Annotated in this window: 113 protein-coding genes and 1 tRNA gene (2 of these 114 running past the window's edge); 53 read left to right on the top strand and 61 right to left on the bottom strand. The window is 62.6% G+C overall.

Translation table 11 applies throughout. The features are described from left to right. The 13 genes from HH800_RS21490 to HH800_RS21430 all read right to left on the bottom strand — a co-directional run. Window positions 1–561 carry the 5' end (the start) of a TrbI/VirB10 family protein gene (locus HH800_RS21490; protein ID WP_169862289.1) on the bottom strand. Its footprint begins 642 nt before the window's first position, so 561 of the gene's 1,203 nt are visible here — the first part of the coding sequence; its start codon is at window positions 559–561; the stop codon falls past the left edge of the window. Beyond that, on the bottom strand, window positions 558–1,394 hold the full coding sequence (gene trbG, locus HH800_RS21485; protein ID WP_063976657.1) for a P-type conjugative transfer protein TrbG: 837 nt from the start codon (window positions 1,392–1,394) through the stop codon (window positions 558–560). Before trbG ends, HH800_RS21490 begins: the two co-directional genes overlap by 4 nt. Further along, entirely contained in the window at window positions 1,391–2,218 is an 828-nt protein-coding gene (gene trbF, locus HH800_RS21480) for a conjugal transfer protein TrbF (RefSeq protein ID WP_169862288.1), read from the bottom strand. The genes trbG and trbF overlap by 4 nt, the downstream gene beginning before the upstream one ends. Before the next feature lie 3 nt (window positions 2,219–2,221). After that, window positions 2,222–3,544 carry a P-type conjugative transfer protein TrbL gene (gene trbL, locus HH800_RS21475; RefSeq protein WP_169862286.1) on the bottom strand — a complete coding sequence of 441 codons (1,323 nt, stop codon included), beginning with the start codon at window positions 3,542–3,544 and terminating at the stop codon, window positions 2,222–2,224. Window positions 3,545–3,678: 134 nt separating this feature from the next. Beyond that, entirely contained in the window at window positions 3,679–4,434 is a 756-nt protein-coding gene (gene trbJ, locus HH800_RS21470; RefSeq protein WP_169862284.1) for a P-type conjugative transfer protein TrbJ, read from the bottom strand. Then, window positions 4,434–6,899: a conjugal transfer protein TrbE gene (gene trbE / locus HH800_RS21465; protein ID WP_169862282.1), complete on the bottom strand. Its 2,466-nt coding sequence runs from the start codon at window positions 6,897–6,899 to the stop codon at window positions 4,434–4,436. The genes trbJ and trbE overlap by 1 nt, the downstream gene beginning before the upstream one ends. Continuing rightward, window positions 6,893–7,165, bottom strand: a complete 273-nt coding sequence (locus HH800_RS21460) for a VirB3 family type IV secretion system protein (RefSeq protein WP_063976652.1) — start codon at window positions 7,163–7,165, stop codon at window positions 6,893–6,895. Before HH800_RS21460 ends, trbE begins: the two co-directional genes overlap by 7 nt. Window positions 7,166–7,173: 8 nt before the next feature. Next, window positions 7,174–7,515 (bottom strand): TrbC/VirB2 family protein, encoded by a 342-nt coding sequence (locus HH800_RS21455; protein WP_137405897.1) that lies wholly within the window; start codon window positions 7,513–7,515, stop codon window positions 7,174–7,176. A gap of 3 nt (window positions 7,516–7,518) precedes the next feature. Then, entirely contained in the window at window positions 7,519–8,568 is a 1,050-nt protein-coding gene (gene trbB / locus HH800_RS21450) for a P-type conjugative transfer ATPase TrbB (protein ID WP_206379182.1), read from the bottom strand. Beyond that, window positions 8,565–8,966: a CopG family transcriptional regulator gene (locus tag HH800_RS21445; RefSeq protein ID WP_169862280.1), complete on the bottom strand. Its 402-nt coding sequence runs from the start codon at window positions 8,964–8,966 to the stop codon at window positions 8,565–8,567. The genes trbB and HH800_RS21445 overlap by 4 nt, the downstream gene beginning before the upstream one ends. Window positions 8,967–8,968: 2 nt before the next feature. Continuing rightward, window positions 8,969–11,011 (bottom strand): conjugal transfer protein TraG, encoded by a 2,043-nt coding sequence (locus tag HH800_RS21440; RefSeq protein WP_169862278.1) that lies wholly within the window; start codon window positions 11,009–11,011, stop codon window positions 8,969–8,971. A gap of 170 nt (window positions 11,012–11,181) precedes the next feature. After that, complete coding sequence (locus HH800_RS21435) at window positions 11,182–11,451, bottom strand: hypothetical protein (protein WP_169862277.1); 270 nt, start codon at window positions 11,449–11,451, stop codon at window positions 11,182–11,184. A gap of 778 nt (window positions 11,452–12,229) precedes the next feature. After that, window positions 12,230–13,264 carry an IS110 family transposase gene (locus HH800_RS21430; RefSeq protein WP_010338606.1) on the bottom strand — a complete coding sequence of 345 codons (1,035 nt, stop codon included), beginning with the start codon at window positions 13,262–13,264 and terminating at the stop codon, window positions 12,230–12,232. Window positions 13,265–13,364: 100 nt separating this feature from the next. On the opposite strand from HH800_RS21430, the gene HH800_RS21425 reads away from it, so the two are divergent. Further along, window positions 13,365–13,658, top strand: coding sequence for a hypothetical protein (locus HH800_RS21425; protein WP_069337476.1), 294 nt, complete (start codon window positions 13,365–13,367; stop codon window positions 13,656–13,658). 68 nt (window positions 13,659–13,726) lie between these two features. Here the strand turns inward: HH800_RS21425 and galE are convergent, their stop codons facing one another. The 3 genes from galE to HH800_RS21410 form a co-directional block, all read right to left on the bottom strand. Beyond that, window positions 13,727–14,725 carry a UDP-glucose 4-epimerase GalE gene (gene galE, locus HH800_RS21420; RefSeq protein ID WP_069337475.1) on the bottom strand — a complete coding sequence of 333 codons (999 nt, stop codon included), beginning with the start codon at window positions 14,723–14,725 and terminating at the stop codon, window positions 13,727–13,729. Between the two features lie 230 nt (window positions 14,726–14,955). Then, window positions 14,956–15,345, bottom strand: a complete 390-nt coding sequence (locus HH800_RS21415; RefSeq protein ID WP_069337474.1) for a hypothetical protein — start codon at window positions 15,343–15,345, stop codon at window positions 14,956–14,958. After that, complete coding sequence (locus tag HH800_RS21410; protein WP_169862275.1) at window positions 15,342–16,040, bottom strand: ParA family protein; 699 nt, start codon at window positions 16,038–16,040, stop codon at window positions 15,342–15,344. The genes HH800_RS21415 and HH800_RS21410 overlap by 4 nt, the downstream gene beginning before the upstream one ends. 187 nt (window positions 16,041–16,227) lie before the next feature. On the opposite strand from HH800_RS21410, the gene HH800_RS21405 reads away from it, so the two are divergent. The 4 genes from HH800_RS21405 (at window position 16,228) to HH800_RS21390 (ending at window position 22,293) form a co-directional block, all read left to right on the top strand. Then, window positions 16,228–17,811, top strand: a complete 1,584-nt coding sequence (locus tag HH800_RS21405) for a glycosyltransferase family 2 protein (RefSeq protein WP_235681934.1) — start codon at window positions 16,228–16,230, stop codon at window positions 17,809–17,811. Further along, window positions 17,808–18,566, top strand: a complete 759-nt coding sequence (locus HH800_RS21400) for a DUF5672 family protein (protein WP_234792411.1) — start codon at window positions 17,808–17,810, stop codon at window positions 18,564–18,566. The genes HH800_RS21405 and HH800_RS21400 overlap by 4 nt, the downstream gene beginning before the upstream one ends. Before the next feature lie 40 nt (window positions 18,567–18,606). Continuing rightward, entirely contained in the window at window positions 18,607–19,566 is a 960-nt protein-coding gene (locus tag HH800_RS21395; RefSeq protein WP_169862272.1) for a phytanoyl-CoA dioxygenase family protein, read from the top strand. Window positions 19,567–19,686: 120 nt separating this feature from the next. After that, on the top strand, window positions 19,687–22,293 hold the full coding sequence (locus tag HH800_RS21390; protein WP_169862270.1) for a hypothetical protein: 2,607 nt from the start codon (window positions 19,687–19,689) through the stop codon (window positions 22,291–22,293). A gap of 71 nt (window positions 22,294–22,364) precedes the next feature. Here HH800_RS21390 and HH800_RS21385 read toward each other — a convergent pair whose 3' ends face one another. The 6 genes from HH800_RS21385 to HH800_RS21360 all read right to left on the bottom strand — a co-directional run bounded on the left by HH800_RS21385 (window position 22,365) and on the right by HH800_RS21360 (window position 31,788). Then, window positions 22,365–23,285, bottom strand: a complete 921-nt coding sequence (locus tag HH800_RS21385) for a hypothetical protein (RefSeq protein ID WP_169862268.1) — start codon at window positions 23,283–23,285, stop codon at window positions 22,365–22,367. A gap of 103 nt (window positions 23,286–23,388) precedes the next feature. Next, window positions 23,389–26,217, bottom strand: a complete 2,829-nt coding sequence (locus tag HH800_RS21380; protein WP_169862266.1) for a glycosyltransferase — start codon at window positions 26,215–26,217, stop codon at window positions 23,389–23,391. Beyond that, window positions 26,214–29,141: an HAD family hydrolase gene (locus tag HH800_RS21375; RefSeq protein ID WP_169862264.1), complete on the bottom strand. Its 2,928-nt coding sequence runs from the start codon at window positions 29,139–29,141 to the stop codon at window positions 26,214–26,216. The genes HH800_RS21380 and HH800_RS21375 overlap by 4 nt, the downstream gene beginning before the upstream one ends. Before the next feature lie 39 nt (window positions 29,142–29,180). Further along, complete coding sequence (locus tag HH800_RS21370) at window positions 29,181–29,828, bottom strand: ABC transporter ATP-binding protein (RefSeq protein ID WP_069335426.1); 648 nt, start codon at window positions 29,826–29,828, stop codon at window positions 29,181–29,183. Beyond that, window positions 29,825–30,622, bottom strand: a complete 798-nt coding sequence (locus HH800_RS21365) for an ABC transporter permease (protein ID WP_069335425.1) — start codon at window positions 30,620–30,622, stop codon at window positions 29,825–29,827. Before HH800_RS21365 ends, HH800_RS21370 begins: the two co-directional genes overlap by 4 nt. A gap of 2 nt (window positions 30,623–30,624) precedes the next feature. Then, window positions 30,625–31,788, bottom strand: coding sequence for a capsule biosynthesis protein (locus HH800_RS21360; RefSeq protein ID WP_169862262.1), 1,164 nt, complete (start codon window positions 31,786–31,788; stop codon window positions 30,625–30,627). Between the two features lie 176 nt (window positions 31,789–31,964). On the opposite strand from HH800_RS21360, the gene HH800_RS21355 reads away from it, so the two are divergent. Genes HH800_RS21355 through HH800_RS21330 form a run of 6 tightly spaced genes read left to right on the top strand, consistent with a single transcriptional unit; the run spans window position 31,965 to window position 37,416 of the window. Then, window positions 31,965–33,110 carry a polysaccharide biosynthesis/export family protein gene (locus tag HH800_RS21355; RefSeq protein ID WP_069335423.1) on the top strand — a complete coding sequence of 382 codons (1,146 nt, stop codon included), beginning with the start codon at window positions 31,965–31,967 and terminating at the stop codon, window positions 33,108–33,110. A 34-nt stretch (window positions 33,111–33,144) separates the two neighbouring features. Further along, window positions 33,145–33,711: a dTDP-4-dehydrorhamnose 3,5-epimerase gene (rfbC, locus tag HH800_RS21350; protein WP_069335422.1), complete on the top strand. Its 567-nt coding sequence runs from the start codon at window positions 33,145–33,147 to the stop codon at window positions 33,709–33,711. A 3-nt stretch (window positions 33,712–33,714) separates the two neighbouring features. Continuing rightward, the gene (rfbB, locus tag HH800_RS21345) at window positions 33,715–34,779 is read left to right on the top strand and encodes a dTDP-glucose 4,6-dehydratase (protein WP_069335421.1); all 1,065 of its coding nucleotides are present in this window, start codon (window positions 33,715–33,717) and stop codon (window positions 34,777–34,779) included. After that, window positions 34,776–35,663: a dTDP-4-dehydrorhamnose reductase gene (gene rfbD, locus HH800_RS21340; protein ID WP_069335420.1), complete on the top strand. Its 888-nt coding sequence runs from the start codon at window positions 34,776–34,778 to the stop codon at window positions 35,661–35,663. Before rfbB ends, rfbD begins: the two co-directional genes overlap by 4 nt. Before the next feature lie 23 nt (window positions 35,664–35,686). Beyond that, complete coding sequence (gene rfbA, locus HH800_RS21335) at window positions 35,687–36,556, top strand: glucose-1-phosphate thymidylyltransferase RfbA (RefSeq protein WP_069335419.1); 870 nt, start codon at window positions 35,687–35,689, stop codon at window positions 36,554–36,556. A 20-nt stretch (window positions 36,557–36,576) separates the two neighbouring features. Continuing rightward, on the top strand, window positions 36,577–37,416 hold the full coding sequence (locus HH800_RS21330) for a class I mannose-6-phosphate isomerase (protein WP_235681933.1): 840 nt from the start codon (window positions 36,577–36,579) through the stop codon (window positions 37,414–37,416). 82 nt (window positions 37,417–37,498) lie between these two features. Here the strand turns inward: HH800_RS21330 and HH800_RS21325 are convergent, their stop codons facing one another. Then, complete coding sequence (locus HH800_RS21325) at window positions 37,499–38,503, bottom strand: IS30 family transposase (protein WP_169862261.1); 1,005 nt, start codon at window positions 38,501–38,503, stop codon at window positions 37,499–37,501. A 295-nt stretch (window positions 38,504–38,798) separates the two neighbouring features. Continuing rightward, complete coding sequence (locus HH800_RS21320) at window positions 38,799–40,292, bottom strand: phosphomannomutase (RefSeq protein ID WP_169862259.1); 1,494 nt, start codon at window positions 40,290–40,292, stop codon at window positions 38,799–38,801. A gap of 406 nt (window positions 40,293–40,698) precedes the next feature. Between HH800_RS21320 and HH800_RS21315 the strand changes: the two genes are divergently transcribed. The 4 genes from HH800_RS21315 to HH800_RS21300 all read left to right on the top strand — a co-directional run bounded on the left by HH800_RS21315 (window position 40,699) and on the right by HH800_RS21300 (window position 44,982). Further along, complete coding sequence (locus tag HH800_RS21315) at window positions 40,699–42,570, top strand: sulfatase-like hydrolase/transferase (protein ID WP_169862257.1); 1,872 nt, start codon at window positions 40,699–40,701, stop codon at window positions 42,568–42,570. Window positions 42,571–42,699: 129 nt separating this feature from the next. Further along, window positions 42,700–42,858: a hypothetical protein gene (locus HH800_RS21310; protein ID WP_169862256.1), complete on the top strand. Its 159-nt coding sequence runs from the start codon at window positions 42,700–42,702 to the stop codon at window positions 42,856–42,858. A 32-nt stretch (window positions 42,859–42,890) separates the two neighbouring features. Next, window positions 42,891–43,946, top strand: coding sequence for an IS5 family transposase (locus HH800_RS21305; protein WP_169863388.1), 1,056 nt, complete (start codon window positions 42,891–42,893; stop codon window positions 43,944–43,946). A 211-nt stretch (window positions 43,947–44,157) separates the two neighbouring features. Continuing rightward, window positions 44,158–44,982, top strand: coding sequence for an IS5 family transposase (locus HH800_RS21300; protein ID WP_125990377.1), 825 nt, complete (start codon window positions 44,158–44,160; stop codon window positions 44,980–44,982). Window positions 44,983–45,152: 170 nt separating this feature from the next. Here HH800_RS21300 and HH800_RS21295 read toward each other — a convergent pair whose 3' ends face one another. The 4 genes from HH800_RS21295 to HH800_RS21280 form a co-directional block, all read right to left on the bottom strand. Then, window positions 45,153–46,556, bottom strand: coding sequence for a hypothetical protein (locus HH800_RS21295; RefSeq protein ID WP_169862254.1), 1,404 nt, complete (start codon window positions 46,554–46,556; stop codon window positions 45,153–45,155). A gap of 257 nt (window positions 46,557–46,813) precedes the next feature. Further along, a complete protein-coding gene (locus tag HH800_RS21290; RefSeq protein ID WP_069338987.1) occupies window positions 46,814–47,293 on the bottom strand; it encodes an RES family NAD+ phosphorylase in 480 nt (159 codons plus the stop codon). Then, window positions 47,290–47,724, bottom strand: a complete 435-nt coding sequence (locus HH800_RS21285) for an antitoxin Xre/MbcA/ParS toxin-binding domain-containing protein (RefSeq protein WP_069338986.1) — start codon at window positions 47,722–47,724, stop codon at window positions 47,290–47,292. The genes HH800_RS21290 and HH800_RS21285 overlap by 4 nt, the downstream gene beginning before the upstream one ends. A 325-nt stretch (window positions 47,725–48,049) precedes the next feature. Then, window positions 48,050–49,009, bottom strand: coding sequence for a tyrosine-type recombinase/integrase (locus HH800_RS21280; RefSeq protein WP_419248232.1), 960 nt, complete (start codon window positions 49,007–49,009; stop codon window positions 48,050–48,052). A 185-nt stretch (window positions 49,010–49,194) separates the two neighbouring features. Between HH800_RS21280 and HH800_RS21275 the strand changes: the two genes are divergently transcribed. Further along, window positions 49,195–50,361 carry a nucleotide sugar dehydrogenase gene (locus tag HH800_RS21275; protein ID WP_169862251.1) on the top strand — a complete coding sequence of 389 codons (1,167 nt, stop codon included), beginning with the start codon at window positions 49,195–49,197 and terminating at the stop codon, window positions 50,359–50,361. A gap of 3 nt (window positions 50,362–50,364) precedes the next feature. Here the strand turns inward: HH800_RS21275 and HH800_RS21270 are convergent, their stop codons facing one another. After that, window positions 50,365–51,186, bottom strand: a complete 822-nt coding sequence (locus tag HH800_RS21270) for a phosphotransferase family protein (RefSeq protein ID WP_069338983.1) — start codon at window positions 51,184–51,186, stop codon at window positions 50,365–50,367. 31 nt (window positions 51,187–51,217) lie between these two features. Beyond that, a complete protein-coding gene (locus HH800_RS21265) occupies window positions 51,218–52,690 on the bottom strand; it encodes a mannose-1-phosphate guanylyltransferase/mannose-6-phosphate isomerase (RefSeq protein ID WP_235681932.1) in 1,473 nt (490 codons plus the stop codon). Between the two features lie 245 nt (window positions 52,691–52,935). Between HH800_RS21265 and HH800_RS21260 the strand changes: the two genes are divergently transcribed. Together HH800_RS21260 and HH800_RS29150 are read left to right on the top strand one after the other, a co-directional pair. Further along, entirely contained in the window at window positions 52,936–53,190 is a 255-nt protein-coding gene (locus HH800_RS21260) for a type II toxin-antitoxin system ParD family antitoxin (protein WP_069338982.1), read from the top strand. Between the two features lie 231 nt (window positions 53,191–53,421). Beyond that, window positions 53,422–53,832 carry a replication initiator protein A gene (locus HH800_RS29150; RefSeq protein WP_234792537.1) on the top strand — a complete coding sequence of 137 codons (411 nt, stop codon included), beginning with the start codon at window positions 53,422–53,424 and terminating at the stop codon, window positions 53,830–53,832. 163 nt (window positions 53,833–53,995) lie between these two features. On the opposite strand, the gene HH800_RS21250 is transcribed toward HH800_RS29150, so the two are convergent. Both HH800_RS21250 and HH800_RS21245 read right to left on the bottom strand, forming a co-directional pair. Next, window positions 53,996–54,265, bottom strand: coding sequence for an usg protein (locus tag HH800_RS21250; RefSeq protein ID WP_069338981.1), 270 nt, complete (start codon window positions 54,263–54,265; stop codon window positions 53,996–53,998). Then, complete coding sequence (locus HH800_RS21245; RefSeq protein WP_048937987.1) at window positions 54,262–54,498, bottom strand: hypothetical protein; 237 nt, start codon at window positions 54,496–54,498, stop codon at window positions 54,262–54,264. The genes HH800_RS21250 and HH800_RS21245 overlap by 4 nt, the downstream gene beginning before the upstream one ends. A 270-nt stretch (window positions 54,499–54,768) precedes the next feature. On the opposite strand from HH800_RS21245, the gene groES reads away from it, so the two are divergent. From groES to HH800_RS21230, 3 genes are all read left to right on the top strand, one after another. After that, window positions 54,769–55,083: a co-chaperone GroES gene (gene groES, locus HH800_RS21240; protein ID WP_048937988.1), complete on the top strand. Its 315-nt coding sequence runs from the start codon at window positions 54,769–54,771 to the stop codon at window positions 55,081–55,083. 56 nt (window positions 55,084–55,139) lie between these two features. Then, complete coding sequence (groL, locus tag HH800_RS21235) at window positions 55,140–56,759, top strand: chaperonin GroEL (protein ID WP_048937989.1); 1,620 nt, start codon at window positions 55,140–55,142, stop codon at window positions 56,757–56,759. 75 nt (window positions 56,760–56,834) lie between these two features. Continuing rightward, window positions 56,835–57,056: a hypothetical protein gene (locus tag HH800_RS21230; RefSeq protein WP_139150161.1), complete on the top strand. Its 222-nt coding sequence runs from the start codon at window positions 56,835–56,837 to the stop codon at window positions 57,054–57,056. Window positions 57,057–57,257: 201 nt separating this feature from the next. On the opposite strand, the gene HH800_RS21225 is transcribed toward HH800_RS21230, so the two are convergent. After that, the gene (locus HH800_RS21225) at window positions 57,258–57,770 is read right to left on the bottom strand and encodes an outer membrane protein assembly factor BamE (protein WP_029547427.1); all 513 of its coding nucleotides are present in this window, start codon (window positions 57,768–57,770) and stop codon (window positions 57,258–57,260) included. A 162-nt stretch (window positions 57,771–57,932) separates the two neighbouring features. On the opposite strand from HH800_RS21225, the gene HH800_RS21220 reads away from it, so the two are divergent. The 3 genes from HH800_RS21220 to dinB are packed head-to-tail and all read left to right on the top strand — an operon-like array spanning window position 57,933 to window position 60,148. After that, window positions 57,933–58,460, top strand: coding sequence for a ubiquinol-cytochrome C chaperone family protein (locus HH800_RS21220; RefSeq protein ID WP_169862249.1), 528 nt, complete (start codon window positions 57,933–57,935; stop codon window positions 58,458–58,460). Further along, window positions 58,457–59,002, top strand: a complete 546-nt coding sequence (locus tag HH800_RS21215; protein WP_004209271.1) for a YceD family protein — start codon at window positions 58,457–58,459, stop codon at window positions 59,000–59,002. The genes HH800_RS21220 and HH800_RS21215 overlap by 4 nt, the downstream gene beginning before the upstream one ends. Before the next feature lie 48 nt (window positions 59,003–59,050). Further along, the gene (gene dinB, locus HH800_RS21210; protein ID WP_169862247.1) at window positions 59,051–60,148 is read left to right on the top strand and encodes a DNA polymerase IV; all 1,098 of its coding nucleotides are present in this window, start codon (window positions 59,051–59,053) and stop codon (window positions 60,146–60,148) included. 3 nt (window positions 60,149–60,151) lie between these two features. On the opposite strand, the gene HH800_RS21205 is transcribed toward dinB, so the two are convergent. Beyond that, complete coding sequence (locus tag HH800_RS21205; protein ID WP_169862246.1) at window positions 60,152–60,955, bottom strand: DUF1134 domain-containing protein; 804 nt, start codon at window positions 60,953–60,955, stop codon at window positions 60,152–60,154. 231 nt (window positions 60,956–61,186) lie between these two features. Here HH800_RS21205 and HH800_RS21200 point away from each other — a divergent pair. After that, window positions 61,187–61,278 (top strand) — tRNA-Ser (locus HH800_RS21200). Window positions 61,279–61,477: 199 nt separating this feature from the next. Next, window positions 61,478–61,753, top strand: coding sequence for an HU family DNA-binding protein (locus HH800_RS21195; protein ID WP_017499409.1), 276 nt, complete (start codon window positions 61,478–61,480; stop codon window positions 61,751–61,753). Window positions 61,754–61,864: 111 nt separating this feature from the next. Here the strand turns inward: HH800_RS21195 and HH800_RS21190 are convergent, their stop codons facing one another. Next, the gene (locus HH800_RS21190) at window positions 61,865–63,394 is read right to left on the bottom strand and encodes a UxaA family hydrolase (protein ID WP_169862244.1); all 1,530 of its coding nucleotides are present in this window, start codon (window positions 63,392–63,394) and stop codon (window positions 61,865–61,867) included. A gap of 46 nt (window positions 63,395–63,440) precedes the next feature. On the opposite strand from HH800_RS21190, the gene uxaC reads away from it, so the two are divergent. Next, on the top strand, window positions 63,441–64,850 hold the full coding sequence (uxaC, locus tag HH800_RS21185) for a glucuronate isomerase (RefSeq protein WP_169862242.1): 1,410 nt from the start codon (window positions 63,441–63,443) through the stop codon (window positions 64,848–64,850). A 4-nt stretch (window positions 64,851–64,854) separates the two neighbouring features. Here the strand turns inward: uxaC and HH800_RS21180 are convergent, their stop codons facing one another. After that, window positions 64,855–65,889 carry a LacI family DNA-binding transcriptional regulator gene (locus HH800_RS21180; RefSeq protein WP_169862240.1) on the bottom strand — a complete coding sequence of 345 codons (1,035 nt, stop codon included), beginning with the start codon at window positions 65,887–65,889 and terminating at the stop codon, window positions 64,855–64,857. A gap of 91 nt (window positions 65,890–65,980) precedes the next feature. Between HH800_RS21180 and HH800_RS21175 the strand changes: the two genes are divergently transcribed. Continuing rightward, complete coding sequence (locus tag HH800_RS21175) at window positions 65,981–66,532, top strand: phosphotyrosine protein phosphatase (RefSeq protein ID WP_169862239.1); 552 nt, start codon at window positions 65,981–65,983, stop codon at window positions 66,530–66,532. On the opposite strand, the gene HH800_RS21170 is transcribed toward HH800_RS21175, so the two are convergent. The 4 genes from HH800_RS21170 to HH800_RS21155 form a co-directional block, all read right to left on the bottom strand. Next, entirely contained in the window at window positions 66,501–67,709 is a 1,209-nt protein-coding gene (locus HH800_RS21170; protein WP_169862237.1) for a carboxylate--amine ligase, read from the bottom strand. The genes HH800_RS21175 and HH800_RS21170 overlap by 32 nt on opposite strands. After that, window positions 67,706–68,686 carry a polysaccharide deacetylase family protein gene (locus tag HH800_RS21165; protein ID WP_169862236.1) on the bottom strand — a complete coding sequence of 327 codons (981 nt, stop codon included), beginning with the start codon at window positions 68,684–68,686 and terminating at the stop codon, window positions 67,706–67,708. The genes HH800_RS21170 and HH800_RS21165 overlap by 4 nt, the downstream gene beginning before the upstream one ends. Before the next feature lie 157 nt (window positions 68,687–68,843). Next, window positions 68,844–69,341, bottom strand: coding sequence for a flavin reductase family protein (locus tag HH800_RS21160; RefSeq protein WP_099231219.1), 498 nt, complete (start codon window positions 69,339–69,341; stop codon window positions 68,844–68,846). A gap of 101 nt (window positions 69,342–69,442) precedes the next feature. Then, window positions 69,443–71,704, bottom strand: coding sequence for an NADP-dependent malic enzyme (locus tag HH800_RS21155; protein WP_169862235.1), 2,262 nt, complete (start codon window positions 71,702–71,704; stop codon window positions 69,443–69,445). A gap of 137 nt (window positions 71,705–71,841) precedes the next feature. Here HH800_RS21155 and mutS point away from each other — a divergent pair, with 137 nt between their 5' ends. Beyond that, the gene (gene mutS, locus HH800_RS21150; RefSeq protein ID WP_169862234.1) at window positions 71,842–74,484 is read left to right on the top strand and encodes a DNA mismatch repair protein MutS; all 2,643 of its coding nucleotides are present in this window, start codon (window positions 71,842–71,844) and stop codon (window positions 74,482–74,484) included. Window positions 74,485–74,493: 9 nt separating this feature from the next. Beyond that, the gene (locus HH800_RS21145; protein WP_169862233.1) at window positions 74,494–77,256 is read left to right on the top strand and encodes a [protein-PII] uridylyltransferase; all 2,763 of its coding nucleotides are present in this window, start codon (window positions 74,494–74,496) and stop codon (window positions 77,254–77,256) included. Between the two features lie 23 nt (window positions 77,257–77,279). On the opposite strand, the gene HH800_RS21140 is transcribed toward HH800_RS21145, so the two are convergent. The 13 genes from HH800_RS21140 to HH800_RS21080 all read right to left on the bottom strand — a co-directional run bounded on the left by HH800_RS21140 (window position 77,280) and on the right by HH800_RS21080 (window position 90,720). Then, entirely contained in the window at window positions 77,280–77,780 is a 501-nt protein-coding gene (locus HH800_RS21140; protein ID WP_169862232.1) for a L,D-transpeptidase family protein, read from the bottom strand. Next, the gene (gene ribA / locus HH800_RS21135; RefSeq protein WP_169862231.1) at window positions 77,777–78,838 is read right to left on the bottom strand and encodes a GTP cyclohydrolase II; all 1,062 of its coding nucleotides are present in this window, start codon (window positions 78,836–78,838) and stop codon (window positions 77,777–77,779) included. The genes HH800_RS21140 and ribA overlap by 4 nt, the downstream gene beginning before the upstream one ends. After that, window positions 78,838–79,635: an exodeoxyribonuclease III gene (gene xth, locus HH800_RS21130; RefSeq protein ID WP_169862230.1), complete on the bottom strand. Its 798-nt coding sequence runs from the start codon at window positions 79,633–79,635 to the stop codon at window positions 78,838–78,840. The genes ribA and xth overlap by 1 nt, the downstream gene beginning before the upstream one ends. Window positions 79,636–79,882: 247 nt before the next feature. After that, complete coding sequence (locus HH800_RS21125; RefSeq protein WP_004209221.1) at window positions 79,883–80,521, bottom strand: LolA family protein; 639 nt, start codon at window positions 80,519–80,521, stop codon at window positions 79,883–79,885. A 407-nt stretch (window positions 80,522–80,928) separates the two neighbouring features. After that, window positions 80,929–83,253 carry an FtsK/SpoIIIE family DNA translocase gene (locus tag HH800_RS21120; RefSeq protein WP_097384943.1) on the bottom strand — a complete coding sequence of 775 codons (2,325 nt, stop codon included), beginning with the start codon at window positions 83,251–83,253 and terminating at the stop codon, window positions 80,929–80,931. A gap of 231 nt (window positions 83,254–83,484) precedes the next feature. After that, on the bottom strand, window positions 83,485–83,976 hold the full coding sequence (locus HH800_RS21115) for a GNAT family N-acetyltransferase (RefSeq protein WP_048938002.1): 492 nt from the start codon (window positions 83,974–83,976) through the stop codon (window positions 83,485–83,487). Next, a complete protein-coding gene (locus HH800_RS21110) occupies window positions 83,973–84,890 on the bottom strand; it encodes a DMT family transporter (RefSeq protein ID WP_169862229.1) in 918 nt (305 codons plus the stop codon). Before HH800_RS21110 ends, HH800_RS21115 begins: the two co-directional genes overlap by 4 nt. Before the next feature lie 15 nt (window positions 84,891–84,905). After that, window positions 84,906–85,136: a hypothetical protein gene (locus tag HH800_RS21105; protein WP_169862228.1), complete on the bottom strand. Its 231-nt coding sequence runs from the start codon at window positions 85,134–85,136 to the stop codon at window positions 84,906–84,908. Beyond that, window positions 85,133–86,278, bottom strand: coding sequence for a flavodoxin-dependent (E)-4-hydroxy-3-methylbut-2-enyl-diphosphate synthase (gene ispG / locus HH800_RS21100; protein WP_063975989.1), 1,146 nt, complete (start codon window positions 86,276–86,278; stop codon window positions 85,133–85,135). The genes HH800_RS21105 and ispG overlap by 4 nt, the downstream gene beginning before the upstream one ends. A gap of 51 nt (window positions 86,279–86,329) precedes the next feature. After that, window positions 86,330–87,631 (bottom strand): OmpP1/FadL family transporter, encoded by a 1,302-nt coding sequence (locus tag HH800_RS21095; protein WP_004209213.1) that lies wholly within the window; start codon window positions 87,629–87,631, stop codon window positions 86,330–86,332. 422 nt (window positions 87,632–88,053) lie between these two features. Next, a complete protein-coding gene (gene pgmG / locus HH800_RS21090) occupies window positions 88,054–89,436 on the bottom strand; it encodes a phosphoglucomutase/phosphomannomutase PgmG (protein ID WP_169862227.1) in 1,383 nt (460 codons plus the stop codon). 19 nt (window positions 89,437–89,455) lie between these two features. Further along, complete coding sequence (locus HH800_RS21085) at window positions 89,456–89,914, bottom strand: J domain-containing protein (RefSeq protein WP_169862226.1); 459 nt, start codon at window positions 89,912–89,914, stop codon at window positions 89,456–89,458. Continuing rightward, window positions 89,914–90,720 (bottom strand): division plane positioning ATPase MipZ, encoded by an 807-nt coding sequence (locus tag HH800_RS21080; RefSeq protein WP_004209209.1) that lies wholly within the window; start codon window positions 90,718–90,720, stop codon window positions 89,914–89,916. The genes HH800_RS21085 and HH800_RS21080 overlap by 1 nt, the downstream gene beginning before the upstream one ends. 108 nt (window positions 90,721–90,828) lie before the next feature. Here HH800_RS21080 and panC point away from each other — a divergent pair, with 108 nt between their 5' ends. Further along, window positions 90,829–91,674 (top strand): pantoate--beta-alanine ligase, encoded by an 846-nt coding sequence (gene panC, locus HH800_RS21075; protein WP_169862225.1) that lies wholly within the window; start codon window positions 90,829–90,831, stop codon window positions 91,672–91,674. Here panC and HH800_RS29400 read toward each other — a convergent pair. From HH800_RS29400 to hemE, 4 genes are all read right to left on the bottom strand, one after another. Further along, window positions 91,671–91,805, bottom strand: a complete 135-nt coding sequence (locus HH800_RS29400; protein WP_268932896.1) for a hypothetical protein — start codon at window positions 91,803–91,805, stop codon at window positions 91,671–91,673. The two genes, panC and HH800_RS29400, sit on opposite strands and share 4 nt — an antisense overlap. 173 nt (window positions 91,806–91,978) lie before the next feature. Continuing rightward, window positions 91,979–92,587, bottom strand: coding sequence for a hypothetical protein (locus tag HH800_RS21070; RefSeq protein ID WP_097384937.1), 609 nt, complete (start codon window positions 92,585–92,587; stop codon window positions 91,979–91,981). Between the two features lie 118 nt (window positions 92,588–92,705). Next, window positions 92,706–93,146 carry a CopD family protein gene (locus tag HH800_RS21065; RefSeq protein WP_169862223.1) on the bottom strand — a complete coding sequence of 147 codons (441 nt, stop codon included), beginning with the start codon at window positions 93,144–93,146 and terminating at the stop codon, window positions 92,706–92,708. Then, window positions 93,146–94,207 (bottom strand): uroporphyrinogen decarboxylase, encoded by a 1,062-nt coding sequence (gene hemE, locus HH800_RS21060; RefSeq protein WP_069338958.1) that lies wholly within the window; start codon window positions 94,205–94,207, stop codon window positions 93,146–93,148. Before hemE ends, HH800_RS21065 begins: the two co-directional genes overlap by 1 nt. A gap of 291 nt (window positions 94,208–94,498) precedes the next feature. On the opposite strand from hemE, the gene HH800_RS21055 reads away from it, so the two are divergent. The 11 genes from HH800_RS21055 (at window position 94,499) to HH800_RS21005 (ending at window position 101,599) form a co-directional block, all read left to right on the top strand. Then, a complete protein-coding gene (locus HH800_RS21055; protein WP_026108809.1) occupies window positions 94,499–95,326 on the top strand; it encodes a pyruvate, water dikinase regulatory protein in 828 nt (275 codons plus the stop codon). Then, complete coding sequence (locus HH800_RS21050; protein ID WP_010335788.1) at window positions 95,323–95,916, top strand: Maf family protein; 594 nt, start codon at window positions 95,323–95,325, stop codon at window positions 95,914–95,916. The genes HH800_RS21055 and HH800_RS21050 overlap by 4 nt, the downstream gene beginning before the upstream one ends. Then, window positions 95,913–96,737, top strand: a complete 825-nt coding sequence (gene aroE / locus HH800_RS21045; protein WP_169862221.1) for a shikimate dehydrogenase — start codon at window positions 95,913–95,915, stop codon at window positions 96,735–96,737. The genes HH800_RS21050 and aroE overlap by 4 nt, the downstream gene beginning before the upstream one ends. A gap of 11 nt (window positions 96,738–96,748) precedes the next feature. Then, the gene (gene coaE, locus HH800_RS21040) at window positions 96,749–97,342 is read left to right on the top strand and encodes a dephospho-CoA kinase (RefSeq protein WP_136185921.1); all 594 of its coding nucleotides are present in this window, start codon (window positions 96,749–96,751) and stop codon (window positions 97,340–97,342) included. Window positions 97,343–97,374: 32 nt separating this feature from the next. After that, the gene (gene dnaQ / locus HH800_RS21035) at window positions 97,375–98,076 is read left to right on the top strand and encodes a DNA polymerase III subunit epsilon (protein ID WP_004209199.1); all 702 of its coding nucleotides are present in this window, start codon (window positions 97,375–97,377) and stop codon (window positions 98,074–98,076) included. A 71-nt stretch (window positions 98,077–98,147) separates the two neighbouring features. Beyond that, window positions 98,148–98,744, top strand: coding sequence for a ribosome hibernation-promoting factor, HPF/YfiA family (gene hpf / locus HH800_RS21030; protein ID WP_004209198.1), 597 nt, complete (start codon window positions 98,148–98,150; stop codon window positions 98,742–98,744). 130 nt (window positions 98,745–98,874) lie between these two features. After that, window positions 98,875–99,342 carry a PTS sugar transporter subunit IIA gene (locus tag HH800_RS21025; protein WP_010335784.1) on the top strand — a complete coding sequence of 156 codons (468 nt, stop codon included), beginning with the start codon at window positions 98,875–98,877 and terminating at the stop codon, window positions 99,340–99,342. Then, complete coding sequence (locus tag HH800_RS21020; RefSeq protein WP_234415698.1) at window positions 99,329–99,799, top strand: PaaI family thioesterase; 471 nt, start codon at window positions 99,329–99,331, stop codon at window positions 99,797–99,799. The genes HH800_RS21025 and HH800_RS21020 overlap by 14 nt, the downstream gene beginning before the upstream one ends. Then, window positions 99,792–100,142 carry a DUF1491 family protein gene (locus HH800_RS21015; protein WP_048938015.1) on the top strand — a complete coding sequence of 117 codons (351 nt, stop codon included), beginning with the start codon at window positions 99,792–99,794 and terminating at the stop codon, window positions 100,140–100,142. Before HH800_RS21020 ends, HH800_RS21015 begins: the two co-directional genes overlap by 8 nt. Before the next feature lie 175 nt (window positions 100,143–100,317). Then, window positions 100,318–100,989: a cell wall hydrolase gene (locus HH800_RS21010; RefSeq protein ID WP_169862220.1), complete on the top strand. Its 672-nt coding sequence runs from the start codon at window positions 100,318–100,320 to the stop codon at window positions 100,987–100,989. Between the two features lie 103 nt (window positions 100,990–101,092). Next, window positions 101,093–101,599, top strand: coding sequence for an MmcB family DNA repair protein (locus tag HH800_RS21005; protein WP_169862218.1), 507 nt, complete (start codon window positions 101,093–101,095; stop codon window positions 101,597–101,599). Between the two features lie 39 nt (window positions 101,600–101,638). Here HH800_RS21005 and HH800_RS21000 read toward each other — a convergent pair whose 3' ends face one another. Beyond that, window positions 101,639–102,277: an ankyrin repeat domain-containing protein gene (locus HH800_RS21000; protein ID WP_169862217.1), complete on the bottom strand. Its 639-nt coding sequence runs from the start codon at window positions 102,275–102,277 to the stop codon at window positions 101,639–101,641. Window positions 102,278–102,321: 44 nt separating this feature from the next. Here HH800_RS21000 and HH800_RS20995 point away from each other — a divergent pair, with 44 nt between their 5' ends. Genes HH800_RS20995 through HH800_RS20980 form a run of 4 tightly spaced genes read left to right on the top strand, consistent with a single transcriptional unit; the run spans window position 102,322 to window position 104,360 of the window. Next, a complete protein-coding gene (locus HH800_RS20995; protein ID WP_169862215.1) occupies window positions 102,322–102,975 on the top strand; it encodes an SCO family protein in 654 nt (217 codons plus the stop codon). Between the two features lie 3 nt (window positions 102,976–102,978). Further along, entirely contained in the window at window positions 102,979–103,404 is a 426-nt protein-coding gene (locus tag HH800_RS20990) for a YcgN family cysteine cluster protein (RefSeq protein WP_169862213.1), read from the top strand. Next, window positions 103,361–104,095, top strand: coding sequence for a M48 family metallopeptidase (locus HH800_RS20985; RefSeq protein ID WP_419248215.1), 735 nt, complete (start codon window positions 103,361–103,363; stop codon window positions 104,093–104,095). The genes HH800_RS20990 and HH800_RS20985 overlap by 44 nt, the downstream gene beginning before the upstream one ends. A 4-nt stretch (window positions 104,096–104,099) precedes the next feature. Continuing rightward, the gene (locus HH800_RS20980; protein WP_017499447.1) at window positions 104,100–104,360 is read left to right on the top strand and encodes a hypothetical protein; all 261 of its coding nucleotides are present in this window, start codon (window positions 104,100–104,102) and stop codon (window positions 104,358–104,360) included. Here HH800_RS20980 and HH800_RS20975 read toward each other — a convergent pair. Continuing rightward, entirely contained in the window at window positions 104,357–105,178 is an 822-nt protein-coding gene (locus tag HH800_RS20975; RefSeq protein WP_169862211.1) for a rhodanese-related sulfurtransferase, read from the bottom strand. The two genes, HH800_RS20980 and HH800_RS20975, sit on opposite strands and share 4 nt — an antisense overlap. 65 nt (window positions 105,179–105,243) lie before the next feature. On the opposite strand from HH800_RS20975, the gene pdeM reads away from it, so the two are divergent. Together pdeM and HH800_RS20965 are read left to right on the top strand one after the other, a co-directional pair. Then, window positions 105,244–105,903, top strand: a complete 660-nt coding sequence (gene pdeM / locus HH800_RS20970) for a ligase-associated DNA damage response endonuclease PdeM (protein ID WP_063976000.1) — start codon at window positions 105,244–105,246, stop codon at window positions 105,901–105,903. 190 nt (window positions 105,904–106,093) lie between these two features. Then, window positions 106,094–108,889 (top strand): TonB-dependent receptor, encoded by a 2,796-nt coding sequence (locus HH800_RS20965; protein ID WP_169863386.1) that lies wholly within the window; start codon window positions 106,094–106,096, stop codon window positions 108,887–108,889. Here HH800_RS20965 and HH800_RS20960 read toward each other — a convergent pair. Then, window positions 108,867–109,601, bottom strand: a complete 735-nt coding sequence (locus HH800_RS20960; RefSeq protein ID WP_169862210.1) for a YggS family pyridoxal phosphate-dependent enzyme — start codon at window positions 109,599–109,601, stop codon at window positions 108,867–108,869. The genes HH800_RS20965 and HH800_RS20960 overlap by 23 nt on opposite strands. 23 nt (window positions 109,602–109,624) lie before the next feature. Here HH800_RS20960 and HH800_RS20955 point away from each other — a divergent pair, with 23 nt between their 5' ends. From HH800_RS20955 to HH800_RS20945, 3 genes are all read left to right on the top strand, one after another. Beyond that, complete coding sequence (locus HH800_RS20955) at window positions 109,625–110,179, top strand: thiamine phosphate synthase (protein ID WP_169862209.1); 555 nt, start codon at window positions 109,625–109,627, stop codon at window positions 110,177–110,179. A gap of 95 nt (window positions 110,180–110,274) precedes the next feature. Further along, a complete protein-coding gene (locus HH800_RS20950) occupies window positions 110,275–110,598 on the top strand; it encodes a carboxymuconolactone decarboxylase family protein (protein ID WP_010335771.1) in 324 nt (107 codons plus the stop codon). After that, entirely contained in the window at window positions 110,585–111,004 is a 420-nt protein-coding gene (locus tag HH800_RS20945; protein WP_235681931.1) for a putative quinol monooxygenase, read from the top strand. The genes HH800_RS20950 and HH800_RS20945 overlap by 14 nt, the downstream gene beginning before the upstream one ends. Before the next feature lie 61 nt (window positions 111,005–111,065). Here the strand turns inward: HH800_RS20945 and HH800_RS20940 are convergent, their stop codons facing one another. Next, window positions 111,066–111,794, bottom strand: a complete 729-nt coding sequence (locus HH800_RS20940; RefSeq protein WP_004209179.1) for a hypothetical protein — start codon at window positions 111,792–111,794, stop codon at window positions 111,066–111,068. Between the two features lie 234 nt (window positions 111,795–112,028). Between HH800_RS20940 and HH800_RS20935 the strand changes: the two genes are divergently transcribed. Together HH800_RS20935 and leuS are read left to right on the top strand one after the other, a co-directional pair. Next, the gene (locus HH800_RS20935; protein WP_004209178.1) at window positions 112,029–112,475 is read left to right on the top strand and encodes a DUF3576 domain-containing protein; all 447 of its coding nucleotides are present in this window, start codon (window positions 112,029–112,031) and stop codon (window positions 112,473–112,475) included. 103 nt (window positions 112,476–112,578) lie between these two features. Then, window positions 112,579–113,539: the start of a leucine--tRNA ligase gene (gene leuS, locus HH800_RS20930; RefSeq protein ID WP_169862208.1), read on the top strand. The gene runs 1,553 nt beyond the window's last position; only the first 961 of its 2,514 coding nucleotides appear in the window; its start codon is at window positions 112,579–112,581; the stop codon falls past the right edge of the window.

The following is a 113,539-nucleotide window of genomic DNA, read 5'->3' as shown; positions in this document are numbered from 1 at the left end:
GGTGCCGGTTGCGGTGGGCGCTGGCGGCGTGCCGGGACCGCCTGCAGACGGATCGACGGCCGGCGAGACGGGAGCAGCACGGCTCGATTGCACCTGCGCCATCAATCCCGATTCCCGCGCGGACTTTAGATCGGCGAGGCGCTGCTGACGTTCGGCTTCGGCGGTATCGACCCGCGCGGGCCGGACCACGCCCTCCGCTTGCTGCTGCGCCCGAAGGATCGGTCGACCGAGATCGCCGGGAAGTGGTGGTCCGAGCTTCGGCGCGTCGCCGTAACTGGACGGCAGGCCGGAGAGCGCGTCGGACGCCGACTTCGACGTCGGTTGCGACAGTTCGCTTTCCTGGGCGACCTGCCGGAACACCTGCGGCTTGAGCGCCATCCAGGCGATCCCCATCAGGCTGACCGATCCAAGCGCCGCGATACCGATGATCGCACCCTTGCGGAAGCGGATCGCACGCGCCGGCCGTGAGCGAATGGCCAAAGTCTCGGGATCGAGCTTTGCCGGACCGGACTGGGGCGGAGAGCCCGATGCGGCTGACGCGGTTGCGGTGGCGTCGGTCATGCGCCCCTCCGCTTAGCCGATGGCGCGATCCGGTCGATGCGCACGATCTGCTGCTTCTTGAGACCGAGCCGAAGTTCGGCGGCGTCGAAGATCCGGTCGACGACGTAGAAGCGGCCGCTCAGCCGGTAGTTCACCAGTTCGGCCTTGCCCTCGCGATCGACGAGAAACAGCGGCGGAGCCTCGTTGCTCGCCAGCGATGCGGGAAACTCGACATAGGTCCGCTGGCCGTCGTCGAAAGCACGCAGCGGACGCCATCCCGGCCTGTCGCCGCTGATTGCGTAGTTGAAGTGAAGCGTTTCGACCGAAAGTCCCGTGGCGACCGGCGCGGCAGCTCGATCGGCTTCCGCCTTGCGTCGGAGCGCGAGCAACTCGTCCTGCGGATAGGTCCAGCGCATCGACGACAGCGCAGTCGCCGCGGTGCTGACCAGCCGGACATGGTAGGTGCGACGGTCCGTCGTCACGACAAGATTGGTGACGAGACCGCCCGAGAAGGGCTTCACCAAGAGATGCGTCCGCTTGGTCTCGCCGGAGCCGCTGGTGGTATCGCCGATCACCCAGCGCGCGGTATCGCCGCTTGCGACCGCTACGAGATTCTCGCCAGGCTGGAGCATGATGTCGGTGACCAACCCGGGCGCGGCATAGACCTGAAAGATCGTGCCCTCACTGAACGGGTAGACCTGCGCCCCGCTTACGAACCCGGTGGACGCCGGCTCGATCGTGGCGTTGCGTGTTGCCGAGCGGACGGTCTTGAGCGGTGATACAGGGCGCTCCTGAGCGAGCGCAGGGTACGCGAGGAGCATTCCGGCGATCGCCGGCAAAATGGTAGCCTTCATGGGTTCTTCTCCTGCGAATTGGACAGACTTGGTGCGTCCGACTTGCTGCCCAGCGTGGGATCGAGCGGGGATCCGAGCGGAAGGTTCGGGTCTGGTTGCGGTGCCGGCTTGATCGCTGGCGGCGGGGGCGGGGGCGATGCCGTGTCGAGTTCGCGGCTCCAGTCGATTGCGTCGACGTAGATGCCGAGCGGGTTCTTGCGCAACACATCGGCCGAGGCCGGCGGGCGCGTGACGGTCGTGAGGATGGCCGTCCAGCGGCTGGTTCCAGCCTGCGACCCGCGCTCAAACGCCGTCTCCGTCCACTTTACCTGGAATGACTTGTCCGAGGCGCGAACGACGCTGGTGACCTGCACCGAGACTGTGCGCTCGCCGACATTGGCGAACGGCGATGCCGATCGGGCATATTCTCCTAGGAACTGCGCGCCACGCTTGGTCGTGAAGTCATAGGCTTCGAGCCAGTCACGGCGCATCAGCACGGGGTCGAGCGACACCGATCGGACGTTCGTGATGAAGTGCGAGAGATGCCACGCGACTTGCGGATCGGTCGGCCGGTATTCGACATCGGCAGCCTCGATGGCGCGGGCCTCCCCAAGTCGATCGACCTCGACCACATAGGGCATGACGCGGCTCTGCAAGGATTGCCATGCAAGCCCCGCCGACGTGCCTGCGGTGAGCGCGAGACAGCCGAATGCCATCAGCCGCCAGTTGCGTGCCTGCACCCGGGCCGCGCCGATCCGGTCGTCCCAGAGCTGGCCTGCGCGCTGGTAGGGCGTCTCGGGTGGTGGGGTGCGCCCATAGCGCTGCGCACTTCGCTTGAAAAACATGGATTAGTCCCTTTCCTTGATGTCGGGGGTGGCGGACGCGCCGCCGCGATCACCTTGCTGGAGCGTGTGGATCGCGAGCTGGCGACGGTGGCGGCTGGACTGCTCGGCTCTCATCGCGCGTGCCCATGCGGGCGTGCCGCCGGTCTCCCCGCCGCCGCCCGGTCCACCCGAAGACGGCGCCGAAGAACCTTGGGTCGAGTTCTGGTTGAGCGCGCTCCATGCTGCTTGCCGGCCGCCGGCTGCGGCTTCACCAAGAATCAACGATCCGCTGACACGCGACCGCGCGGCATTCCCGGCAGCGCGCGCAACGCCGCCGAGGCCGGCGCCGACCGATGGGGATGCGGCGGTTTCCTTGCCAAGTTGGTAGGCGGTCGATGCCGCCGACCCCATCGCCGTCCCCGATCGGACCGCGCCCAGCGCCGCGCCGCCAAGTGCGCGGGCACCGCCAGCGGCAGCGCCGCCAGCCAGCATGGTGATGCCGGCCGCGCCAACCGCTGTGCCGAGCGCAGCGCCGGCACCAAGCTGCGGGGCGCCGGAGACCAGCCCTGATGCTATCGCCGGTCCGAAGATGCCGAGACCGAACAGCGACAGGCTGGCGAGGACGAGGCTCATTGCCTGCCCGATGTCCGGCTCCTGGCCCTGGAGCGCGTCGGTGAAGTCGGTGAAGAAGTTGGAGCCTATGCCGACGATGACGGCGAGCACCATGACCTTGATGCCGGAGCTGACCACGTTGCCGAGCACCCGCTCGGCGAGGAAGCTGGTGCGGTTCCACAAGGCGAACGGCACGAGGATGAACCCAGCAAGGCTCGTCAGCTTGAACTCGAGGATGCAGATGAACATCTGCACCGCGAGGATGAAGAAGGCGACGATCACCAGCGCCCAGGCGAACAGTAGGATCATGATCGTCAGGAAGTTGTCGAAGAAGGTCGTGAACCCGACCATCTCGCTCGCCTGTTCGAGCAGCGGCCACGCCGCTGAAAAGCCCGTGCCCGCGAGTCGTCCCGGTTTGAGCAAGTCGTCAGCCGACAGCGTGCCGCCGCCCGCGGTCAGACCCGCCTGTGCGAAGGAGCGGAAGATGATGTCGGCCAGCGTCGAAAAGCTGTTCAGGATGAACGCGAACGCGCCGACGTAGAGGATCTTCTTGAGGAAGCGGCCGATGACATTGTCCTCGCCGCCCATCGCCCAGAACAGGCCGGCAAGCGTGATGTCGATGCCAATCAGCGTCGCGGTGAGAAATCCGACATCCGGACCGAGCAGGCCGAACCCGCTGTCGATGTAGGTGATGAACGCCTGCAGGAAGCGATCGATGACATTGAGGTCGTTCAAGTGCGATTTCCTGCTGGAGCGAAGGGGTGTCGCGGGGCGCAGCTGGGGAGCGGCGCCACGCCCCGCGACGGCAATCGACGGCTAGAGGGGGATGCCGACGACCGCTGACCGGATCGGCTTGCGGCCGCTGGGGGCTAGCGCGGCGTGTAGGCCGATCCGGAACCGAGGAACTTCTTCGTAGCCGCGCGGGCTTCCGCAGCCTGCGTCGCGCGCCGCGTCTGTTCGATCGCCTCGCTGCGGAACTGCGCGGCCATCATGTGCTGGAGCTGGAACTGCTGCTTGGCCGTCAGGGCGAGAATCTGGTTGGTCGCCTGCTGTGCCTGAAGCAACCCTTCTGCGCCCTGGCTGCGCGCGACGATGTCAGCGAGGGCTTCGGTGTCGGTCTGGATGTTCTCGACGACCTGTGCCTGCACCGTCATCGTCTGGCGGAACGCGCCCATGCTGGCATCGAGCCGAGCGCGGGCATCTCGGACGCGGGCATCGGTCCGCAGCGCTGACGAGAAATCCTGCGGGAACAGCGACTGGAACTTGTCGTCGAGCTGATCGACCCGGAAGTCGATCGCCTGCGCGCGGCCCATCAGCCGGTCGATCTCGGCCAGCTTCTGCTTGAGGGCTTCGAGCTGCGGGAAGTCGATGCGGGTGAGGTTCTTGCCCATGTTGACCAGCATCTGCGCCTCGTTCTGAAGCTGCTGGATCTGCTGGTTGACGCTCTGCAGGGTGCGCGCGGCGGTCAGGATGTTCTGCGCATAGTTGCTCGGATCGAACACAACGCCGCCAAACTGCGCATGGGCCGGCGTCGCCGTCATCGTGACCACGCCCATGCCGAACGAGGCGACGGAACCGAGGCCGAGAACGGCCGCAATCAGGTGCTTTCGGGTGGGGATACGCATTACTCTTCTCCTTCTTGAGGGGCTGAGGGAACGGGAGCAGTTGGAGCGGGGAAATCGGCGGCGAGATCGGCAGCCCAGGCGAGACCCGCGTCGCGCAGGAAGGCTTCGGCGAAATGCTTGCGGCCATGTTCGGCGAGCGCGGCATCGATCCGCGCCTGCGCGGCCGGATCGGAAGAACCGCACAGCGTCAGGGCGACGGGGCCGAGCCCCAGTTCGAACAGCCGGTTGCCGCGCGCGGACTGGAGGTAATAGTGCCGCTTGGGGTTGGCTCTCGCGATCAGCTCGATCTGCCGGTCGTTGAGGCCGAAGCGCGCATAGATGTCATGGCCCTGCGGCTCGATCGCGCGATCATTGGGCAGCAGGATGCGTTGCGGGCAGCTCTCGATGATGGCGGGCGCGATCGCCGATCCGGCAATGTCGGCAAGACTCTGCGTTGCGAACAGCACCGCGACGTTCTTCTTGCGCAGCACCTTCAGCCACTCGCGGATGCGTGCGGCGAACAGCGGGTGGTCGAGGAAGATCCAGGCTTCGTCGAGGATGAGCAGGGTCGGCCGGCCGTCGAACCGCTCCTCCAGCCGGTGGAAGAGATAGGTCAGCACCGGCGCGACCGCTCCGGTCTGGCCCATCAGCGCCTCGGTTTCGAAACACTGGACATCGGCCAGGGCGAGTTGTTGTTCGGCTGCATCGAGCAGTCTGCCGTGCGGCCCTTCGAGCGTGTAGGGCTGGAGCGCGATCCGCAGCGCGTTCGACTGGAGCAGCAGCGCGAGCCCGGTCATTGTCCGCTCCTCGCGCGGTGCCGATGCGAGGCTGCCGAGCGCAGTCCAGACCGCGTCCTTCACTTCGGGCGTGACGGGCACGTTCTCACGGGTGAGCAGCGCCGCGATCCACTCCGCCGCCCAGCTACGCTCGGCCGCATCGTCGATATTGGCGAGCGGCTGGAAGGCCAGTGCTTCGACATCAGTATCCGCCGAGCCCAAGGCATGATGCGCCCCGCCCATTGCCAGCACCGCAGCCCGAGCGCTGTTCCCCTTGTCGAAGATGTAAACCTGCGCGCCAGGGTAACGGCGAAACTGGAACGCGATCAGGCTGAGCAGCACCGATTTGCCCGCGCCCGTCGGCCCCACGACCATCATATGACCGACGTCGCCGACATGGGTGGAAAGCCGGAATGGGGTCGAGCCAGCCGTCTTGGCGACCAGCAGCGGCGGGCCGTCGAGATGCCCGTTGCGCACCGGCCCTGCCCATACCGACGATAGCGGCATTAGGTGGGCGAGGTTGAGGGTATGGACCAGCGGCTGCCGGACATTGGCATAGACATGCCCCGGGAGCGACGAGAGCCATGCCTCGACCGCGTTCACGGTTTCGCGCACGCAGATGAAGCCGAGGCCGTTGACGACCCGCTCGACGGCGCGAACCTTGTCCTCGACTGCAGCGCGGTTCCGATCCGTCACAGTGATCGTGGTAGTCAGATAGCCAAAGGCGACATGGTCGCCGCCGAGCGCCTGAAGCGCGAGGTCGGCATCGACCACCTTATTGTCGGCGTCGCTGTCTAACAGTTGCGCCGGCGAGTTGTAGAGCACCTCGCGCAGCAGCGCGGTGACCGACTTGCGCTTGTTGAACCACTGTCGCCGGAGAGAGGTCAGCGTCTTGGTCGCCAGCGTCTTGTCCAGCGCGATGAAGCGCGTGACCCAGCGATAGCCGAAATCCTGATGGTTGAGCGCGTCGAGGATGCCGGGACGGCTCAGGCTCGGGAATCCGAGGATAGTGAGCGTCCGGACTTGCAGCTCACCGAGCTTCGGCTCCAATCCGCCGACCAGTGGTGTGTCGGCAAGGATGCCGTCGAGATACATCGGCGTCTCGGGCGCCACGACCGGGTGTCGACGATCCGAGATCGTGCCGTGGAGGAAGGTCAGCGTCTCGCCGTCGTCGAGCGGGCGCACATCGGCCATGAAACCCGAGAGCAGGTCGAGCATGCGGTCGGTTTCGGCGATGAAGCTTTGCAGCGCACCGCGCCAGTCGCGTGTCCGATCACCGTCGGGGCGCTCGACGAGCGAGCGGCCAGCGCGATCGGTGGTGTCCGCAGGCGGCAACCAGGTCAGGGTCAGGTGGTAGCGGCTCTCGAAATGCGTGCCTTCGGCCTCGAACGCCGCCTGCCGCTCGCCATCGACCAGCCAGCTCGCCGCATCGGGGAAATCACTGTCGGGATAGGCCAGCGCCTCGCGACGTTCCGCGTCGAAGAACAAGGCCCAGCCGCTGCCGAAGCGCTTCAGCGCATTATTCGCCCGCGCGCAGGCGGCGACCAGTTCGGCTTCGGTCGCGGATTCGAGATCCGGACCACGGAAGGCCAGCACCCGAAGGAAGCTGCCATCCTTGTTCAGCACGACACCCGGCGCCACCAGCGCCGCCCACGGCAGATGGTCGGCAAGGCGTTCGGCGCGGTCGCGATATTCGCGCAGGCTCAGCATGCAAAATATCCCTTCTGGCGGATGTGGCGGAGCAGGACGGGCGCGAAGCTCGGGTCGCGGCGCGCGGCCATCACGGCGATGCTGTGCCCAACGGCCCAGAGCAGCAGCCCGGCCAGCCATTGCTGGAGGCCGAGACCGACCGCCGCCGCAAGCGTCCCGTTGACGATCGCGAGGCCCCGCGGTGCGCCGCCGAGCAGTAGCGGCGAACCCAGCGAGCCATGGATCGGCACTTCGTAGCCGGCGATATGCTGAGCTCCGGAGGACATGGGGCCGGTCACGAGATCAATGCTCCGCCGCCGAAGCTGAAGAAGGACAGGAAGAAACTCGAGGCGGCGAAGGCGATGGAGAGGCCGAAGACGATCTGGATCAGCCGCCGGAACCCGCCCGCACTCTCGCCGAAAGCGAGCGTCAGGCCGGTCACGATAATGATGATAACGGCGACGATCTTGGCTACCGGGCCCTGCACGGATTCCAACACCTGTTGCAGTGGTTCTTCCCACGGCATGCCGGATCCGGCCGCCTGGACCTGGGTGGCGAGCGTCAGCGCGAGGCTGATCGCGCCGCCGAGAAGCGACGAGCGGTTGGCGATGCGGCGGGGAATGCGGGCAAAAGTCATGGGTCAGGTCTCCTTCGGGCTAGACTGGGGCAGATTGGGCTTTGGGGGATTGGGCTTGGGAAGATCGGCGAGCGCGTAGGCGCCTGTGTCGGGGTCGAGCCCGGCGACACGCGCGATCATGGAGACGCGGCGGTCGATGCCGCGCCCGGAGATAAAGACGATGATGTCGATGGCCTCGGCGATCAGCTGGCGCGGCACGGTGACGACCGTCTCTTGGCATAGCTGTTCTATGCGGTAGAGCGCGGCGATGGCGCTGTTGGCGTGGACGGTCGCGATCCCGCCGGGGTGACCGGTGTTCCAGGCCTTGAGCATGTCGAGCGCTTCGGGACCGCGGACCTCGCCGACCACGATGCGGTCGGGACGCAGGCGCATGGTCGAGCGCACCAGCTCGGTCATCGACACGTGCGGCGGGCGGGTGCGGAGCGCGACGGTGTCGGGCAGCGGGCACTGCAGCTCGCGCGTGTCCTCGATGAGGATCACGCGGCTATCGAGCCCCGAATGTTTTGGGGCCATCTCGGCGAGCAGCGCATTGGCGAGGGTCGTCTTGCCCGAGCTGGTACCTCCGGCGACGAGGATGTTGCAGCGCTGGGCGACCGCGGCACGCAGGGCGTCCGCCTGGACCTCCGACATCAGCCCATCGGCGATATAGTCGTCGAGCGTGTGCAGCCTCGTGGCAGGCTTGCGGATCGAGAAGCAGGGTGCCGACGACACGGGGGGCAGCACGCCTTCGAAGCGCTCGCCGGCGCGGCCCTCGATATGCGGCGGCAACTCTGTCGATAGGATCGGGTGATCGGCATGGACCTCGGCCCGGACATGGCTCGCCACCAGTCGAATGATCCGCTCGACCTGATCGGGCTCGATGCGGACCTCGGTATCGATACGGCCTTCGCCAAGACGATCGAGCCGCAGCGCCCCGTCGGGGTTCACCATGATCTCGGTGACTTGGCTGTCGCGCATCGCCGCAGCAATGTCGCTGCCCAGCGCCGTAATCAGCATCCGGCGACGGCGCTCAGCCGAGATTACCGGCCCTGCGGTGGCTGGGCGGCCGCTCATTCGCCATTCTCCGAAGAACCAGCCAGGGTGCGCCGCCCGGTCGACACTTGCCGACCGACCTGGGTCACGAAGGCTTCGAACCTCTTGGCTCCGAGCGCCCGGCCCGCCTGGTCGTTTTCGGCCAGCGGCGTCTGGATCGCGAGTTCGAACCGGATGAAGAGGGCGAGCGTCTCGAGGATCACATAGGTGTCGCGATCGACCCGGCCGATCGCCTGCGTAAGCCGGTCGAGGCGAATCGCGAACCGATCCTCCAGCTCCGATGCCCCCCGGCGATTGAGCCAAGCCGTGACTGCATCGACGAGGATGGCCGACTTGCTGGCGCCGGGCCTGGCGGCAAGCGCTTCCAGCCGATCGGACACCGACTTGGGCAGGAACAGCTGATGGCGGATCTTTTCCATGATCAAAATCCCAGCTGGAGGTCGTCGGGGCGACTGGAGGCGGCATCGAGGCCGTAGACCGTGCGCACGGTGCCGAGCTGCTGCACCCGATCCATGGCGCGGCGCTCGGCAGCCTGATCGTCATCGTCTTCGCCAAGGCCCAGTGGGTCGGCGACCTCCGGCTCGAGGACGACCGCAGGTTCGATGTCGTGCGCGGGGTGACGAGCCTGTTCGAGGCCGCCGGCGTCGGTGCCTTCATCGGCGTCATTGCCTTCGGAGAGGCGAATGTCAGCACCGCGAACCTGCCCAGCCCAGTCATCCGGGCGAGCTGCCGGAAGGTCACGATAGGCAGCGCCATCCAGTGTCGGTGCAGGCAAGAGCCGCTCCTTGAACCGGCGATCCTCGTAATAGCGCAGCTTCTTCACGCGTATCGGGGGGTGCCCGGAGATCAGGACCAGCCCATCGGTGGGCGCAAGCTGCATCACCTCGCCGGGCGTCAGCAGAGCCCGCGCCGTCTCCTGGCGGCTGACCATGACGTGCGCGAGCCAGGGCGCGAGCCGATGCCCCGCATAGTTGCGCATCGCGCGCTGTTCGGTCGCCGTACCAAGCGCGTCCGAGATCCGCTTGGCGGTTCGCTCGTCGTTGGTCGCAAAGGCGACGCGGACATGGCAATTGTCGAGAATGGCGTTGTGCTCGCCATAGGCCTTCTCGATCTGGTTCAGGCTCTGCGCGATCAGGAAGGCGCGCACCCCGTAGCCTGCCAGGAAAGCGAGACTCGTCTCGAAGAAGTCGAGCCTTCCCAGCGCCGGGAATTCGTCGAGCATCATCAGCAACCGATGTCGGCCTTGTGCGGTCTCGCCGTCCTTGCCGACGCCTTGCAATTCCTCGGTCAGCCGGCGGCCGATCTGGTTGAGGATGAGGCGAACCAGCGGCTTGGTGCGGCTGATGTCGGACGGCGGCACGACGAGGTAAAGCGAGATCGGATGCGCCGCTCCGACGAGATCGGCGATGCGCCAGTCGGAGGCGGCAGTTACCGCTGCGACGGTCGGGTCTCGATAGAGGCCAAGAAACGACATGGCGGTCGACAGCACCCCGGAGCGCTCGTTCTCGCTCTTGTTGAGTAGTTCACGGGCGGCAGAGGCGACCACCGGGTGGACCTGCGGTACATCTGGCGTACCGAGATGGTTGGTGGCCATCATTCGGCGCAGGGTGGTGGCAAAGCTGCGTTGCGGGTCGGAGAGGAAAGTCGCGACGCGCGCGAGCGTCTTCTCTTCCTCGGCGTAGAGGACATGGAGGATTGCGCCGACCAGCAGCGAATGGCTGGTCTTCTCCCAGTGGTTGCGACGTTCAAGCGCCCCTTCAGGATCCACCAGGATGTCGGCGATATTCTGGACGTCGCGGACTTCATTCACCCCGCGCCGGACCTCGAGCAGCGGATTGTAGCGCGCCGAGCGAGCGTCGGTCGGATTGAACAGCAGGCAGTGCGAGAAGCGCGCGCGCCAGCCGGCGGTCAGCTGCCAGTTCTCGCCCTTGATGTCGTGGACGACTGTCGAGCCGGTCCAGGACAGCAGGGTTGGAATGACAAGGCCGACCCCCTTGCCCGACCGGGTGGGCGCAAACGCCATGACATGTTCGGGCCCATCGTGGCGCAAGTCATCGCGGTCGATCCTCCCCAGCACGACGCCGCGCTGGTCGAGGAGCCCGGCACCCTTGATGTCCCGGCGCGTTGCCCAGCGGGCCGAGCCATAGGTGGTCAGGTTTTTGGACTGGCGCGCACGCCATACCGAACCGAAGATCGCCGCGCCGCAGGCAACGAAGCCGCCAGCGGCTGCGATGGCACCGGCCTTGTCGAAGACGACGGGCGCATAGGCGTCGAACGAAAACCACCAGGGAAAGATCGACCAGGGATGATAGATCGGCTGGCCCAGCAAGACGAACCAGGGGGCGCCAAGCTCCGGCTGATAAGCGAGCTGCGCTGCCGCCCATTGTGTCGCTGTCCAAATGCCCGCGATGATGATCGCCAGCACTATGATGAGTTGTCCAATGAGTAGTTTTGTCGGGGTCATGCGGGCCTCCGCCCAGGTCTGGGAAATGACCGCGGGCTAGGACACAGGATCGCAAAGGCACGGCTAAGGCGTCAGGGCATCGCTGGTATCGCGAGGCATCTCCTCGCGGTCCCCAGCGACCGGCCCCTGTCTGGCGCCATGTTGGGGCGGCAAATCGCACTCGCAGTTTGTTACCTCATGGTGATCGATGGCGTCATTCCGGCCCGCTGACGGCCAATGCCCGTGCCGCCTTCGATGCGAAGAAACGGGGGCGCGCCATTCGTCATGCTTGGAATCTCAAGCGCGGAAGTCGACGATCCCGTCTGATCCATGCCGATCACCTCTCGTCGAATTGCTTTATGCATGGGGGTGCGACAATCTTGATGCGCTCGATCAGCTTGGGACCAGACCGACGAGCAGACGAAACTGGCGTCCTTGGCCACGGATTGATTGATAATCATGGTCGCGGCTCCGGAAGCGTCGTAGCGCTAGTCGACCTCTTCCAAGGCCGCGGGGCATCTCTGTTGGGGTCAGCGCTACCGACGCCTGGCATCCACTGGCAAGCCGCAGCCGAAAGTGACTACTGCAATCGCGCGTGAATTGGTCGGCTATGCCTGGGACATTGCACGTCGGGTGTCACCGGCGATGGCTGGCTGATCCACGTACAACGATTACGACAACAGGAGGCGCCAGCGCACCATCTGCATAGCCTTGGCCGGCGTGCCGCGGGCACCCGACTGTGATGGGCAATCCACGGTGTACGGTGGGGCAGGTTCGTCCGACGCCCGAACTTAGACGGAGGATAGGCCCAGCGACGGATACGGGTAGTGCGGTAACCAACCCGCGGATGAGAGCACGATCAATCGTCGTCGATCAGGCGTCCGCGGCACACCCGCCAAGGTCAATGCAAACGCTGGCCTTGCGGCCAGCGAAGAGGTAAACTCGGTCAGCATCTCAGATGGCAGTCATGAGAGCGTACGCGTGTGGATGGCTCCCGCGTTGCGGTGCGATTTTCTGACGTTCTGACATGCCATATCGAGTGCAGTCGCGTGTCCGGCCTTTATGTGCAGCCTTTATACGGCTGCTGGCCTTGAAGGATTCCGCCAGCCCTGGCCTCCTCATCGTTTACGCGGACTCGAAGTCCTGTACGCTAAGCAGGTTTGCCGAAGCTCGGTGGATCGAATGGCTTGCCTTCAGTCGGTCTTCACACCTCAACCTTGTTTTGCCATCGCCTGCCAATCAGGCTGCGATCGCCAATTCCTTTCTTTCATACTCGACGCCGCGCGTCATCACCACCCATGCAATACGCGCCATCTTGTTGGCCAGAGCAACGGCCACGACCTTGGGCGGACGGCGATCAAGCAAGGCTTTGGCCCATTCAAAGCCTTTGACGCTGCCCGCCCGGACATGCCGCAGCACTGAAGTCGCACCGACGACCAGCAATTGTCGCAGGTAGCGATTGCCGCCCTTGGTAATCTTGCCCAGGCGGGTCTTGCCACCTGACGAGTTTTGCCGGGGCACGAGTCCAAGCCAGGCGGCGAAATGGCGGGCCGACCTGAAGCTCTGCGCGTTGGTCACCATCGACGCGAGCGCCGAGGCGGTGATCACACCAACGCCGGGGATGGTTTCAAGGATGTTGCTGACGTCGTTGCGATAATGCCAGCGGGTCAACTGCTTATCGATCCCGGTGAGCTTGTCCTGCAGTTCCTGAATGTGGCGCGCTAAGACGCCGAGTGTCTCGCGCGCCAGTTCCGGAAGATCGAGTTCGTCCCCTTTCGCAAGCCGATCGACCATGCGCACCACCTGCGCCACGCCGGTACCCGTCACAAGACCGAATTCGGCCAGATGGCTGCGCACGGCATTGAACATCATCGTCCGCTGCTTGATCAGCAGTGCCCGCGTTTTGTGCAGCACGCCGCCAGCCTGCTGGTCAACTGACTTGATTTCGACGAACCGCATTGTCGGCCGCGTCACCGCCTCGCAAATCGCTTCGGCATCGGCGGCATCGTTCTTCTGCCGCTTGACGTAAGGTTTCACGTAGATCGGCGGGATGAGTTTTACGTCGTGGCCCAGGTTCTGGAGCTGCCGACCCCAGTGATGCGCCGTTCCGCAGGCTTCGATCCCGATCAGAACCGGAGGCAATGCCGCGAAAAACTTCAACATCTGTCCGCGCTTCAATTGCCGGGTCACAACCACCTGACCCGCCGCGTCTACACCATGGACCTGGAACACCGACTTCGCGATATCCAGCCCAATCGTGACAATCTCACTCATCGTCCGTCTCCTCGCTCTTCAGCCGAGGCAGTCTGCCTCAGCCGGTGAGCGGGAGCCATCCACTCCATCGTTTACGACCAGATTCTGCGATGCCCCCAATATGGATCCGATTGAAAAAGCCGCCCGCGCCTTATGTCAGCTTCAGGGGGAAGATGGGGATGACGTAATGGCCGGATCACCTCGATGGACGCACTATCGAGCGCAAGTGTTGCTGCTGGTCGAAGCTTTGCGTGAACCGAGCCAGGCCATGAAAGAGGCTGGATCCGAAATCATTCGTCATGTTGGCAGTGAAGAATCCAGCATGGGCCATGAAAGCGACGCAGCCAATGTGTGGCGTTTCATGATTGATATGCTGTGCCGGTCGAATGGCAATTGGAAAGCGCATAAAAACTGAGATCAGGGTAATGGTATCTAAAAGATAACTATAAGATATCCTTTAGATACCATATAGAGCATATCCTATTAGCGCTCGCTCAGCTTGCGTTCCCAGGCCAGCGCATGGGTGACGATCTGCGTCAGGTCGGCGTGGCGCGGTTCCCAGGGGAATTGCGCCATGATCGCGCTGTTGTCGGAAATCAGCGATGGCGGATCGCCCGCGCGCCGCCCTTCCAGTCGGCGCTCGATCGTCATGTTGGTCACGCGGTCCACCGCGTCCAGCACCTCCAGCACCGAAAAGCCTCGACCATAGCCGCAGTTGAGCAGATAATTCTCGTCGGGCTTGGCCATCAGCGCCTCCAGCGCCAGCACATGGGCGGCGGCCAGATCGCTGACATGGATATAGTCGCGCACGCCCGTACCGTCCGGCGTGTCGAAATCGGTGCCGAACACGCCCACATGGCTGCGCTTGCCCAGCGCTGCTTCGACCGCCACCTTGATCAGGTGGGTGGCGCCCGCCGTCGACTGGCCGGTGCGCCCCTGCGGGTCCGCGCCCGCGACGTTGAAATAGCGCAGCGCACAGAAATTCATCGGATGCGCCGCCGCAACGTCGCGCAGCATATATTCGGTCATCAGCTTCGACATGCCATAGGGGTTGATCGGCCGCTGCGGCGTATCCTCCCGCACGGCGGCGACATCGGGCGTGCCATAGGTCGCGGCGGTCGAGGAAAAGATGAAATGCCGCACGCCGACCCGTACCGCGCTTTCGATCAGGTCGCGGGTCTTGGCGCTGTTGTTATGATAATATTTCAGCGGGTTCTCGACCGATTCCGGCACCACCACGGACCCGGCGAAGTGCATGATCGCCTTGATGTCATGCGCGCGCAGCGTGGCTTCCACCAGAGGCTGGTCGGCAATGTCGCCGCGGACCAGCGGCACGTCGGACGGCACGGCCCAATCGAACCCGGTGACCAGATTGTCGATCACCACCACGCCATAGCCCGCATCTTTCAGCGCCAGCACAGCATGGCTGCCGATATAACCCGCGCCGCCCGTGACCAGTATTGTTGGAAGAGAGGTCGTCATGAATTTCCTTCTCAGAGAGGATACATCCGTCAGTTGGGAACGGCCTTGTTTTTTAGGCGAGAAGAGAGAGCGAAGTTCTGCGATAGGAGGAATGGCTTGTAGGGAATTGTCATGATTTCCCTCAAATCGCGCGCAGCCCTACATCATATGGAGTGATCTTGTGCACCAAAGTTGAAGCAAACTGGATACTCAAGGGATACCAATTAGCTATCAGATAGCTATCCAGTATCTCATTCTTCGCGCTGCCGCTCCAGCGCCGCCAGCGCCTGTTCCAGCACCGCGCCCAGCGGCAGTTTCATCGCGTCGGCGATGCGGTACAGTTCCTCGATCGTTTCTTCGGTCGCCTTGATATTGATCTGCCGATTGCGCCCGGTCACATGGCGGCGCGGCTGCCGGACGGGCTGTGAAGCGGTCGCTGGCGTGGTCGGGATCGGGGCAGGGGAGGGCGATGTGGCTTCACCTGTCCAACTCGCTGTCTCACCGGCCTTGGCGGCGCCCGCCTTGCGGCTCGGAAAACCGCTGCTTTGCGCGATTTTCTCGATCGCGTCGGCGGGCACCGGCTTGGCGCTGTTGTCCGATCCGAAATCGTCCAGATCGCCGAAGGGATTGGCCCTGCTCATCCTGCCACCTCATCCGCCGTCGCCGCGCTCTTGCGATTGGCGCGCAGCTGCTCGATCACTTCCACCGCGAACTGTTCGGCATTGGCGATCGCCTTGTCCAGATTGGACACGTCCCTGGGGTCCAGTTCCTCCAGCGTCTGGCGGAAGGAAAAGATTGCGCGAAACGCCTCGCGCTCATGCAGTTGCGTCGTGAACATCGGTACGCCCGCGTCGACCAGCCCGTCCTGGATATGCCCCATGGTCCGGGTGCGGATGATTGGGCTGGTCCGCGACAGCAGCACGCCATAGGGCACGGCCCTGCCGGTCATCTTCTCATGCTGTTTCAGCACGCGGATCGCCCGGCTCGCCCGTTCGGCGTCCAGTTGCGACCCCTGCATGGGGATCACCACCAGATCGGCCTGGCTGACTGCCAGCAGCACGATCTTGGCCGCCGTCCCTTCCAGATCGACGATGACGAAGGGCGTTTTCGCCGCCGCTTCCTCGATCCGATCGACGATATTATCCTCATCGACATTAGCGACGATAGACAGATTTTCAGGCAGCTGCGCATCGCGACCCCAGGCGGCGATGGGGTGATTGGGATCGGCGTCGATCACCGACACTTTGGCGCCGCGCGCCAGCTGCGACGCCAGACGCAAGGCAGCGGTGGTTTTCCCGACGACCCCCTTGGGACTGATGAAAGCGATGGTAGGCATAGACTATCTGTATAGCTATCCGCTACCGTCAGGAAATCCGATAGCTATTTGGTATCCTATAGGTATCTTTTCATAACGATTTACAAGGATTTCCTTTGCGATCCGAGTTAAAGCCGTTATTCGCAAAAGGCCCATGCGATCGTCGTCGATAGTTCATCATTTCAAGCGGATCGCCGACGTATGGCTGATGGCGTCTGTCCATTTCGATGCTTTCCGTGCAGAACCCCGCGCCTATCTGACCGCGACGAAATGGTGGATCAAGCGCAAGCGCGTGCGTGCCCGCGGACAGTTCGCACCGCTGCTCAGCCAGTCGCCGCGTGCCTATACGCTTTGGGCATTGCGACAGGAACAAGAGGAACGGTCGTACAGCAGGCCTGACGCCGTTTGCCCGATCATCGCACTTATCGACCTCCACGGTGGCACTGATCCAAAATCCTTGGCGCTCACGCAGCAAAACCTGACGATGGAAGGTCTGACGCCGCTGGTGATCGGCAGCCCGGAAACACCCACGCTTGCCGCCGCCATTGCGCATATCGACTGGACCGCCAATCCCTGGCTGATGCCGGTCCGTCCCGGCGACAGGATCGCACCCAGTGCGGCAGACGCCTATCGCGCTGCCATGGCCAGCACGGCGGCGCGCATCATCTATGCCGACGACGACCAGCTGATCGGCCGTCGTCGCGCCAGACCCTATTTCAAGCCCGACTGGAATGGCGAATTGTTCCGGCATCAGGATTATCTGACCGGCGCCTGCATCATCCATGCGACACGCGCCGATCTGGAGGCCGTGACCGTCGACAGCGCAGATGATGGGGCCGATTGGGCCACGGAGCTAGTCGCGTCTATTGCGGGGCAGGGCGCTCCCGTCCATCTGCGCGAAATGCTGCATCACCGCCGCCACCGCCCGTCACCGCGTCTGCCCGCCCGCCCGATCGCCATCGCCCACGACCTTCCGCCGCTGTCGGTCATCGTACCGACCCGCAACCGGGTGGACCTGCTGCGCACCTGCCTCGACGGTGTTGCAGCAGCCCATTATCCGCAGGCCAATGTCATCGTCATGGACAATGACAGCGACGATCCCGAAACGCTGGCCTATCTCGCCGCGCTCGATCCTGCCCGGCACCAAGTACTGCGCCACAGTGGCGCGTTCAACTATTCGGCGATCAACAATCGCGCCGCGGCGCAGGCGCAGGGCAGGCTGCTTTGCCTGCTCAACAATGACATCGAAATGACTGATCCGCACTGGCTCGCCATATTGGCGACGCAGGCGCTGCGCCCTGAAGTCGGCGCGGTGGGCGCGCGGCTGCTATACCCTGATGGGCGTATCCAGCATGCCGGCGTCGTGATCGGCGTCGGCAATGCAGCGGGCCATGCCCATCGTTTCCTGCGCCCTGATGAGGAAGGCTATTTCCACCGCCACAGCCTGCCGCAATTCACCATGGCGGTGACCGCCGCCTGTCTGGTGGTGGAACGCGACAAGTTCATGGCCGTGGACGGCCTTAACGAACGGGATTTCGCTGTCGCCTTCAACGATGTCGATTTCTGTCTGCGCCTCAACAAACGGGGCTGGCAGTCGCTCTATGAGCCGCGTGCGACCCTGATCCATCATGAATCGGTGTCGCGCGGGCTGGATCGCGATCCGGTGGGCGCGGCGCGCTTCGCGGGCGAACTGGCTGCGCTCAAGCGCCTGTGGCAGACCGACGAAATCTACGATCCCTACCACCATCCTGCACTCAGCCGCGCCAGCGAACAGTTTGCGGTCGCGCTATGATGGCTGCCCGCCTCCCTCTGCCGCAGGTGACGCTGTGCGCGGTCAGCTCGGTCAATGTTGCGGCGACCCTCCGGGCGCTGGAAACCAGCCTGTCGCAGGTCGATGCTGCGGCCGCGCTGCTGCTGACCGACAAACCGGTGAAGCCCGATCATCCCGGCATCACCGTCGTGTCGATCGCGCCCATCACATCATCGCGGGCCTATTCCGATTTTCTCCTGACGCAGTTGGTCGATCATGTCCAGACCAGCCATTGCCTGACCATCCAATGGGACGGCCATGTGCTGGACGCATCGCGTTGGCATCCCGACTTTCTGACTTATGACTATATCGGCGCCAGTTGGCCCCAGTTCACCGATGGGCATGATGTCGGCAATGGCGGCTTTTCGCTGCGCAGCCGTCGCCTGATGCAGTTGTGCCGCGATCCGGCCTTTCATCCTTCCCATCCCGAAGATGTCGCGATCGCCCGGATCAACCGTGACTGGCTGGAGCGGCAGGGCATGCGCTTTGCGCCGCGCGCGCTCGCCGACCGCTTCGCCGCCGAACGGGCAGGGGACATCACGGCCAGCTTTGGCTATCATGGCGCCTGGCTGATGCCGCGGGCGGTGGGGATCGAACCCTTCTGGACCCTGTATCGCGAACTGGACGATCGCGGCACGATCCGGCATGACTTTTCTTCGATATTGAAACAGATAGGGCAGGGGCGGGGAGGATGGAGCCGCGCCCTGCGCCTGACGCTGGACCAGTTCAGGCGGTAACGCCGCCCCATCATTCACGCCCGCAAAGGGACCGACGCGCTTGACCAACATCTTTCCCGGCCTGCCTCTGATCGAATCCCCGCTATTCCCGGCGCTCAAGGCGGAATGGGGGCTGAGCGCGGAGGAAGAGCGGATCGCCACCGATCTGCATGAAAAGGGCTATGCCGTCTTCGATTTCCCCGACGCGGATCTGGACGGCCGCATCGACCGTATTCAGAGCCATCTGGGGCCGCGCTACGGCATCGACTTCGCCGATCCACAAAGCGACAAGACGACGCGCGAACGCCGCGTGCAGGATGCCTGGCAGTTTGACGAGGATGTCCGCGCCATCGCCGCCAATCAGGCGGTGCTGGACCTCCTCAGCAAGCTTTACGGCCGTCGCGCCTTTCCGTTCCAGACGCTCAACTTCCCGGTCGGCACGCAACAGGATGCCCATTCGGATTCCGTCCATTTTTCCAGCCTGCCCGAACGGTTCATGTGCGGCGTATGGCTGGCGATGGAGGATATCGGGCCGGACGCCGGGCCGCTCTTTTACTATCCCGGTTCGCATAAATGGCCGATCATGACCAATGCGCTGATTGGCCGCCGCGGCTATGGCAGCGATCTCGCCTCCGCACAGGATCCCTATGCCCCGGCCTGGCAGGCGCTGCGCGAAGTCCATGGCGCGCAGGAAGAACGGTTTCTCCCGAAAAAAGGGCAGGCGCTGATCTGGTGCGCGAACCTGCTCCACGGCGGCAGTCGCCAGAATGACCCCACGCTCACCCGCTGGTCGCAGGTGACGCATTATTATTTCGACGACTGCATCTATTATACGCCCGCTTTTTCGGACGAGGCGATCGGCAAGCTGGCCCTGCGCAATCTGGTGTCGATCGGCGACGGGGAAGCGCGACCCAATCGCTATATGGGGGAAGAGGTGAAACAGCCGGCAATCATTCCAAATTCGCCACGGCGACCTGCATGGCAAAGAAAATTGCTTAAGCGTTTTCGACAGTTGCGATAATATTATTGATTCCATAATCAAGGAATTTATTGGGAATTGAGATATCGTTGACTGGAAATATTCGATAATGCGGATCGTTCACATTTAGATGAACATGCGTAAATAGGTAGAGACAGGAAATTGACTCAATCATATCAAAAAGAAGCGGATGCCGTGACTTCTAGGAAGAAGAATAGGCAACGTGTAGGGGTCTTGGTTCTGGGCATGCATCGCTCTGGAACCAGCCTGCTATCCCGTTTGCTAAGCTTACATGGATGCGATCTTCCTGAAAATCTTCTACCTGCAAATGGAAGCAATAGTGCAGGCTATTGGGAGTCGGCAACGATACTCGAATTCAACGACCAGTTGCTGGCGTCGGGCGGATCGAAATGGCATGATTGGCTCAGTTTCAATCCGGGCTGGTATGACAGCCCGCGTAAAGATGAATATCTTGATCGAGCATCTTCGGTCCTAAAGCAGGAATTTGGGAATTCGGGTCTTTTCGTTTTGAAAGATCCGCGCATTTGCCGACTGACGCCTTTCTGGCTGGAGGCCCTCGAGCAGGAGGGTATTTCTCCAGCGATCGTGGTGCCGGTCCGACACCCTGCGTTGGTTTCCCGTTCCCTGACATTGCGCGACGGCATCCAGGATTCCGTGGGTCAATTGCTATGGCTGCGTCATGTTCTTGACGCTGAAGCTTCGACCAGAGGACTAAATCGCACATTTTTAACCTTCAACCAGCTTCTGGAAGAATGGCATGACTTGCCCAACCGCATGAGTGCCGATCTTGGAATTCAATGGCCTCGATCCAATCAGGTCAGCCGCGCAGAGCAGGCGGATTTCATCAATCCCGAAATGGCCCATTCGGAAATCGCGCTACAAAATCGTCCGACTAGCCGGAATATGCCCGATGCCATTTTCCAGGCTTGGGACATTTTCGATAGATGGTCCAAGACAGGGGAGGTGGCTGAGGATCATATCCTGCTGGACGGGCTGCATGATCAACTGAACCGGGCCGGAGAAATCGTGGGTGAAGCGATTACGACCGGCATGAATACAAATTGGCTGCTTCGCGAGAAGGAAGAAAATGTAAACGAACTGATCGGGCAATTGTCCGATGTTCGAGCCAAGTTGGAGGATCAGCAGGGTAAACTTACCAGCGCGATCGAAGATCGTGAAGAAAAGCAGGCGGATATCATCGCTTTGCGTCGCGAACTAGGCGATAATGAGGAACGGTTGACCGCTGCCGCAGCAAAAGCGACTGAAACTGCAAGGCAATTGGAACAGTTGCGTATCACCATGGCTGATCGCGATCTTACCTTGCAGGCGTTGCAGGAAAAAACGGCTTCGTCGGATTCTGGCCGACAGATATTGGAAATCGAGCTGGACGAGCTCAAAAATGAGCTGTCCGTTCTTCAGTTCGCGATGGAGGAGAAGGAGCAGGCCGTTCTTCAGGCCAGACAGGACATGGCGCAAGCTGACCTTGCCAAGCAGCAAATGGAAGAGTCCATTACCACACTAACGACGGAACTGGATGACGCCCGTGCCAGAGCCGACAAGGTGACCGCCGACAATCAAATTCTTTCTGAAGATGTTGAAAAGGGACATAAAGCTATCGCGGCTGCTGAAGCTTTCTCAAGGACGGCAGAAGCAGATCGGGACAAGCTGGCTGAACGGTGCGAGGAATTGCAGGCCAGATTGGCTACGACGGAAAGTAACTTGCGTCAGCGTTATGCCGAACTCGATCATGTGCGACATGAAATGGATATGGCGCATGAAGCAGCCGAGCAGGCCCGCAATGCCGAGAAACGTCAGCAAGACAAAAGCGCTGAATTGAAAGAGGCGGTTCTATCCCTGGAGAGCAGGATTGCCGATGCAGAAGCTGCCAATGCGGAATTGGCTGATGTCAGGGCTAGGCTGAATGAAAGCACGGCTATCAATGACCGCCTCAACCAAAACATCCTGTCTGCGCAGCAACGCATCAGCCTTGCTGAAGCCGCGCGGGATGAAGCCAATCAGCGCAGCCTTGGTTATGATCGTATGGCAGATACCCTGCATGTGCAGGACATGCGCCTCGCGCGGCTGATAGAAGAATTGCAAAACGTCCGCAAACAGGCGGACACGGCTCAACGCAAAGCCGTTGAGCAAGAGCAGGAACTGCAAGCGTTTTCAGACGAAAAGCGACAGTTTTCCGAAGAAATGGCATATCTGCGAAACGATATGATGCGGGCTCGTCAGGCTGAGCGCGCGACCGAACAGGCAAATGCCGAACTTGTGGCCGAACTGGATCAGTTGCGCGCAAAGATGGAAGTCGAAGTCGCTCGTAATGTGGAACATAGCCAGCGATTGAATAGCGACTTGGCGCGGCAGCGGGACGAGAATGAATTGATCGTTCGCAATCTGCGGGCACAAACGGATGAATTGCAGCGCAAGGTGGATCAACAGGACCAGGCCTATCATTTTATCAACCAGCAACTGTTTGACGAAAAGCGACTGGCACAGGCTACGATCGAACAGCAGCAATGGCTGTTGTCAGTCAACAAGGCGCTACTTGAACCAGGACGCTGGTGGGTCAGGTTTCTGTCACCTGCTCGCCGTGAGCGACTGTTGCTTCGGCGACTGTCGCGCAGGGAATTGTTCGATAGTGAGGCCTATCTGAACCGTTATGACGATGTTGCCCGATCAGGGATGAATCCGCTCGAACATTATATCCGTCACGGTATGCAGGAAGGCCGTACCAGATTGTAAAAATATCCGATCCAACTTTGCCTCATGATAAAAACGGGGCAAAGTTGGCATCGATCTTGTCTCGACCTGGCTTATGACCTTACCAGGCCACCTATCAGAAATCGCTCTGCCGACTGAACGACGATTGCTTTCGGTTTTACCCGGTCGACAAACGACCAGTTTATATTTCTATTCCAAATAAAATGAACGGTCTTGAAGCGGTATAATAGAAATCTGCTCAAACCTGCATCGGGATTCCATGAATAGGAATCTCCAAAAACGACGATAGTATCGTCATTCCTTGCCATATTTGATTCAAATTTGATATGTGTGCCGGTCAGGGGGTTGCCCTGAGCAATGGATGTCTCGCGATAATTTTCCAGCAATGTTCTTCTTGTGAACTTTTTGGCAAACCATTTGATCGACAGATCATCCTGCCATTCCCTATGAGCAAAATATATATCATCCCAAGACACATTAGAGATGTTCAACGAATCAAGGACGGCATTAAAGACAATAAATCCGCCAAACGTGTTATAATGGCTATCCAGCCTATGATATGTAAGGCCACAATGTTTGTGCCTTATGATATTTTCCCATGGGTAGTGCACGGACGGATATTCATTCATAATTTTATGAATGGTTCTGTCCTGTAATATAATATCATGACAATTTGGGCTGTGCTCTGGGTAAATTACATCTTTTTCAGGAATTATAATTACCGAAAGATCGATGTCCCTATTGTGACATTCCGTTGTGTATGAATCTATGACCCTGCGTGTTCGATCAAAGTCGACATCGGCAATCACGGCGTTACCCGTAATCTGTTGGCTCCATCTATTTGAGCCGCCTTGTATGAAAATATGATTGTCTCGCCCAATAATGGCACTTCCATCGGCACTGGATTGACCATAGCGCATGGAATTGAGAGAATTTTTTTCATAATCATGCAGATTGGCAATTTCATGATCAAATAGGTTTTGATCGAACCTGTTGTCCGTGAATATCGACATCCTCAAGCCCCCCATGGCCTGCGTTATAATCTTCTCTAGTTAGAGGAGAAGATGTGAACCATCTCCTCTAACATCTGATCGATTTTATCCAAATTACTGTAGATTAGTTGCCGCAGAAAATATTCCACCAGCGACTGTGATTGACTTGATGCGCCTGTATCCATGCACGTTGTGGTCGACTTGGGTTGGGGCGTGCATGGGAAAGCGCGGCTTCCTGCACCAGGGCGACATATTTTTCCTGCATCGCCGTAATCGTTGGGAAGCGCCCAAGGGAAATCCGTGCGTTATGGGCAAGCTTCTGCCTTAGTGAAAGGTCGCCGGCTACACGGCCCAAAGCCGCTGCCAGAGCATGGACATCACCGGGCTCGAAGAACAGGCCGCTTTGTTGGTCTCGTAATTGTTCGGATATGCCAAAGACAGGGGTCGTTACGATTGCCAGGCCGGAATACATCGCCTCCTGAATGACGCGAGGGAAGCTTTCCAGACGCGATGTGAATACCATACCGTCTGCCGCACCATAATAGCGCCAGACTTCCGGCGTCTCTTTGATGATGGAGAGCCTGTTCCTCAGATGTTCAGGCAGACGATCGGCCATGGCGTGCAGGGCACGGCTGTAATTGCCATCGCGATCGCCGACGATCACGAACCGGCAAGCGGATGCGGAAGCGGGCAGCAATTGCAACGCGGCGACCAGATCCTGTTGCGACTTGCGTTCGCAAACCGTGCCCGGCAGCACAAATAACAGGTCGCCCGGTCCCACGCCAAGCTTCGCCCGCTCCTCCTGCCGGTCGTAACGGCGCAATTCATCGGCCGCATGCTTGGCGTTGAAGCCATTATAGATGACCGAAAGATTGTCCCGAGGAGAATAAGGCGCGTATAAATCACGCGTCGATCGGGCAACGAAAATATTTCGATAGCTTTTCGCAAATGCTCGCCGCGCGAGATCTACATGGGCAGCCCCATATCCTTCCAGATGGCTGAACGGGGCTTCGCTTTCATGAATGACCCACAGCGCAGGCAAATCGAGCATCTGCGCTGCCACAACGCCCCAATGCGCAACCACGGTATTGGCAAGTGCCACATTGACACCCAGGCGACGCATCTCGTCGATGATAGGGGTCAGGACCGATTGCAGTTCTTCTTCGCTTTTGGCGCCAAACACCCCGACATTGGTTTTGACGATGACCTGACATCCGGCAGCCTCGAACTCGGCTCGGAGCGGACCTTCGACCAGACTGAATATGACGACGTGCATCAATCCGCCACGCGCCAGTCCGCGTGCGATGTCGAGCAGTACATAGGGCGCGCCTTCATAGTTCAGATTGTGACTGAACAACGCTATGGTCAAAGGCGCCCTGATGGGTAGATCTGGAAGGACGGTATGCCTGACTGGCTGGAATTCGAAACTATCCTGGGACAGGTTGCGGTTGAAATAGGGATCGGTCCAGTCCGCATAACGACGGATGAAGGAAACTTCTTCGGATATTTTGTCGTTGCCGCGCCCGCGCCCGCGAGTAATGCCTTCATAATGATATAGTTCGGCTGTCGGAACGCAAACATGCCGCAACCCACGGCGGCTTAGGCGAAAACCATAGTCGCAATCATTATAGGCGACGGAAAAATCGACGTCGTCGAACCCACCATCCTTCAGGAACAGGTCACGGGGGGTCAGCATGCACGCAGCCGTGACCGCAGCATAGTTCCGCACGATATGGTCCTGCGCATGGTCACCGATGGAGGTGCGCCCTGTCAGCTTGAAGGCGGGCGCCGGCAGAACACCGTCCAGCAGGTTGTGGATCAATCCGCTGTGCTGGACCTGATCATTGGCGAAATATAATTTTGCGCCAACCGACCCTATGCCCGGAAATTGGCCCCATCCTACCATATGCGACAGCCATTTGGGTGCGATCACTTCTGTGTCGTCATTCAAAAACAGAAGATAGTCGCCATCGGCCTCCTTGGCGGCGGCGTTGTTTACATAGGAATAGCTGAAACCTGATAGCAGTGACGGTATCCGCAATATCCTGATCTTATCCCTGCCGCGAATTTCGTTCAGATAGGCAATGGTCTGAGGTTCGTCGCTGGCATTGTCGATGACTATGACCTCGTAATTGTCATAGGTCGTCAACGGCAGGGATTCGATGCAGCGCTTGAAAACCGCGAAATTATTCTTGGTCGGGATCAGGATCGATACTTTTGGTCCCGTGTCCGGGAAGTCGATATGAAATGCAAGAACAGCCAATCGCTTTGCCCATTCGGGCCGGAAAGGCTTACCCTTGATGCCCAAAGCAGACAGATGATTGTGGATCATCGCAACGGCACGGGATTCTAGTCGACCGATGTCGTCTGCATCGACTGCCGCAATCCGATAGAGTACCCGTTCGCAACGCCCCGTGGACAATGCGGGTTTGCGGGAAAGATTCAGCCAGACGGACCAAAGGTCGACTGCATCGAATGTTCTTACGGGGAAATCATTGGGCAGACAGGCGAATTTGACTGCGGCACGACCGATATAGTCATTTGCAATCAATGTTTCGGGTGACCAGCCAGGCTTGAAAAAAGGCGTCAGCGGATCTGCTTCGCTAAAGCGTTCGGCCTGGTCCGCATAGACCAGATCACATGATTTATTGGCTTTTGCAGCCAAGGCCATTTCCGCCAAAGCATCCGGCGTCAACTCGTCTCCGGGCAAGAGCGGGAAGACATAGTCATTGCCTGATCTGGCCAGTTGGGTCAGGTCTTCGCCATCCAACCACTGGATAGGCTTCTGTCCAAGCTGGCGCTGGAATGCGGCTTGCGCATCTGAATCGACATCGTCGCCCAGTATAGCTACCTGCCAATTCGGATAAATTTGCAAACGCAGGCTGGTCAGAGTGACGATGATTTGCGGTGAGGCGCCAGCGGGCACCAGAATATGGAAAAAGGGCAGGCTCATGCCAGCACCTCCGCGGTTTGATAACCGGGAAAGGTCATGCCCTCCCTGTCGAAACGGTCAGGTTGCGCGTCTCCTTCAGGCCAGCTCAGGCTGGAAAAGCCCAGGGCGGTGGCGCGCCATAGGGATACGCTGCCTTCCGTCCAGCATCCGTCTTCCAGGGCTTCGCCCAGATTACTGCCTTGTCGGCCGATCAGTGGCTTGACCGCGCCGCCAAACACGTCCTCGAACAGATGTTCGCGCAGCCCATCGACGACTTCAAGCCGAGGTGTTGCGCAAAATTCAACTAGCGTTCCGATGACTTCGGCAGAATGAGGCGGTTGCCAATCCAGCAGTTCAGGATAGCTGCTTGCAATCGCATGCACGAAATCAAGCGCGCCTTCGCGCAGGGCATTCAATGTATGGCCTGTGCGCGCAGAGATGTCGCCCGGTAGCATGACCGGGCGTGCGACGCCGTTCTCATGTTCGAACGAGGCGATGCTGCCATGAGTTGCCGAACAGAGTAGTTCCAACATTTGAACATATTTGACGATGGGATCGCTCGACGCTCCCTTACTGGGCAGAAAAGCGTCATAGCGAAGACCCCGATCCAGCAGACCTGACACTTCGGGCCAAGTAACCATATACAGGCCATCCAGTTTGTTGCCTGTCATGTCGGCGATGGCGCGCTGGGTTGTGCCGCGATAGCCTATATCGACCAGGGCTGCGCCCGGCGACGTGATGCCGGTATCGGCCAGGTAATCCCGGTAGGCGGCGGCATGTGCCATGCATCGGGCCAGGATTGCGCCGGAACATGATTCCAGCAGTCGATGCATCTCCTTGTCGGAGCGGGCATTGGTAATGACCCGGTCCAGATCCTGCGCGCTAACCGGCAGAGCATCGATTTCGGCATCCGACAAAAGAAACCGCGCAGCCATGAACTGGCGCAGGGGCATTGGAAAATGATCGACGCTCGCGACAGCCAGGATGTCGTCCAGGTTGCTGATGCCGGCGGCGCGGCATACCCGGCGGGACGCCAGCACATAACGGGACGGCGGCAGGTCGGGGCAGACAGGGCGTAGTGCTTCATAGGCTTCACGCAGGTAGAAACCGTCTCTTGATGCGAAATACAGGCAACCATGACCAAATTGCCGCGATTTTTTTGCAAGATACTGAGCAAAAGCAAGCAGTACCGGACCCAGAGCCTGTGCCCCCGCTGTCCGCACGATATCGAGAGTAGAAGGCGTACTGACATGGAGAAGGGCGTCGCGATGTATCAGTTCACCCGCGATGATGGACTGCCAGAGGCCGGTCGGGTTCGATATATCGCTGTTGAACCACGCGCGCAGCGTGTCGGAAGGCGACATCGCGTCACTCTTCTCGATTTGAAGCGCAAGCATGCCGACGCTTTTCGGCATGGCGACGTCCGAATGCGGGTTGTCGCCTATATGAAGGACTTCGCCAGCTATCAGATCATTTTCGCTCAGCAGCAGTTTGAACATGCCGCCATAATGTTTGGTACCACCGATTTCAGAGGAAATATAAAGTTTACTATACCCGATCACGCCAGCCTTGGCCAGAATGGCTTCCACGGTGTCGCGGTCGAAATAAATGTCGGACAGCAGATAGACGGCGCGACCTTCCTCCAGCGCGGTGCGCAACAAATCGATTCCGATCGGTTTGGCTTCGCAGAAAGTGATTTCCAGTTCACATTCATGCCGTGCCAAGTCGGTGCAAACGGCAGCGGAAAGGCCGGTTAATTGTGAAAAATGATCCCAGATTTCCACCATGGTGATTTCCCGCATACCCGCGATCTCACGGGCATTGCGTTCGGCCTGTTTGCGGACTGCGACAAAGTTGGAAATCTGCGGCGCCTTTTGCCGCGCAACGACATCTAAAAGTGCAAAGATGGTTTCCGGCCTGCCTGACCGGCGCTCGACCAATGTATCAAATATGTCGAATGTCACCGCTTTGACGTTGGGCAGATATTTGCGGATCGTTCCCTGTGCGACCTCCGACGGGCTGCTGAGCGCGAGCGGGGTGCCGAGTTCGCGGGACAACAACGCGATACGCTGTTCGTTCAGGGCATTGGCGCCGGCCCAATCGGCGACTGCTATGTCGGCGTCCGGTTCTGCGTCCGGGTGTGGAACCCGTCGCTCACTGCGACCATATTGCAGGAAATGAGCCAACGGTTCACTATCCGGGGCGATATCGGAATATTTCTTGCGGTAGAACAAGGGGTCGAAATTCGGACCGGGCTGCAATCCCAGCGCCGAACCGGAAGCGAGATAGTGGCGCAACGGGCACGTGTCCGTATCGAACCTGTCCTGATATTTCTGACGATACCAGTCGCCGGAGAAATAAGGATTGGGATTGCGTCCCTGTTCACGCCATCCACACAGGATGAAGTGCATCAGCGGCTCCATCCCGGTTTCCCGCACATCGCCATTATGCTGCAAATAGTAGCGGACATCGAAATAGGGGGAGGGGTTGCGTCCTTCCTTCCAGCCCCAGTTTACATAATGGTCGAGTGGTTCGACCCCTGCTTCCTTGACATCCAGATAGGTGTTCAAATACCATTCCGCATCAAAATAGGGGTTGGGCCTCGTTCCTTGCCGCCAACCGCCGTTGGCGTAGTGCGAAATGGGGTCGATGCCATCGTTCGTGTCCAGATAGGCATTGGCATACCATAGTGCATCGAAATAGGCGGATGCCCAACGGCCTTCGCGCCAGCCATGACGCGAAAAATGCTCGAAAGCGTCCATTTCGGCAGCTGCTACGTCAGGGTAGCGATTAAGATATTCGGTAATATCGAAATATGGCCATTTCATCGATGGACGCACCTCTGTAAGCGATTTCGAATAAAGTCCCAATGATTTACGAAGGAAAGCATGTTTCTTTATGTGCTTTCCAATGAAACGACGAATACGATATGTGTGGCGGTTCATCAATATTCTACCGTTTTAGGATCGTGTGATTGATTAAGCCTATAGATTATTATACAATTCCAATGCTGAGTTGACATCATCATATATTGTTGCATCACCCTTGTGCAAAATGACAGCTCTGTTGCACAGACTTTGAATGACTTCCGGGCTATGGGATGCAAGAACAAGTGTGCGATCGGCACGTTTTTCGAACAATTCATAATGACATTTGCGTTGGAAATTCTGATCCCCGACAAGGATGATTTCGTCGATCAGATAGCAATCGAACTCGATGGCCAGCGACAGCGCAAAAGCTAGGCGTGCTCGCATGCCTGAAGAATAGGTCTTGACCGGCATGCGCAATTGCCGCCCCAATTCAGTGAAATCTTCAATGAACATTTTCATATCAGCATAATCACGCTGATAGATTCGAGCTATGAAGCGGGCGTTGTCGTAGCCCGTCAGGCTACCCTGAAATCCTCCAGCAAAACCCAGCGGCCATGAAACGGCCATTTGACGCGTCACTTTGCCGGATGTGGGCATTTCGACGCCACCGATCAGCTTGATCAAAGTGGTTTTGCCCGCGCCATTGCGGCCCAGCAACGCCACGCGGTCGCCGGGAGCGATGTCCAAGTTTACATTTTTCAGAACGTGCTTTTGTTCCGAACCATGTTTGTAACTTTTACAGACGTTGCGACAGATAATCATTCGACCGACAGTTTCCGCCTTACCCGACGACATAATCCAAGGCCCACGGCAGATGCGATGAGCGAACAGGCGATCGGATTCCAGATGTTATAGTAGGCTGTGACTTCTTCGCCCCAAATGCCTTTTCGCATCATTTCCATACCATTCACAAATGGCGACCAAGCCAGAAACTCCCGCATATCGGGCGTCAACCATGACGACATGGTGAACAGACCGGAAAATGGGATCATCACATAGAGGGTGGCCGGCACAAATTTTTCGACCACTTCGGACATTTCGGAAAGCGGAGCGATGACCAGGCACAAAGACAGACAAAAAAAGGCGTATATCATCCAGCCCGCAATAAAGAGTCCAATGTCCGTCGGCACTGGAAATTCATCGAAAACGATCAATACGGCTGCAACTAGAACATAGGCCATCAAACTTCCTAGAAATTCAATGGCAAACCGCGTGAATATGAAATCTACAATCTTTATTTGTTTGTGATATAGAAGACTGCTGTTGACCGTGAAAACAGAAATACTTCTGGTAATGCTGTGCCGGAACATCGTGATCGGGATATATCCGGTCACGACAAAGGCGACGATACCTACGCCATGTTCTTCCGGTCCCTTGGTCAGGCGCCATATGGTCGCAACCAGACCGGCAAAAAGCAGCGGTTCAACCATGACCCACAGGAAGCCGATATTTTCCCGACCGAAACGGGTCGTCAATTCGCGGATCATCAGCGCATGGATCACGCGCAGTTGAACCGACCATCCATCGCGCAAATCCTGCAAGGTGGTTTTAGCCATGGTCAGTCTTCCGGCGCGTGTTCTAGAACACCGACCAGGAACATCCAGGCGATGAAATAGAGGCAGGTTACTGCCGCAAACACGATCAGGATATTCATCAGACGTTTGGGCAGCAACGGCATGTCGGGGGTGTTGGGACCGACGACCCGTTCCAGATAGAATTGCTGGCGTTGCGCTTCGGCACGAGCCTGTACCAGGGCGGCATTGGCCGCTTTCAGGCTTTCGGTCGAAAACTCCTGCTCGACAAGCAGGTTTTCATAACCACCAAGCTTGGATGCGATGCCGCGGCCATTGCCCACGACACGGCTGTCCTGCGATGCGATCTGCACGGATATCGCATTGATGCGATTGCGCAGCGCGGGAATGGAGGGGTTATTCGGGGTCAGGCGCTGCATCAGATCCAACTGGGCCTGAAGCGCAGCGCGTTCGCCGATCATGGTGTTCGCGATTTCCAGCACGCCCACCGCCTGCTTGCTGGGATCTATCAGCGACTGGGCATTACGATACTGCGCCAGCGCAACGCGTGATGCGGTTGCCCGCTGCATGGCAAGGTCGACCTGCTTCTGGGCTTCCACGATGGCCTTGCTTTGCGCGCGGCCGCTGAGCCGATTGACCAGGCCTTCGCTCAGATCCAGCAATTGCTTGTTGATGGTGAATGCGTCCTGCGGCGTGTAGGCTTTGACCTTGATGGTCGCGGTGCCGGTTTCGCTGTCCATGCGCGCTTCGACCATCTTGCCATAATAGCGGAACAGGCTTTCAAAGCTGTCGCCGGCCAATGGCTGCGGGAAGCGGGACAAAATATCCGCCTGCGAACTGGCGAACTTGTCGCGAACGGCAATGTTGCGCTCCAGCGCCTTGAGCGCGTCGCGCGAGCGGACATAGGTCAGTACCTCGTTGGTCTGCTCCTGCCCGCCCGACAGGCCAGTGGTCTGTACCAGATTGGCCAGGGTCGATACCTGCGATCGTTTCTGATCCGGACTTTTTATGACGAAGCGTGACTCCGAAATATAGATATCTGCCGCGATTAAGCCGTAATAGATCGCCGAAAGCAGCGTTGGCAGAATAACGAACAACAGAAACCAACGCCGTTTTCTCAGCCATCGCGCGAGTGCGGAATGGCTTACCGGCTCTTCTGTTTCCACGGGGATCGGGGGATTGGCGTTCATAAGTCTGTGCAGCACCTTGAGGAACCTAGGCTGACTTGCGCTAGGCGAACATGGGCCAACGTGCAAGGCCAAGCGGTACAGAGTGGTGCGACTGCGAGAGGAACTATTGTCCACCCTTCCATCACGATGCTAAGGCGTTGCGCTGACAAGCCGCCAGCCTTTCGAGAATATCATCGATGCAAATCAAGAATAGCATATATCTGGCTCTGCTCGCGAGCCTCGCAGGCTGCGCCACGCTGCCTTCCAGCGGCCCCACCGGCCGACAGATCGAAAAAAGCGCGACTGCGCCGGTCAATGGGCCACCCATTCAGCTGGTACAGATCCACGCCGTGGCCGACATCCCCGCCGCAGCGGAAATAGCGTCGCCGACATCCCTGCAATCGGAACAGGCGCCTTCGCCGACCGACATGGTGGGGCCGGGTGATATATTGGACATCAATATCTACGAAGCGGGCGTCACGCTGTTTGCCAGCACCGCCACCAACAGCGCGCTGACGCAGATGACCAGCAATCCCGGTGTCCAGGTGCAGAAACTGCCGCCGACCCGCGTGGATGATAATGGCGACATCGCCATTCCCTATGCTGGCGCGCTGCACGTCGCAGGCCAGACGACCGGAGAGATTGAAGCGACGATTCGCAAGGCGCTCAAGAGCCTCTCGCAAAATCCGCAGGTTATCGTGACCATGGCACAGGCCATCACGAATTCGGTCATCGTCGGGGGAGAGGTCGCCAGGCCGGGCCGCCTCGTTCTTCAGACCAACCGTGAAAGCCTGTCCGACGTCATCGCCCTTGCCGGTGGTTATCGCGGCAATTCGAAGGATTTGATGGTCCGCATCATGCGCGGGACCAACAGCGTGGACGTGCGCGTCAACGACATGGTCGAAAATCCGGCGCTGGACGTGCGCATCCGTCCGGGCGACCGGCTGATGCTGGTGGACGATCCGCGCACCTATTCCATTTTGGGCGCATCGGGTCGGGTGGAGCAGGTGCCCTTCCGTCGTTCGTCCGTATCGCTGGCCGAAGCCGTGGCGACCGCTGGCGGCACCAATCCCAATCTGGGCGACCCCGCCGCCATCTTCCTGTTCCGTTACATCAAGGATGCCGAAGGCAAGGAAGTGCCCCAGGTCTACCATCTCAACATGATGCAGACCGGCTCTTATTTCCTCGCCCAGAAATTCGTGATGCAGGACAAGGACGTCCTCTATTTCGGCAATGCCGCCGCCAATCAGCCCAGCAAGGCCATTCAGCTGATCAGCCAGCTCTTTTCGCCGATCTTCACCGTGACGAGCGCGGTTTCGGTGATCCAGAACAGCAACAATTGATCGAAAAACAGGGTCGCACCTTTCAGGAGAATATATGGAAGTCCAGACCTACGATATCGCGGGCGTCACGTTGTTGACACCTCGCCATATCGGCGACGAACGCGGCTATTTTGCGGAAACCTTCCGCGCGGATATCTTCGCCAAGCATATCGGCGACTACAGCTTCGTGCAGGACAATGAATCCCGCAGTGCGCGGGTCGGCACGATCCGCGGTTTGCATTTCCAGAGCGAGCCTCATGCGCAGGGGAAGCTGGTGCGCTGCACCGCGGGCGCGCTGTTCGACGTGGCGGTCGATATCTGCGCCGGGTCGCCCACCTATGGACAGTGGGTCGGCGAGAAGCTCACCCCCGAAAATGGCAAGCAGTTGTGGGTGCCTCCGGGCTTCGCGCACGGCTTCTGCTCGCTCGAACCCGATACCGTCATCTGCTACAAGGTGACGGGCAGCTACTACAGCCCCGAATGTGACAAGGGCCTCGCCTGGGACGATCCGGCGATCGGTATCAAGTGGCCCGACGTGGCCGACGCCGACACCCTTTCCGCCAAGGACCGCAAGCAGCCGGTCCTGGCCGACCTTCCTGCCTATTTCAGCTGGAGCAACTGACCCATGCGCGTAATCGTCACCGGCGGCGCCGGCTTCATCGGCTCTGCCCTCGTCCGCTATCTGGTGCTGGAAAAGGGCTATGACGTCCTGACCATCGACGCGCTGACCTATGCGGGCTGCGAAGCGTCGCTCAAGGAAGTGGAAGGCAAGAACACCCACCAGTTCCTGCACGCCAATATCTGCGATCGCGCCGCCATGGATGCCGCGATCATTGGCTTCAAGCCTGACCGCATCATGCATCTGGCCGCCGAGAGCCATGTCGACCGCTCGATCACCGGCGCGGCCGATTTCATCCAGACCAATGTGGTCGGCAGCTTCACCCTGCTGGAGGCCGCGCGCGCCTATTGGAACGGCCTTGAGGGCGACGCGAAGGCCGCCTTCCGCTTCCTCCATGTCTCGACCGACGAAGTCTATGGCTCGCTGGGCGACGAAGGCCTGTTCGAGGAAACCACGCCCTACGATCCCTCCTCGCCCTATTCGGCGTCGAAGGCGGCGTCCGATCACCTCGCCAAGGCGTGGCAGCGCACCTATGGACTGCCGGTGGTGGTGTCCAACTGCTCGAACAATTATGGGCCGTACCACTTCCCCGAAAAGCTCATTCCGCTGACGATCCTCAATGCGCTGGCGGGCCGCAAGCTGCCGGTATACGGCAAGGGCGAGAATATTCGCGACTGGCTCTATGTCGACGATCATGCCCGCGCGCTGGACATCATCATCGAACGGGGTGAGCCGGGCGAAACCTACAATGTCGGCGGCCGTAACGAGCGCAAGAATATCGACGTCGTGCTGCGCATCTGCGCGGTGCTGGACGAACTGGTCCCGACCGACAGCCCGCGCGCCGATCTGATCGAATATGTCACCGACCGTCCGGGCCATGATGCCCGCTATGCAATTGACGCGACCAAGCTGGAAGATGAACTGGGCTGGAAGGCGCAGGAGAATTTCGACAGCGGCATCGAAAAGACCGTGCGCTGGTATCTGGAGAACGAGTGGTGGTGGCAGCCGCTGCGCGAGCAGTATGACGGAGAGCGCCTCGGCCTCGACAAGACTGCGAAGGTGCCCGCATGAAGATCGCCGTCACCGGCACGACGGGGCAGGTCGTCACCAGCCTCATCGAACGGGGAACGGCCGCTGGGCATGAGGTGATCGCGATAGGTCGTCCCGATCTCGACCTGGCCGACCCGGCCTCGGTCGTGCGCACGCTGTCGGCAGCGGCGCCCGACGTCATCGTCTCCGCCGCCGCCTATACGGCGGTGGACAAGGCCGAGGGTGAGAGCGATCTCGCCCATGCCGTCAACGGCGCGGGTCCGGGCGCGGTGGCGCAGGCGGCCAAGGCGTTGGGCGTGCCGCTCATCCATATCTCGACCGACTATGTGTTCGACGGGACGCTGGACCGCCCCTATGTGGAAAGCGATCCGACCGGCCCGACGGGCGTCTATGGCGCGTCGAAACTGGCGGGCGAACAAGCGGTGCTGGACGGCCATGACGATAGCGCCATCCTGCGCGTGGCATGGGTCTACAGCCCGTTCGGCGGCAATTTCGTCAAGACCATGCTGCGCCTCGCGGGTGACCGCGACGAGTTGGGCGTGGTCGGCGATCAGGTCGGCAATCCGACCAGCGCGCTTGCCATCGCGGACGGCATCATTCAGGTAGCTATCAATATGGTAGCCGATAGTAGCCCCGAACTGCGCGGCACCTTCCACATGACCGCACCGGGCGAAGCCAGCTGGGCCGATTTCGCGCAGGCGATCTTCGCGGCTTCGGCGGCGCGCGGCGGCCCGACGGCATTGGTGCGGCCGATCGGCACGGCCGATTATGCCACGCCCGCCACCCGGCCCGCCAATTCGCGGCTCGACTGCGGCCGCATCGCCCGCGTCCATGGCGTCACGCTGCCGGATTGGCGCACGTCGCTGGACGATGTGATGGATCGCCTGCAACCGGCCACCAACTGATTATCTTGAGGGACTATAAGAGCATGAGGGGTATCATTCTTGCCGGGGGCAGCGGCACGCGCCTCTATCCGATGACGCTGTCCACCTCGAAGCAGCTCATGCCGGTCTATGACAAGCCGATGATCTATTACCCGCTCAGCACGCTGATGCTGGCGGGCATCCGCGAAGTGCTCATCATCTCCACACCGCGCGACCTGCCGGCGTTCCAGTCGCTGCTGGGCGACGGTTCGGCCTGGGGCATGACCATCGAATATGCAGAACAGCCCAGCCCCGACGGTCTGGCGCAGGCCTATATCATTGGTGCGGATTTCGTCGGCAACGAACCGTCGGCGCTGATCCTGGGCGACAATATCTATCATGGCCATGGCCTGCCCGAAATCCTGTCCAGCGCTGCGTCGCGGACCAGCGGCGCCAGCGTCTTCGCCTATCATGTCAACGATCCCGAACGCTATGGCGTGGTCAGCTTCGATGACCAGATGAAGGCGCTGACGATCGAGGAAAAGCCGGAAAAGCCGCAATCCAATTGGGCGGTCACCGGCCTCTATTTCTATGATGCGCAGGTCGTGGATATCGCCGCGAACCTGAAGCCCTCGCCGCGCGGCGAACTGGAAATCACCGACGTCAACAAGGTGTATCTGGAACGCGGCGAACTCAACGTCGAAATCATGGGCCGCGGCTATGCCTGGCTTGACACCGGCACGCCCGACAGCCTGCTCGACGCCGCCGATTTCGTTCGCGTCCTCGAAAAGCGTCAGGGCTTCAAGATCGCCGCGCCCGAAGAGATCGCCTATCGTCAGGGCTTCATTGATGGGCCGCAACTCGAACAGGCAATCGTCAAGCTCGGCAAGTCGGATTACGGCCGCTATCTGCGTGCGGTGCTGACCCAAGGCTGAGCTTGCTTGACCCCTGCCCCATGGCGACGGATAGTGACGGGATACTGATGCAAAAATTCACCCCCCATTATGTCGAAAAACCATGGGGCCGGACCGACCTTCCGCCGATCTTTGCCGCTGCCGGCGCGGGGCGACAGATTGGCGAGGTCTGGTTTGAAGATGCTGACGGCCGCGACCTGCCCTTGCTGGTCAAATATATCTTCACCAGCGACCGCCTGTCCATTCAGGTGCATCCCAACGATGCGCAGGCGGTGGCAAAGGGGCTGCCGCGCGGGAAAGAGGAAATCTGGTATATCCTCGACTGCGAACCCGGCGCCACGCTGGGCATCGGCCTGACCGCCCCCATGACCCCCGACCAGTTCCGCGCCGCGGCGCAGGACGGGTCGCTGGAACAATGGATCGACTGGAAGCCGGTGAAGCCGGGCGACTGCTATTTCATCCCGGCGGGCACCGTTCATGCCATCGGCGCGGGCATCACGCTGGCGGAAATCCAGCAGAATGTCGATGTCACCTATCGCCTCTATGATTATGGCCGCCCGCGCGAACTGCATCTGGACGATGGCGTCGCGGTCAGCCGCCTTACCCCCTATGACCGCGCCCTGAGCGAAGCGCCGCTTGGCAGCGAGGGCCGCCTGATCGGCGCCGATGAAGCCCCCTTCTCACTCGACCTCGTCCAGTGGACGGAGGACCAGAGCGTCACCGTTCCCGACGGCAAGCAACTTTGGTTCACGCCCTTGAGCGGTGCGGGCACGGTCAATGGTCTGGCATGGGAAAAGGGCGACTGTCTGCTGCTGGAGGGCGACTGCGCCTTCACCCTGACGGCAGGGCCAATCTTGGCGCTCCTCGCAATCCCGCGCTGAAAGGCGGGCGGCGACGCCATGGGTGGGGGCGAGCTCCCCCCCCAAATTTCATCGTTATCCCAGCGGAGGCTGGGATGTAGATTCACGTTTGAAGTGCAACATGTGATTGATGTCGAGAGAATGCCTCAGCAGGTGTTTGGAAGTCGAGACATTTGCGAGGTGTATGATTGTAGCGCTGGAGTGCATTGATGATGATGGCCTGATCGGTTGCATCAAGGTTGGTTTTGCGGGGGAGGTTTCGTCGCAATCGGCCGATAGCATTCTCGATGCCGCCTTTTTGCCATGGAGCGCGAACGTCGCAGAAGAAGGTTTGAATATCGATCTGGGCTGCGAGTTTGTGATGCAGGGCAAATTCCGGGCCGTTGTCGAAGGTGATGGTTCGCCGCATGGCCGGTGCCAATGATCCCAGCATATCGGCAAGATGATTTGCGGTTCGTTCCGCCTTTCGATCCTGCAGTCGATGGATGAGGGTGAAGCGTGAGGTTCGTTCGTGGGCGACGAGGATAGATTGGCCATATTGGGCAAAGAGCATGAAGTCTGCCTCCCAATGCCCCGGGCTCGCGCGGTCGTCAGCCTGGGCGGGCCGTTCCCGCAAAGACCGGCGGTTCTTGATGATATCGACCATGCTGCCGCCTTGACGGGCGTAGCGACCTCGCCGGTGCTTGGCGCGGGGCAGCAGGCGATGCCAGTAATCTTTCTGCGCGACACGATGATAGATGAAGCGGTATATTGCCTCATGACTGATGAGGGTGCGACCATGTTCGCGCGCCAATCGGCCGGCGATCTGTTCGGGGGACCATCCCATCGCAAGGCCGTCTCTCACTCGGTCGCGCAGGCCCGGTTGGCGTTCCAACTTGAAGCAACAGTCCCACCGCCTTCGTCGCTGAGCCAGTTGCTGGGCGCGAACAGGTTCATAGCCGCCGGGCCAGACCTTGGTCTTCACACTGTTCCGCCGCAATTCTCGGCTGATCGTGGACGCTGAGCGGCCCAGATGCACCGCGATTGACCGTCGAGATATACCGGCTGCATGCAGCCGGTATATCTCGATCCGCTCCTCAAGGCTGTGCTGGCCGTAATCGTCTCCCATCGCAACACCATCCTAGCAGGTGTTGCACTTGTTCCGTGAACTCAGGGGATCTCAGGCAATGACGCGCCAGCCCCACTGAAATGCCAGCTTGCGCTGGCATGACGCATAATAACTACATCATTTTCACGCAAAAATATCAGCAGCAAGTAGCTGATTACAAAGGGAAATAGGATACTCCCCGTTCAAACCGAACACAATTATCCAAAAAATACAAGGGTTCTCAACATGTTACAGATGGTCAAAAATACCTATCTGTCCAACTCGCTGTCTCACTAACAGCATATCCCGCCTGCCATCAGGCCGGCACGCTGTAATCCCGCACCAGCGCCAGCGCCTGCCCATTGAGCGTCACTGCCCGCTCAACACTGTCGCTTTCGGTGTAGCAGCGCAGCTCCGGCGCATTGCCGCTCGGCCGCAGATGGATGATGTCGCCGCCCGCAAAATGGATGCGAAGCCCGTCGGTCCGGTCGATGCCGTCCGCGGCGCCCGCCAGATCGCCAAACATCGCCGTCAGCCGCGCCAGGATCGCATCCTCTTCCCCCTGCTCCAGATGCGCGATCAGCGCCTGGCTCTGTGCCGTGGGATAATTCTGCAACCGCTCGCTGAACGTATAGCGTCCGGGCAATTGCGCCTGAAGCGCCGACAGCGTGACCCCGCGCCGCTTCGCATCGACCAGCACCGACAGGATCGGCAATACCGCGTCCCGCGTCGGCAGCGCGCCCAATGTCCGCCCGTCCAGCACCACCGGCGTCGCCAGCAGGAAGCCGCCATTGGCTTCATAGCCGCACACGCTGCCCTGCCCCTCGTCGACCAGCGCGTTCATCGCCTCGATGACGAAGGGCGACCCGATCCGCGTCCGCTCGACAGCGCTGAACAGGCCCGACAGTTCGACCGCGCTGTTGCAGCTGACTGGCGTCGCGATCGCCGCGATGCCCAGCGCCCGCGCGCACAATATGCCCAGCACGTCGCCACGCATCCATGTGCCGTTTTCGTCGGCCAGCAGCGGGCGGTCGCTGTCCCCGTCGGTGGACAAGATCGCGTCCAGCTTCAGCTCCGCCGCCCATTGCCGCGCCAGCACCTGATCCTTTGGCCGGACCGCCTCGGTATCGACCGGGATGAAGCGATCGGCGCGGCCCAGCGACATGGCCGTGCCGCCCAGCGCAGTGACCAGCGCGACCAATATGTCGCGCCCCACCGCAGAATGTTCGTAGATGCCCAGTGTCATGCCGCGCAGCGCGTCGGCGCCAAAGGCATCGACATAGCGCGCGATATAGGGGGTGGCGACATCCACCACCGGCTGCGCAGACGCTGCGTCCCTCAACATGCCTTCATCGTCGAACAGGTCGGGCAAGGCCACATGCTGCGCGCGGATCGCCATTTCGTCGGGCTTCAGCACTTCGCCGTCGGTGCGGTTGAACTTGATGCCGTTGCGGTCGTCGGGGATATGGCTGCCCGTTACCATCAGCGACGGGATGCCCTTTGCAAAGCCATGGGCGGCCACGGCAGGTGACGGCACGAAGCCGCAATGATCGACTACCCCGCCCCTATGCCGCACCGCCGCGGCGCAGGCCGCCATGATGCGCGGGCTGGACGGCCGCAGATCGCCGGCGATGGCGACATGGGTGCCCGGCGCGAACTGGCCGATATCGGCCATATGTTGCAGGAAGGCGGCGGTATAGGCGAAGCAGACCCGATCCGTCATGGCGCTCACCAGCCCGCGCGCGCCACTGGTCCCGAACGCGACGCCTGACTGCGCCATCAGGTCGGCGATGGAAATATGCTGCGTCATGACCCCCCGGCTGTTCAGTTGCGGCGCAAAGATGAACTATCTTAAACGCGGAATATGGAGCTATAAAGTCTGCCATTGCGTACGGAATGGCAATGCCGATCCTGTTGATGGATATCAATTCGAACGATTCCAAGCGATAGACCACAATGTCATCATGGCAGCGGCGTCAAGAAATTTACGGGTGATCGGGCTCATATGAGAACCCAATTCCGCTTCTATCCTTCAGTCGCCATAGCCTCCATCAATCGGATCTTGGTTATGCCTGAGATCCTAGAATGCGGCGTCAGTTCTGGCAGACACCTGTACATAATGCTGCATCATCCGCCAAACCGGCAGCGGCCACTTGACTGTCATGCTTCGGCGCGCAAACCCCGCCTCGAGGCGAAGTGGGTATAAGGATAGCAACGTGGACGGAACGCAATGCGACAAGGTTTCGGTATTCGTCTGTGGCGCGCAAAAGAGTGGTACCACGAGCCTCTACGCCCATTTTCTGGAGCATCCCGAGCTACAGTCTCCGGATCGTAAGGAAATCCATTTCTTTGATGATGAGGCGACCAATTGGGCAGAGCCCGATTATGAGCGGTTGCATGACCATTTTGCCGGACCGGCGAATGGGAGACTGCGCTACGATATAACGCCAATTTACCAGTTCTGGCCCGACGCGCTTGACCGGATCGCGGCGTATAATCCCGATGCCAAACTGATTTTCCTGTTCCGTGATCCCTTCGAACGAGCTTTGTCGCACTGGGCTATGGAATTTGCGCGGAATGATGAGCATCTCGATTTCAGGCAGGCGATCCGTGATGGGCGTGAAAGGTTACGCGACCTGCCACGAAACGCACCTGCTTGGCGCGTATTCTCCTACTTGGAACGTGGCCTTTACGGACAGCAGGTCACCGCCGCATTGCGGTTATTTTCACGCCAACAACTGTTATTTCTGCGCGCAGAGGATCTGCGCGACGATCATGCAGCCACACTGGAGCATATTCGTCTTTTTCTTGGGATTTCACCGTTTCCTGACACTGGGCCAAAGCGGGAGCATGGCCGTTATGCAACGCCTGGAGCCAAAGGGGCTGACGCTGAAGATCTGGAGCATGTCGCGAATTTTGTTGCAGCCGACATGGAATGTTTCAAGCAATTGTCTGGCCTGGATATTTCAAAATGGCCTACGCAGAGTTCGACTATCTCAAAGCCGGTCGTGAATATGATCAGGCAGAAAGACAAGCGGCCGAATATCCTGATGATCGTGGCTGACGATCTGAACAGCTGGATTGGCGCACTGGGAAGGCATCCCGACGTTAGAACACCAGCCATAGATAAGCTTGCCGGACAGGGTACTTTGTTTACGAAGGCCTATTGCGCCGCCCCTTATTGCAACGCCAGCCGCATGGCGACCTTCACAGCTTGCCTGCCGTCGACCACCGGCATTTATCACAACGAGAATTTTTGGGAGCGAGCCCAGCGTCCGCAAACCGCAATCGAACTACTTAAAGCCGCCGGATATCACACCTTCGGCGCGGGCAAGGTATTTCACGGCATGTTCGATTACGCCACGGCCGGGCGGGATATCTTGAAGCGCGCTGCCTGGAATGGCGTGGAAGAACGCGATCATCTGTGGGACCAGTTTACATCATGTGTTGCGGAGCCTTTACCGACGGAAAGGCCACTCAACAAACTGCATGACTTCAGCAAGTTTGATGAGGTTCCGCCCTTCTATCACCATTTCGACTGGGGGCCTCTCGCTGACGATCAGGAAGCGCTGATGCCTGATGAGAAGGTCTGTCAATCGGTATCGGATTTCCTGCTGAGCGCACCGGACAAGCCATTTTTTTGCGCCGCCGGGATCTACAAGCCTCATTTGCCTTGGCATTTGCCGCGGCGGTTTTTCGATATGTATGACAAGGAACGCATCGCGCTGCCTCTGGTCAAGGACGGCGATCTCGATGATGTGCCAGACCAGGCGCGTGCATGGGCACTATCGCCAAGGGATCATGAACTGGTCACCTCCAACGGGGTCTGGCGTGATGCTGTGCAGGGCTATCTGGCAGCGATTTCCTATTGCGACTGGATCGTTGGCCGGATCGTCCAGACGCTGGAGCGTAGCGAACATGCCGATAACACGATCATCGCGCTTTGGGGCGACAAGGGCTTTCACCTCGGTGAAAAACTTCATTGGCGCAAATTCGTATTGTGGGAAGAAGCGACCCACGTGCCGATGCTGATTGTGCCGCCCAAGGGACATATCGCGCACCCTATTGCGATGAACCCGTTACCCTGATTGACCTTTTTCCTACTATCTTCGCATATTGTGGAATGGAGATGCCAGCTGCGATGGAATCTCGCAGTCTGCTTGATGCGATCGAAAAAGGCCGCTTTCACGGGAGGCCCGTGGTTAGCACTTGGGGCCGTGGCAATCATTCGTTACGCCATGGGCCATGGCGTTATTCCACCTACGCATCTGGTGGCGAAGAACTTTACCATCACCCATCCGATCCAAAAGAATGGACGAATTTGGCAGAAGAACGGACACCTCGAAAAACCCGTGGCGCCTGAGGGCCTGAAGTGATTCACTGCCTTTGCGCGATAGCGGAGGCGATGATGGCAGGGCAGCCGGGTTTCTTCGATCTTTCGGACCGATATGAGGCATTGAGCGCTGCGGGCGATCCGCTGGAGCGTCTGGCGGCCGTCGCCGCGCTGCGCCGTAATCCTCGCGGCAAGGGTGGCCGCCCGCCATTCGACCCGGTCCTCATGTTCAAGATCCTCGTGCTGCAGGCGCTCTACTCGCTTTCTGACGAAGCGACCGAGTTTCAGATCAAGGACCGCCTCTCGTTCCAGCGCTTTCTGGGGCTAGGCCTGGATGGCACGGTGCCCGATGCGACGACAGTGTGGCTGTTCCGGGAGCGTCTGGTGAAGGCCAGGGCCATCGACAGGCTCTTTGCCCGCTTCGATGCCGCCCTCACGGACCGGGGCTACCTCGCCATGGGCGGGCAGATCATCGATGCCACCGTTGTACCCGCCCCGAAGCAGCGGAACACCGAGGAGGAGAAGGCGGCCATCAAGGAGGGCCGGATACCCGAGCGCTGGCAGAATAACCCTGCGAAGATCCGGCAAAAGGATCGCGATGCCCGCTGGAGCGTGAAGTACGCCAAGGCCAAGGTGAAGGAAGGCGCGGACCCCAAGGCCTTTAAGCCGGTCGATCTGGCCATCCCGATGTTCGGCTACAAGAACCATATCGGCATCGACCGGGCGCATGGCCTGATCCGCACCTGGGATGCCAGCGCTGCCAATGCCCACGACGGCGCGCGATTGCCGACGCTGATCAGCCGGGGCAACACGGCTTCGGGCGTATGGGCCGATACGGCCTACCGCTCGAAGAAGAACGAGGCCTTCCTCGCCACAGGCATGTTCACCAGCCACATCCACCAGCGCAAGCCGCACCGCCGAGCGATGCCTGAGCGTATTGCACGCGCCAATGCCAAGCGGTCCGCGGTCCGCTCCGCCGTCGAGCACGTCTTTGCCGGGCAAAAGCACCGCATGGGTCTGGTGGTGCGCACCATCGGCATTGCTCGTGCCCGTATCAAGATCGGCATGACCAACCTTGCCTATAACTTCCAGCGCCTGGCCTGGCTCGAGGGGCGAATTGCGCCCGCGTGACGCCAAAGACGGCCTGTGAAGGCGCCGCACCGACGAAAATCAGCAGATCAGCCCCCGAAACCGAGGCTCATACTTCCCTCTTGAGCCTTCAAGCCGCCATCATGCCGAAATCAGACGGTTCTTCGAGGTGTCCGAACCGCGATTTAAGAGGCTGTTTGGGAAATCGGCGGCAGGGGTTGTCATAGGCGTATCTGCGTGATTCAGGCTCTGGATGTGGACGCAGCAGAGCCGGGGGCGGATGGCCCAGATTGCGAAGAAGACGAAGCGTTATCCCAGTGACCTGACCGATGAGGAATGGGATCGCCTTGCGCCGTTGATGCCCAAGCCGGGTCGTCGAGGCCGTCCCCGCGAGGTGGATTTCCGCGAAGTGATCAACGCGGTCCGCTATCTGGTGCGATCGGGGTGTGGTTGGCGGATGCTGCCGATCCATTTTGGCGCCTGGCAGACGGTCTATGGCTGGTTTCGGGAGCTGGCACGCAGGTTCCTGTTCCAGACGATCCACGACATCGAATTGATGTTGGACCGAGAACGTGAGGGGCGAGAAGCCAGCCCCAGTGCGGCGGTCATCGACAGCCAGTCGGTCAAGGCGCCTTCCGCAGAAAAGCGCGGTTTTGACGCAGGCAAGAAGATCGTCGGTCGCAAGCGGCATATCGCAGTCGACACCGATGGACGCTTGCTGATGGTCAACCTCACTACCGCCGATATCTCCGATAGTGCAGGCGCTCAGGCGATCCTCGATGGCATCCGCAAGCGCTGGCCGTGGGTGAAGCATCTCTTTGCCGATGGCGCCTATGATCGCCTCAAGCTCATGGACAAGGCCAGCTACCTCGACTTTGTCGTGGAGGTCATCCGTCGAAGCGATCGCCAGCAGGGCTTCAAGGTGCTTCCGCGCCGCTGGGTCGTCGAACGCACCTTCGGATGGATGACCCGATGGCGCCGTCTGGTCCGCGACTACGAAAAGCGCATCGACGTCTCACAGGCGATGATCCTCGTCGCCATGGGTGGAAACCTACTACGCCGAAACGCTCATCCCTGATTTTCCAAACGGACTCTAAGAGCATAATGGAATATTTGCGTAAATTTCTTCCATATGAAAAATCGGAATAATATTGATAGATAATTACATATGTAAATTCTCTTTGGTTATGCTTTCAGCGATATGTGATTTTTGCTTATACTCAGGCTTAAGCCAATCGCGTGTTGACATCACATATATCGCCAATTCTTGCCGTCACATGTCACATTTACACGGGTTGTTCCACCGCTCGCGGCTATGGCGCGATACGTCGGATTATCTGCAGCATCGACAGCAAAGAACATCAGGCCCGACCGTTCAGATTGGCATGTCGGCAACTCGGCTACTTTGGCGGAAGGAAGCTTCACACCTTGTGCCGGCTGCATAATTCCCGTGGAAGATAGATCGCCAACGCCGCTCAATGTCAGCACCGGTATACTCGCGCTTTTCCCTGTCTTTTGTAATACGGTCAACGCTGTCGGAGCATTTTCATAGGTATTGACCAGATTTATTTCAGCTGCTCCACCGCTCAGATTGCCTTGAATGGCAAAGCCGGGCTGTGGTGTGCTGGGGGCGATGCCTTCCGCCGTGTTGACCTGTGCAGCGAAGGCGCTGCCGGTGATCTCTACGCCCGAAAAATCTATCCCACGCGAAATACTATATTGTGTGCCCTGAGCGCCGGAATAAGCACCAATCAACGTGCCATTGCGTTCGACAGGAAAATAGCCGCCATAGGGAGAAAATAAAATTCCTGTACGACTGTGAATCTGGGGTGAAGATGAGGACAGGCCGATCGCGGCATCCCATTGAAGACCGGCGGCCCGATCGTCTGCGTTGTTTACATTACTGTTCCAGATTTTGATGCGTGGGGCTGCGCCAGCCTCGACCGTTATGTTCGATTCAATACCTATTACGGCATCCATGTGTCGGCTTTTGTTTCTGTTGACCCCCTGGGCGATTGCGCCCTGCAACTCTCCTCTGCTGATAATGACAGTGGCTCCTTCAGTTGCGGGACGGGTAAGTGGCGGAGAAAATTGAATGATACTCCCGCGTATCCCGTCCGCTACAACTTGCTGATATGCGGTGCCTGAAACGCTGTCGATCAGAGCGATCGTCAACATGTCGCCCTTGCCGATGCCTGACACATCCGTCACACGGATGCTCGTTGCTCCGGCGCTAGCGTCATCGCTGATTGATGTTGAAAATCCTCCATCCCCTGCAATTGCTTCTGCGGTAAAAGAACCCCCGACATAGAATCGTAGCTTATTTGATGGTGCTGTAGGTTTTTGGAGAATTGAATATCCTTCAATTGCCTGGCGAATACCGGATGCAGCCGACCCCCCATAAGTCTGCTCCACCTTCAGGCAGTTTTTAATCGGAAATGTTGCGACAATAGCCTGTGTGTCAATGCAGGCGAGGCTATGGTCTACCGTGGCGCCATGAACTGAGCCGCCAGATGTACGGGAAAGGCGCAACCCCTCTGATGTGGTCGCAGTCTCTTGCAAGGGGGGAGGAGACTGACACAGCGCAGCGCCATATGATATAATGAAGAAAATGGGCGTAGCAGAAACTGCAAGAAAATGGCGCGTCGTCATGATACCTCCGTGAACCGCTCAATTTTTCCTGACGATGCCTTGCTACACTTGAGAGTGAAAGCGATACAGGGAGACCCTCGGAGCTCCGATGCAGATACGTCACTAGGTCGCCTTGGCATCGTCTTTCGGCCATCGCGTATGAACGGGACATATCTGCATATGACTGAAGTCGTCCGCTTGCGCTGCATTCCATTCTTTTTTAAGGAGTAGTGGATTCTGGCAGGTCAAGCGCGAACACGACCTGTCAGGATCGCCCATCACCCGTACAGTCGATCATCCCACCATACCGGTTCCGGCAGGTCATGGGCGATCCCGGCAGCGTCGGGGTGCAGCGGGTTGATCAGGATATTGCGCTCCACCCGCGCGGGCATGGACGGCACGATCAATATGGCGCTGCGCCGCTGCGCATACCATGCCTGCCCGAACGCCTTGCACAGTCCCTCATCCTTTCCGTCCCATCCCGGATGCGCGGCGGTCTGGAATATTTCATAGCTGATGCCGTTGGGGATGGTGATGCGGATATGATGCTGGTTGGGTGGCAGCACGCTGCCCGCATGGACCAGCTTTTCCAGCATCGCCGTCGAATAATGTTCCGACGTGTAGATGATGGGGCTGGCGGGCGTGTTCCACCGCCCCGGATACAGCCGCGCCCCTTCGCTGTCATAGATGGGATGGACGCCATCGGGATCGCCGATGCGATAGGCCGTCAGAACCCGGTCGGTTTTCCTGCCCGTCACACGCCCCCGCCATAGGCGGCGCGGCCGATCAGGTTGATGACCAGGTCCGCGCCCGGACTGGTCGCCAGCGCCACGTCCAGAGGCGCCTTCCCGTCCAGCATCGGATGCGGGCGGCCCAGAAATTCACGGGCGCGCTCCGGCTCTTTATATATGTCGAGTGCGAAGCTGAACACCTTGGCCAGACGGGCGAGGCGGTCACCCTCCTCGCTCGTCAGCCGCTTGGTGGCGGATTTGCGGCGGCGTTCCAGCGTTGCCTTGGGTATCAGGCGGAACTTGAAGCGGGCGTCACCGGGCGCCACGCTGTCGGCCAGATGATCGAGCGCCGCGACCGGCAGCCCGCTTTCGATGGACGACGGCAGCGCCAGGCGCGACGCATGGATGCCCGCCTTCACGCCCAGCAAATCTTCCACCGATTGAAATTGCGTCGCCATGACCATCCTGCCTCAGTTGAGGCATATATATGCTTCATATGAGGCAATGGCAAGATGACGACTTCAAAGCCAGTCGCGCTGGTGCGGTGCCTCGCAGAAAGCAAATGCCTATTCTAACCCTGCTTACATCGACGTCGGTTACCAATAGAGGATGGGCCGGATCAGGCAAGCACACCGAACGCACCAAGGTGAAGACTATTTGCGATATATTACAGTGTGTTATCCGATGAAAAGCGATACTATGTTGTAGTATGTCTTTCGCGCGATGCCGAAATCTCGGAAATCCGCCATATCTGCGTAGTATAAAAGAGTATGACCTCGGCCTTCATATCCGTACCCGTTCCACTTCCGCCAAGCTGATGTCGTCGCGCCGCCGGTCGTAAAGCTGCGTCGTGCGGGTGGAGCTGTGATTGGCCATGGCGGCGGCATTTTCCAGTGTACCGCCATTTTTCAGATAGGTGGTGATGCCGGTCGCGCGGAAACTATGGTTGCCGATCTGCGTCTCGATCCCGGCGGCGCGGGCGCGGCGGCGGACCATGGCATGGGCTTCGGCCTGACGCAGCGCCCGATCGCTCAAGGCGCGGCGCCCGCGATCGACGGTGCGGAACAGCGGCGCCCTGCCCTCGCTGATGTCGCACGCTTCTATATAGGAAAGCAGATACTCTTCCAGGATATGGTGGCAGGGCATCTCATGCCGCTTGCCGCCTTTTTCATGCAGGCGGAGCCATAGCCGCCGCCCCTGCACGAAGACATCCTCCCGACGCATCGCCAGCGCCGCCCCCACGCGCGCAAAGCTGTAGATCATCAGGCCGATCAGTGCCCGGTCGCGCAGCCCCGCCAGCGTCGATATGTCGATCGCGTCGAGCAGCGCCCGCGCCTCCGCCGCCTCCAGCACCGGCGTGCGCCCGGCGCGCGCGCTGTGCGCGGGGCCGCGCACGCTGGCGGCGGGGTTGGTCGCGATCGCCTGCCCCGTCACCAGCCAGTCGAACAGATGGCGGATCGCGGCCAGACGCTGCTTGACGCTGGGCGCGGCGAGCGACTGTCCCAGCATCTCCACCCATGCCGCGACATGGATCGGCGCAATCTCGTCCAGCCTGCGCACGCCATGGCCGGAACACCATGTCAGGAAATCCCGCGCCGCCCTCGCATAGGCGCGCCGCGTATTAGCGTTGCGGATGTTGGCCGCGAAAAATTCCAGGAAGCGCATATGCACATGCGGCGGCGCCTCCGCCACGATCGGCGGCAGGCTAAGCGAAGGCAAGGGGATCGACGGCAGCATGAAAATCGGACCAGATGCATTATATGTGATAATGTCCTTTATCACATATACTGAACATGGAAGGAGAAATTGCATTTCTTCCCCCATGATGAATGGTTGTAAGTCGGTCTTATCCGTCGCAGGGATGCCATATGCCGATCCGGAGTGCCGGACGCGCCCGTGGCGGTGCGTGATGCAAGGAATGACGAAGAATGAAGATCGCTGTTTTCGGCCTGGGCTATGTCGGGCTTTCCAATGCTGTTCTGCTGGCCCAGCATAATGAAGTCGCGGCGGTCGACATCACGCCCGAACGTGTCGATATGCTCAATGCGCGCAAATCGCCGATCGTCGACGCGGAACTGGAAGAGTTTCTCGCCACGCGTCCGCTCAACCTCACTGCCACGCTCGATCCACAACAAGCCCTGGTCGATGCCGATTATGTGATCGTCGCGACGCCGACTAATTATGATGTCGGCACCAACAAGTTCGACACTTCCTCAGTCGAAGCAGTGATTCAGACAGCCAAGGCCGCCAATCCTTCCGCGACCATCGTCGTCAAATCGACCGTGCCGGTCGGTTTTGTGGAGGATGTGCGTCAGCGATTTAACACCAATCAGGTTATTTTCTCTCCCGAATTCCTGCGTGAAGGCAAAGCGCTTCAGGACAATCTCCGCCCTTCGCGCATCATCGTGGGCGAACGGTCGGAACGCGCCCGCATCTTCGCCGACTTGTTGTTGCAGGGCGCGGTCAAGAAGGACGTGGAAATCCTGTTCACCGACCCCAGCGAGGCGGAGGCGATCAAGCTGTTCGCCAACACCTATCTCGCCATGCGGGTCGCCTTCTTCAACGAACTGGACAGCTACGCCATTGCTCATGGCATGGACTCCCGCCAGATCATCACGGGTGTCGGCCTCGACCCGCGCATCGGGTCGCATTATAACAATCCCAGCTTCGGCTATGGCGGCTATTGCCTGCCCAAGGATACCAAACAGCTACTCGCCAACTATTCCGAAGTGCCGCAGAACCTGATCCGCGCCATCGTCGACGCCAACCACACCCGCAAGGATTTCCTGGCCGACCAGATCATCGCGAAGCGGCCAAAAAAGGTCGGTGTCTTCCGCCTGGTGATGAAGGCGGGCTCCGACAATTTCCGTCAGTCCTCGATCCAGGGCATCATGAAGCGGATCAAGGCCAAGGGTATCGAGGTCGTGATCTACGAACCGGCGATGCAGGAGGATGCGTTTTTCGGCTCGCGGGTCGTGCGTGATCTTGGCGCGTTCAAGCAGGAATGCGACGTCATCATCGCCAACCGCATGACCGCGGACATAGAGGATGTGTCGGACAAGATCTTCACGCGAGATCTTTTCGGATCGGATTGATCGTCATTCAGGACGCAGGCTGCCAATCTCGCTCCTGCGCAATGCCCCGTCCAGATAGCGCATGAACGCCGGCGTCCGACCGGTGGCATCGCGCGCGCGCAGCCAGGCCAGCGCTACCACGGACCGCCACGCATCGATGTCGCGGGCGCTGACACCCGACGCCGCCGCATGGCTCCTGCGCAACCGCCTCGCCGCCCAGTCACGCCACAGGTTCGTCACCCAGTCGGTTGGCCCGATGCCAAAGCGCATCAGCATTTCGGATCGCACCACATCGGCCGCCGGATGCCCAGCCGCGGCCTTCGACCAGTCGATCACCACCATGCCCCGCGGTGTCATCATGACATTGCCCAGATGAAAATCGCCATGGGTCAGCGCGTCGCCATCCGGCAATGCCTCCAGATAGGCAATCGCCGCGCGTTGCAGCGGATCGGGCGCGGGGCCATAGGCAATATCGGTCGCCAGCACCTGTTTCAGCGACCGCAAATTTCCTCCACTTGCCCGATGCATGGCTGCATGAATATCACCCATCTGGTTCATAGCCCACCCTGCCCGCATCGGATTGCGACGGACCCAATCCATCAACGTCATGCCTTCAAGTCGGGGATAGATGATGCCTCGCCGTCCGTCCGACGTTTGTAGCCCGATCGCCGCGGCTGTCGGTACGCTGCATGCCGCCGCATGGGCAGACGCTTCGGCTTCGCGGGCGATCATCTCGTCCGACACGCTGTCGCGGAACAGTTTGAGCGCGTGCCCCCCGCCAATATCGAATAACTCAGCGCTCGCGCCTCTGGCGATGAAGGGATAGGGGGACGTTCGGTCGTTCATTCGGGCCTGTTATCAGACCCCGTGGCCACGGTCATGCCCGTGCATAGCGATCCTCATAACGGATGATGTCATCCTCCCCGACATAGGGGCCGGTCTGCACTTCGATGAAGACCATGGGGATACGCCCAGGATTTTCGATCCGGTGCTGAGCGCCAACCGGAATGTAAATGGACTGGTTTTCGGTCAGCACTGATATGTCGCCGTCCAACGTGACGCGCGCCGTGCCCTCCACGATGATCCAATGTTCGGACCGATGGAAATGGCTTTGCAGGCTTAGCGATGCACCGGGCAGCACGGTGATGCGCTTGACTTGAAACCGCCCGCCGATCAGCAGGCTTTCATGCCAGCCCCATGGCCGGTGATCCTTCGGGAACGTCTCCGCCTGCACCGCGCCCTTGCGTTGCAGCGCCTCGACCACCTTCTTCACGTCCTGCGTGCGCGATTTGTCGGCGATCAGCACCGCGTCGCTCATCGCTACCGCGACGATATTGTCGAGGCCAAGGCCGACAATCTCCAGCCCCTCGCTTTCCGATCGCAACAACGCATTGCGGCAATCGATCGCGGTTGCCGCGCCAGACAGCGATACACCCTGTGCGTCGGGTTGCATATGGCTCCACACCGCGTCCCAATCGCCCAGGTCCGACCATCCCGCATCATAGGGGACGACGGATAGATTGTCGGCGCGCTCCATGATGGCGACGTCGATGGCGATATTGTCCGTCTTGCTCCACGGATCGGCCGCCAGACGCAGGAAGCCCAGGTCCGCCTCTGCCTGTTCGACGGCCATGCGCACGCTGCCCAGCATGGCGGGCGCGTGCCGTTCGAACGCGGCGATGATATCCTGGACCGCGAACAGGAAAATCCCGGCGTTCCACAGATAGTTGCCGGTCGCCAGCATTTCCTGCGCGCGGGTGGCATCGGGCTTCTCGACAAAGCTGGTCAGGCTGATCGGTGTGCCTGATCCATCCGGTCGGCTCGCGATCTCCAGATAGCCATAGCCGGTTTCCGCCCGCGTCGGCTGTATGCCGAACGTCACCAGATCGCCCCGGTCGATCGCGGCCAGACCCTTGCCCACCGCTTCGTGGAATGCGGCGACATCGGGCACCACATGGTCTGATGGTGCGACCAGCATGATGGCATCAGGTTGCCGTGCCGCCAGATGCAGCGCGGCCGCCAATATGGCGGGCGCCGTGTTGCGCCCTTCCGGTTCGATCAGGATGGCGTCGGGGTCGATCCCTTCCTGCGTCAGCTGTTCGACGATGATGAAACGGAATAATGCGTTGGTCAGCACCATCGGCCGCGTGAAGGTAAAATCGTCCGTCGCGCCGGACAAGCGACGGGCGACGGCCTGGAACAGCGTTGCGTCCCCCACCAGCGGCACGAACTGCTTGGGATAGGATTTGCGCGACAATGGCCATAGCCGCGTGCCTGATCCACCCGCCAATATGACAGGCGTGATGCGCATGTTGGAACCTGCCGCTGTTGGCTGTGCCTTGTTATCCATCAAAATCCCCCTGACACCATTTCATGGCATCTGCCACAATTCTATGTCCAGATTGCTTACCGCGACAATGCGGCATCTGGATTTTTTTTGCTGCCCGCACCCAATCGACAGCGCCTTCATACCATTGTGTATTCATGGAGTTATTTGGATACCATATGGTATCATAAAGATACCATTTATCTTGCATTGCTCTGTATTATCTGTTGGTATAGCTTCTAACCATCATCCGTCGTCCAGGGATCATCATGGCGCGCAATACCTCCATCGTTATCGGCGATCATTTCAGCCAGTTCGTCAGCGAACAGGTGAGATCGGGCCGCTATGGTTCGACCAGCGATGTCGTGCGCGCCGGACTACGCCTGTTGGAGGAGCATGAAGCACGCCTCCGTGCTCTGGGCGATATTATGGTGGCGGATACCGCCCTGCCCTTCGATGCATCTGTGCAGCAGGGCGGTGCACAACCGGCAGCGTCTGACATTCCTCCCCCATCTGGGGTATGAACGGCGGGAAGACATGGCGACTGACGCGCCGACAGGACGGAAAAAGACGGCAAAGCGCCCAGTTCGTGCTTTCGAGTAGAAATAGGAAAGACATGGTTTTCGGGATGGAGCGACCATAATGGCATCGGCGCAGAATGAATTGTTCCAGCTTGACAGTCCGCTGCTGGGCGAAATCCGTGGCGAACGATCGCTGATGGCCTTTCCCTTTTTCGCGCTTGCCAAAATGCCTGGATGAAGCCGCTGGCCTATTCCACCCCCACCGTGTCGATCGAGGTGCGGCCCAGCGCGCGTGGCGTCGCCACCATCTATGACAAGGAAATCGTCCTCTATATCGCCAGCCTCATGGCCGCGAAGATGGAGGCAGGTATGAGCATTTCGCAGGACTTCACCTTCACCGCGCACAACCTCTTCAGCGTCACCGGCGCCAATCACAGCGCCCGTTCCTACTCCCGCCTGGCCGACGCGCTGGAGCGGCTCCAGGGTACCGAGCATGGCGGCGTTGGAAGCAGCCTTGGGCAGTTCGCGGCGGGCAAAACGCTGAAGCGGTGCGAGGTCCCGTCGCGGCAACCGCAGCGTGATCAGGCTCTGCCCCAACGCATTCCGGGGCACGCGCTGCGCTGCCTTGCCGGAGCGCAGAAATGATCGAGGAGCCGCTTACGGTCGGCGAAGGTCCAGCCCAGCGTCTCAAGCTCATCGGGCGGCACTGACAGCAGCGCGAGCGCGAATTCCATGATGTCATCGAAGACGAGGGCGAGGCGGACCGTCCGTCCGCCTCGCCGGCGCCAGCGCTCGCCAAGACCGCCTGTCATGGGAGCGGGATGATGCTATCGACCGCACGCCATTCGGTGGGTCCGATCAGCCGGTCATGGGCGATCCGGACGGAATGGAGTGCGGCCCCGATCTCGCGGCGCCAATGGTCGAGGAAATCGAACAGCGTGGGGAAGTCGGGCGCAAGATCATATTCCTGCCATATAAACAGCTGGAGGAGCGAGGGCGCATCGGGCCGGTAGTAATGGATTTCGGCTGTGGTGAGACCGTAGCCCTCCAGCTGCGCGATGAAGCCGCGATCGCTCATTGCAACGGTCGGCTGTCAGTCCGCGGTTCATCGAGCGACCGCATCGCGGCGAAGACCTCGTCGATCGGCACTGCGCGCCTGGCGCCGGGCGGCTTTCGCATCGCCGGCTGGTCCTTCACTGCTGAACGGTCGGACGCCCAGGAGGCGAGGATGGCGCGTTTGACTTCCGGCTCCAGGCTCGGGTGATGCGCAACCTCGAAGGGATGCAAATAGCGGGAAAATGGCTGCGACATATACGTCACTCCTTTCCTTGTGTCGCTCCTTTCTCATGCGTGCGGTGTCACACGCGACTCAAGATTTTGGTGCTGATCCGAGTCGCGTCAAGAGGGAATGATGTCCGCCAAATTGCTTAAAAGGGCTGGATTCGCACTCTGCGCGGGCGAGTGCCAAAAATTTTCACTCGGCCTCTTGAACCCGAAAATCTCTTTTCCTAGTTCGCGCGAACCTGTCGTTCTGATGAACGGGAGGGCTATCACATCATTAACGCATCTGGAGGTTTTGCCATGCATTTCCGCCCCTTGCACGACCGTGTGGTCGTCCGTCGCATCGAAGCCGAGGAGAAGACCTCGGGCGGCATAATCATCCCTGACACCGCCAAGGAAAAGCCGCAGGAAGGCGAAGTCGTCGCCGTCGGAGCCGGCGCCCGCGACGACAGCGGCCAGTTGGTCGAGTTGTCCGTCAAGGCCGGCGACCGCATCCTGTTCGGCAAATGGTCGGGCACCGAGGTCAAGATCGACGGCGAGGATCTCCTCATTATGAAGGAGAGCGACATCCTTGGCGTGATCGATAACGGCGTGCCTCTCAAGCAGGCGGCCTGATCGACCGCCCTTATCCCTCGAACATTCAGGAAGGAATTTGAGAAAGGAGCAGGCAGATGACTGCCAAGGAAGTGAAGTTTGCGTCGGACGCGCGTGACCGCATGCTGCGGGGTGTGGATACGCTGGCCAACGCCGTGAAAGTGACGCTCGGTCCCAAGGGCCGCAATGTCGTGATCGAGAAGTCGTTCGGAGCGCCCCGCATCACCAAGGACGGCGTCACCGTCGCCAAGGAAATCGAGCTTGCCGACAAGTTCGAGAATATGGGCGCGCAGATGCTGCGCGAGGTCGCCAACAAGCAGAACGACAAGGCGGGCGACGGCACCACCACCGCCACCGTGCTCGCCCAGGCGATCGTGCGCGAGGGCTCGAAGGCTGTCGCCGCCGGCATGAACCCGATGGACGTCAAGCGCGGCATCGATCTCGCGGTGGGCGCGGTCGTCAAAGATCTGGAGAATCACGCCAAGAAGGTCGGCGCCAACAGTGAGATTGCGCAGGTCGCGACAATCTCGGCCAACGGCGACGAGGAAGTTGGTCGCATCCTCGCCGAGGCGATGGAGAAGGTCGGCAATGAGGGCGTGATCACGGTCGAGGAAGCGAAGAGCCTCGAAACAGAACTCGAGACGGTCGAGGGCATGCAGTTCGACCGCGGCTATCTGTCGCCCTACTTCATCACCAATGCCGAGAAGCTCAAGGTCGAGCTCGACGATCCCTACATCCTGATCCACGAGAAGAAGCTCTCTAACCTTCAGGCGCTCGTGCCCCTGCTCGAGAAGGTCGTCCAGTCCGGTCGGCCGCTGCTGATCATCGCCGAGGACGTCGAGGGCGAGGCGCTCGCGACGCTCGTCGTCAACAAGCTGCGCGGCGGCCTCAAGATAGCGGCGGTCAAAGCGCCCGGCTTCGGCGATCGCCGCAAGGCGATGCTCGAGGATATCGCCATCCTGACGGGCGGCAGCGTTGTCTCCGAGGACCTCGGCATCAAGCTTGAGAACATCACGATCAACATGCTGGGCCGCGCCAAGAAGGTGACGATCGACAAGGACAACACGACCATCATCGACGGTGTAGGCCAGAAGGACGATATCGATGGCCGCGTCGCGCAGCTGCGCCAGCAGATCGAGACCTCTACGTCCGACTATGACCGCGAGAAGCTGCAGGAGCGCGTGGCCAAGCTCGCCGGCGGTGTCGCGGTGATCCGCGTCGGCGGCGCCACCGAGGTCGAGGTCAAGGAGAAGAAGGACCGTGTCGACGACGCGCTCCATGCGACGCGGGCCGCGGTCGAAGAAGGCATCCTGCCGGGCGGCGGCATCGCGCTGCTCCGTGCGATCAAGGCGCTCGATGGTCTGAAGGCCGTCAATGACGACCAACAGTCCGGCATCGACATCATCCGCCGGGCGCTGCGTGCACCGGCGCGGCAGATCGCCGAGAATTCCGGCGAGGACGGCGCCTATATCGTCGGCAAGCTGCTCGAGAGTTCCGACTATAACTGGGGCTTCAATGCGGCCACCGCTGAGTATCAGGATCTCGTCCACGCAGGCGTGATCGATCCGGCCAAGGTCGTTCGCACCGCCCTTCAGGACGCAGCATCCGTTGCATCGCTCCTCATTACTACCGAGGCGCTAGTCGCCGAGGTGCCGAAGGAGGAGAAGGCCCCGCCGATGCCGGCGATGGACTATTGATTGGCGGGAGCCCCGGCGCGCCGGGCCTCCCGTTTTCTCCGATATACGCCTATACTTGAGGAGTCGAAAGCGCAGTTGCCGCGCAACTTCAAAGCAAGTCGGATTGCCGGTTTGCGCTTCGAGGAAGCGACCCGATTCCGCCTCGAAGGTGAGGCAATCATCAAGAGCGTGGGTGAGAAGCGCGACCAAATCATGGCGTCCATTCTCATCCAGCCTTTTCCACGAATTGAAAGCATGCTAATGCTGCCCTTGGCGAATTCGCAAGTCTATGATTTTATTGCGAAATCAACCGCTTAGCTGCCCAGCGATCAAGCTCTTCTGGCACCATTTTCCTTCGGTGAGGAAGGAAGCAAAAACCGCCGGAAACGGCGGTTTTTTTGTGTCTGTCGCAGGTCGAACCGCTGTCGATCCGCTGGCCAACTCATCCCGCCCGAACAAAAACGCCGCCCGGTCCATGATGGACAGGACGGCGCCAATGTCTTCGCAGTGCGGCCAGCCTCAGCTGCCGTTCGGGCCGCCGCCCGGACCGGCGCCACCGGCCGAGCCGGCACCCATGGCACCCACGGCACCGATATTGCCGAAAATCTCGTCGAACAGGCTGCGATGGCGACCCAGCGTCGGGGTCTTGTCACCCATGGGTGAAATGTGCGCGACCTGCTCCAGGCCCATGCGATCAACCGCGACCACGTTACCGGCCGGATCGAACCGGACATGCAGGACGGTCTGCGACACCGGCTTGGGGTTGGAGAAGGCAAGCGAGCGCATGTCGCGCGACACATAATACCAGTCCTGTTCGCCGAACTGGGCGACGAAGCTGGGACGGCCCAGCGTGCCTTCGACCGAGGCACGGTTGTCGATGCCGGGCTGGACGGAGTCCACCAGCAGCTTGTCGACCTGATAGCCCTGATGCGTGCGGATGCGGGTACAGCCCGATGCGCTGATCACGATCGCGCCGAGGCCCAGAGCCAGCAGGAAACGCCCGCGGCGGGACTGGCGGCTAAACTTGCGCATGGTCTTCTCCTGCGGGGACGGGCCCGCGAACCCAAGAAACAGAAAGCCGCCATTGCATCGGGCGGCCCAGCGATCAATATGGAAATGCGCAGGCCCCGGCAAGGGGCGCACGCGCCCGCGAAGCCCGCTGGCCCACATTCCATCACGAAAAGACGGCAACCCATGTCCCAATCCCGTCCTTCCTTCCTCCAGCGCCTGCTGGGCCGCGATGATCCCAAGGCGGGCCTGATGCCGCTTTATCATGCGGTGGTGGCCGATGGACGGCAGCCGCACTGGTATCTGCAGGGCGGTGTGCCCGATACGCTGGACGGCCGGTTCGACATGATCGTCGCGATATTGGCGCAGGCGCTGATGCGGCTGGAGGCGCTGGGCGCGGCGCAGGAGAGCGTGTGGCTGACCGAGCTGTTCGTCGACGACATGGACGGCCAGCTGCGCCAGGAAGGGATTGGCGATGTCGTCGTGGGCAAGCATATCGGCCGGATGATGAGCGCGCTGGGCGGGCGACTGGCGGCCTATCGTGCGGCCTTGACGGGGGAGGGCGATCTGGAGGATGCGCTGCGCCGAAACCTGTATCGCGGTGACGCCCCGTCGACGGACGCCCTGGCCCATGTCGAGGGCGCGCTGCGCGCGCGCTGGACAAGGCTGGCCTGCCTGACCCGCGACGCCTTGCTGGCTGGAGACCTTGGATGAGCGACATGATCGAATTTTCGCGCCCGGTGCGCGCCGACCAGCTGGGCAAGCTGGGTGACAGCCTGGTGACCATCAGCGCCGATGAGGGCGAGCGCGCCGCGCTGATGCGCCGTTTTGCGCTGTTGGCGCTCGACCGGCTGGAGGCGGATTATCGGCTGAGCGCGGAGGGCAGCACGATCCTGGCGCGCGGTCGGGTCCGCGCCGCCCTGGCCCAGCCCTGCGTCGCCACCGGCCTGCCGGTGCCCGAGACGATCGACACCGATTTCCTGCTGCGCTTCGTGCCCGAGAGCGGCGACCTGCCCGAGGGCGAGGAGTTGGAGCTGGACGCAGAGGATTGCGACACGATCGGCTATGACGGCAATGTCATCGACATGGGCGAAGCGGTGGCCGAGACGGTCGCGCTGGCGATGGAACCCTATCCGCGCGCGCCGGAGGCCGACAGCTATCTGCGCGAGGCCGGGGTGCTGACCGAGGATCAGGCCAGCCCCTTTGCCGCGCTGCTGGCCATGGCCAAGGATGAAAAGGGCAAGAAGAAGGGCTGACACGCCCGACTGTTTCCCTTTCGTTCCCATGGTGGCATAAGGCCGGCCATGGACGCCCCGCCGCCCGCGCTGCGCAAGATCATCCATATCGACATGGACGCCTTTTATGCGTCGGTCGAACAGCGCGACGATCCCAGCCTGCGCGGCAAGGCAATTGCCGTCGGTGGTGGCGGTCCGCGCGGCGTGGTCGCCACCTGCAGCTATGAAGCGCGAAAATTCGGCGTGCGATCGGCGATGCCGGGTGCAAGAGCGCGGCGGCTATGCCCAGACCTGCTGTTCGTGAAACCGCGCTTCGAGGTCTATCGCAGCGTATCTGCCCAGATCCGCGCGATCTTTGCGCGCTTCACCGACATGATCCAGCCGCTCTCGCTCGACGAGGCCTATCTGGACGTGACGCAGAACAAGCCGGGGATCGCATCGGCGACGCAGGTGGCGCGGGAAATCCGGCGACTGATCCAGGAAGAAACGGGCCTCACCGCATCGGCGGGCGTGTCCTACAACAAGCTGATCGCCAAGCTGGCGTCGGACCAGAACAAGCCCGACGGGCTGTGCGTGGTGCGGCCGGCGGAAGGCGCCGACTTCATGGCGCGCATGCCGGTGCGGCGGATTCACGGTATCGGCCCGGTCACCGCCGAACGGATGCACAAGCTGGGGATCGAGACCGGCGCCGACCTGCGCGATCGCGACCTGCCCTTCCTCCAGACCCATTTCGGCAGCAGCGCGCTCTTTTATTATCGCGCCGCGCGGGGTGAGGACGATCGGCCAGTGCATGAACGGCAGGAGCGCAAGTCGGTCAGCGTCGAGGACACCTTCTTCGAGGATCTTGTCGCCGAGGACGCCTTGCTGCGCGAGATCGAGCGGATAGCGGAAAGCCTGTGGGCCCGGATCGAGAAGGCGCAGGCCTATGGCCGGACCGTGGTGCTGAAGGTGAAGTTCGCCGATTTCCGCATCATCACCCGGTCGCGCAGCTTTGCCGCGCCGGTTCGATCGGTCGAACAATTGGTGGACGCTGGCTGTACGCTGCTGAAGGCGCAATTGCCGCTGCGCATGGGGGCCCGGCTGCTGGGCCTGGGCATCCATAATCTGGAAGGCGAGGGAGAAGCGGGGGAGAGCGGCGACGCGGGCGCCCAGCTCTCCCTGCTATGACCGTCAGAAGGGCAGCCAGGTCCGCTTTTCGCTGAACTTCATATAGCCCGCATTGACGCCGAGGCGATAACCGACGCCCAGGCGGATCGGGATCAGCACCACGCTGCCCCAGCGCAGATAGCTGGCGGTGAAGCCACCGACCAGATAGGCGGTGCCTTCGGCCGCCGGGAAGCGATGGTAGAGATCCTGGCTGTCATAGAGATTATAGACCAGGACGAAGGTGTTGGCGGCATTGCCACCGACGTCGAAGCCGATCGACGGGCCGGTCCAATAGACTTCGCGCTTGCCCTCGATCTTGTGGTTGAGCGTGCCCGAACCATAGCGCAGGCCGACCACGAAGGCGCCCGACGCCTCGCGCCCGGAAATATAGGCATTGGGCTGGCCCTGATCCTTGAGGATCTTCTCGATGATGCCGGCCAGGCCCTCGGCACCCTTGCCGAACACGCCTTCGGCCGCGCCGATCAGATCATCTTCCTGATAGGATTCGCCCGGTGCCATCGCGGCCGGCGGCGAATTGGAGGTGACCGGCGCGCCGGTGGCGGTGGCACCGCCGACAGCGGGGGCGGCATTATAGGTGCCGGAATCGGTCGAGCTGGCTGGCGGCGGCAGGCTGGAGTCGACGCCCGGATCGGTCGGCGTGCTGTTCTGGACCGGCGGCGGCGCAAGATCGGAATCGATCGCCGTGTTGGGATCGACCGTGCGGATCTGCGCGCTGGCGACCGGCGCCAGCAGGAGCCCGCCGAGTGCCGCCATCAGGGCACCCACCCGTGCGAAGCGGGCGCCCGTGCGCCCCATGCTGCCGATCATTACCCGATACTCCCCGAAGCCCGCTCTTGAAAACATCCGTCAGATTATCCGTCGCCAAGCTGAAACGACAATGAACGAACGCCCACCGGAGTCGATTCTAAGCCAGATTGAATCCGATTGTGCAAATCCGCATGAAAAATCGCACATTTGGACCGTTGCCATGGATCGAAGCCGTCGCTATAGCCCGTCGCCTAGCCACTGCCTCCCGGTTTCCGGTAGGCAAATTCGTGCGGAGACGTGGGTGAGTGGCTGAAACCAGCGGTTTGCTAAACCGTCGTAGCCTTAAGGGGCTACCGAGGGTTCGAATCCCTCCGTCTCCGCCACCTTTCCCTTGATAATGATCCGGCCGCTCAGGCCGCAACATCGGCCTTTGACCGGCCGGTTGGCATGCACGCATGCACAAAGCGTCTGAAACGCCGCATTAACCGCACTTTTAAGCGCAATCGGACGCTCAGGACCGATGGACCTTGGCTTTCGTGCCAGCTATGCAATGCGCGCCAACAACAAAGGAAAGTCTATTCCATGAACAACAGCGACCTCGCCGACAGCCTGGCTTCGGCCAACAACATCACCAAGGCCGATGCTCGCAAGCTGGTCGATGGCGTGTTCGCCGCGATCGCCGATGCTGCCGCGAAGGGCGAAGAAGTTTCGCTCAACGGCTTCGGCAAGTTCAAGGTCAAGGACACGCCCGCCCGCGAAGGCCGCAACCCTTCGACCGGTGCGACCATCCAGATCGCTGCCGCCAAGAAGCTGACCTTCACCCCCGCCAAGGCGGTCAAGGACAAGCTGAACGGCTGAGGAACTGGCCCGGTGCCCGCCTGATGGCGCGGCACCGGGCTTATTCTCCCGGCATCCTCCGGTCCCACACGGACGGATCGCTCCAACGCCCATTGATCCTTGGGCGAAAAACTAAAGGGTTACGCCGCGCTTCCAGATGCCGATGGCGCGTTCGTCATTCAGCTCGTTCCGGGCCGGCGCACCGCTGGCAATCGCGATGATATGCGCCAGCAGCGCATCGGCCGCGGCATCCATCCCTTCCTGCAGGACGCGTCCGGCGTCGAAATCGATCCAGCCCGGCTTGCGATCGGCCAGCGCGCTGTTCGACGCGATCTTGACCGTCGGCACCGGACTGCCGAGCGGCGTGCCGCGACCGGTCGAGAACAAGGTCAGGGTTGCGCCAGCCGCTGCCAGCGCCGTGGTCGACACGGCATCATTGCCGGGGCCTTCCAATATGGTGAGGCCGGTGCGGCTGATCCGGTCGCCATAGTCGATGACGTCGGTGACGGTGGCGATCCCGCCCTTCTGCACCGCGCCGAGCGATTTTTCCTCCAGCGTGGTGATGCCGCCGGCAATATTGCCGGGACTGGGATTTTCCGACACCGGCTCGCCATGGTCGAGGAAATAGCGCTTGAAGCGGTTGACCACCTGCGTCAGCCGATCGAACACGGCCTCATTCTCGGCACGCTGCATCAACAGCGTTTCCGCGCCGAAAATCTCCGGAATTTCGGTCAGGATCGCGCTGCCTTGCGCCTGCGCCACGGCATCGGCCATCCGACCGATCAGCGGATTGGCGGTGAGCCCGCTCATTGCATCGGAGCCACCGCATTTGACCCCTAGGCGTAACGCCGAAAGCGGCACATCCTGCCGCTGATCCGCGCTGGCGAGATCGATCAGTTCAGCAAGCGCCGTCATGCCGGCCTCGAACTCGTCGCTTTCGCTCTGCGCGCGGACGGTGCGCAGCCGGGCGCGCCGATCGGGCGGAATGCGCGACAGCAGCGCATCGAGCTGGTTGGATTCGCAGCCCAGCCCGAGCAGCAACACCCCACCAGCATTGGGATTGAGCGCCAGAGAGGCGAGAATCGCGGCCGTGCCATCCAGATCGGCGCCGAGTTGCGAGCAGCCAAAGGGGTGATTGAAGGCATGGACGCCATCGATACGTCCCTCCGCCAGCGCCGCCCCCTTCATCGCCAGCCGCTCACCCAGCCGGCCGACACAACCGACGGTGGGAAGAATCCAGATCTCGTTGCGCGTGCCGACACTGCCGTCGGCGCGGACATAACCGCGGAAATGCGGAACGGGCCGGTCCGTCGGGGATAGCGGCTGCGGCTGCGCACCGATGAAGCGATAGGCCCGTTCGCCCGAAAGCGCGGTGTGGAGATTATGGCTGTGGACATGCTCGCCCGCCAGGATCGCCCGCGTCGCCAGGCCAATCGGCGCGCGATAGCGGCGGACCGGCGCGCCGGCCGCGATATCGTGCAGCGCGAACTTGTGCCCGGCCGGGACCGGATCGCGCAACGGCACATCGACCATGCCGACCCGCACGGTCTGCCCTGCCTCCAGCGGGTGCAGGGCGACGGCGACATCATCTTCGGGCGCGACCTGAAGGGCCAGCAGCGGGGCGGTTTCGGCAAGGATCGACATGGGTTTGGAATAGGCCATTGCCAGCGTTGGCACAAGGCGGTAACCGGCGGACAAGGAGATCGCCATGCATCCGCTTACCCTGTCGCCCGACCGCCTGTTTCCCGCCGATCCCACGACCCGTTCGATCGCCCGCGCGCTCTATGCCGAAGTCGCCAACCTGCCGATCATCAGCCCGCATGGCCATACCGACCCGGCCTGGTTCGCCACCAATGCCCCCTGGTCCAACGCGACCGAACTGCTGCTGGCGCCCGACCATTATCTGTTCCGAATGCTCTATTCGCAGGGCATCGCGCTGGACGATCTGGGCGTGCCGCATCGTGGCGGCCTGCCCGATACCGATCCGCGCGCGGCATGGCGCCTGTTCGCCAGCCATTATCATCTGTTCCGGGGCACCCCGTCGAGCATGTGGCTGGACCATGTCTTTGCCGAAGTGTTCGGGCTGGACGTGGCGCTGGACGCACAGAGCGCCGACCAGGTCTATGATGCGATCAACGCGGCACTCACCACCGACGCCTTCCGTCCGCGCGCGCTGTTCGAGCGGTTCAATATCGAATTGCTGGCGACGACCGAAGGCGCGGACGACGATCTGCGCCATCATCAGGCGATCCGGGAATCCGGTTGGCAGGGGCGGGTGGTCACCACCTATCGCCCGGATTCGGTGATCGACCCCGAGCATGAGGAATTTCGGGGCGCGCTGGTCCGCTTCGGCGACATGACCGGCGAGGATGTCGAAAGCTGGCAAGGCTATCTGGCCGCCCATGCCAAGCGCCGCGCCGATTTCCGCGCCATGGGTGCAACCGCGACCGATCATGGCTTTGCGACGCCGCGCACCGCCAACCTGTCGACCGTGGAATGCGAGGCGCTGTTCGCGAAGATCGTCGGCGGCTCGGCCGATGCCGACGATGCCGAGCTGTTCCGCGCCCAGATGCTGACCGAAATGGCCAAGATGAGCCAGGCGGACGGCATGGTGATGCAGATCCATCCCGGTTCCTGCCGCAACCATAATGCGGCGCTGTTCCACAGCCATGGTCGCGACAAGGGCGCCGACATCCCGATGCGCACCGACTATGTCGGTGCCCTCAAGCCGATGCTGGACGTGGTCGGCAACGACGCCAATCTGACCATCATTCTCTTCACCCTGGACGAGACCACCTATGCCCGCGAACTGGCGCCGCTGGCCGGCCATTATCCCTGCCTGCGGCTGGGCCCGGCCTGGTGGTTCCATGACAGCCCGGAAGGGATGCGCCGCTTCCGCGAGATGACGACGGAGACCGCCGGCTTCTACAATACGGTCGGGTTCAACGACGACACCCGCGCCTTCCTGTCGATCCCGGCGCGGCATGATGTCGCCCGTCGCATCGACTGCGCCTTCCTGGCGCGGCTGGTCGCCGAACATCGGCTGGCCGACTGGGAAGCGGGCGAGCTGGCGCAGGAACTGACCGTCGGGCTGGTGCGCCGCGCCTATCGGCTTTGATCGGTCAGGCGGGGGCGGGACCGCTCGATTCCGCCTCCACCAGGCGCAGCGGCGGGGGCAGTTCGGCGGTCACGGCCTGCCCCTCGATCCGGTCGATCAACTGCTGGGTCGCGATCCGCGCCATGTCGCCAAAGGGGCGCCAGATGGTGGTGAGCGCCGGCGACACGACATGCGACAACAGGCTGCCGTCGAAGCCGACGACCGACAGCGACTGCGGAACGGCAATGCCCTTGATTCCGGCGCATTTGAGGACGCCGGCAGCCATGACGTCATTGGCCGCGAAGATCGCCGTGGGCGCGGTCGGCAGCGACAGGAAGCGCTCGGCGGCGGCAAGGCCCGACTGGAAGCCATAATCGCCCTCCGCCTCGTCCAGCAAAGTGACACCGGCGGCGGCCAGCGCCTCGACAAAGCCAGCCCGGCGCTCCTGCGCGGAAATGGCATTGGCCGGGCCGCCGACCATCGCGATGCGGCGATGGCCAAGATCGAGGAGATAGCGCGCCACCTGTGCAGCCGCCTCGCGCTCGGGCGACAGGATCACATCGGCATAGCCGGTGATCGGCAGGGCTGACAGGGCAACGGCGGGAATATGCTCGCGCGCCAGGGCTTCGGGCAGTCCGGCAATGCCCGATACCGGCGGCAGCACCACCAGACCGTCGGTGCGCGAGCGACGGACGAATTGCAGCACATCCTCGACCGATGCGGCGGCATCCATGGGCGTGGGATGGACCACCAGTTCATAACCGCGCCGGCCCGCTTCGCCCACGATACCGCGCTGCACGGCGTCGAGCACCAGCGCGTTGCGATCATTATGGACCATGCCGATCAGGAAGGAGCGGCCCATGGCGAAGGCGCGGGCGCGCATGGAGGGACGGAAGTTGAGCGCCGCAATCGCCTTCTGGACGCGCTCGCGGGTTTCCGCATTGACCTTGGGCGACTGGTTGAGAACCCGTGATACCGTGCGGATCGAGACGCCCACCGCAGCGGCGACATCGGCAATGGTGGAATCGCTTCCCTGCGGACTGTCCTTTGTTGATCGCATCTTTGCGGCTAGCCACAGGGGGAGGGAAATCGCAACCTGTTTGGGCTAAGGCCCTTTCAATGGATTCCCTGCTCCCCATCGGCACCGTCGCATGATCAACGCGCGGTTCGGCACATTTCGCGGTCTGGTGCGCCTGGCCCTGTCCTATCCGCAGCTCGCGCTGGGGCAATCGGCCACGCTGCGTCCAGACCCGGCCGAGGTGCGTCGGCTGGTCTTCGTCTGCCAGGGCAATATCTGTCGCAGCGCCTTTGCCGATGTGGTGGCCCACAAGGCCGGCGCCCGCACGGCCTCCTTCGGCCTGTCGACCACCACCGGACGACCGGCCCATGATCCGGCAATCGCGGCGGCGCAGGCCCTGGGCCATGACCTGTCTGCCCACAAGGCGCTCGACAGGACGGACTATCAGCCGCAGCCTGGCGACCTGCTGCTGGCGATGGAAGTGCGGCAACTGCATCGACTGGATGCCGATGCCCGCCTGTCGCACCTGCCGCGCCAGTTGCTCGGCACCTGGACACAGCCGATGATGCCGCATCTTCACGATCCCTATGGCCTGAACGATCGCTACATGGCGCATTGCCTGCAGCGGATCGAGCAGGCGGTGACGGCGCTGATCAGGACTTATCCCGGCGCAACGCCTTCCTGACGATCTGCCCCAGATCGCGCAGCAGCGGCCGGGGATCGCTGAAGCTGAAGACATAATAGCGCATGCACGGGTCGAGGAAGCCGAGCAGATAGGTGCAAAGGTCGCGCCATGGGCGGGCCCGGAAGAAGGGATCGGCGATCTTTCCCCCCATCAGCAATCGCAGCAGACGCTTGGTTTCCGGCACCATGTAGCGGGCGCGCAGGGTATCGTGGGGCAGGGGCGCCGCATCCGTTTCACCCAGCACCGCCCGGCGATAGGCTTCCCAGGCGAAATGGGCATGGCAATGGCCAGCCAGCGGCAAACTGCCCCAGAAACGGCCGTTCACCTCCATCAGCCAATAATGACCGCTGCCTGCATCATAGCGATATTCGACCATCGCCGGCCCCTGCCAGCCGAGCGCCCGCAGCAATTGTTCGGACAATGCCATCTGTTGCCCATGGCGGTCGCGCGGTTCGGCACGGCACAGGGTCGATACGCCCCCTTCGGGCGGCCATTCGTGCAGGCGGCGATGCTGGAAATGCAGGGTCGCATCACCATCGGCCATGAACAGCATCTGTCCCAGGCCAACACCGCCGCAATATTGCTGGATCATCGGCCAGATACCGACCGGACGATAGCGGGCAAGCAGCGCCTGCAACGCATCCGGCGTCCGCACATATTCCGCCTTGATCCATTCCAGCCCCGCCCGCTCAAGCAATGGCATCACCGCCGGCGGATTGGCCCATTTGGCGACCAGCGGATAGGGCATGGATGCGGCATGGGCCTGGAAATCGTCGCCGGCCATCGGTTGCCAGGTTCGCGGTATCAACAGGCCCTGCGCCGATGCGACCGCCAGGGTGCGACGCTTGTCGATCACCTGGTTGAGCGCTTCGGCGCGCGGAACCAATATATGGCAATCGCCGATCATCGGCGGCAGCAGCGCCAGATCGAGCAGATCGGTCTCCGAAATGGCGAAGACGGCGCGGGCACCGGTCCGGGCGATCAGGTCGGGCAGCCAATCAGCCGCCGGGCCTGACGGCCGATCGGTGCTGTCCGTGCAGTAGCGCGATGCCGCCGCGATGCCGGTTGCCGGCCCGACGCCATGGACCCGCACGCCATGGCGGCCGAGTTCCCGGACGATGGTCAGGCTGATCGCATTTTCCAGGCCGATGACGATCGCGCAGGGCAGGCGGCTCACGCAGGCACCAGCCGATGTTCGTAGCGCCAGGTCGCCCAGGCCTGTTGCGCGATGCGCAGGCCGGTGCGCAACCGGTTGGGCGGCACGCGGGTCAGCATGCGCGCGGGGGCATCGGCCAAGGTCGAGGAAAGATCGTGAAAGCCGGCAGGGCGTATGTCCGGCGTCGCGGCGGCAGTCCGGCATAATTGCTCGAACCGGCGCATCACCGTGCGGTTCGGGCGCATCCGATCGCGCGAGAGCATTTCGAAACTATGGGTGACGATGACGAAGGCATCATGACCTTCCTGCGCGGCGTGACGCATGCCGGCGCGCATTTCGGCGGCCGACATGGCGCAGATCTGCGCCGGGCGGAAATGGCCGGGGCGATCGACGATCCCCGATACGGGCAGTTCGACCAGCCCCTGGGCGCGAACCGCGCCGATCTGGCCGGCGTCCATGCTGATGCCGCATCCATGACCGAGATAGGCCGGATTGACGCTGCTGTCCCAGCCGATGCCGATCGCCGCCAGCGCCCGCAGCGTATCGTCATTGGCGCCGAAATTGCCGGCTCGGAACGCGCTGATCCGCGGGGCACCTGCCTGTTCCAGCAGGTCGCGGCCAAGGCCGAGGAGGGCGATCTGGTCGGCCAGGCTGAAATCGCCGATATTGCGCCCCTGTCGTCCTTCGACCGGCGAATGCGTGGCCCAGGCCAGCCATTCGCTATGCAGATGGAGCTGCACTTCATGCCCACGCCCGACGATGGCGGCGATGATGGGCTGGAGAAATGCGGGGCCGTGGATCAATGCGGGCAGGGGATCGAGGAAGAAGACGCCCTTGAGGCCATGACGGTCCATCAGGTCCATCTGCCAGCCGATGCCGAAAGCACCGGCCGCCGTATCACCCCAGATCGACTGGCGCAGATTCTGCTCAAGACCGACGCCGCGCTGGTGCAGCGCGGCGGACAATTCGGTGTCGATGGTGATGAGCAGCGCAGTCATGATCAGTCCGATCCGGAATGGGGACGATGATAGACGGCAGACGTTAAGGAGCCGTGATGTTTCTGACCCATGTATGGATCATTACGGCCTTTTAACGAGCTTTACCCCTTTTTTCTTGCCCTCTTGCCCGATCAGACGGCGTCGCGCCGCCCGTTCCTCATGCGAGGAGCGAAAATTCGCCATAATTGCCCTGGAAGAACAGCAATGGCCGGTCGGGCCGTTCCACTTCCAGTGCGACCACTTCACCCAGCACGATATAATGATCGCCGGCCTCATGCACGGCATGCAGGCTGCAATCGATCCAGGCGACGACATTGTCGATGATGGGCGATCCATTGTCGGATACGCGGTGCGACACGCCGGCGAACTTGTCAGGGCCCGGTGCCGCCAGCTGGCGGCAGAGCGGCTGCTGATCGCTGGCGAGGACATTGACGCAGAAGCGGCCGATCTGCTGGATGCGCGGCCAGCTGCCCGAGCTTTTGGCGGGGAAGAAGGCGACCAGCGGCGGATCGAGCGACACCGAAGTGAAGGAGCCGACCACCATGCCGACCGGGGTGCCATCCTCGGCGGACGCGGTGACGACGCATACACCGGTCGGATAATGGCCCAGGACGCGGCGGAAGGTGGCACTGTCGATCATGGTTGCACTGTTCATGCCATGGTCTTCCAGCAGACGATGGCGCAAGGCAAGCGAAACCGGTCAGAAACCAACCGGTCGTAGCGGATAGGGGCGGGGCTGGTGCCCCGCCACGATCATCAGAGTGCGATGCCGCCCGCGGCCAGCACGGCCAGCGTCAGCAACTCGGACGCGTTGGACGACATGGTCGCGATCTGCACCGACTTTTCCATGCCGACCAGCACCGGCCCGATCATCGACGTCCCGCCCAGTTCGCGCAGCAGCTTGGCCGAGATGTTGGCCGACTGCAGCCCCGGCATGACCAGCACATTGGCCGGGCCGGACAGGCGGCTGAACGGATAATTCTTCATCACGGTCGGATTGAGCGCCGCATCCGGTGTCATTTCGCCTTCATATTCGAAATCGACGTCGCGCTGGTCGAGCAGCTTCACCGCATCGCGCACATTGTCGAGGAAGGCGCCGGGGGGATTGCCGAAATTGGAATAGGAGAGGAAGGCCACGCGCGGGTCATGGCCCATGCGCCGCGCGACCGCGACCGTGCCCTCGGCAATGTCGGCCAGTTCGGACGCGGAAGGCCGTTCATGGACGGTGGTGTCGGCCAGGAAGACGGTCTTGTCCTTGGTCACCATGACATGGATGCCGAAGGGGGTACGGCCCGCAGCCGGATCCATCACCCGCTTCACCTCGCGCAGGGTCTGGCCATAGGGCCGGGTGACGCCGGAAATCATCGCATCGGCCACGCCCATCTTCACCAGCAGCGATCCGAAGATGTTGCGGTCGCGATTGACCATCCGCTCGCAGTCGCGACGCAGATAGCCGCGCCGCTGCAACCGGGTATAGAGAAGATCGACCATCTCGGGCACCAGCGGCGAATTGACGCTGTTGTGCAGTTCGAAGCTGTCGGGATCCCGGACGCCCAGTTCCTTGAGCTTGTCGCGCACATGGTCGCGGCCGACCAGCACGGGGATGCCATAGCCCAGTTCGCGGAACTGGATCGCGGCGCGCAGCACCACTTCCTCTTCCGCCTCGGCAAAGACGACCCGCTTGGGATTGGCCTTGGCGAGTTCATAGGCGCTGGTGAGAACCGAGGTGGTCGGATTGAGCCGCGCCTTCAGGGAATCGCGATAGGCAGCCATGTCGGCGATCGGCTTCTGTGCGACGCCAGTATCCATCGCCGCCTGGGCGACGGCGGCCGGCACCACCTCCATCAGGCGCGGATCGAACGGCGCGGGGATGATATAGTCGGGGCCGAAGCTGTGCGAACGGCCATAGGCCTTTGCCACTTCCTCGGGCACCTGTTCGCGCGCCAGGTCGGCAATCGCCTTGGCGGCGGCCAGCTTCATCGCCTCGTTGATGCCGGTCGCCCGCACGTCGAGCGCGCCGCGGAAGATGAAGGGGAAGCCCAGGACATTATTGACCTGGTTGGGGAAGTCCGACCGGCCGGTGGCGACGATCGCGTCGGGACGCACGGCATGAGCGTCAGGCGGCAGGATTTCCGGGTCGGGATTGGCCATGGCGAAGATGATCGGATTGGCCGCCATCGACTTCACCATATCCTGCGACATGGCGCCAGCGACCGAGAGGCCGAGGAACACATCGGCGCCCTTGACCGCTTCGGTGAGGGTCCGCGCGTCGGTCTTGACCGCATGGGCCGACTTCCACTGGTTCATGCCCTCGGTGCGGCCCTGATAGATGACGCCCTTGCTGTCGCACATGATGACGTTTTCGTTCGGGACGCCCAGCGCCTTGATCAGCTCGGTGCAGGAAATGGAAGCGGCACCCGCGCCGTTCACCACCACCTTCATGTCCTTCATGTCGCGACCGGTCAGCAGCGCGGCATTGATGACGCCCGCCGCCGCGATGATCGCGGTGCCATGCTGGTCGTCATGGAAGACCGGAATGTTCATCCGTTCCTTGAGCGTCGTCTCGATAACGAAGCATTCGGGCGCCTTGATGTCTTCCAAGTTGATGCCGCCGAAGCTCGGCTCCATCAGTTCGACCGCGTCGATGAAGCGATCGACATCCTCGGTCTTCAGCTCGATGTCGATGGAATCGACATCGGCGAAGCGCTTGAAGAGGACGGCCTTGCCCTCCATCACCGGCTTCGACGCCAGCGCGCCGAGATTGCCGAGGCCCAGGATCGCCGTGCCGTTGGAGATGACCGCGACCAGATTGCCCTTGGCGGTATAATCATAGGCGGTCGCCGGATCTTCAGCGATAGCGCGCACCGGCACCGCGACGCCGGGCGAATAAGCGAGCGAGAGATCGCGCTGCGTCGCCATCGGCTTCGACGCGATGATCTCGATCTTGCCGGGGCGGCCGGTCGCGTGGAAGAACAGCGCCTCGCGCTCGGAAAATTCCACATTTGACTTTTCGGTCATCGCGATACCCACATAATGGAACAATAGCGCCGCCCTAGCGGCAAGATTATCTTGTGGGCAAGTGCGAGAAGCGCAATTTTCCTGCCCTTTGGCGAAGCTCTGGTTTCAGCGGAGCGATCAGGCTATCCGCTTGCCCCATGGCCAATTCGACCTCCACCACCACCCAGCCTACCCCCATGATGGCACAATATTTCACCCTCAAGGCAGAGGCGCAGGATTGCCTGCTCTTCTACCGCATGGGCGATTTCTTCGAACTCTTCTTCGATGACGCCAAGATGGCGGCGGCGACGCTCGACATTGCGCTCACCAGCCGTGGCGAACATGCCGGGCAGCCGATCCCGATGTGCGGCGTGCCGGTGCATAGCGCCGAATCCTATCTCGCCCGGCTGATCAAGGGCGGCCATCGCGTCGCCATCGCCGAGCAGACCGAGACGCCGGCCGAGGCCAAGGCACGGGGCGGCAAGGCGCTCGTGGCACGCGCCATCGTCCGCTATGTCACCGCCGGCACGCTGACCGAGGAAACGCTGCTCGACAGCCGGCGCGACAATATGCTGGTGGCGCTCGCCCAGACCGGCGGAGAAGGTGAGCTGGGCCTGGCCGCCGCCGATATTTCGACCGGCCGGTTCGAGACGATGACGGTGCGGGCGGGCGACCTGCCCGCCGAACTCGCCCGGTTGCGGCCGAGCGAAGTGGTGATTGCCGAAGGTTCGACGCTGGAGGTCCCCAACAGCCATCCGTTCGACAAGGCGGCCTTTTCCAGCACCCGTACCGAAGACGCGCTCAAGCGCCTGTTCGCGGTCGCGACGCTGGATGGTTTCGGCCAGTTCAGCCGCGCCGAACTGGCAGCGATGGGCGGGCTGATTTCCTATCTCGACCATGCGGGGAAGGGCACGCTGCCCTTCCTGGCGCCGCCGCTCCGCAAGACCAGCGGCGCCCATGTCGCGATCGACGCGGCGACGCGCGAGAGCCTGGAAATCGTCGCGACCACCGGCGGCACCCGCGCGGGCAGCCTGCTGGGCGCAGTCGACCGGACCGTCACCGGGGCGGGCGCCCGGCTGCTGGCACAGGATCTGTCGGCGCCGCTGATGGATGCGCCGCTGATCGACGCGCGGCTGGGCCTGGTCCAGCTGTTCCATGATGATGCGACGCTGCGCAGTCAGTTGCGTGCGGCGCTGCGGGCGCTGCCCGACATCGGTCGCGCGCTCGGTCGTGTCGCCGTGGGGCGGGGCAGCCCGCGTGACCTCGGCCAATTGCGCGACGGTTTGGGCGAGGCGCGCTTGCTGCGCGAGCGGCTGGGGCGGCTGGCCGATCAGCCGCTGCTGCTGACCCAGTTGCTGCCGGCGCTCGACGGCCATGGCGCGCTGGTCGATGCGCTGGCGCGCGCATTGGTGCCGAGCCCGCCGACCGAAACCAATAATGGCGGCTATATCGCCGACGGCTTCGACCCGGCGCTCGACGAACTGCGCCGCCTGGCTGGCGACGGCCGCCGCGCGATCGCCGCGCTGGAGGCCCAATATCGCGAGCAGACCGGGATCAGCGCGCTCAAGATCCGCCATAATGGCGTGCTGGGCTATCATGTCGAGGTGCCGGCCCGCGCCGCCGACCAGCTGATGCAGCCCGAAAGCGGCTTCACCCATCGCCAGACGCTGGCCGGGGTCGTGCGCTTCAACTCGATCGACCTGCACGAACAGGCCGGACGGGTGGCGCAGGCCGGCGCCCATGCGCTGGTGGCGGAAGCCGCCCATCTCGAAACGCTGATCGAGGCGGTGCTGGACCGCAAGGCCGACATCGCCCGCGCCGCCGACGCGCTCGCCCGACTGGACGTTGCCGCCGCACTGGCCGAGCGGGCGGCCGAAGGCGGCTGGCAACGCCCCCATTTCGTGGTCGAGGACGGGGTCGGCCCCTGCCTCGACATTGTCGGCGGGCGCCATCCGGTGGTCGAGGATGCGCTGCGCGCGCAGGGCCAGCCCTTCGTCGCCAATGATTGCCGGCTGGTCGCGACCGACCGGCTATGGCTGGTCACCGGCCCGAACATGGGCGGTAAGTCGACCTTCCTGCGGCAGAATGCGCTGATCGTCATCCTGGCCCAGGCCGGCGCCTTCGTACCGGCGGGATCGGCGACGCTGACCCTGGTCGACCGCCTGTTCAGCCGCGTCGGCGCCTCCGACAATCTGGCGCGCGGCCGGTCAACCTTCATGGTCGAGATGGTCGAGACCGCCGCGATCCTGGCGCAGGCGACCGAGCATAGCTTCGTCATCCTGGACGAGGTCGGGCGCGGCACATCCACCTATGACGGCCTCGCGCTCGCCTGGGCAGTGGTTGAGGCGGTGCATGAGGTCAATCGCTGCCGCTGCCTGTTCGCGACCCATTATCATGAGCTGACGCGCCTGTCTGAAACGCTTGATGCGCTGTCGCTGCACCATGTGCGGGCACGCGAATGGAAGGGCGACCTGGTGCTGCTGCACGAACTGGCCGAAGGACCGGCCGATCGCAGCTATGGCCTGGCGGTCGCACGACTGGCCGGCTTGCCGCCCCTGGTGCTCAAGCGCGCCAAGGATGTGCTGGGCCGGCTGGAGGCAGGCAAGGCGAAGACCGGCGGCATCGCCGCGGGGCTGGACGACCTGCCGCTGTTCGCCAGCGTAGCAACCCAGGCCGAAGAGGTGGTCGATCCGTTGCGCGACGCGCTGGATGGCATCGATGCCGACGCACTGTCCCCGCGTGAGGCACTCGATCACATATATCGGTTGAAACAACTGGCCGCCGCCAGTCACCACGAGTAGACGAAAGCCATGGTCATGCAGTTCCCCAGCCTGGGGTCGCGCCGCGCGATCATTGACCGGCGCGCGATTTCCGACAGCATCAACGCCCTGGCGCAGGAGCACCGGGGCGATCCGATCAAGCTGCGCGGGCTGATCGTCAAGGAACTGAAGGCCGCCCTGGAGCATGGCCGCGAGGATGTTGCGCGCCGGCTGGAAGCCAAGCCGACGCGCGGGCGCGAGGCGGTGACGGCCTTTGCCTTCCTGATCGACCAGATCTTGCGGCTGCTCTACGACGCCACCACCCATCATCTTTATCCCGCCGGCAACCGCAGCACCGGCGAGCGGATCGTGCTGATCGCCGTCGGCGGCTATGGCCGGGGCGAGATGGCACCGCACAGCGATGTCGATATCGGCTTCATCACCCCCTGGAAGCCGACCGGCTGGACCGAGCAGATCATCGAATCCATGCTCTATTCGCTGTGGGATCTGGGGCTCAAGGTCGGCCATAGCAGCCGTTCGATCGACGAGACGATGCGGATGGCCAAGGCCGACCTCACCGTGCGCACCGCCCTGCTGGAAGCACGCTATGTGTGGGGCGACCGGGCGCTTTACGAGGAAGTGGCCGTCCGCTTCGACAGCGAGATCATGCAGGGCACCGCCCGCACCTTCGTCACCGAGAAGCTGGAGGAACGCGACGAGCGCCACCGCCGCATGGGCGACAGCCGCTATGTCGTCGAGCCCAATGTCAAGGAAGGCAAGGGCGGCCTGCGCGACCTGCACACGCTGTTCTGGATCGGCAAATATGTGAACCGGGTGAAATCGGTCGCCGACCTGGTCGATGTCGGCCTGTTGACGCAGAGCGAGCTGCGCCAGTTCCAGAAGGCCGAGGATTTCCTGTGGGCGGTGCGGTGCCATCTGCACATGATCACGGGGCGGGCCGAGGACCGGCTGACCTTCGACCTACAGCTGGAAACCGCGACGCGCATGCACTTCACCGCGCGGGCCGGACGATCCGGGGTCGAGCGCTTCATGCGCTATTATTTCCTCAATGCAAAGGCGGTCGGCGACCTGACCGCGGTGTTCCTGGCGCATCTGGACGACCAGTTGGCCGAGCGCGGACGCCGCTATATTCCGTCGATCTTTCGCCGGCCCAAGAAGCTGGATGGCTTCGTGCTGGATCGCGGGCGGCTGGCGCTACCGAGTGATGATTTCTTCCAGGCCGATCCGGTCCGCCTGGTCGAGATTTTCGCCGTGGCCGACAGGCATGGGCTGCAGATTCATCCGAGCGCGATGCGCGCGGCAAGCCGCGACGCTGGCCTGATCACCGCCAAGGTGCGCAAGGACGCACGGGCCAATGCCGCCTTCATGGATGTGCTGACCAGCCCGCGCGACCCGGAAACGGTGCTGCGCTGGATGAACGAGTCCACCGTGTTCGGCCGGTTCATCCCCGATTTCCGCCGCGTCGTGGCGCAGATGCAGTTCGACATGTACCATCATTATACGGTGGACGAGCATACCATCCGCGCCGTCGGCCTGCTGGCCCGGATCGAGAAGGGCGAACTGGCCACCGACCATCCGCTGGCGACCGAGCTGATGGGCAAGATATTGTCGCGCCGGGTGCTCTATGTCGCGGTGCTGCTGCATGACATCGCCAAGGGGCGCGGCGGCGACCACAGCATATTGGGCGCGGAAGTGGCGGACCATCTCTGCCCGCGCCTGGGCCTGACCGCCGCCGAGACCGAGACCGTCGCCTGGCTGGTGCGTTATCACCTGCTGATGTCGGCCACCGCCTTCAAGCGCGACCTGGCCGACTACAAGACGATCCTCGATTTCGTCGAAGTGGTGCAGAGCCCCGAGCGGCTGCGCCTGCTGCTGTGCCTGACCGTGGTCGATATCCGTGCGGTGGGGCCGGGCGTCTGGAACAGCTGGAAGCGGCAGTTGCTGGGCGACCTCTATGACGCGGCCGAGGAAGTGCTGCGCCTGGGCCACAAGCAGAAGGGCCGCAGCGAGCGGGTTGCCGCCAAGCAGGAGGCGCTGCGCGAGGCGCTGGGCATGGATGAGGCGACCTTCGCCGCCTTCAGCGGCCGCATGCCCGAAAGCTACTGGATCGCCGAACCGGACGATATCCTGGTCCATAATGCGCGGCACATATTGGAAGCGGGCGATTCTTCGCTGTCGATCGCCGCACAATATTATCCCCAGCGCGGCGCGACTTTGGTTACCGTCTATGCGACCGACCATCCGGGCCTGTTCTACCGCATTGCCGGCGCCATCCACCTGGCCGGCGGCAACATCATCGACGCGCGCATCCATACGACGCGCGATGGCGTCGCGATCGACAATTTCCTGGTGCAGGATCCGCTGGGCGGTGCCTTCCACAGTCCCGAGCAGCTGGCGCGGATCAAGGCAGCGATCGAGGATTCCCTCTCCAACCGCCACCGCATGATCACCAAGCTGGAAGCGCGCCCGCTGCCCCGCACCCGCGCCGAAGCCTTCCGCATCGAGCCCAATGTGTTGATCGACAACAAGGCGTCGAACCGCTTCACCGTGATCGAGGTGAATGCCCGCGATCGGCCGGCGCTGCTGTTCAGCCTGGCCAATGCCCTGTTCCAGTCGAAGGTCACGGTCCACAGCGCCCATGTCGCCACCTATGGCGAGCGCGCGGTCGATACCTTCTATGTCACCGACCTCTTGGGCGGGAAGATCGAGAGCAAGGCCCGGTTGCAGACGCTGGAACGGCGGCTGCTGGAGGCGGCCGGCGGCGAAGTGGGCGAGGCACTGGAGCGCGCCTGATCGCTACTTAGGCGCCTAAATTCTCAGGCAATGGTCATGACGTCGCCGGGTGACAGCAAAGGTAACAGGCGCAGCATGTCGTCGCGATCGACCGCGACGCAGCCGGCGGTCGGGCGTCCTTCGGACAGATGGAAGAAGATGGCGCTGCCCATGCCCGGCACCGGCGGCGCATCATTATGGCCCAGGATGACGATCACGTCATAAGCGTCATCGCTGCGCTGCAGGCTTTCGGTCGAGAAGGGGCGGGGCAGGCGCACGGGACGGTTATAGGCGGGATCGGCCGGATCGTCCGACCATCCATCCCCCGCATGGGTCCAGCGCCAGGGCAGGGCGATGCCGGCGGCGGCAACCTTGCCGGGGCGCAGCAGCACCGCGCGGATCGGCCAATTGCCCAAGGGGGTGCAACCATCGCCTTCGCGCTTGTCGGCCGCCGCGCAGGCCCCGCTGCGGCCGATGGTGCAGGCCATGTCGAGATCGCCGAAGCGCAGTCGCCCGGTGGCGACATCGACATGGATGACACTCACAGCTGGTGGCCGGTCCGGTCGCGCTTGGTGGCGAGATAGCGTTCATTATGCGGGTTGGCCGGCAGGATGATCGGCAGCCGCTCGACCACCTCGATCCCGGCCGCCTGCAAGCCGGCGACCTTCTGCGGATTGTTGGTGAGCAAGCGCACGCCGCCAATGCCGAGCAGGTCGAGCATCCGCGCCGCGACCGAGAAGTCGCGCGCATCGATCGCGAAGCCCAGCCGCACATTGGCGTCGACCGTGTCGAAGCCCTGATCCTGCAGCGCATAGGCGCGCAGCTTGTTGACGAGGCCGATGCCGCGCCCTTCCTGCCGCAGATAGAGCAGCACGCCCCATTGTGCGTCGGCGATCTGGTGCAGCGCCTGATGCAATTGCGGGCCGCAATCGCATTTCAGGCTGCCGAACACGTCGCCGGTCAGGCATTCGCTGTGGATGCGGATGACCGGGGGCGATGCGTCACGTTTGCCGACCACCAGCGCGACATGCTCGCGCGGCTCGTCGGGGCTGCGGAAGGCGATGATCTCCGCGCTCTCGCTCGCCGATACCGGCAGGCGGGCACGGGTGGCGATGGCGAGGTGAATGGCATCGTCATAATCGCCGACATCATCGGCGCTGACTTCCGCCTCGACCGGGCCGTTGCCTTCGGTGAGGAAATAGGCGGGCAGGATACCAGCCAAACGGGCCAGGCGCAGCGCCGCCTTGGCCGCCTGCGGCGCCGGCAGCGCGCGCGCACGGAACGGCCCCTTGAGCGGCGAGGCGAGGTCCAGCACCGGATCGGAAATCGAGGTCGCGACATCGGCGTCGATCCACGGCGCCCGTTCGATCAGCACCGGCAGATCGGGATCGGCCGCCGCCAGCTGGTTGGCGAGCTTCAGCGTCTCGGCGCGGGCGGCGGAAATCAGGATATCGGCCTGACCCTGCGGATCGAAATCGGCCAGCGTCACCGCATCCGCGCCCTCGATCGCAATCAGCCGGATGGCGCCATCAGGCGCGGTCAGGCGGATCGCCCAGCCGCGACGCAGCGCATCGATGGCGCGGGCAGCATCCCGCCCGTTCATCAGAAGGCGAACTCGGTGATGATCGGGATATGGTCGGACGGCTTTTCCCAGCTGCGCGCGGGTTCGACGACACGGTGGGCGACCGCCTTGTCGGCGACGTCCCTGGTCATCCACATATGGTCGAGGCGACGGCCGCGATCCGACGCCGCCCAATCCTTCGCGCGATAGCTCCACCAGGTGTAGAGCCGCGCCGGGGCAGGGTGAAAATGGCGGCCGATATCGACCCAGTCGTTCGACGCCTGCAACCGGCCCAGCAGCGCGCATTCGACCGGCGTATGGCTGACCACGTCGAGCAGCTGCTTGTGGCTCCAGACGTCACATTCCAAAGGCGCGATGTTGAAGTCGCCGGTCAGGATGGTCGGCTTGTTGTCGAGCGCGCCGGACCACTCGATCATCCGCTCGATGAAGTCGAGCTTCTGGCCGAATTTGGGATTGACCATGCGGTCGGCGACATCGCCGCCGGCGGGGACATAGACATTCTCGATCCGCACGCCATTGTCGAGGCGGATGCCGACATGACGCGCTTCGCCATTGGCCTGCCAGTCGAACCGGTCATCCTCATGGATCGGCACCTTGCTCATGATCGCGACGCCATGATGCATGCGCTGGCCGTTCAGCACCTGATGGACATAGCCCAGCCGCTTGAACATGTCGGTGGGGAAAATCTCGTTCACCACCTTGGTTTCCTGCAGGCAGAGAATGTCGGGCGCTTCCTCGGTCAGGAAGCGTTCGACGATGTCGATCCGGGCGCGGACGCTGTTGATGTTCCAGGATGCAATCGAAAGGGTATCGGCCATGAAAAGCACCTAGGGTGCCGCGCGCCCGCGCGCAAGCGCCGGACAAAGTAAGACCCCCGCTCCGGGGGCGTGGAACGGGGGTCTCGATCGCGCCCTTGAAGCGCTTTGCGACGGGAGCGGTGTGCCGGGTAACAGGGGGGAAATCCCGGTCTGCGTCTCTCGCCGTGATCTCTATCTAGGCGATCCGATATGAGCGGCAGATGAACGATGGCAGAAAGTTTTCAGCCCATCGTTCCTGCGGCCCGCCCTAGCCGTTCGGACGGCCGCGCGGACGCGGATCGGTCCAGCGGAAGGCGGAATCGGCGACCGGCACGCCATATTGCTGGTTCGACAGGCGCACCGCCGTGCGATTATTCTGCGCGTCGAGCGCGACCCAGCCATAAAGCTCCAGTCCGGCCGGCGACGCGGGCTTGCGCTTGAAGATCATGGTGATGGTGCCGAATTCGGGCCGCTTGGGATCCTTTGCCTGCACGCTCAGCACCGTCGGGTCGCCGGTGGGCACGACCGTGCCGAATTTCGACAAATCCTTGGTCGGGTCGATCAGCGCGGCCAGCGGCGAATTGCCGATCGGCCAGCGCTGCACCTGGCGCACCTCATAGTCGATCAGGGTCAGCGCCTTGCCATCGCCCACGATCAGCAGCGGCACGCCCTTTTCATATTGGAAACGGATCTTGCCCGGCTGCTTCAGGGTCAGCTTGCCGGTCAGCACCTGACCATTGCGGTCGGTCTGGCTGAAATCGGCGGTCAGGGTGGTGACGGCGCGGATATAGGCATTGACCTGATTGAGGTCGGACGGTGCCGCCTGCTGGGCGAGGGCATAGCCCGCCGGCACCGCAACCAGCGCGGTGGCGAGGGACAGGGCGACAGGCGCGAGGATGCGCTTCATGCAATCATCTCCGGGTTGTTCGGAAAAGGGGGCATAGGGGGTGGGGCTTGAACCCGCTGTGAACCTTGCTGTTCCATCGAAGGGAAAGGATCGATCGGAAAGACCAGACGGGGGAGAGCGGCCGTGAAATGGCTGGCTCGATCCCCCGTGCTCCCGCCTCGCCATGCCGGTCTTACCGGCGGCACCGCTCCAATTATGTTTATCGGCGCGGCAGCAGCGACGCCTGCCTAGACCGATTCGCGGACAAAAAAAAGGCTGATCCGAAGATCAGCCTGAAAAGTTTTTAGGAGAGGATGCCTGAAAGGCCTGTTCCTAATGTCCCAAAGCCCCTGTCACGACAAATGCGAAGGCAGCAAGCATGGTTGCACGGAACGCAATCGCTCAAGGAAAACAGGCATTTCGTAGCGTCAGAGCGGATTGCCATTCTCGTCACGCAGCACTTCGCGGCGGCCGACATGGTTGGGCGGACCGACCAGCCCTTCTTCCTCCATCCGTTCGATCAGACGTGCGGCGCTGTTGTAGCCGACTCGCAGCTGGCGCTGCAGCCAGCTGGTCGAGGCCTTCTGATTCTCGAACACCAGTTGGCAGGCCTTGCGGAACAGCTGCGCGTCCGGGCTGTCATCGCCCAGGTCCACGCCGTCGAGCGCGAAGCTGCCTTCCTCCGGCTCTTCCGTGACCGCCTGGATATAATCGGGCGCGCCCTGCGCCCGCCAATGGTCGGCAACCACGCGCACTTCATCGTCCGAAACGAAGGGACCATGGACGCGCATCAGGCCCTTGCCACCATGCATGTAGAGCATGTCGCCCTTGCCCAGCAGCTGTTCGGCACCCTGTTCGCCTAGGATGGTGCGGCTGTCGATCTTGCTGGTCACGAAGAAGCTGATGCGGGTCGGCAGGTTCGCCTTGATGACGCCGGTGATGACGTCGACCGAGGGACGCTGGGTCGCGAGGATCAGGTGGATGCCGGCAGCACGCGCCTTCTGCGCCAGACGCTGGATCAGGAATTCGACTTCCTTGCCCGCGGTCATCATCAGGTCGGCCAGCTCGTCGACCACCACCACGATCTGCGGCAACGGCTGGAAATCCAGCTGCTCCTCTTCATAGATCGGCTTGCCGCTTTCGGGGTCATAGCCGGTCTGGACGCGGCGGCCGAGCGGCTTGCCCTTGGCCTTGGCGGCGCGAACCTTCTCGTTGTAGTTGGCGAGGTTGCGGACCGAGATCGAGGCCATCATGCGATAGCGATCCTCCATCTGCTCGACCGCCCATTTGAGCGCGCGGATCGCCTTGCTCGGCTCGGTCACGACGGGGGCGAGCAGATGCGGGATGTCGTCATAGGTCGACAGTTCCAGCATCTTGGGATCGATCATGATCAGGCGCAGCTGGTCCGGCGTCATGCGGTAGAGCAGCGACAGGATCATGGCGTTGAGGCCGACCGACTTACCCGAACCGGTGGTACCCGCGATCAGCAGATGCGGCATCGGCGCCAGATCGGCGATGATCGGCTCGCCCGAGATATTCTTGCCCAGGATGATCGGCAGGGTCGCTTCCGCACCGAACTGCTCGCTGGTGATGAGTTCGCGGAAGGACACGCCCTCACGATTGGTGTTGGGCAGTTCGATGCCGATGACAGTGCGGCCGGGAATGGTGGCGACGCGCGCCGACAGCGCCGACATGTTGCGGGCGATATCGTCGGCCAGCGCGATCACGCGGCTCGCCTTGATGCCCGGTGCCGGCTCCAGCTCATACATGGTGACGACGGGACCGGGGCGGACCTCGACGATATTGCCCTTCACATGGAAGTCGTCGAGCACGCTCTCCAGCAAGCGGGCGTTGCGTTCCAGCGCAGCCTTGTCGATCTTCTGGCCCTGATTGGCGGGAATCGGATTGAGCAGGTCGGCGGACGGCAGCGAGCTGTGGCCGAACAGATCATCCTGCGACACCGGCGCGGTCGAGCGCTGCACCGGGGCGGGCTTGGGCGCCTGGATGGTGATCGGCGGCTTGGGCTCGTTCGACACCTGCTTGCGCGGCGCGATCACCCGTTCGACCGGACCGTCATCATCCTCGTCCAGATCGGCAGCTGCTCCCTGTCCTGCAAAGGCGAGCGAGGGGCGCGGCAGGCTGAGCCGGGGCAGGGTCGGGCGGCGGATGGTGAAGATCGGCTTTTCCAGCGCCAGGCTGCGATACCAGACGAACAGGCCGGCCAGCATGGCCACGACCACCAATATGCCGATGATCCAGCCCTGCGCGGCCGGCGCCTGGGCGGTCAGGCTCATCACCCCCTTGGCAGTGACAAGGCCGATCATGCCGCCCCAGCCGGAGGGTAGGCCGACCAGCGGATCAGGCTGGAACAAGGCCAAAGCGATGCCGATCAGGATGATGCCGACCAGGCATTTGCCGAACTGCGCCTTCCACCCAATCATCTCATGATCGCCCCACAGACGACGGGCGGTGATCCCCATCAGCGGCAGCAGCAGCGCGATCGGCACGCCGAACAGCAGCAGCAGCATGTCCGCCACCATGGCGCCGGGCGCGCGCATGATATTGGCGACATGATCGCCCGCCACCGTGTTCATCGACGGGTCGCTGGGCTGATAGCTCAGCAGCGCCAGCGCCAGGAACAGGGTCGCCAGAAACAGCGAGATCGCCCCGATCAGCGCGCCGCTGCGCACGATGCTGCGCTTGAGCATTTCGCGCCATTCCGGCGCGCGCTTGGCTCCGCGGCTGACAGCCATGGTCAAATGTCCCCCAAATGTTCCGTTCCGGCACAATGCGCCGAGCCAGGAGTCCTCGTCAAGCCTGCGGCCCATCGGCTCGTCCCGCCCCATCCGCAACATTGCGTATGTCGCGGGCCTGGGGCACAGGCGCAAAATGGGCGGCGAAAGGAGATGTCGCCATGTTCGCCTCTTTCTATCCCGCCTTTGTCGTGATTGCCCTGAGCAGCTTTGCGATCGTGCTGCTGGGCGTCAGCCTGCAGGATGCGATGCGAGGGCGCTGAGCGCATCGCCGTCGACGCGCTGCACGGTCCATTCGTCCATCGGCCGGGCGCCGATCGCCCGGTAGAAGGCGATCGCCGGCGCGTTCCAGTCGAGCACCGACCATTCGAGCCGGGCGCAGTCGCGCGCGATCGCCAATCGGGCGAGACGGGCGAGCAACGCCTTGCCGGCGCCGAGCCCCCGCGCTTCAGGCAGGACGAACAGATCCTCCAGATAGAGGCCCGGACGCCCCTCGAAGGTCGAGAAATTGTGGAAGAAGAGGGCAAAGCCGATCGGCGCGCCATCATGCTCGGCGATCAGCACCTCCGCCATCGGCCGGGGTCCGAACAGATAGCGGGCCAGCGTCTCGCGGTCGGCCTTCACTTCATGGGCCAGCTTCTCATAATCGGCGAGCGCCAGGATGAAATTCGCGATGGTATCGATATCCGTCGATTGCGCGTCCCTGATGATGACCTGGCTCATGCCGCTCCCGCTTCCACATGGGCGATATCCGCCCGTTTCGTGCGCGCGGCGATAAGGCAGCCGGCGACGATCAACAAGGCACCGGCAAGGGTAGTAAGCGTCAGTTGCTCGCCAAAGGCCAGCCAACCGAAGATCGCGGCCCAGACGAAGGCGGTATATTCGACCGGGATCAGCCGCTGGGCCTCCGCACGCGCATAGGCCCAGGCGAGCGCCGCGAGAGAGGTGAAGGCCAGGATTGCGGCCAGCAGAACCAGCGGCACCGCCGCTCCGGTCGGCACGATCGCCCAGGCCGGCGCGCCGATCGCAAACACACCCAGCATGACCAGATGCTGGAAGAAGGCGACCTCGATCGGCGAGGCAAGCTGGGCCTGCTGGCGCTGGAGGATCAGGTTCCAGGCGAACAGCATCGCCGAGAGCAGCACCGCGCCCGCCCCCATCAGCGCATCGCCATCATAGTCGCCGCGCATCCGCCCCGACAGGATCACGCCCACCCCGACCAGACCAAGCAGCGAGGCGCCGATCGCCTGCCGCCCGATCCGTTCCTTGAGCAGCAGCGCTGCCAGATAGAGCGCGATCAGCGGCGCGATGAAGGAGAGGGCAATGGCTTCGGCCAGTGGCAGGCGCATGATCGCCCAGAAGAAGAAGCTGGCCATCAGCGCGACCACCACGCCGCGCAGCAGATGCAGGCGCAGCACGGAAAGGTTGGGCCAGCGCTGGCGGGTGGCGAGCATCAGGACCAGCCCGAGCAGGCTGCCGGTGATCGCGCGCCAGAGCAGCGCGTTATAAAGGCCGATCGAGAGGCTGAGCCCCTTCATCGCCGCGTCCATCACCGAAAAGAGCGCGACGCCAAGGCAGCAGATGAGGAAGGGCAGCAGCACGGACGGGCTGCGGGGAGAGGAAAGCGGACGATCCATCGACGGGTGACTGGATCAGTCGCGACCGGGGCCGACGATCCTGCCGATATGCAATTCGTCGATATGAAGCCGGGTGATCCGTGCCTTGCCGATACGCAGTCGACCAATGGCCAGGGCGCCAACCGCTATTGCCCCCAATGCGATCGCGCCCAGGACCAATGTCCCAATAGCGGACGCGCCGACCGCCTGCGCACCCGTGGCGCCTGCGCCATGGGCGATGGCGGACCGGTCGGCGCTGTCCGTCATTCCGCCGCCTGGACCTGTCCCGCGTCGGTTGCCGCCGCTTCGATCTCGGCCGCCTTGGCCTCGACCAGCCTGACGATATGGTCGACCATGTCGGCATCCTGGATCGTGTGATCGGTGACGCCCGACAGATAGACCATATGCTTGCCATTGCCGCCGCCGGTCAGGCCGATATCGGTCTCGCGCGCTTCGCCCGGACCGTTGACGACGCAACCCAGCACCGAGAGCGAGAGCGGCGTGTTGATATGCTGCAGCCGTTCCTCCAGCGCCTGGACGGTGCGGATCACGTCGAAGCCCTGCCGCGCGCAGCTGGGGCAGGAGATGACCTTGACGCCGCGGGTGCGGATGCCGAGCGTCTTGAGCATCTCATAGCCGACCCGCACTTCCTCTTCCGGTTCGGCCGAGAGCGAGACGCGGATCGTGTCGCCAATGCCGGCCCAGAGCAGATTGCCGATGCCGATCGCGCTCTTGACCGTGCCGCCGATCAGGCCGCCGGCTTCGGTGATGCCCAGATGCAGCGGGCAATCGACCGCATCGGCCAATTGCATATAGGCCGCGACCGCCAGGAATACGTCGCTCGCCTTCACCGCGACCTTATATTCGTGGAAATCCTGGTCCTGCAGCAGCTTGATATGGTCGAGCGCGCTTTCGACCAGCGCTTCCGGGCAAGGCTCGCCATATTTTTCGAGCAGGTCGCGTTCCAGACTACCGGCGTTGACGCCGATGCGGATCGAGCAATTATTGGCCTTGGCGGCGTCCACCACTTCCTTCACCCGCGCGGCCGAACCGATATTGCCGGGATTGATGCGCAGGCAGGCAGCACCGGCATCGGCGGCTTCCAGCGCGCGCTTATAGTGGAAATGGATGTCGGCAACGATCGGCACGCGCGCGGCGCGGACGATCTGTTTCAGCGCCGCGGTCGATTCCTCGTCCGGGCAGGACACGCGGATGATGTCGACGCCGGCATCCTCGCAGCGACGAATCTGGTCGATCGTCGCCTTGACGTCATGGGTCAGCGTGTTGGTCATGGTCTGCACCGTGACCGGCGCACCGCCGCCCACGGGGACGTTGCCGACCATGATCTGCCGCGACTGCCGTCGGGCGATGTCGCGCCAGGGGCGCAGGCCGGGATTATGTTCGGACATGAAAAGGGGCTCCAGATCTCTGGAGCCCCCTATAAGCATTAACGCAGCTTTTTAGAAGCGCGCGGTCAGCGATGCGGCAACCTGGTCCGCATTGCCGCTGGTCTGCGCCAGGGTCGTGGCGGTGACGGTGGCCGGCGACGGGAAATAGCTGTCCGGGCGGATGATGTTCGCCTTTTCCACCCAGGTATGGGCGTAGGCGACGTTCAGCGCGAAGGCCGGCGAGATATTCCAGGTCGCGCCGCCCGTCAGCCACACGCGGTCGCCATCGGGCACGCGGGTGGTCAGATGCTGCGGATTGGTCGGCGAACGGTCGAACATGGTGCCGGCGCGCAGCGTGAAGGCGGGGCTGAAATCATATTCGCCGCCCAGGCTGACGCTGTAGCTGTCCTTGTAATCCAGTTCCTTGTTGGTGGTGCCGGTGGCCGAGGTGACCTCGATCCCCTTGAAGCTGGACCAGCCATACCATTTGCCGGTGATCATCGCGCGCAGGTTCGGCGTCAGCTTGTGCATGAAGGACACGGTGACGATATCGGGCAGGTCCAGCGGTGCCGAGGCATCGAACTCGCCATTGGCGGCGCTGAGCGGCGTCACCAGGCCGGAAATGGTCTGGGTGCCCTTGAGCTTGTGGTTGATGCCCGACCGATAGTGGACGCCGACATTGGTGGTGCCGTTGGTGTAGAACAGGCCGGCGTTCCAGCCGACGGTCCAGTCGTCGCCCTTCAGCTTGGTGAAGCCGTCGGTGGTGACCAGCGGTGACACCTGCGGCAGCGCGTTGGTCAGGTTCGCCTTCACATATTGCACGTCGACGCCGCCGCCGATCGAGAAATTGTCGTTCAGCTTGAACGCGGCAGACGGCTGGATGTTGTAGGTCTTGAGGTCGGTGTAGATCGAGTCATAGCGACCGAAGAAACCGTCATCATATTCCAGCTTCAGGCCGAAGGGCGCGTTGACGCCCAGACCCAGCCACAGCCGGTCGGTGACCTGCGCCGAAGCGTAGAAATTGGGGACCGGGATGACGCTTTCGAACGGCTGGCCACCGTCATTGCCAGTCACCGGCACGCGGGCGGTCGAACCGGGGACCGAGCGATAGCTGCCACGGTTGGTCTGGTGGGCGGAAGCCATCAGGGCGTTGACGCCGGCCGAAACCTGGACGCCCGACAGCTGGGTCATGGCGGCAGGGTTGAAATAGATGGTCGAGGGATCGTCACCTGCAGCGGCGCCGCCAGCCATGGCGCGGCCGGTTTCCACCGGCGACTGTTCCTGAAGATAGAAGCCACCGGCCAGCGCCGGCATCGGTGCGACGATCGCGCCGGTCAGCAGGATGGTGGGAAGAATGCGACGGCGAAGGGACATGGCGTTTCCTCTGCTAAAAACTCATTTGGCCATTTGGTGCGGGCGCTTAAACGCCTCATGCGACTTATGGAACCATGCGCATAACAGCTATCCCGACGATTTCTACAGGCGCCAATGACGGATTTCCGCGATTTTTCGCTCAATTGCCCGGATTTCGCCCGGCTGGACGCTACGGCAAGTGCCGCCCTGTTGCGCCAACGTCACAGGTGAAAAAAAAAGCCGCCCCGAGGGACGGCTATGAAGTTTTAGGAGAGGATGCCTGAAAGGCGAGTTCCTTTTGCGGCCAGGCGGCGTTCGTCGCAAATGCGAAACATGATGGCGCGATTGCGTTTCATGCAACCGGTGTCATAAATCCATGTTTCCCTAAGGGAAATTCCGCATGAAATAATGATAGCGATATCAATTTTGCGCGCTGCGACAGGCTATTTCGCCGCTTGCAATCGCTGATCGACGCCCGAATCACGCAAATGGGATTCGATTTCGGCCAGCAGGCGCGCCAATCCCGCAGCATCCGACGCCTCCGCCCGCGCGGTCAGCGCATTCTGGGTGTTGGACGCGCGCAGCAGCCACCAGCCATCGACAGTGCGGACGCGAGCGCCATCGATCGATTCCACGATTGCGCCGGATGCAACCAGGCGATCGCGCAGGTCTTCGATGATCGCGAACTTGCGGTCTTCCGGCACGGCAATGCGGATTTCCGGGGTGTTGACCATTTCGACCATGTCACCGCGCAGGTCGGTGACGGTGCGGCGCAACCGCGCAGCCGCGCGGATCAGGCGAACGGCGGCATAGAGTCCATCATCAAAACCGTAAAAATCATCGGCAAACATGATGTGGCCGGTCATCTCGCCACCCAGTGGACTGCCAATCTGCTTCATTTTGGACTTGATATGGCTGTGCCCGGTCTTCCACAGCACCGGCTCACCGCCCAGCCGCGCAATCTCGTCGAACAGGGCCTGGCTGGCCTTCACATCTGCGACGATCGGGGCGCCGGGACGATCCTTCAGCACGACCTGCGCGAACAGGCCGAGCAGCTGGTCCCCCCAGATGATCCGGCCCAGGCCATCGACCACGCCGATCCGGTCGCCATCGCCATCGAAAGCCACACCGAAATCGAGCTTCCTGGAGAGGACAAGGGAACGAAGATCGGCCAGATTCGCTTCTTCGGTAGGATCAGGATGATGGTTGGGAAAATTGCCGTCTACATCGGTGAAGAGCAGATGATGCTCACCCGGCAGGAGTTGCACCAGCTTCTCCACGACCGGTCCTGCGGCGCCGTTTCCCGCGTCCCAGCCGATCCGCCAGGCGGCGCCGTCAAAATCGCGCACCAGCCGTTCGACATAGGCCGGCATGATATCGACATCGCGCACCCGGCCTTCGCCCGCCAGCCAGTCGCCGGCCGCCGCCATCGCGCCGAGCTGCTGGATCGCCTCGCCATGAAAGGGCGCATGATCCAGGACCAGCTTGAAACCATTCTGATCTGCGGGATTATGGCTGCCGGTCACCTGGATGGCGCCCGCCACGTCCAGTTCGGCCTCGGCATAATAGAGCATCGGCGTGGGACCTAGGCCAACGCGCAGCACATCGACGCCGCTGTCGGTGAGGCCGCGCACCAGCGCGCCCTCCAGCATGGGCGAACTCAGCCGCCCGTCATAGCCGACCGCGACCGCTGATCCGCCGACGCGCCGCACCCAGGTCGCGAAGCTGCGTCCCAGCGCATAGCCGTCCGCTTCCCCGAGCATCGGGCCAACAACGCCGCGCATATCATATTCGCGCAGCAGGGTCGGATGGAAGCGATGGGCCATATAGTCCTTTCTGGGGCAATCAGCCGGCGGACGGACGATCCCGCTCGGCAAGGTCGGCGAGCAGCAGGTCGCGCGCGGCATTGATCTGGGCAGCCAGCGCTTCGGTTCCACCCTTGTCGGGATGGACCGAGGCGATCAGGCGGCGATGTGCGGCGCGGATATCGGTCGCGCGGGCATCCGCCGACAGACCGAGCAGGGCGCGGGCGCCCTCCACGTCGGCCCTGTCAGTCTGCACCGGCGGCGCAGCCTTGCGCCTGGCGCGGTTAGCGCCCTTCTTCGCCTTGCCCTGCGACGCGAAGAAGAGGGCCGTGCCCAGCAGGATTGGCGCACCGAGCGCCGGCTTGCCCTTGGCCGCCAGCACTGCGCCGACCAGCGCCGCCCCCAATGCCATGCCATCCTTGGTCGACATGCGCTGCAATCTCCCGGTCCAGATGAGCCAGCCCGCCAGGCCGATCAGCACCAGCGCGATCAGCCCCATCAGGCGGCGCCGAGCATGTCCACGGACGCGGCATGATCGCCGGTCGGCAAGGCCAATCCGGCCACCATCTCACGCAATTCCTGGCGCGCGGCGATATGGCTGATGCCCAGGTCGCCCAGATGCCCCTTGTCGAGCAGGGTCAGGCCCGAGGGGAAGAGTTCACGGAAGATGACGCGTTCCGACAATCCGGGAATGACGCGGAAGCCGACCCGGCGCGACAATTCCATCAGCGCATCGCCGACGCGCTTCTTGTTGCGGGCATCATGATGCTGGACGCGGTTGCGCAGCACCACCCAGTCGATCGACACGCCATCGGCCTTGGCCCGCGACTTGCGTGCTTCGAAGATGAGTTCGGAATAGAAGGACAGGCGACGCACCCGGAAGGTTTCGGCATCGACCTGGCCGATCAGGTCGAAATCGACGAAACTGTCGTTCATCGGCGTGACCAGCGTGTTGGCGCGGGCTGCCATGTGCCGGGCGAAATCATCGTCGCGGCCGGGCGTGTCGACGATCAGGAAATCCTTGCCCTCCGCAACCGCCGCCGCCTGTTCGTCGAGTGCGGCGACATTGTCGCCCTGAAACACCGCAAAGTCGGGTGCCGACAGATCGATGCCGCGGCGGCGCGCGGTTTCGGCGCGGTTTTCCATATAGCGGGTGACGGTGCGCTGGCGCGGGTCGAGATCGATCAGGCCGACGCTATGGCCGAGCGCAGTCAGCGCGATCGCCGTGTGGACGGCGGTCGTCGACTTGCCGGTTCCGCCCTTTTCATTGGCGAAGACGATGAGGTGCGTTTGCGCGTTCGCCATCGGACCTTGATAACCCCGTGTTTGTCGCTCTAGATTCTTGACGGTCCCGTGGCGCGAAGCCTAGCAGGACGCCCCTGTGTCCCTGCCCTTATCGGAGCCCCTCGTCCCGTGCAAATTCTCCGTGACCTTCCCGCCCTGCGTGCCGCCGTCGCCGCGCTGAAGTCCGACGGAAAGACGCTGGCGCTGGTCCCCACCATGGGGGCGCTGCATGACGGGCATATGGCGCTGGTCGAGGAAGCGCGCCGCCATGGCCGGCATGTCGTGGTGTCGATCTTCGTCAATCCGCGCCAGTTCGGCCCGAACGAGGATCTGGACGCCTATCCCCGGCGCGAGGCGAAGGATGCGCAGCTGTTACAGGCCGCCGGCGTGGACATCCTGTGGGCGCCAAGCGTGGAAGTCATGTATCCGGCCGGCTATGCCACCAATATCCGGGTGTCGGGGGTGAGCGAAGGGCTGGATGGCGCGGCGCGGCCGGGCCATTTCGATGGTGTCGCCACGGTCGTCACCAAGCTGTTCAACCAGGTCGCGCCCGATGTCGCGATCTTTGGCGAGAAGGATTATCAGCAGCTCGCCGTGATCCGCCGCATGGTTGCCGACACCAATCTGGACATCGAGATCATCGGCATGCCGACCCAGCGGGCCGAGGATGGTTTGGCGCTGTCGTCGCGCAACGCGTATCTCAGCGAACAGGAGCGCAAGGATGCGCTGGCGCTGCCGCGCGCGCTGGGTGAGGCGAAGCGCCAGATCGAGAAGGGCGAGCCGGTCGAGGCGGCACTGGCCAGGGCAATCGCCACGCTGGCGACCCATGGTTTCGACCCGATCGACTATGTGACCCTGTGCGACGCAGACAGCCTGGAGCCGATCGCAACGCTCGACCGTCCGGCACGGCTGCTGGGCGCTGCGAAGCTGGGCAAGACCCGGCTGATCGACAATATCGCGGTCGATCCGGCCTAAGCCGAAAGTCCGCGCTTGAGCAGGACAACGGCAAGGACGAGCAGGCCGACCACCGCCCAGCCCTCCCAGGTGCGGGGACCATAGCCCCAGCCGATACGCTTGGGGCCGAACCAGATGCGCGGGTCATTCATGGGCGTCTCCGCTTAACTTCGCACATTTCCCGCACATTTTGACATTATGTTGCGCGGGGGCGATCCTATTCACCTGTCACCCGATCGGCGACACCCCGGCTATAGCATGGTCATGGCGGCGTAGGACAGCAGCCCGAGGGACCGGGGCGAAGGCCCCGATCCCCCCATGTCGATCAGAGTGCGCCAGCGGCCGGAGCGGTGCCGGCTTCTACCGGAGCCGGAGCCGGGGTCGCGGCGATCGGCGCGGGCGTCGCCGCCGCGCTGTCGACCGAGAAGGCCAGATCCTCGTCCAGGAAGGCGGGGATGATCGAGCCCGACGGGATGTTGGCGCTGGTGCCGGTGGTGAAGAAGCCGGCGACCGGGATCAGCGCGATCGCACCGACGACGCCGGCGGTGCCGGTCACGCCCTTGTCATTGAAGGTGCCGGTCAAGCGCACCTGCCGGCCCCCCAGCCGGACATAGAGCACGCGGCCCTCGATGAAGCCGGACTTGCCCCACATGCCCTTGTTCCGCACGCTGGTGATTTCCGCGATGCCGGGCGTGCCGGCAGGGATCACCACATTATTGCCGACCATCACGGCTTCGGCGGTCTCGATATTGACGCGATCGCCGACCTTCACCGCCTTCTTCTTGGTGGTGAGTTCGACCAGCGTGCGAACGGGCACCTTGGCACCGGCACGCAGGACATTGCCATCGACGGCAGGCGCGATGGTGACGGCAGGCTGCTGCGCAGCCGCCATCGGCGCGGCCAACGCGGCCGCGCAGAAAAACAGACGAATCATGATACCCCCACAGAAAGTCCGCAGGATGCGGACCGGCGGAGGCAAAGCATAGTCCGAAGACTTGCGCCAGAGGCCAAGTAAAGCGCCCGATCTTTTCGGACGCTTTACGCTACGACCATCAGAAGGGGCGGACGATCACCATGATGACGATCACCGCCGCGGCGATGCCGGGCACTTCGTTCAGCATGCGCAACTGCTTGTCGGCAAGACTGCGCTGACCGCGCGCAAGTTTCTTCGCATAGCTGGCGATCCAGCCATGATAGCCCGACAGTGCCAGGACGAAGAGCAGCTTCAGGTGGAACCAGCCGAAATGCCAGGCGCCGATTTCCACCATCAGCATCAGGCCGAAGACCCAGGTAAGGATCAGCGACGGGTTGAGGATGATCTTGAGCAGGCGCGTCTCACGCTCGATCCAGCGCTGGTCCTCCGCCGAGCCCGGCAGGGTTTCCTGATGATAGACGAAGAAGCGCGGCATCATGAACAGTCCCGCCATCAGGAAGATGACGAAGATGACATGGGCGGCCTTCACCCACAGATAGGCGGCGCCGAGATAGGGCATCAGCGTGTCTCCGTTCCGCGCACATAGGCGATCAGCGCCTCGACATGGGCGATCGGCGTATCGGGTAATATGCCATGGCCCAGGTTGAAGATATGGGGCCGGCCGGCAAAGGCGGCGCGCAAGTTATCCACAGCCTGTTCCACCGCCTGACCGCCGGCAATCAGCGCCAGCGGATCGAGATTGCCCTGCACCGGAAGCCCGGCGGGCAGCGCCTGGTTGGCCCAATGCGGGTCGACCGTTTCATCCACACCCACCGCATCGACGCCGGTGCCGATCGCATAAGCCGGCAGTTTCGCGCCGGCGCCCTTGGGAAAGCCGATCACCGGAATGTCGGGATGGAGCGCCTTCAATTTGCGGACGATCGCGGCATTGGGCTCTATCACCCAGCGTTCGAACTGGAGCGGGGCGAGGCTGCCGGCCCAGCTGTCGAACAATTGCACCGCTTCCACGCCGGCTTCGATCTGGCCAGAGAGATAGATGACGGTGGCATCGACGATCGCGTCGATCAGCGCGGCGAAGCGATCGGGCTGTTGATAAGCCATGCGACGCGCGGCGCCCTGGTCCTTGCTGCCCTGTCCCGCGACCATATAGGTGGCGATCGTCCAGGGACTGCCTGCAAAGCCCAGGAAGGTCACCGACGGGTCCAGCGCAGCCTTCACCTGCCGGACCGTTTCATACACAGCCTCATAGCGGCTGAAATCGGGTTTCAGCGCCGACAGGTCGGTCTCCGCCAGGATCGGGGCGAGACGCGGGCCTTCACCGGCCTCGAACCAGAGATCCTGTCCCATCGCATAGGGGACGATCAATATGTCGGAAAAGAGGATGGCGCCGTCGAAGCCGAAGCGGCGCAGCGGCTGAAGCGTGACCTCTGCCGCAGCGGCGCTGTCATAGACCAGTTCGAGGAAGCCGCCCTTGTCGGCCCGGAGTGCGCGATATTCCGGCAGATAGCGGCCAGCCTGGCGCATGAGCCACATCGGCGGGACGGGCGGCACCGCGCCGCGCAATACGGAAAGGAGCGGCTTGGCGCTGACTGCGCCGGCGTGAGCGTCGGGACCCGTCATGAACTCTCTACTTTATAAAGATATTTAAAAAGGAATGTTGAGGTTGTTGGGCTGTTGGTTCGGGGGTTTATGCGCTGTCCCCGCTTTTGCCAACAGCTTGACTCCTGGAGTCACGCGATTCCGCGGCGAGTCATCTGAATCATCCCCATTACCCACAGGTTGTGGATAAGATTACGGCCCTGTTGAGAGGCTGTGGATAAGATTCCGCTTTCTGGGGACGAAATGGGGCTGCAAAGTTATCCACAACTCTATCCCTTGCTTTATCCACAGGGGACTCACAGAGATATGCCTGTGTCACGTATCCATCTTCACCTGCTTTCGGACTCCACCGGCGAGACGCTGGAGAATATCGCCAAGGCGGCGATCGGCCTGTTCGAAAATGTCGAGGCGATCCGCCATTTCTGGCCGATGGTCCGATCCGAAGTGCATCTCGACCGGATCATGGAGGAGATATCCGCCCATCCCGGCCTGGTACTGTTCACACTTACCAACCATGTGCTGCGGCGGCGGCTGGAAACGCGCTGCCGCGCGCTCGGCCTGCCCCATGTCGCCGCGCTCGACAGCGTGGCCGATGCCCTGTCCAACATATTGGGGCAGGAAACCCGGACCCGGCCGGGCCGCAAGCATATCCTGGACGAAGCCTATTTCGCGCGGATCGAGGCGATCCAGTTCACCATCGCCCATGATGATGGCGTGGGGCATGAGAATTGGGAGGAGGCCGATATCGTCCTGGCGGGCGTGTCGCGCGCGTCGAAGACGCCGACCTCCATCTATCTTGCCAATCGCGGCTACAAGACCGCCAACATCCCGCTGGTGCCGGAATCGCCGCCGCCGCGCAGCCTCTATGGCCTGAAGCATCCGATGGTGGTGGGCCTGACCATCAGTCCCGAGCGGTTGATCCAGATACGGCGCAACCGGTTGCTGTCGCTCAACCAGGCGCCAGAGACCGCCTATGTGGATAGCGACAAGGTGCAGGAGGAACTGGCCTTTGCCCGGCGCATGTTCGCAGACAATGGCTGGCCGGTGATCGACATGACCCGCCGGTCGATCGAGGAAGCGGCCGCCGCCATCATCAACCTGTTCAACGACCGCGAACTGGCGGAAGGAAATGAAGCATGATCGTCCTAGCCTCGCAGAGCGCCAGCCGGCGCGCCATGCTGAGCGCGGCCGGCGTGCCGTTCGAGGCGCTGTCGCCGGGTGTGGATGAAGAGGCCGCCAAGGAAGCATTGCGCGCCGATGGCCATGACGGCCGCGCGCTGGCCGATGCGCTGGCGGAGCTGAAGGCGCTCAAGGTGTCGCGCCGGGTGCCGGGCGCGCTGGTGCTGGGCTGCGACCAGACCCTGACTCTCGACGACGGGACGATGATCGACAAGGCGGTGGACAGGGCGGATGCCGCGCGCATCCTGCGCCTGCTGTCGGGCCGGGTCCATCATCTCCACAGTGCGGCGGTGATCGTGCTCAACAATGAACCGATCTGGCGCCATGTCGAGCGGGTGCGGATGACGGTGCGGACCCTGTCCGACGGATTCATCGACTCCTATCTGGAGGACGACTGGGACGAATGCCAATGGTGCGTTGGCTGCTACCGGATCGAGGGGCCGGGCGCGCAATTGTTCGCGAGGGTGGAAGGCAGCCAGTTCGGCATCCAGGGCCTGCCGCTGCTGCCGCTGCTTGACTTCCTGCGCATAAGGGGCGTTCTGGCGTCATGACCGACAAGCTCCCCTATGCCGAGGTGATCGGCGATCCGATCGACCACAGCAAATCGCCCCTTATCCACAATTTCTGGCTGCAGGCGCTGGATATCGAGGCGGAGTATAAGAAGACTCATGTGACGCCCGAGGGGCTGTCCGCCTATTTCCTGCAGCGCCGGGCCGATCCCGACTGGCTGGGCTGCAATGTCACCATTCCCCACAAGATCGCGGTGATGGACTATACCGACGATCCGGGTGGGGTGCGCGACCGGATCGGCGCGATGAACACCATCGCCAGCGAGACCGCAGGGCCGCTGATCGGCACCAACACCGATGCCGGCGGGTTCCTGCAGCCGCTGCTGCGCGACAAGTGGAAGGGGCGCCATGCGGTGCTGATCGGCGCGGGCGGCGCGGCGCGGGCGATCCTGTTCGCGCTCACCAGCCTGGGCGTACCGGACATCACGATCATGGCGCGCGACCCGGCCAAGGGACAGGCGCTGCTCGACCGGGCCGGGGTGAAGGGCAAGGTGATCGGCATGACGGATGCGCTGCCGGCCGCCGACCTGCTGGTCAACAGCACGTCGCTGGGCATGGTCGGCCAGCCGGCGCTGGATCTGGACCTGTCGCCGCTGCCGGCGAGTGCGACCGTCTATGACATCGTCTATGCGCCGCTGGAGACGGGCTTGCTGAAGGCGGCGCGCGACCGGGGCCTCAAGACGCTGGACGGGCTGGAAATGCTGATCGGCCAGGCGGCGCTGGCGTTCGACATCTTCTTCGATGCGGAGGCACCGCGCGAACTGGACGCGGAACTGCGCGCCCTGCTCACGGCGGCGGACTGAACGGCGACGGGGTGAAGATCTACGGCCTCACCGGCTCGATCGGCATGGGCAAGTCGGCGGTTGCAGCGATGTTTCGCCGCGAGGGCGTGCCGGTGTTCGATGCCGATGCCGAGGTGCATCGGCTGCAGGGGCCGGGCGGCCGGCTGATCCCGGCGATCGAAGCGCGTTTTCCCGGCACCACTGGGCCGCAGGGCGTTGACCGGACGAAGCTGGGCGCAGCGGTGTTCGGTCATCCCGCCGAATTGAAGGCGCTGGAGGCGATCGTCCATCCCGCCGTGGGCGAGTCGCGTCGGCGATTCCTCAAACGCCATCGGTCGCGCAAATTCGTGATTCTGGACGTGCCTCTGTTGTTCGAGACGGGTGGCCACCGGCGCATGGCGGGGATCATCGTCGTCAGTGCGCCCGCCTGGAAACAGCGGCGGCGGGTGCTGGCCCGGCCGGGCATGACGGTGGCAAAATTTCGTAGAATCCTGCACTTGCAGCTGCCCGATGCTGAAAAGCGGCTAAGGGCAGACTATATCATCAACACGGGTACGACATTTGCCGCAACCCGAGCACAGGTCAGGCGTCTGGTCGCTTGCCTTGGCGCCCGGACAGGCAGATAAGTAGAGTCATAGAGAGTCGGTTCAAAAGGGCGATGCGCGAGATCATTTTCGACACCGAAACGACGGGATTTGATCCGGCATCCGGCGATCGGCTGGTCGAAATCGGGTGCATAGAGCTTATCAATCGCGTGCCGACCGGCCGCACCTTCCACGCTTATTATAATCCACAGCGCGACATGCCCTCCGCCGCCGAGGCGGTGCATGGCCTGTCGAGCCAGTTCCTGTCGGACAAGCCGTTGTTCCGCGAGGGCGTGGCTGAACTGATGGATTTTCTGGAGGACAGCCCGCTGGTCGCGCACAATGCGCGCTTCGACTTCGGATTCCTCAATCACGAATTGAAGCTGTGCGCGCGCGACGCCGTGTCGATGGACCGGATGATCGACACGGTCGCGATTGCCCGCACCCTGCATCCCGGCGCCAAGCACAGCCTGGACGCGCTCTGCACCCGTTACGGCATCGACCGCAGCCATCGCGTCAAGCATGGCGCGCTGCTCGACGCCGAACTGCTGGCGCAGCTCTATGTCGAATTGACCGGCGGCCGTCAGATCGGCCTGGGTCTTGCACAGGAGGAAGAGAAAGAGATCGTCAGGGTGGAACTGACGGAAACCGCCGTTGTTCGCCCTGTTCGTCCCGCGCGCGTCTTCACGGCGAGCGCGGAGGAGCTGGAGAGGCATGCCGCTTTCGTCGCGAAGCTGGATAAGCCGCTCTGGCTCGAGGAGGCGCCGCCGGCCTGAACCTGCCGGCGTTTGCCACGTGCCAACCGGGCCGCTGATCCGGCGTCCCGGCAAGAATAAGGAGAAGGCATATGGATATCCGTGTTTCCGGGCATCAGGTCGAGACGGGCGAAGCGCTCAAGCAGCACGTCAGCGACCGGCTGGAAGCGATAGCCGAGAAATATTTCTCCCGCACGATTTCCGCCCAGGTGACCTTCCGACCGGCCCCGCATGGCGCCTTCCATTGTGATATCGTCTGCCATGTGATGACCGGCCTGATCCTGAAGGGCGCCGGCGAGGCGCAGGAGGCGCATCCCGCCTTCGACCAGGCATCGGACCGGATCGAGAAGCAGCTGCGCCGCTATATGCGCCGCCTGAAGGATCGCAGCATCCAGGCCGCCGCTGCCGAGGCGCAGCGCGCCAATGGCTATAGCGTCGATGATATCGACGGCGCGGGCTATACCATCTTCGCCGGTGCCGCCGACGAGGAGGCCGAAGTGGCCGATGCTCCCCTGATCGTCGCCGAAACGCGGGTCGATATTCCCGAGGCCAGCGTGTCCGACGCGGTGATGATGCTGGACCTGCGCAACACCAATGCGCTGCTGTTCCTCAATGCCGGGACGTCGGCCTATAATATGGTCTATCGCCGTCAGGACGGCACGATCGGTTGGGTCGAGCCGCGCGGCTGACCCCCTGCCAAGCCGGGCCGCCTGTTGACCTCCGGGTGCAGGCGGCCTATGGGGCCGGGCTTTAGTTTCTCCGAGCAACGCGCATTTTTTTCGACAGGCTGGGCGCGCCTCGGCTGCCCCCGGAAGTAAAATGGTGCATTTCAACGATATTGTCTCGCCGGACGCGCTGGCCACCGAGGTGACGGTGAACGGCAAGAAGATGCTGTTCCAGAAGATCGCGGCTCTGGCGGCGCAATCCTATGGCGTCGATGCCGAAGCGGCCGCCGACGCGCTGCTGGAGCGCGAGCGTCTGGGCTCCACCGGCTTCGGTGGCGGCGTTGCCATTCCTCATGCCAAGCTGCCGGGCCTCGACCGCATGTGCGGCGTGGTCGTGCTGCTCGATCCGCCGGCGCCGTTCGACGCGGTCGATGATGCGCCGGTCGATGTCGTGTTCGCGCTGCTTTCGCCGCAGGACAGCGGTGCCGAGCATTTGAAGACGCTGGCGCGTGTATCGCGCTATCTGCGCGATGAGGCGCAGGTGACGCGCCTGCGCGGTGCCAAGTCGGCCGAGGCGCTGCACGCGCTGCTGGCCGGTGGTGAGGCGCGTGACGCCGCCTGAGGCCGCCGCGCTTGCCAGTGGCGAGGCGGCGCATTTTCGCGCGCTGGAGCATCTCTATAACAGCGCGCCGATCAACGACCTGTTCCTGTCGAACCTGCGCGTGCCGGAACCCGGCCGGTCGGTGATCGATTTCGAGGTCGACGAGCGGCATTTCCATGCCGCCGGCGCGGTGCATGGCACCGTCTATTTCAAGATGCTGGACGATGCGGCCTTCTATGCCGCCAACAGCCTGGTCAGCGATCGTTTCCTGCTGACCACTGCCTTCAACCTGCTGTTTACCCGGCCGATCGGCCCCGGAAAGCTGCGCGCCGAGGGACGTTGGATCAGCGGCAAGCGCCGCGTCTATGTCGCCGAGGCGAGCATTCTCGATTCGGACGGGGAAGAAGTGGGCCGGGGCACCGGCACCTTCATGCGATCGCAGATTCCGCTGTCATCGCTGCCGGGATATCATGGCTGAGGAGAGTCCGGCCGCGCGGCTGACCAGCGCGATGCTGGTCGGCGCGCTGGTGAAGCGGGTGAATGCCGCCGGCGGTTTTGCCATGATATTGGCCAAGGGCGACGAGATGAGCGGTGTCATCCTGGTCCAGGTGATGGACAAGGGACGGGAATCCGCAATTTTCGAACGGGTATCGAACTTTCGCGGCGGCCATGCATTGATGCGCTGTGGACCCCCTGCGGAAGAGGGGCCGGAGGCGTTCGCCGCCTATGCCGAACGCCGACGCAGATCGGACCCCGACCTGTGGCTGGTCGAGCTTGATATCGCGGATGCGGAACGGTTCGCCGCTGAAACGATCTGCTGATCGTTGACTCCTTGCACGCGCGCGGGCAATGGCGGCCGACGCTGAACGCGCAGGTTGCCTGCATTCGTCCATGGGGGGCGGGCCGGTAAACACGCAGACGGGGGGCGGCCGAACGTCACAGAATATCGGTTACAATCGACGTTTCTGGCCAATAACCGCACGATTTTGAGCAATAATGAGTTTTCGTCTGAAGGCCGCGATCATCGCGGCATTTACGCTGTCGGCCGCTGCGGCTATTACGGCGTCGGACATGTCGAGCGCCAGCGAGGCCTCCCTGTCCACGGTTTCTCTTCCGGAAACCGCTGCGCTGACTAGCGCACCCACGGCCGGCACCAAGCCCGCCGTCGTTTTCGCTGCGCCGCAGGAAGTCGCGCAGTCGCTGGATTCCGGCCCCAAGGCTGGCAGCAATTTTTCGACCGATATCGAGTCCAAGGCCGAGACCCTGGCAGCCCTGGTTGATGCGCAAGGCGCTCCCGAGGATGTCGAAGGCGACATGAAGTGCCTGGCCGGTGCGGTCTATTTCGAATCCAAGGGTGAAACGCTGGAGGGCCAGCTGGCCGTTGCCCGCGTCATCATCAACCGCGCCAAGTCGGGCCGCTTCGCCAGCAGCCTGTGCGGCGTCATCTATCAGCCGAGCCAGTTCAGCTTCGTGCGTGGTCACGGCATGCCGCCGATCAACATCGCCAGCGATTCCTGGCGCGAGGCGGTTGCGATCGCGCAGATCGCCCTGGACGACAGCTGGGACAGCCAGGCCGAAGGCGCGCTGTTCTTCCATGCCCGCCGCGTGTCGCCGGGCTGGGGCAAGACCAAGCTGGCGTCGATCGACAATCACGTCTTCTATCGCTGATCCGCGCTCACCGCGCGACAGTGACGCCCTTTTGAAGGCCGGTTCGGACCCCATGTCCGAATCGGTCTTTTCTTTTGTTCCCTTCCTGTTCTAATCTGGTGCCATGACCATCCAAGACGCCGCCCAAGACCTCGATCGCTGTTCACCGCTGACCGACGGGACCGCGCTGGCGGTTGCGCGCGGCACGCTGCGCCTGTTTCATCGCCATGACATGAACGGCATATTGGAAGTGCCGTTACCCAATGGCCGGCGGGCCGACATCATGGCGATCGACAGCGCCGGGCGCCTGACCATCGTCGAGATCAAGTGCAGCCGGGCGGACCTGCTGGGCGACATGAAATGGCCGGATTATTTCGACTATTGCGACCGCTATTTCTGGGCGGTGCCATCGGGCTTCGACACCAGCCTGTTCGACAGCGAGGCGCTGTGGCCGGCCCGCACCGGCCTGATCGTCGCGGACCAATATGATGCCGAACTGGTGCGCGCCGCGCCGTTCGAGCCGCTGGCCGCCGCCCGGCGCAAGGCAGAGACGCTGCGCTTCGCCCGCCGCGCCGCCCGCCGCCTGTCGGCGCTGGCCGACCCGGATTATGCGGCGGAACTGGGCTGGTAAGGGTTAAATAAAAGGGCGGCCTGGCCGCCCTTTTTCATATCAGAAGACCGGACCCTGGACCGGGCCCTTGGGCGTGGCATTGCTGGCCTTGGCGGAATCGAGCGCTTCGACCAGACCCGGCGTGCGGCTGTCGCGCTCGGCATAGTCGCGGGCGGACATGCCGGCGATGGTGTCGCGCTTGTCCGCATTGGCGCCTTGCGCCACGAGCAGGCGGACCAGGCCGATGTCGCGCAGCTGCACCGCGCGGATCAATGCGGTCTCGCCGCTGCCATTGGTCTTGTCGACCTGGGCGCCGCGGGCGAGCAGCAGGCGCACGCCTTCCTCGTACCGGTTCTGCACGGCGAGCAACAGCGGCGTGGTGCCATTATTGTCGGCCAGGTTCGGATTGGCGCCCTTCGACAGCATGAAGTTGAGCCATGTCGTGTCACGGCGGCCGATGACGATGTGCAGCGCGGTTTCGCCGGTGGTGACGTCACGGCTGTTGATGACGGTCGAACCCGGCTTCTGCAGCAGTTCGGTCGCCTTGTCCCCATCGGCGTCCTTCACCGCCTTGAGGAAGTTGTAATTGTTGGAAAACTGGGCCTGGGCCGCAACCGGGGCCATCAGTGCCAGGGTGATGGCGGCAGGCCGCGCCAGAAACAGCCAGGTGGAAAGTCCGCTCTTCATCCCAATCTTCATCGTCGCGCGCCCCGTTCGATTTGCAAATCGGCCCATAGCAAGGCATGGCAGGCGACACCATGAACAAAGCGCTGATCTCGCTCGCCCTGCCGCTTCTGGCCTTGCTGACGGCTTGCCATATGGGGGCTGGTGGCAATGCATCAAGCGGCGAGAGCGAACAGGGCAATCTGGTCGGCGCGCGCATCGGCGCGCCCTTCACCCTGACCGACCAGGACGGCAAGACCGTGCATTGGGACGATTATAAGGGCCAGTATCGGATCGTCTATTTCGGCTACACCTATTGCCCGGATGTCTGCCCGGTCGATCTGCAGCGGATCATGCAGGCGTTCAGCGCCTTCGAGAAGGCAGCGCCCGCCCGCGCCGCGAAGGTGCAGCCGATCTTCATCAGCGTCGACCCGAAGCGGGACACGCCGGCGGTGCTGAAAACCTATGTCGCGGCCTTCCACCCGCGCCTCGTCGGCCTGACCGGCACGCCGGAACAGATCGCGAAGGTGGCCAAGGACTTCGTCGTCCTCTACAATGCGGAAAAGCCGGAAGGGGCGAGCGACTATCTGGTCAGCCACAGCCGCACGCCCTATCTGTTCGGGCCGGACGGCAAGCCGATCGCGCTGGTGCCGGTGGATGATCCGGGCACGCCGGACGTGGACGAGGGCGCGCCGGATATCGTGCGCGCCTTTCTCGAAAAATGGGTCAAGTGACATTTGGACTTCTGGGACAAGCCCCTCGACAAGCTGAACCGCGCCGAATGGGAAGCGCTGTGCGACGGTTGCGGCAAATGCTGCCTGCACAAGGCGGAAGATGAGGACACGGGCCGCATCTATCCGACCAATGTCGCCTGTCGACTGCTCGACCGGCAGAGCGGTCAATGCACCAACTATCCCGACCGGCGGCGGTTCGTGCCCGATTGCGTGCGGCTGACCCCGGCCAAGGTGAAACAGATAAGCTGGCTGCCGCGCACCTGTGCCTATCGGCTGCGCGAGGCGGGGTTGCCGCTGCCCGACTGGCATTATCTGGTCTGCGGCGATCGCGAGGCGGTGCATCGGGCCAAGGAATCCGTACGCGGCTGGACCGTGGCGGAGGCCGATGCCGGCGATTGGGAACATCATCTTGTCGACCGAGAGCTCTGAGGCAGAAATCCTGATCGATGGCGTCGCCATGCCGGTGCGGGTGCGCCGGTCCGAGCGGGCGCGCGCCTACAAGCTGACGATCGACGGGGTGCGCGGCGAATTGCGGCTGTCGCTGCCGGCGCGGGCGAACCTCAAGCGTGCGCTGGGTTGGGCGCAGGGGCATGAGGATTGGGTCCGGGCGCAGATGGCGGTGACGCCGGCGGTGACGCTGCTGGGTGATGGCGCGACCTTCCCGCTGGAGGGGCGCGAGGTGCGCATCTGCTGGATCGCGGGGGCGACCCGCACGATCCGGCTGGAGGGCGACCGGCTGATCCTGGGCGGGGCGGCGGAATCGGTCGGTGCGCGGGTGCTGCGCTGGCTCAGGACGCGGGCGAAGGCGGTGCTGGAGGCGGAGACGCTGGCGATGGCGCAGGATCATGGCCTGATCGTCGCGTCGGTCGGCACCGGCGACACGCGCAGCCGCTGGGGCAGTTGCACGTCGACCGGGGCGATCCGCTATAGCTGGCGGCTGATCCTGGCGCCGGCCTGGGTGCGGCGATCGACCGTGGCGCATGAACTGGCGCATCTGCTGCACATGGACCATAGCCCGGCCTTCCACGCCGCCCATGCCCGTATCTATGGCGAGGATCCGCGCCCGGCGCGTGCCTGGCTGAAGGCGCATGGGGCGGGCCTGCACCGCTATCAGGCCTGAACCCATGGCGCGCCGGAAACGCTATCTGACCGCCACCATGCCTGACGGCTATGTGAAGAAGATCGGGCCGACCGCCGACCCCTTCACCCATTATTGGCGGATCGTCGCCATACTGGAAAATGGCAAGACCGAGGTCTTCTGGGGCCACACCCGCTCGCTGGCCGAGGCGAAGAAGAAGCGCGCCGCCGCGCCCGATGGCGCGCGGATGCGGGGCTGGACATCCTATCAGTTCGAGATGGTCGAATTGGTGGAGAGTGACAGCTAGCCCCGATGCGGCCAGGCGCCGTCGGCGTCGCCGGGGCAGTCATGGTCGGTATCGCGCGGATAGGGCAGGCCACAGGCGCTGCAGGTGGCATAATGGCCCTGTTTTAGCCCATGGCCGACCGCGACCCGCTCGTCGAAGACATAGCAGTCGCCCTGCCAGCGGCTTTGCGCTTGTGGCATTTCCTCCAGATAGCGCAGGATACCACCCTTGAGGTGATAGACCTCGTCAAAGCCGCGCGCCTTGACCAGCGCGGTCGATTTTTCGCAACGAATGCCGCCGGTGCAGAACATCGCGATCTTGGGGCTGCGGCCTTCGTCGCGCAGCTTGGCGGCGAAATCGTCGAACCAGGCGGGAAATTCGCGGAAGGAGCGGGTGGCCGGGTCGATCGCATTCTCGAACGTGCCGACTGCCACCTCATAGGCGTTGCGCGTGTCGATGATGACGGTGTCGGGATCGGCGATCAGCGCATTCCAGTCCGCGGGATCGAGATGCACGCCGGCCTGATGGGCGGGGTCCAGGTCGCCTGCGCCCAGGGTCACGATCTCCGCCTTCACCTTGACCTTCATCTTGCCGAAGGGCGCGCTGTCGGCGGTCGCATATTTGACGTCGACATCGGCGCAGCCGGGCAGAGCGCGGATATGGGCGACCAGCCGCTCGATCGCGTCGGCCGTGCCCGCGACCGTGCCATTGATGCCCTCACGCGCCAGGATCAGCGTGCCGCAGGTGCCAAGATCGGCGCACAGTGCGCGCAGGTCGGCGGCGGTTGCCTGCGGGTCGGCGAAGGTGGCGAAACGGTAGAGGGCTGCGACGGTGAACATGGGGAGCCCTATAGGCGCTGGCGCGCATACTTGAAAGCCGGGCGAAGAGGGCGCATAGCCGGGCGATGGTTCCCCTTTCGTTCGCAGGTCATGATTTCCTGGCTTTGCCGGAGGCGGCTTTGTTCTGGCCGGCCCAGGGCGCGCTGCTGGTGGCCGACCTGCATTTCGAGAAGGCGAGCTGGTATGCGCGATTCGGCCAGTTCCTGCCGCCGCATGACAGCGCGGCGACGCTGGACATGATCGAGGCGCTGGTGGCGCGGACCGGCGCGCGGGCGATCTGGTCGCTGGGCGACAGTTTTCATGATGCCGATGGCGCGGCGCGGCTGGACCCACGGGCACGGGAACGGCTGGCGGCCCTGACCGAACGGCTCGACTGGTTGTGGATAACCGGCAATCATGACGTCGGCGTGGCGCATATGCCGGGCGGACGCCGTGCGGTCGAGGCGGAGGTAGACGGCGTCTGGCTGCGGCATGAGGCCGACCCGGCCGACCCCCGGCCGGAGATATCGGGCCATTTCCACCCCAAGCTGCGCCTGTCGCTGCGCGGCCGGCATGTATCGCGCCGCTGCTTCGTCGGATCGCCGACCAAGCTGATCCTGCCGGCGCTGGGCGCGCTGACGGGCGGGCTGGATGCAGGCCATGGCGAGATACAAAAGGCCGTCGGGCCGGGTGCAATGGCGTTGATACCCGTTTCCGACCGATTGCTGCGCTTTCCGCTGACGTAAGCAAACGCTACGGAAACCGGGCGTTAAATTGTTGCTGCTAGGCAACAGGGCCATGCAGCCATCATCACGCAACTGCGGAAAAAGCCCGGAATCACGCGATATATTGCGTTATTCCGACTGTGGCAGCATAATCGCGCATAGTCCCGACCCGGCAAAAAGCCAGGCGGGCCAGGAGAGGATGCACATCATGATGCACAAGAGCCTTTGGCTGCTGTCCGCCGGTGCCGTCGCGCTGGTGGGCGCCATGCCGCTTGCCCATGCCCAGGATGCCGCGCCGCAGGCGGCGGTGGACACCGAAAGCGTCGACATCATCGTCACCGCGACCCGCCGCGCCAGCCCGTTGTCCGACGTGCCGATCGCGGTATCGGCGGTCGGCCAGCAGGCGATGCAGAATAGCGGCGCCAATGATATTCGCGCGCTCAACCAGCTGGCGCCGTCCCTGCTGGTTTCTTCGACCGGGACCGAGGCCAATGGTTCGGCCCGTATTCGCGGCATCGGCACGGTCGGCGACAATCCTGGCCTGGAAAGCTCGGTCGCGGTGTTCATCGACGGCGTCTATCGTTCGCGCACCGGTGCGGGCCTCAATGATCTGGGCGAGATCGAGCGGGTCGAGGTGCTGCGCGGGCCGCAGGGCACGCTGTTCGGCCGCAACGCGTCGGCGGGCCTGATCAACATCGTCAGCAAGGCGCCGGAATTCACCCTGGGTGGCATGGCCGAGGCGACCTATGGCAATTATGATTATTGGCGCCTGGCCGGGCGCATCACCGGCCCGATCGCCAAGGGGATCGCGTTGAGCCTGGACGGCGTCTGGTCGAAGCGCGACGGTTTCTACGATCTGGTCGATGCCAGCGGCAACAAGGTTGGTGATACCAATGATCGCGACCGCTATTTCCTGCGTGGTCAGGCGCTGATCGAACCCAGCGATGCCCTGTCGATCCGGCTGATCGGCGATTATACCAATCGCGACGAAAGCTGCTGCGGCGCGGCCTATGTCGAGACGCGCGAACGGCGGCCGGCGACCGGCGGCGGCTATAGCACGGCGCCGTTCAACCGCATCGGCGCGATCCTGGCCGGGCAGGGCAGCGTCTTCCCCGCCGATCCCTATGATCGCGAGCTGACCATCACCGAAGGGCGCGACTATGTCAGCAAGCTCAAGGACTGGGGCGTGTCGGGCGAGATCAACTATGATCTGGGCGGCGCGAAACTGACCAGCATCACCGCCTATCGCGACTATAAATCCCGCGACTATGGCGATTATGACTATTCGGGCGCCGACCTTCTCTATCGCGATCCCAATACCTATCGCCAGTTCAAGACCTTCACCCAGGAATTGCGGGCGCAGGGTTCGGCCTTCAACGAGGCGCTCGACTGGCTGGTGGGCGGCTATTACGCCAATGAGAAGCTGACGCTGGAGGATAATATCCGCTTTGGCGCCGACTATGGCCGCTTTGCCGCCTGTCGCCTGATGGCGGGTGCGGGCGTCAACAGCAACTTTACTGCGGCGCAACTGGCGGCCTGCGGCAGCGGTCTTGCCACGTCGGCGCTGATCGGCGGCACCCAGGCCAATCTCAACGCCGGCCTGACCGCCGCGCTGATCAATGCCGGATTGCCGGCCGGCGTCGCGGCGGCACAGGCGGGGGCGATCTCCACCGGTCTTGGCAATGGCCTGCGCGCGCTGGCGGCAATCCCGGAAGGCACCGGCGACGTTGCCTCCATCTATCGCCAGAAGAGCGAGAATTGGGCGCTCTTCACCCATAATATCATCCACATCACCAAGCGGCTCGATCTCACCCTGGGCCTGCGCTACACCCATGAATCGAAGAAATTCTCGTCGGATTTCAATAACAACAACGCGACCTGCGCGGCGTTGCAGGCCTCTTCGCTGCCGACGCTGGCGACCAATGCGTCGCTGGGCAGTGCGGCGGCGCTGGCGGGCGGCATCCTGACGCTCGGCTGCCTTGGCAATGGCTCGACCACGCTCAATGCGCTCGACCTCAACGACAAGATCAGCGACGGCGAGTTCAGCGGCACGGCGGTGCTGTCGTGGAAGCCGATCGACGAAATGCTGGTCTATGGCAGCTATTCCAAGGGCTATAAGGCGGGCGGCTTCAACCTCGACCGCTTTCAGCTGGGATCGACCGGCCTGAACACGGTGCCGGCGGTCTATGCGCCGCGCACCAATGCCGATGTGACGAGCCTGCGCTTTGCCGCAGAGAAGGTCGATGCCTTTGAAATCGGCTTCAAATATACCCAGCCGAAATGGAGCGCGAACATCGCGGCCTTCCGTCAGGAGTTCAAGAATTTCCAGCTGAACACCTTCAACGGCACCAGCTTCGTCGTGCAGAATATCAATGGCTGTGACAGCGCCCTTTCGGCGGCGCGGACCTGCGATTCCGGCGATGTCGGGCCGGGGCTGATCAGCCAGGGTGTGGAACTGGAACTGACCGCTTCACCGGTGCGCCATTTCCGCCTGACCGGCGGCCTGACCTACGCACGGGCGAAATTCGCCAAGCGGCTGGTCGGCAGCGGCGATGGCAGCGTGCCGCTCGATCCGGCACTGTTCCTGCTGCCCGGATCGATCAACAGCAATGCGCCGCAACTGGTGACGACCGCGAGCATGGCCTGGACGCCCGATATCGGGTCGAACGGCCTGTCCGCGCTCTTCTACATCGATGGCCGCATGATGAGCGACTATAATACCGGGTCCGACCTGTTCCCGGAAAAGGCGCAGGACGGCTTTGCGGTGTTCAATGCGCGCGTCGGCCTGCGCGGCAAGGACCAGCGCTGGGCGGTCGAATTCTGGGGCCAGAATATCTTCAACCAGGATTATACCCAGGTCGCCTTCAGCAGTCCGCTCCAGTCGAGCAGCCCGGCGACATCGACCACCGGGCAGTTCGTGCAGGGCGCGCCGATGGCTAACCAGCTGATCTCCGCCTATCTGGCCGAACCCCGCACCTATGGCATTACCTTGCGGGGGCGTTTCTGATCATCCCCAGGCCGCTCCGAGGGACGGGGCGGCTGACGGGGGCGCGTTCGCCGAACAGGGCGGTGCCGACGCGAATGTCGGTGGCGCCCAGCATCAGGGCGGTTTCGAAATCGCCCGACATGCCCATCGACAGGCGCGGGAGGCCCTCTTCCCGCGCCATTTTCGCGAGCAGGGCAAAATAGGGGGCGGGCTCGACATCGGCCGGGGGCACGCACATCAGGCCGAGCAAGGGGATGTCGGCGTCGCGCGCTGCGGCGATCAGCGCCGGCACATCGGCGATCGGGCAGCCGCCCTTCTGTTCCTCGGCCCCGATATTCACCTGGATGAAGCAGGGCAGGCGCTTGCCCGCGGCGTCCATCGCCTTGGCGAGCGCGCTCAGCAGCGAGAGGCGATCGAGCGAATGGATGACGTCGAACAGGGCGACGGCATCGGCGGCCTTGTTCGATTGCAACTGGCCGACCAGATGCAGGGTCAGATCCGAAAATTGCTCGCGCAGGGCCGGCCATTTGTCCTGGCTTTCCTGAACGCGGTTTTCGCCGAAGACGCGCTGGCCGGCGTGGAGCAGCGGAAGGATCGCTTCGGCCGGCTGGGTCTTGGACACGGCGATCAGGTTGATGTCGTCGGCGCTGCGCTGGGTCAGGCGGGCGGCGCGGTCGATCTGGTCGCGCAGGGTGGCAAGGCGGGCCGCAGCTTCGGGGATGTCGGTGGTCATGGCGGCTGCTATAGGCGATGGCCATGCACGCCCGCCACCGCAAAAAACTGCCCGGCCTCTGGCTGATGACCGATGAGCGGGTGGAGGATGCGTCATTGCTGGCGGCGGCAGCGCGCTTGCCACGCGGCCGCGCGGGAATCGTCTTTCGCCATTATCATACCGAAGCGGTGAAACGACGCGCGCTGTTCGAGGCATTGCGGGCAGTTGCGCGGCGGCGGCGGCTGGTGCTGATGCTGGCGGGCGACGCGCGAACGGCGGCGGCCTGGCGCGCGGATGGCTGGCATGGGCGGGATGGGGCGAAAAATTTCCACAGACTTATCCACAGCCAGGCGGCGCATGACCGGCAGGAGCTTCAGGCGGCGGCGCGCGCGGATATGGTCTTCCTGTCGCCGCTGCTCCCGACCCGGTCGCATCCTGGTGCCGGGGCGCTGGGGCGGATCGGCTTTGCGGCGCTCGCGCGGCAGGCGAAGGCGCCGGTGATCGCGCTGGGCGGGATCAGGGCAAAGCACCGGCATATGCTGCGCGGGATCGGCGCGGCGGGCTGGGCGGCGATCGACGGACTGACCGACCATATATGAATCCGGGTCATGGGGCCTAGCGCGGATGCGGGCCTAATAGCCTGTGGATAAGTCGGCTAGGCTGGGGGACGCCGTTCCTTTTGCGGAGACCCGAGATGACCGAACCCACCGACGCGCGCCGATCTTTTGGCGATCTGGCGCCTCATCTGGCGGAAATGACCGACAAGACCCTGTTCGGCGAAGTCTGGGCCGATCCGGCATTGTCGCCGCGCGACCGCAGCCTGATCACCATCACCAGCCTCATCTCGCTCTATCGCGGCAATGAGCTGCCCTTTCACCTGCAGCGGGCACTGGACAATGGGCTGACGCGCGCGGAGATCATCGCGACCATCACCCATCTGGCCTTCTATGCCGGCTGGCCGCCGGCGATGACCGCACTGGGCATCGCCCGCAAGCTGTTCGACGATGCGCAGGACTAAGGCGGCGGTGGGCGCATTGACGCTGGCCGCCTTCATGCTGGGCGTCGGGGCCGGGCGACAGGCCAAGGCGCAGGCCGCGCCGGAAAAGCCGATCGTGCGGATCGCGGAGTTGGAGATCGATCCGGCGCAGATCGAGGACTATAAGGCCTATCTGCGCGAGGAGATTGCCGCATCGGTGGCGCAGGAGCCGGGCGTGCTGTCGCTGTCGGCGGTGGCGATCGCCGGAAAGCCGGCGAGCATCCGCCTGCTGGAAGTCTATGCCAGCGACGCGGCCTATCAGGCGCATCTCAAGACACCGCATTTCCTGAAATATAAGCAGGGCACTGCCGATATGGTGCAGTCATTGCGCCTGATCGAGACGGAGCCGGTCATGCTCTGCGCCAAGGGTGGCGGCAGTTACTGTTGACGCGTTGGAGCGATCGGCATCAGGCGATGCCGATCATGCGTATCCCTGCCTTTTCAGGCGATCAGAATTTGAAGATGGTGCCCAGATAGACGGCCTGGTTGTCCTGGCGCTCGTCGGTCATCGGGGTCAGGCGGCCGGCAACGCTGTTGTTGTAGCGGATGCCCGCTGTCACGTTGAGGTTGCGGGTCAGCGAATAGGAGCTGGCCAGATCCAGCGAATAATCCTTGTCCGCACTCGGGTTGCGGACGGTCGCCGTCGGCTCGCGACGGCTTTCCAGCAGCACCTTGGTGCTGAAGCGATCCTTCTTGCCATCATCCAGCGAGAAATTCTTCGCATCGACCATGGTTTCGACAGGCACCGGATCCAGCGCCTTGCGGCCGGTATTTTCCGGCAGGGCGAACTTGCGCCAGCCATGCTCGCCGTTCAGGCTGAAGCTGACGGGCGCGATGTTGACCGGGACCACCGAACGGTTGGCGGCAACGCGATCGACGTCGCTGGCGCGGACCATGACGGTGATCGACCGCTGGCCGCTGAGCGAACCGCTGGTCGGCGTGAAACGGAAATTCTGGCGACCGGCCGAGGCGGCGATCTTCGCATAGGCCGCAGCCAGTCGCGAATCCTTGGTCGTGGGGGTGAAGGAGGAAATGCTGCCCAGCGCGCCGAGCGACACCGGGGCTTCCTCACGCATGCGGACGAGATCAGTTGCGGCGCCAAAAGCGGGCGACAGCATGAAGCCAGCGACGGCGATTGCCGAGCCTGCCAATGCCAAATGTCCCCGTTTCACGCGCATGATTCGAATCTCTTCCCCACCGGTTATTTTTCAAGACGCATTAGACACCAAAAAGCGCCATTGACCAGAGGCGCTATCCGCTTTTTGTCTGAGCTGTTGCACAGAGCACACAGACTCCGAGGACGGGTTGCGACGATCCGTGGCGTGTCGGACCCGCGCGCCCCCTTGCCCAATGGCGCGCGTCGACTATAGAAGCGGGGCGTTTTTCGTCTTTTTCAAGCTAGGACATGCCTGATGGTCCGTCGCCTTCCCGTTACCCTTTCCTCCGGTCTTCTGCTGGCTGCGCTCCTGCCGCTTGCCGCATGCGGGGGCGGCGCGAAGGAACGGCCCAAGGCCGATCTGGCCGCGTCGAAGGTCACCACCATCGGCGTCAACGCCTATCTGTGGCGCGCCAGCCTGGATACGCTGTCCTTCATGCCGATGGTGCAGACCGATTCCAACGGCGGCGTCATCGTCACCGACTGGTATACCAATCCCAACACGCCGAGTGAACGGATGAAGGTCACCGTGTCGATCCTGGACCAGGATCTGCGCGCCGACGCGCTGCGCGTGGCCGCCAGCCGCCAGGTCAACCAGAATGGCCAGTGGGTCGATGCCCCGGTGCAGGCCGCGACGGTGCAGAAGCTGGAAGAGATCATCCTGACCAAGGCGCGCGACCTGCGCCGCATGGCGATCGGCTGAACCACCCCTTTCGGGCGCGACTGATACGGTAACGCCCTGTTTTCAAACCATCGGGGCTGGGCTTTCACAGAGCCCAGCCCGCTTGCATTTGTAAGGACATGACATGCAAAGGCGCTTCAACCCGCTGGAGGCCGACGCCCGCTGGCAGGCCGTCTGGGACGAGAAGCAGAGCTTCAAGGCGGACGATGCCTCGACGAAGCCGCGCAGCTACGTGCTGGAGATGTTCCCCTATCCGTCGGGGCGCATCCATATCGGTCATGTCCGCAACTACTCGATGGGCGACGTGCTGGCGCGCTTCCGCCGGATGACCGGCCATGAAGTGCTGCATCCGATGGGCTGGGACGCGTTCGGCATGCCGGCCGAAAATGCGGCGATGGAAAAGAAGGTGCATCCGGGCGAATGGACCCGGTCCAACATCGCCAATATGCGCGCGCAGCTGAAGAAGCTGGGCTTCGCGATCGACTGGAGCCGCGAACTCGCCACCTGCGAGCCGGATTATTATGGCCATGAACAGGCGCTGTTCCTGGACATGCTGGAATCCGGCCTGGTCTATCGCAAGGAAAGCCAGGTCAACTGGGATCCGGTCGACATGACCGTGCTGGCGAACGAGCAGGTGATCGACGGGCGCGGCTGGCGCTCGGGCGCGTTGGTCGAGAAGCGCAAGCTCAACCAGTGGTTCCTCAAGATCACGCAGTTCGCCGACGATCTGCTGGAGGGCCTCCAGACGCTCGACCAGTGGCCCGACAAGGTCCGGCTGATGCAGGAAAACTGGATCGGCAAGTCGGTCGGCCTGCAGTTCAGCTTCAAGCCGGTCGCGCCGTTCGACAGCGAGATCGAGGTCTATTCGACCCGTCCCGACACCATCTTCGGCGCCAGCTTCGTTGCGATCGCCGCCGACCATCCGGTCGCGCAGGCCGTCGCCGCGAACAATCCCGATGCCGTTGCCTTCATCGAGAAGTGCAAGGAAGGCGGCACCACCGCCGCCGAGCTGGAAACGGCGGAGAAGCTGGGCTTCGACACCGGCCTGACGGTCGCGCATCCGTTCGATCCGGAATGGCACCTGC

This window comes from Sphingobium yanoikuyae, from assembly GCF_013001025.1.
GTDB lineage: Bacteria > Pseudomonadota > Alphaproteobacteria > Sphingomonadales > Sphingomonadaceae > Sphingobium > Sphingobium yanoikuyae_A.
The sequence above is the reverse complement of the archived record's forward strand: the minus strand, read 5'-3'. Positions and strand labels throughout refer to the sequence as shown.

Coding starts and splice junctions, on each gene's coding strand:
- trbG (WP_063976657.1), bottom strand. CDS start 1,394: ATGAAGGCTACCATTTTGCCGGCGATCGCCGGAATGCTCCTCGCGTAC.
- trbF (WP_169862288.1), bottom strand. CDS start 2,218: ATGTTTTTCAAGCGAAGTGCGCAGCGCTATGGGCGCACCCCACCACCC.
- trbJ (WP_169862284.1), bottom strand. CDS start 4,434: ATGCGTATCCCCACCCGAAAGCACCTGATTGCGGCCGTTCTCGGCCTC.
- trbE (WP_169862282.1), bottom strand. CDS start 6,899: ATGCTGAGCCTGCGCGAATATCGCGACCGCGCCGAACGCCTTGCCGAC.
- HH800_RS21460 (WP_063976652.1), bottom strand. CDS start 7,165: ATGTCCTCCGGAGCTCAGCATATCGCCGGCTACGAAGTGCCGATCCAT.
- HH800_RS21455 (WP_137405897.1), bottom strand. CDS start 7,515: ATGACTTTTGCCCGCATTCCCCGCCGCATCGCCAACCGCTCGTCGCTT.
- trbB (WP_206379182.1), bottom strand. CDS start 8,568: ATGAGCGGCCGCCCAGCCACCGCAGGGCCGGTAATCTCGGCTGAGCGC.
- HH800_RS21445 (WP_169862280.1), bottom strand. CDS start 8,966: ATGGAAAAGATCCGCCATCAGCTGTTCCTGCCCAAGTCGGTGTCCGAT.
- HH800_RS21440 (WP_169862278.1), bottom strand. CDS start 11,011: ATGACCCCGACAAAACTACTCATTGGACAACTCATCATAGTGCTGGCG.
- HH800_RS21435 (WP_169862277.1), bottom strand. CDS start 11,451: ATGATTATCAATCAATCCGTGGCCAAGGACGCCAGTTTCGTCTGCTCG.
- HH800_RS21430 (WP_010338606.1), bottom strand. CDS start 13,264: ATGAGTGAGATTGTCACGATTGGGCTGGATATCGCGAAGTCGGTGTTC.
- HH800_RS21425 (WP_069337476.1), top strand. CDS start 13,365: ATGGATCCGATTGAAAAAGCCGCCCGCGCCTTATGTCAGCTTCAGGGG.
- galE (WP_069337475.1), bottom strand. CDS start 14,725: ATGACGACCTCTCTTCCAACAATACTGGTCACGGGCGGCGCGGGTTAT.
- HH800_RS21415 (WP_069337474.1), bottom strand. CDS start 15,345: ATGAGCAGGGCCAATCCCTTCGGCGATCTGGACGATTTCGGATCGGAC.
- HH800_RS21410 (WP_169862275.1), bottom strand. CDS start 16,040: ATGCCTACCATCGCTTTCATCAGTCCCAAGGGGGTCGTCGGGAAAACC.
- HH800_RS21405 (WP_235681934.1), top strand. CDS start 16,228: ATGGCGTCTGTCCATTTCGATGCTTTCCGTGCAGAACCCCGCGCCTAT.
- HH800_RS21400 (WP_234792411.1), top strand. CDS start 17,808: ATGATGGCTGCCCGCCTCCCTCTGCCGCAGGTGACGCTGTGCGCGGTC.
- HH800_RS21385 (WP_169862268.1), bottom strand. CDS start 23,285: ATGTCGATATTCACGGACAACAGGTTCGATCAAAACCTATTTGATCAT.
- HH800_RS21380 (WP_169862266.1), bottom strand. CDS start 26,217: ATGAGCCTGCCCTTTTTCCATATTCTGGTGCCCGCTGGCGCCTCACCG.
- HH800_RS21375 (WP_169862264.1), bottom strand. CDS start 29,141: ATGAACCGCCACACATATCGTATTCGTCGTTTCATTGGAAAGCACATA.
- HH800_RS21370 (WP_069335426.1), bottom strand. CDS start 29,828: ATGATTATCTGTCGCAACGTCTGTAAAAGTTACAAACATGGTTCGGAA.
- HH800_RS21365 (WP_069335425.1), bottom strand. CDS start 30,622: ATGGCTAAAACCACCTTGCAGGATTTGCGCGATGGATGGTCGGTTCAA.
- HH800_RS21360 (WP_169862262.1), bottom strand. CDS start 31,788: ATGAACGCCAATCCCCCGATCCCCGTGGAAACAGAAGAGCCGGTAAGC.
- HH800_RS21355 (WP_069335423.1), top strand. CDS start 31,965: ATGCAAATCAAGAATAGCATATATCTGGCTCTGCTCGCGAGCCTCGCA.
- rfbC (WP_069335422.1), top strand. CDS start 33,145: ATGGAAGTCCAGACCTACGATATCGCGGGCGTCACGTTGTTGACACCT.
- rfbB (WP_069335421.1), top strand. CDS start 33,715: ATGCGCGTAATCGTCACCGGCGGCGCCGGCTTCATCGGCTCTGCCCTC.
- rfbD (WP_069335420.1), top strand. CDS start 34,776: ATGAAGATCGCCGTCACCGGCACGACGGGGCAGGTCGTCACCAGCCTC.
- rfbA (WP_069335419.1), top strand. CDS start 35,687: ATGAGGGGTATCATTCTTGCCGGGGGCAGCGGCACGCGCCTCTATCCG.
- HH800_RS21330 (WP_235681933.1), top strand. CDS start 36,577: ATGGCGACGGATAGTGACGGGATACTGATGCAAAAATTCACCCCCCAT.
- HH800_RS21325 (WP_169862261.1), bottom strand. CDS start 38,503: ATGGGAGACGATTACGGCCAGCACAGCCTTGAGGAGCGGATCGAGATA.
- HH800_RS21320 (WP_169862259.1), bottom strand. CDS start 40,292: ATGACGCAGCATATTTCCATCGCCGACCTGATGGCGCAGTCAGGCGTC.
- HH800_RS21305 (WP_169863388.1), top strand. CDS start 42,891: ATGGCAGGGCAGCCGGGTTTCTTCGATCTTTCGGACCGATATGAGGCA.
- HH800_RS21300 (WP_125990377.1), top strand. CDS start 44,158: ATGTGGACGCAGCAGAGCCGGGGGCGGATGGCCCAGATTGCGAAGAAG.
- HH800_RS21295 (WP_169862254.1), bottom strand. CDS start 46,556: ATGACGACGCGCCATTTTCTTGCAGTTTCTGCTACGCCCATTTTCTTC.
- HH800_RS21285 (WP_069338986.1), bottom strand. CDS start 47,724: ATGGCGACGCAATTTCAATCGGTGGAAGATTTGCTGGGCGTGAAGGCG.
- HH800_RS21275 (WP_169862251.1), top strand. CDS start 49,195: ATGAAGATCGCTGTTTTCGGCCTGGGCTATGTCGGGCTTTCCAATGCT.
- HH800_RS21270 (WP_069338983.1), bottom strand. CDS start 51,186: ATGAACGACCGAACGTCCCCCTATCCCTTCATCGCCAGAGGCGCGAGC.
- HH800_RS21265 (WP_235681932.1), bottom strand. CDS start 52,690: ATGGATAACAAGGCACAGCCAACAGCGGCAGGTTCCAACATGCGCATC.
- HH800_RS21260 (WP_069338982.1), top strand. CDS start 52,936: ATGGCGCGCAATACCTCCATCGTTATCGGCGATCATTTCAGCCAGTTC.
- HH800_RS29150 (WP_234792537.1), top strand. CDS start 53,422: ATGAAGCCGCTGGCCTATTCCACCCCCACCGTGTCGATCGAGGTGCGG.
- HH800_RS21250 (WP_069338981.1), bottom strand. CDS start 54,265: ATGAGCGATCGCGGCTTCATCGCGCAGCTGGAGGGCTACGGTCTCACC.
- HH800_RS21245 (WP_048937987.1), bottom strand. CDS start 54,498: ATGTCGCAGCCATTTTCCCGCTATTTGCATCCCTTCGAGGTTGCGCAT.
- groES (WP_048937988.1), top strand. CDS start 54,769: ATGCATTTCCGCCCCTTGCACGACCGTGTGGTCGTCCGTCGCATCGAA.
- groL (WP_048937989.1), top strand. CDS start 55,140: ATGACTGCCAAGGAAGTGAAGTTTGCGTCGGACGCGCGTGACCGCATG.
- HH800_RS21225 (WP_029547427.1), bottom strand. CDS start 57,770: ATGCGCAAGTTTAGCCGCCAGTCCCGCCGCGGGCGTTTCCTGCTGGCT.
- HH800_RS21220 (WP_169862249.1), top strand. CDS start 57,933: ATGTCCCAATCCCGTCCTTCCTTCCTCCAGCGCCTGCTGGGCCGCGAT.
- HH800_RS21215 (WP_004209271.1), top strand. CDS start 58,457: ATGAGCGACATGATCGAATTTTCGCGCCCGGTGCGCGCCGACCAGCTG.
- dinB (WP_169862247.1), top strand. CDS start 59,051: ATGGACGCCCCGCCGCCCGCGCTGCGCAAGATCATCCATATCGACATG.
- HH800_RS21205 (WP_169862246.1), bottom strand. CDS start 60,955: ATGATCGGCAGCATGGGGCGCACGGGCGCCCGCTTCGCACGGGTGGGT.
- HH800_RS21195 (WP_017499409.1), top strand. CDS start 61,478: ATGAACAACAGCGACCTCGCCGACAGCCTGGCTTCGGCCAACAACATC.
- HH800_RS21190 (WP_169862244.1), bottom strand. CDS start 63,394: ATGGCCTATTCCAAACCCATGTCGATCCTTGCCGAAACCGCCCCGCTG.
- uxaC (WP_169862242.1), top strand. CDS start 63,441: ATGCATCCGCTTACCCTGTCGCCCGACCGCCTGTTTCCCGCCGATCCC.
- HH800_RS21180 (WP_169862240.1), bottom strand. CDS start 65,889: ATGCGATCAACAAAGGACAGTCCGCAGGGAAGCGATTCCACCATTGCC.
- HH800_RS21175 (WP_169862239.1), top strand. CDS start 65,981: ATGATCAACGCGCGGTTCGGCACATTTCGCGGTCTGGTGCGCCTGGCC.
- HH800_RS21165 (WP_169862236.1), bottom strand. CDS start 68,686: ATGACTGCGCTGCTCATCACCATCGACACCGAATTGTCCGCCGCGCTG.
- HH800_RS21160 (WP_099231219.1), bottom strand. CDS start 69,341: ATGAACAGTGCAACCATGATCGACAGTGCCACCTTCCGCCGCGTCCTG.
- HH800_RS21155 (WP_169862235.1), bottom strand. CDS start 71,704: ATGACCGAAAAGTCAAATGTGGAATTTTCCGAGCGCGAGGCGCTGTTC.
- mutS (WP_169862234.1), top strand. CDS start 71,842: ATGGCCAATTCGACCTCCACCACCACCCAGCCTACCCCCATGATGGCA.
- HH800_RS21145 (WP_169862233.1), top strand. CDS start 74,494: ATGGTCATGCAGTTCCCCAGCCTGGGGTCGCGCCGCGCGATCATTGAC.
- ribA (WP_169862231.1), bottom strand. CDS start 78,838: ATGAACGGGCGGGATGCTGCCCGCGCCATCGATGCGCTGCGTCGCGGC.
- xth (WP_169862230.1), bottom strand. CDS start 79,635: ATGGCCGATACCCTTTCGATTGCATCCTGGAACATCAACAGCGTCCGC.
- HH800_RS21125 (WP_004209221.1), bottom strand. CDS start 80,521: ATGAAGCGCATCCTCGCGCCTGTCGCCCTGTCCCTCGCCACCGCGCTG.
- HH800_RS21120 (WP_097384943.1), bottom strand. CDS start 83,253: ATGGCTGTCAGCCGCGGAGCCAAGCGCGCGCCGGAATGGCGCGAAATG.
- HH800_RS21115 (WP_048938002.1), bottom strand. CDS start 83,976: ATGAGCCAGGTCATCATCAGGGACGCGCAATCGACGGATATCGATACC.
- HH800_RS21110 (WP_169862229.1), bottom strand. CDS start 84,890: ATGGATCGTCCGCTTTCCTCTCCCCGCAGCCCGTCCGTGCTGCTGCCC.
- HH800_RS21105 (WP_169862228.1), bottom strand. CDS start 85,136: ATGACGGACAGCGCCGACCGGTCCGCCATCGCCCATGGCGCAGGCGCC.
- ispG (WP_063975989.1), bottom strand. CDS start 86,278: ATGTCCGAACATAATCCCGGCCTGCGCCCCTGGCGCGACATCGCCCGA.
- HH800_RS21095 (WP_004209213.1), bottom strand. CDS start 87,631: ATGTCCCTTCGCCGTCGCATTCTTCCCACCATCCTGCTGACCGGCGCG.
- pgmG (WP_169862227.1), bottom strand. CDS start 89,436: ATGGCCCATCGCTTCCATCCGACCCTGCTGCGCGAATATGATATGCGC.
- HH800_RS21085 (WP_169862226.1), bottom strand. CDS start 89,914: ATGGGGCTGATCGCGCTGGTGCTGATCGGCCTGGCGGGCTGGCTCATC.
- HH800_RS21080 (WP_004209209.1), bottom strand. CDS start 90,720: ATGGCGAACGCGCAAACGCACCTCATCGTCTTCGCCAATGAAAAGGGC.
- HH800_RS29400 (WP_268932896.1), bottom strand. CDS start 91,805: ATGAATGACCCGCGCATCTGGTTCGGCCCCAAGCGTATCGGCTGGGGC.
- HH800_RS21070 (WP_097384937.1), bottom strand. CDS start 92,587: ATGATTCGTCTGTTTTTCTGCGCGGCCGCGTTGGCCGCGCCGATGGCG.
- HH800_RS21065 (WP_169862223.1), bottom strand. CDS start 93,146: ATGCCCTATCTCGGCGCCGCCTATCTGTGGGTGAAGGCCGCCCATGTC.
- hemE (WP_069338958.1), bottom strand. CDS start 94,207: ATGACGGGTCCCGACGCTCACGCCGGCGCAGTCAGCGCCAAGCCGCTC.
- HH800_RS21050 (WP_010335788.1), top strand. CDS start 95,323: ATGATCGTCCTAGCCTCGCAGAGCGCCAGCCGGCGCGCCATGCTGAGC.
- aroE (WP_169862221.1), top strand. CDS start 95,913: ATGACCGACAAGCTCCCCTATGCCGAGGTGATCGGCGATCCGATCGAC.
- dnaQ (WP_004209199.1), top strand. CDS start 97,375: ATGCGCGAGATCATTTTCGACACCGAAACGACGGGATTTGATCCGGCA.
- hpf (WP_004209198.1), top strand. CDS start 98,148: ATGGATATCCGTGTTTCCGGGCATCAGGTCGAGACGGGCGAAGCGCTC.
- HH800_RS21025 (WP_010335784.1), top strand. CDS start 98,875: ATGGTGCATTTCAACGATATTGTCTCGCCGGACGCGCTGGCCACCGAG.
- HH800_RS21015 (WP_048938015.1), top strand. CDS start 99,792: ATGGCTGAGGAGAGTCCGGCCGCGCGGCTGACCAGCGCGATGCTGGTC.
- HH800_RS21010 (WP_169862220.1), top strand. CDS start 100,318: ATGAGTTTTCGTCTGAAGGCCGCGATCATCGCGGCATTTACGCTGTCG.
- HH800_RS21005 (WP_169862218.1), top strand. CDS start 101,093: ATGACCATCCAAGACGCCGCCCAAGACCTCGATCGCTGTTCACCGCTG.
- HH800_RS21000 (WP_169862217.1), bottom strand. CDS start 102,277: ATGAAGATTGGGATGAAGAGCGGACTTTCCACCTGGCTGTTTCTGGCG.
- HH800_RS20995 (WP_169862215.1), top strand. CDS start 102,322: ATGGCAGGCGACACCATGAACAAAGCGCTGATCTCGCTCGCCCTGCCG.
- HH800_RS20985 (WP_419248215.1), top strand. CDS start 103,361: ATGCCGGCGATTGGGAACATCATCTTGTCGACCGAGAGCTCTGAGGCA.
- HH800_RS20980 (WP_017499447.1), top strand. CDS start 104,100: ATGGCGCGCCGGAAACGCTATCTGACCGCCACCATGCCTGACGGCTAT.
- HH800_RS20975 (WP_169862211.1), bottom strand. CDS start 105,178: ATGTTCACCGTCGCAGCCCTCTACCGTTTCGCCACCTTCGCCGACCCG.
- pdeM (WP_063976000.1), top strand. CDS start 105,244: ATGGTTCCCCTTTCGTTCGCAGGTCATGATTTCCTGGCTTTGCCGGAG.
- HH800_RS20965 (WP_169863386.1), top strand. CDS start 106,094: ATGCACAAGAGCCTTTGGCTGCTGTCCGCCGGTGCCGTCGCGCTGGTG.
- HH800_RS20960 (WP_169862210.1), bottom strand. CDS start 109,601: ATGACCACCGACATCCCCGAAGCTGCGGCCCGCCTTGCCACCCTGCGC.
- HH800_RS20955 (WP_169862209.1), top strand. CDS start 109,625: ATGCACGCCCGCCACCGCAAAAAACTGCCCGGCCTCTGGCTGATGACC.
- HH800_RS20950 (WP_010335771.1), top strand. CDS start 110,275: ATGACCGAACCCACCGACGCGCGCCGATCTTTTGGCGATCTGGCGCCT.
- HH800_RS20945 (WP_235681931.1), top strand. CDS start 110,585: ATGCGCAGGACTAAGGCGGCGGTGGGCGCATTGACGCTGGCCGCCTTC.
- HH800_RS20940 (WP_004209179.1), bottom strand. CDS start 111,794: ATGCGCGTGAAACGGGGACATTTGGCATTGGCAGGCTCGGCAATCGCC.
- HH800_RS20935 (WP_004209178.1), top strand. CDS start 112,029: ATGGTCCGTCGCCTTCCCGTTACCCTTTCCTCCGGTCTTCTGCTGGCT.